General features: G+C 60.9%; 121 protein-coding genes, 3 tRNA genes and 2 pseudogenes (2 of these 126 cut by a window edge). 64 read left to right on the top strand and 62 right to left on the bottom strand.

Annotation, left to right across the window (positions count from 1 at the left end):
* The 5 genes from AC07VG_RS20725 to AC07VG_RS20745 all read right to left on the bottom strand — a co-directional run.
* A protein-coding gene (locus AC07VG_RS20725; RefSeq protein WP_495021783.1) for a GMC family oxidoreductase crosses the window boundary here: on the bottom strand, nt 1-250 show its 5' portion. It extends 1361 nt beyond the left edge of the window; the window shows 250 of its 1611 coding nt (coding positions 1-250); the start codon lies at nt 248-250; its stop codon lies off the left edge, out of view.
* 56 nt (nt 251-306) lie between these two features.
* A complete protein-coding gene (locus AC07VG_RS20730) occupies nt 307-1524 on the bottom strand; it encodes a mandelate racemase/muconate lactonizing enzyme family protein (protein ID WP_495001985.1) in 1218 nt (405 codons plus the stop codon).
* 1 nt (nt 1525) lies between these two features.
* A complete protein-coding gene (locus AC07VG_RS20735; RefSeq protein ID WP_495001986.1) occupies nt 1526-2824 on the bottom strand; it encodes an MFS transporter in 1299 nt (432 codons plus the stop codon).
* Nucleotides 2825-2913: 89 nt separating this feature from the next.
* Nucleotides 2914-4338: an aldehyde dehydrogenase gene (gene aldA, locus AC07VG_RS20740; protein WP_495021784.1), complete on the bottom strand. Its 1425-nt coding sequence runs from the start codon at nt 4336-4338 to the stop codon at nt 2914-2916.
* Nucleotides 4339-4570: 232 nt separating this feature from the next.
* Entirely contained in the window at nt 4571-5518 is a 948-nt protein-coding gene (locus AC07VG_RS20745) for a LysR substrate-binding domain-containing protein (protein WP_495001988.1), read from the bottom strand.
* 447 nt (nt 5519-5965) lie between these two features.
* Here AC07VG_RS20745 and AC07VG_RS20750 point away from each other — a divergent pair, with 447 nt between their 5' ends.
* Nucleotides 5966-7201, top strand: coding sequence for an MFS transporter (locus AC07VG_RS20750; protein ID WP_495021785.1), 1236 nt, complete (start codon nt 5966-5968; stop codon nt 7199-7201).
* Here AC07VG_RS20750 and AC07VG_RS20755 read toward each other — a convergent pair.
* Entirely contained in the window at nt 7142-8053 is a 912-nt protein-coding gene (locus AC07VG_RS20755; RefSeq protein WP_495001990.1) for a LysR substrate-binding domain-containing protein, read from the bottom strand. The two genes, AC07VG_RS20750 and AC07VG_RS20755, sit on opposite strands and share 60 nt — an antisense overlap.
* Nucleotides 8054-8192: 139 nt before the next feature.
* Here AC07VG_RS20755 and AC07VG_RS20760 point away from each other — a divergent pair, with 139 nt between their 5' ends.
* From AC07VG_RS20760 to AC07VG_RS20795, 8 genes are all read left to right on the top strand, one after another.
* Nucleotides 8193-9074, top strand: a complete 882-nt coding sequence (locus AC07VG_RS20760) for a HalD/BesD family halogenase (protein WP_495001991.1) — start codon at nt 8193-8195, stop codon at nt 9072-9074.
* Nucleotides 9075-9256: 182 nt separating this feature from the next.
* Nucleotides 9257-10483, top strand: a complete 1227-nt coding sequence (locus AC07VG_RS20765; RefSeq protein ID WP_495021786.1) for a M24 family metallopeptidase — start codon at nt 9257-9259, stop codon at nt 10481-10483.
* Between the two features lie 471 nt (nt 10484-10954).
* Nucleotides 10955-12589, top strand: a complete 1635-nt coding sequence (locus tag AC07VG_RS20770; RefSeq protein ID WP_495021787.1) for an ABC transporter substrate-binding protein — start codon at nt 10955-10957, stop codon at nt 12587-12589.
* Between the two features lie 74 nt (nt 12590-12663).
* The gene (locus AC07VG_RS20775; protein WP_495001994.1) at nt 12664-13617 is read left to right on the top strand and encodes an ABC transporter permease; all 954 of its coding nucleotides are present in this window, start codon (nt 12664-12666) and stop codon (nt 13615-13617) included.
* Complete coding sequence (locus tag AC07VG_RS20780) at nt 13614-14450, top strand: ABC transporter permease (protein ID WP_495021788.1); 837 nt, start codon at nt 13614-13616, stop codon at nt 14448-14450. The genes AC07VG_RS20775 and AC07VG_RS20780 overlap by 4 nt, the downstream gene beginning before the upstream one ends.
* A 2-nt stretch (nt 14451-14452) precedes the next feature.
* The gene (locus tag AC07VG_RS20785) at nt 14453-16093 is read left to right on the top strand and encodes a dipeptide ABC transporter ATP-binding protein (protein WP_495001995.1); all 1641 of its coding nucleotides are present in this window, start codon (nt 14453-14455) and stop codon (nt 16091-16093) included.
* Nucleotides 16094-16232: 139 nt separating this feature from the next.
* Nucleotides 16233-17414: a porin family protein gene (locus tag AC07VG_RS20790; RefSeq protein WP_495001996.1), complete on the top strand. Its 1182-nt coding sequence runs from the start codon at nt 16233-16235 to the stop codon at nt 17412-17414.
* A 348-nt stretch (nt 17415-17762) separates the two neighbouring features.
* Nucleotides 17763-18638, top strand: a complete 876-nt coding sequence (locus AC07VG_RS20795) for a LysR substrate-binding domain-containing protein (protein WP_495001997.1) — start codon at nt 17763-17765, stop codon at nt 18636-18638.
* A 141-nt stretch (nt 18639-18779) separates the two neighbouring features.
* Here the strand turns inward: AC07VG_RS20795 and AC07VG_RS20800 are convergent, their stop codons facing one another.
* Genes AC07VG_RS20800 through fae form a run of 3 tightly spaced genes read right to left on the bottom strand, consistent with a single transcriptional unit; the run spans nt 18780 to nt 21767 of the window.
* Nucleotides 18780-20213 carry an NAD-dependent succinate-semialdehyde dehydrogenase gene (locus AC07VG_RS20800; protein WP_495021789.1) on the bottom strand — a complete coding sequence of 478 codons (1434 nt, stop codon included), beginning with the start codon at nt 20211-20213 and terminating at the stop codon, nt 18780-18782.
* Entirely contained in the window at nt 20210-21244 is a 1035-nt protein-coding gene (locus AC07VG_RS20805) for an aldo/keto reductase (protein WP_495001999.1), read from the bottom strand. Before AC07VG_RS20805 ends, AC07VG_RS20800 begins: the two co-directional genes overlap by 4 nt.
* A gap of 10 nt (nt 21245-21254) precedes the next feature.
* A complete protein-coding gene (gene fae, locus AC07VG_RS20810; protein ID WP_495002000.1) occupies nt 21255-21767 on the bottom strand; it encodes a formaldehyde-activating enzyme in 513 nt (170 codons plus the stop codon).
* Nucleotides 21768-22175: 408 nt separating this feature from the next.
* Here fae and AC07VG_RS20815 point away from each other — a divergent pair, with 408 nt between their 5' ends.
* From AC07VG_RS20815 to AC07VG_RS20840, 6 genes are all read left to right on the top strand, one after another.
* Complete coding sequence (locus AC07VG_RS20815) at nt 22176-22394, top strand: hypothetical protein (protein WP_495002001.1); 219 nt, start codon at nt 22176-22178, stop codon at nt 22392-22394.
* Nucleotides 22395-22809: 415 nt separating this feature from the next.
* Nucleotides 22810-23157, top strand: a complete 348-nt coding sequence (locus AC07VG_RS20820) for a hypothetical protein (RefSeq protein WP_040069550.1) — start codon at nt 22810-22812, stop codon at nt 23155-23157.
* Nucleotides 23158-23455: 298 nt separating this feature from the next.
* Nucleotides 23456-23737 carry a DUF2790 domain-containing protein gene (locus AC07VG_RS20825; protein ID WP_495002002.1) on the top strand — a complete coding sequence of 94 codons (282 nt, stop codon included), beginning with the start codon at nt 23456-23458 and terminating at the stop codon, nt 23735-23737.
* A 275-nt stretch (nt 23738-24012) separates the two neighbouring features.
* A complete protein-coding gene (locus AC07VG_RS20830; protein ID WP_495002003.1) occupies nt 24013-24546 on the top strand; it encodes a winged helix-turn-helix transcriptional regulator in 534 nt (177 codons plus the stop codon).
* A 7-nt stretch (nt 24547-24553) separates the two neighbouring features.
* Complete coding sequence (locus AC07VG_RS20835; protein ID WP_495002004.1) at nt 24554-25702, top strand: HlyD family secretion protein; 1149 nt, start codon at nt 24554-24556, stop codon at nt 25700-25702.
* Entirely contained in the window at nt 25699-27291 is a 1593-nt protein-coding gene (locus AC07VG_RS20840; protein ID WP_495002005.1) for a DHA2 family efflux MFS transporter permease subunit, read from the top strand. Before AC07VG_RS20835 ends, AC07VG_RS20840 begins: the two co-directional genes overlap by 4 nt.
* A gap of 162 nt (nt 27292-27453) precedes the next feature.
* Here the strand turns inward: AC07VG_RS20840 and AC07VG_RS20845 are convergent, their stop codons facing one another.
* The 4 genes from AC07VG_RS20845 to AC07VG_RS20860 all read right to left on the bottom strand — a co-directional run bounded on the left by AC07VG_RS20845 (nt 27454) and on the right by AC07VG_RS20860 (nt 31063).
* The gene (locus AC07VG_RS20845; protein WP_495021851.1) at nt 27454-29292 is read right to left on the bottom strand and encodes an amidohydrolase; all 1839 of its coding nucleotides are present in this window, start codon (nt 29290-29292) and stop codon (nt 27454-27456) included.
* A gap of 50 nt (nt 29293-29342) precedes the next feature.
* Nucleotides 29343-29918 (bottom strand): antibiotic biosynthesis monooxygenase, encoded by a 576-nt coding sequence (locus AC07VG_RS20850; protein ID WP_495002006.1) that lies wholly within the window; start codon nt 29916-29918, stop codon nt 29343-29345.
* On the bottom strand, nt 29915-30349 hold the full coding sequence (locus AC07VG_RS20855) for a DoxX family protein (protein ID WP_495002007.1): 435 nt from the start codon (nt 30347-30349) through the stop codon (nt 29915-29917). The genes AC07VG_RS20850 and AC07VG_RS20855 overlap by 4 nt, the downstream gene beginning before the upstream one ends.
* 69 nt (nt 30350-30418) lie before the next feature.
* A complete protein-coding gene (locus tag AC07VG_RS20860; protein WP_495002008.1) occupies nt 30419-31063 on the bottom strand; it encodes a hydrolase in 645 nt (214 codons plus the stop codon).
* Nucleotides 31064-31374: 311 nt separating this feature from the next.
* Here AC07VG_RS20860 and AC07VG_RS20865 point away from each other — a divergent pair, with 311 nt between their 5' ends.
* Nucleotides 31375-33321: a DNA topoisomerase III gene (locus AC07VG_RS20865; protein ID WP_495021790.1), complete on the top strand. Its 1947-nt coding sequence runs from the start codon at nt 31375-31377 to the stop codon at nt 33319-33321.
* A gap of 19 nt (nt 33322-33340) precedes the next feature.
* Here AC07VG_RS20865 and AC07VG_RS20870 read toward each other — a convergent pair whose 3' ends face one another.
* The 11 genes from AC07VG_RS20870 to AC07VG_RS20920 all read right to left on the bottom strand — a co-directional run bounded on the left by AC07VG_RS20870 (nt 33341) and on the right by AC07VG_RS20920 (nt 40964).
* Entirely contained in the window at nt 33341-34234 is an 894-nt protein-coding gene (locus AC07VG_RS20870) for an agmatinase family protein (protein ID WP_495021791.1), read from the bottom strand.
* Nucleotides 34235-34277: 43 nt separating this feature from the next.
* Nucleotides 34278-34970 (bottom strand): ABC transporter permease, encoded by a 693-nt coding sequence (locus AC07VG_RS20875; RefSeq protein WP_495021792.1) that lies wholly within the window; start codon nt 34968-34970, stop codon nt 34278-34280.
* Nucleotides 34967-35656 (bottom strand): ABC transporter permease, encoded by a 690-nt coding sequence (locus tag AC07VG_RS20880; protein ID WP_495002012.1) that lies wholly within the window; start codon nt 35654-35656, stop codon nt 34967-34969. The genes AC07VG_RS20875 and AC07VG_RS20880 overlap by 4 nt, the downstream gene beginning before the upstream one ends.
* Nucleotides 35657-35661: 5 nt before the next feature.
* Nucleotides 35662-36423: a transporter substrate-binding domain-containing protein gene (locus AC07VG_RS20885; RefSeq protein ID WP_495021793.1), complete on the bottom strand. Its 762-nt coding sequence runs from the start codon at nt 36421-36423 to the stop codon at nt 35662-35664.
* Between the two features lie 202 nt (nt 36424-36625).
* Nucleotides 36626-37129, bottom strand: coding sequence for an Lrp/AsnC family transcriptional regulator (locus AC07VG_RS20890; protein ID WP_495002014.1), 504 nt, complete (start codon nt 37127-37129; stop codon nt 36626-36628).
* A 9-nt stretch (nt 37130-37138) separates the two neighbouring features.
* The gene (locus AC07VG_RS20895; protein ID WP_495002015.1) at nt 37139-37909 is read right to left on the bottom strand and encodes an ABC transporter ATP-binding protein; all 771 of its coding nucleotides are present in this window, start codon (nt 37907-37909) and stop codon (nt 37139-37141) included.
* 42 nt (nt 37910-37951) lie between these two features.
* On the bottom strand, nt 37952-38560 hold the full coding sequence (locus tag AC07VG_RS20900; protein ID WP_495002016.1) for a helix-turn-helix domain-containing protein: 609 nt from the start codon (nt 38558-38560) through the stop codon (nt 37952-37954).
* A gap of 503 nt (nt 38561-39063) precedes the next feature.
* Nucleotides 39064-39516 carry an SRPBCC family protein gene (locus AC07VG_RS20905; protein WP_495021794.1) on the bottom strand — a complete coding sequence of 151 codons (453 nt, stop codon included), beginning with the start codon at nt 39514-39516 and terminating at the stop codon, nt 39064-39066.
* Between the two features lie 195 nt (nt 39517-39711).
* On the bottom strand, nt 39712-40311 hold the full coding sequence (locus tag AC07VG_RS20910) for an NADPH-dependent FMN reductase (RefSeq protein ID WP_495021795.1): 600 nt from the start codon (nt 40309-40311) through the stop codon (nt 39712-39714).
* A 69-nt stretch (nt 40312-40380) separates the two neighbouring features.
* Nucleotides 40381-40647, bottom strand: coding sequence for a hypothetical protein (locus AC07VG_RS20915; protein ID WP_495021796.1), 267 nt, complete (start codon nt 40645-40647; stop codon nt 40381-40383).
* Nucleotides 40648-40887: 240 nt separating this feature from the next.
* Nucleotides 40888-40964, bottom strand: a tRNA-Val gene (locus AC07VG_RS20920).
* Between the two features lie 622 nt (nt 40965-41586).
* Between AC07VG_RS20920 and AC07VG_RS20925 the strand changes: the two genes are divergently transcribed.
* The 10 genes from AC07VG_RS20925 to AC07VG_RS20970 all read left to right on the top strand — a co-directional run bounded on the left by AC07VG_RS20925 (nt 41587) and on the right by AC07VG_RS20970 (nt 47271).
* Entirely contained in the window at nt 41587-41898 is a 312-nt protein-coding gene (locus tag AC07VG_RS20925; protein ID WP_495021797.1) for a helix-turn-helix domain-containing protein, read from the top strand.
* A gap of 39 nt (nt 41899-41937) precedes the next feature.
* A complete protein-coding gene (locus tag AC07VG_RS20930; protein ID WP_495021798.1) occupies nt 41938-42132 on the top strand; it encodes a DUF4224 domain-containing protein in 195 nt (64 codons plus the stop codon).
* Between the two features lie 471 nt (nt 42133-42603).
* Nucleotides 42604-42822: a DUF4224 domain-containing protein gene (locus AC07VG_RS20935; protein WP_495021799.1), complete on the top strand. Its 219-nt coding sequence runs from the start codon at nt 42604-42606 to the stop codon at nt 42820-42822.
* A 24-nt stretch (nt 42823-42846) separates the two neighbouring features.
* Nucleotides 42847-43053, top strand: coding sequence for a hypothetical protein (locus tag AC07VG_RS20940; RefSeq protein WP_495021800.1), 207 nt, complete (start codon nt 42847-42849; stop codon nt 43051-43053).
* A 98-nt stretch (nt 43054-43151) separates the two neighbouring features.
* Nucleotides 43152-43379, top strand: coding sequence for a hypothetical protein (locus AC07VG_RS20945; protein ID WP_495021801.1), 228 nt, complete (start codon nt 43152-43154; stop codon nt 43377-43379).
* Between the two features lie 10 nt (nt 43380-43389).
* Nucleotides 43390-43620, top strand: a complete 231-nt coding sequence (locus AC07VG_RS20950; protein WP_495021802.1) for a hypothetical protein — start codon at nt 43390-43392, stop codon at nt 43618-43620.
* Between the two features lie 365 nt (nt 43621-43985).
* Nucleotides 43986-44771, top strand: a complete 786-nt coding sequence (locus tag AC07VG_RS20955) for a HipA family kinase (protein ID WP_495021803.1) — start codon at nt 43986-43988, stop codon at nt 44769-44771.
* Nucleotides 44768-45625: a DUF3037 domain-containing protein gene (locus AC07VG_RS20960; RefSeq protein WP_495021804.1), complete on the top strand. Its 858-nt coding sequence runs from the start codon at nt 44768-44770 to the stop codon at nt 45623-45625. Before AC07VG_RS20955 ends, AC07VG_RS20960 begins: the two co-directional genes overlap by 4 nt.
* 293 nt (nt 45626-45918) lie before the next feature.
* Nucleotides 45919-46128 (top strand): helix-turn-helix transcriptional regulator, encoded by a 210-nt coding sequence (locus AC07VG_RS20965; RefSeq protein WP_248769049.1) that lies wholly within the window; start codon nt 45919-45921, stop codon nt 46126-46128.
* A 387-nt stretch (nt 46129-46515) separates the two neighbouring features.
* Nucleotides 46516-47271, top strand: coding sequence for a hypothetical protein (locus tag AC07VG_RS20970; RefSeq protein ID WP_495021805.1), 756 nt, complete (start codon nt 46516-46518; stop codon nt 47269-47271).
* 229 nt (nt 47272-47500) lie between these two features.
* Here AC07VG_RS20970 and AC07VG_RS20975 read toward each other — a convergent pair whose 3' ends face one another.
* From AC07VG_RS20975 to AC07VG_RS21020, 10 genes are all read right to left on the bottom strand, one after another.
* Nucleotides 47501-47755 (bottom strand): hypothetical protein, encoded by a 255-nt coding sequence (locus AC07VG_RS20975; RefSeq protein WP_495021806.1) that lies wholly within the window; start codon nt 47753-47755, stop codon nt 47501-47503.
* 219 nt (nt 47756-47974) lie between these two features.
* Nucleotides 47975-48586: a glycoside hydrolase family 19 protein gene (locus AC07VG_RS20980; RefSeq protein ID WP_495021807.1), complete on the bottom strand. Its 612-nt coding sequence runs from the start codon at nt 48584-48586 to the stop codon at nt 47975-47977.
* Nucleotides 48587-48645: 59 nt separating this feature from the next.
* Nucleotides 48646-49155 (bottom strand): tail fiber assembly protein, encoded by a 510-nt coding sequence (locus tag AC07VG_RS20985; RefSeq protein WP_495021808.1) that lies wholly within the window; start codon nt 49153-49155, stop codon nt 48646-48648.
* A 12-nt stretch (nt 49156-49167) separates the two neighbouring features.
* Nucleotides 49168-50955 carry a tail fiber protein gene (locus AC07VG_RS20990; protein ID WP_495021809.1) on the bottom strand — a complete coding sequence of 596 codons (1788 nt, stop codon included), beginning with the start codon at nt 50953-50955 and terminating at the stop codon, nt 49168-49170.
* An 8-nt stretch (nt 50956-50963) separates the two neighbouring features.
* The gene (locus tag AC07VG_RS20995) at nt 50964-51560 is read right to left on the bottom strand and encodes a YmfQ family protein (RefSeq protein ID WP_495021810.1); all 597 of its coding nucleotides are present in this window, start codon (nt 51558-51560) and stop codon (nt 50964-50966) included.
* A 5-nt stretch (nt 51561-51565) separates the two neighbouring features.
* The gene (locus tag AC07VG_RS21000; protein WP_495021811.1) at nt 51566-52651 is read right to left on the bottom strand and encodes a baseplate J/gp47 family protein; all 1086 of its coding nucleotides are present in this window, start codon (nt 52649-52651) and stop codon (nt 51566-51568) included.
* A gap of 103 nt (nt 52652-52754) precedes the next feature.
* The gene (locus AC07VG_RS21005; RefSeq protein WP_495021812.1) at nt 52755-53201 is read right to left on the bottom strand and encodes a phage GP46 family protein; all 447 of its coding nucleotides are present in this window, start codon (nt 53199-53201) and stop codon (nt 52755-52757) included.
* Complete coding sequence (locus AC07VG_RS21010) at nt 53198-53476, bottom strand: hypothetical protein (RefSeq protein ID WP_495021813.1); 279 nt, start codon at nt 53474-53476, stop codon at nt 53198-53200. Before AC07VG_RS21010 ends, AC07VG_RS21005 begins: the two co-directional genes overlap by 4 nt.
* Nucleotides 53477-53512: 36 nt before the next feature.
* A complete protein-coding gene (locus tag AC07VG_RS21015) occupies nt 53513-53782 on the bottom strand; it encodes a phage baseplate assembly protein domain-containing protein (protein WP_495021814.1) in 270 nt (89 codons plus the stop codon).
* Nucleotides 53775-54878, bottom strand: coding sequence for a phage baseplate assembly protein (locus tag AC07VG_RS21020; RefSeq protein ID WP_495021815.1), 1104 nt, complete (start codon nt 54876-54878; stop codon nt 53775-53777). Before AC07VG_RS21020 ends, AC07VG_RS21015 begins: the two co-directional genes overlap by 8 nt.
* 22 nt (nt 54879-54900) lie before the next feature.
* On the opposite strand from AC07VG_RS21020, the gene AC07VG_RS21025 reads away from it, so the two are divergent.
* On the top strand, nt 54901-55524 hold the full coding sequence (locus AC07VG_RS21025; RefSeq protein ID WP_495021816.1) for a hypothetical protein: 624 nt from the start codon (nt 54901-54903) through the stop codon (nt 55522-55524).
* Between the two features lie 99 nt (nt 55525-55623).
* Here the strand turns inward: AC07VG_RS21025 and AC07VG_RS21030 are convergent, their stop codons facing one another.
* Entirely contained in the window at nt 55624-57054 is a 1431-nt protein-coding gene (locus tag AC07VG_RS21030; RefSeq protein ID WP_495021817.1) for a DNA circularization protein, read from the bottom strand.
* The gene (locus tag AC07VG_RS21035; RefSeq protein WP_495021818.1) at nt 57051-57305 is read right to left on the bottom strand and encodes a hypothetical protein; all 255 of its coding nucleotides are present in this window, start codon (nt 57303-57305) and stop codon (nt 57051-57053) included. The genes AC07VG_RS21030 and AC07VG_RS21035 overlap by 4 nt, the downstream gene beginning before the upstream one ends.
* On the opposite strand from AC07VG_RS21035, the pseudogene AC07VG_RS21040 reads away from it, so the two are divergent.
* The 5 genes and pseudogenes from AC07VG_RS21040 to AC07VG_RS21060 all read left to right on the top strand — a co-directional run.
* Nucleotides 57295-57471, top strand: a pseudogene (locus AC07VG_RS21040) (serine/threonine protein phosphatase); the annotation flags it as partial. The gene AC07VG_RS21035 and the pseudogene AC07VG_RS21040 sit on opposite strands and share 11 nt — an antisense overlap.
* A complete protein-coding gene (locus tag AC07VG_RS21045) occupies nt 57468-57743 on the top strand; it encodes a hypothetical protein (RefSeq protein ID WP_495021819.1) in 276 nt (91 codons plus the stop codon). The pseudogene AC07VG_RS21040 and the gene AC07VG_RS21045, both read left to right, overlap by 4 nt.
* Nucleotides 57740-57922 carry a hypothetical protein gene (locus AC07VG_RS21050; RefSeq protein ID WP_495021820.1) on the top strand — a complete coding sequence of 61 codons (183 nt, stop codon included), beginning with the start codon at nt 57740-57742 and terminating at the stop codon, nt 57920-57922. Before AC07VG_RS21045 ends, AC07VG_RS21050 begins: the two co-directional genes overlap by 4 nt.
* An 85-nt stretch (nt 57923-58007) precedes the next feature.
* Nucleotides 58008-58244, top strand: a complete 237-nt coding sequence (locus AC07VG_RS21055) for a hypothetical protein (RefSeq protein WP_177138099.1) — start codon at nt 58008-58010, stop codon at nt 58242-58244.
* Nucleotides 58241-59377 (top strand): tyrosine-type recombinase/integrase, encoded by a 1137-nt coding sequence (locus AC07VG_RS21060; protein ID WP_495021821.1) that lies wholly within the window; start codon nt 58241-58243, stop codon nt 59375-59377. Before AC07VG_RS21055 ends, AC07VG_RS21060 begins: the two co-directional genes overlap by 4 nt.
* A gap of 107 nt (nt 59378-59484) precedes the next feature.
* On the opposite strand, the gene AC07VG_RS21065 is transcribed toward AC07VG_RS21060, so the two are convergent.
* Nucleotides 59485-59561 (bottom strand) — tRNA-Val (locus AC07VG_RS21065).
* 186 nt (nt 59562-59747) lie between these two features.
* On the opposite strand from AC07VG_RS21065, the gene AC07VG_RS21070 reads away from it, so the two are divergent.
* On the top strand, nt 59748-61031 hold the full coding sequence (locus AC07VG_RS21070; protein ID WP_495021822.1) for an NAD(P)/FAD-dependent oxidoreductase: 1284 nt from the start codon (nt 59748-59750) through the stop codon (nt 61029-61031).
* A gap of 28 nt (nt 61032-61059) precedes the next feature.
* Here AC07VG_RS21070 and AC07VG_RS21075 read toward each other — a convergent pair whose 3' ends face one another.
* Complete coding sequence (locus AC07VG_RS21075) at nt 61060-61746, bottom strand: peptidase C39 family protein (protein WP_495002021.1); 687 nt, start codon at nt 61744-61746, stop codon at nt 61060-61062.
* A 454-nt stretch (nt 61747-62200) separates the two neighbouring features.
* Complete coding sequence (locus tag AC07VG_RS21080; RefSeq protein ID WP_495002022.1) at nt 62201-62950, bottom strand: TerC family protein; 750 nt, start codon at nt 62948-62950, stop codon at nt 62201-62203.
* A 137-nt stretch (nt 62951-63087) separates the two neighbouring features.
* On the opposite strand from AC07VG_RS21080, the gene nhaR reads away from it, so the two are divergent.
* Entirely contained in the window at nt 63088-63993 is a 906-nt protein-coding gene (gene nhaR / locus AC07VG_RS21085) for a transcriptional activator NhaR (RefSeq protein ID WP_495002023.1), read from the top strand.
* Here the strand turns inward: nhaR and AC07VG_RS21090 are convergent.
* Nucleotides 63990-64366 (bottom strand): annotated as a pseudogene (locus AC07VG_RS21090) (MFS transporter); the annotation flags it as partial. The gene nhaR and the pseudogene AC07VG_RS21090 sit on opposite strands and share 4 nt — an antisense overlap.
* Before the next feature lie 92 nt (nt 64367-64458).
* A complete protein-coding gene (locus tag AC07VG_RS21095) occupies nt 64459-64968 on the bottom strand; it encodes a DUF1993 domain-containing protein (RefSeq protein WP_495002024.1) in 510 nt (169 codons plus the stop codon).
* A 130-nt stretch (nt 64969-65098) separates the two neighbouring features.
* Here AC07VG_RS21095 and AC07VG_RS21100 point away from each other — a divergent pair, with 130 nt between their 5' ends.
* On the top strand, nt 65099-65746 hold the full coding sequence (locus AC07VG_RS21100; protein WP_495021823.1) for a YceH family protein: 648 nt from the start codon (nt 65099-65101) through the stop codon (nt 65744-65746).
* Between the two features lie 4 nt (nt 65747-65750).
* Here the strand turns inward: AC07VG_RS21100 and AC07VG_RS21105 are convergent, their stop codons facing one another.
* Nucleotides 65751-66569 carry a shikimate 5-dehydrogenase gene (locus AC07VG_RS21105; RefSeq protein WP_495021824.1) on the bottom strand — a complete coding sequence of 273 codons (819 nt, stop codon included), beginning with the start codon at nt 66567-66569 and terminating at the stop codon, nt 65751-65753.
* Nucleotides 66570-66827: 258 nt separating this feature from the next.
* On the opposite strand from AC07VG_RS21105, the gene AC07VG_RS21110 reads away from it, so the two are divergent.
* The 3 genes from AC07VG_RS21110 (at nt 66828) to AC07VG_RS21120 (ending at nt 67886) form a co-directional block, all read left to right on the top strand.
* On the top strand, nt 66828-67166 hold the full coding sequence (locus AC07VG_RS21110; protein WP_495002027.1) for a hypothetical protein: 339 nt from the start codon (nt 66828-66830) through the stop codon (nt 67164-67166).
* Nucleotides 67167-67398: 232 nt separating this feature from the next.
* Nucleotides 67399-67593: a hypothetical protein gene (locus tag AC07VG_RS21115; RefSeq protein WP_495002028.1), complete on the top strand. Its 195-nt coding sequence runs from the start codon at nt 67399-67401 to the stop codon at nt 67591-67593.
* 110 nt (nt 67594-67703) lie between these two features.
* Nucleotides 67704-67886: a hypothetical protein gene (locus AC07VG_RS21120; RefSeq protein ID WP_495002029.1), complete on the top strand. Its 183-nt coding sequence runs from the start codon at nt 67704-67706 to the stop codon at nt 67884-67886.
* Nucleotides 67887-67972: 86 nt separating this feature from the next.
* Here the strand turns inward: AC07VG_RS21120 and AC07VG_RS21125 are convergent, their stop codons facing one another.
* From AC07VG_RS21125 to AC07VG_RS21140, 4 genes are all read right to left on the bottom strand, one after another.
* Entirely contained in the window at nt 67973-68533 is a 561-nt protein-coding gene (locus AC07VG_RS21125; protein ID WP_495021825.1) for a hypothetical protein, read from the bottom strand.
* A 323-nt stretch (nt 68534-68856) separates the two neighbouring features.
* Complete coding sequence (locus tag AC07VG_RS21130) at nt 68857-69375, bottom strand: DUF1993 domain-containing protein (RefSeq protein WP_495021826.1); 519 nt, start codon at nt 69373-69375, stop codon at nt 68857-68859.
* A 224-nt stretch (nt 69376-69599) separates the two neighbouring features.
* Nucleotides 69600-70004 carry a hypothetical protein gene (locus AC07VG_RS21135; RefSeq protein WP_495002032.1) on the bottom strand — a complete coding sequence of 135 codons (405 nt, stop codon included), beginning with the start codon at nt 70002-70004 and terminating at the stop codon, nt 69600-69602.
* Nucleotides 70005-70145: 141 nt separating this feature from the next.
* Complete coding sequence (locus AC07VG_RS21140; protein WP_495021827.1) at nt 70146-70517, bottom strand: hypothetical protein; 372 nt, start codon at nt 70515-70517, stop codon at nt 70146-70148.
* 613 nt (nt 70518-71130) lie between these two features.
* Here AC07VG_RS21140 and pbpG point away from each other — a divergent pair.
* The 3 genes from pbpG (at nt 71131) to AC07VG_RS21155 (ending at nt 75661) form a co-directional block, all read left to right on the top strand.
* Nucleotides 71131-72057: a D-alanyl-D-alanine endopeptidase gene (gene pbpG, locus AC07VG_RS21145; RefSeq protein ID WP_495002034.1), complete on the top strand. Its 927-nt coding sequence runs from the start codon at nt 71131-71133 to the stop codon at nt 72055-72057.
* Nucleotides 72058-72300: 243 nt separating this feature from the next.
* Nucleotides 72301-74832, top strand: coding sequence for a hypothetical protein (locus tag AC07VG_RS21150; protein WP_495021828.1), 2532 nt, complete (start codon nt 72301-72303; stop codon nt 74830-74832).
* Entirely contained in the window at nt 74825-75661 is an 837-nt protein-coding gene (locus tag AC07VG_RS21155) for an AraC family transcriptional regulator (protein ID WP_495002036.1), read from the top strand. The genes AC07VG_RS21150 and AC07VG_RS21155 overlap by 8 nt, the downstream gene beginning before the upstream one ends.
* A 6-nt stretch (nt 75662-75667) precedes the next feature.
* Here AC07VG_RS21155 and AC07VG_RS21160 read toward each other — a convergent pair whose 3' ends face one another.
* Nucleotides 75668-76255 (bottom strand): LysE family translocator, encoded by a 588-nt coding sequence (locus tag AC07VG_RS21160; RefSeq protein WP_495002037.1) that lies wholly within the window; start codon nt 76253-76255, stop codon nt 75668-75670.
* Here AC07VG_RS21160 and AC07VG_RS21165 point away from each other — a divergent pair.
* The 3 genes from AC07VG_RS21165 (at nt 76248) to AC07VG_RS21175 (ending at nt 77386) form a co-directional block, all read left to right on the top strand.
* Entirely contained in the window at nt 76248-76448 is a 201-nt protein-coding gene (locus AC07VG_RS21165) for a hypothetical protein (protein ID WP_495002038.1), read from the top strand. The two genes, AC07VG_RS21160 and AC07VG_RS21165, sit on opposite strands and share 8 nt — an antisense overlap.
* A complete protein-coding gene (locus AC07VG_RS21170) occupies nt 76445-76654 on the top strand; it encodes a hypothetical protein (RefSeq protein WP_177094172.1) in 210 nt (69 codons plus the stop codon). Before AC07VG_RS21165 ends, AC07VG_RS21170 begins: the two co-directional genes overlap by 4 nt.
* 237 nt (nt 76655-76891) lie before the next feature.
* The gene (locus tag AC07VG_RS21175; RefSeq protein ID WP_495021829.1) at nt 76892-77386 is read left to right on the top strand and encodes a DUF1640 domain-containing protein; all 495 of its coding nucleotides are present in this window, start codon (nt 76892-76894) and stop codon (nt 77384-77386) included.
* A 1-nt stretch (nt 77387) separates the two neighbouring features.
* On the opposite strand, the gene AC07VG_RS21180 is transcribed toward AC07VG_RS21175, so the two are convergent.
* Nucleotides 77388-78284, bottom strand: coding sequence for a LysR family transcriptional regulator (locus AC07VG_RS21180; RefSeq protein WP_495021830.1), 897 nt, complete (start codon nt 78282-78284; stop codon nt 77388-77390).
* Nucleotides 78285-78424: 140 nt separating this feature from the next.
* Here AC07VG_RS21180 and AC07VG_RS21185 point away from each other — a divergent pair, with 140 nt between their 5' ends.
* Entirely contained in the window at nt 78425-79849 is a 1425-nt protein-coding gene (locus tag AC07VG_RS21185; RefSeq protein ID WP_495002041.1) for an MFS transporter, read from the top strand.
* A gap of 149 nt (nt 79850-79998) precedes the next feature.
* On the opposite strand, the gene yfcF is transcribed toward AC07VG_RS21185, so the two are convergent.
* Both yfcF and AC07VG_RS21195 read right to left on the bottom strand, forming a co-directional pair.
* On the bottom strand, nt 79999-80631 hold the full coding sequence (gene yfcF, locus AC07VG_RS21190) for a glutathione transferase (protein ID WP_495002042.1): 633 nt from the start codon (nt 80629-80631) through the stop codon (nt 79999-80001).
* A 107-nt stretch (nt 80632-80738) separates the two neighbouring features.
* The gene (locus AC07VG_RS21195) at nt 80739-81947 is read right to left on the bottom strand and encodes an MFS transporter (protein WP_495021831.1); all 1209 of its coding nucleotides are present in this window, start codon (nt 81945-81947) and stop codon (nt 80739-80741) included.
* A 108-nt stretch (nt 81948-82055) separates the two neighbouring features.
* Here AC07VG_RS21195 and AC07VG_RS21200 point away from each other — a divergent pair, with 108 nt between their 5' ends.
* From AC07VG_RS21200 to AC07VG_RS21260, 13 genes are all read left to right on the top strand, one after another.
* A complete protein-coding gene (locus AC07VG_RS21200) occupies nt 82056-82988 on the top strand; it encodes a LysR family transcriptional regulator (protein ID WP_495002044.1) in 933 nt (310 codons plus the stop codon).
* A gap of 123 nt (nt 82989-83111) precedes the next feature.
* Nucleotides 83112-83393, top strand: coding sequence for a DUF3761 domain-containing protein (locus AC07VG_RS21205; protein ID WP_495002045.1), 282 nt, complete (start codon nt 83112-83114; stop codon nt 83391-83393).
* Between the two features lie 54 nt (nt 83394-83447).
* On the top strand, nt 83448-83921 hold the full coding sequence (locus AC07VG_RS21210) for a hypothetical protein (protein WP_495002046.1): 474 nt from the start codon (nt 83448-83450) through the stop codon (nt 83919-83921).
* A gap of 81 nt (nt 83922-84002) precedes the next feature.
* Nucleotides 84003-84572: a nucleotidyltransferase family protein gene (locus tag AC07VG_RS21215; RefSeq protein WP_495002047.1), complete on the top strand. Its 570-nt coding sequence runs from the start codon at nt 84003-84005 to the stop codon at nt 84570-84572.
* 254 nt (nt 84573-84826) lie between these two features.
* On the top strand, nt 84827-85456 hold the full coding sequence (locus AC07VG_RS21220; protein WP_495002048.1) for a CDP-alcohol phosphatidyltransferase family protein: 630 nt from the start codon (nt 84827-84829) through the stop codon (nt 85454-85456).
* 76 nt (nt 85457-85532) lie between these two features.
* Nucleotides 85533-87290, top strand: coding sequence for a bifunctional alpha/beta hydrolase/class I SAM-dependent methyltransferase (locus AC07VG_RS21225; protein WP_495002049.1), 1758 nt, complete (start codon nt 85533-85535; stop codon nt 87288-87290).
* The gene (locus tag AC07VG_RS21230) at nt 87287-88648 is read left to right on the top strand and encodes a phosphatase PAP2/dual specificity phosphatase family protein (RefSeq protein WP_495021832.1); all 1362 of its coding nucleotides are present in this window, start codon (nt 87287-87289) and stop codon (nt 88646-88648) included. The genes AC07VG_RS21225 and AC07VG_RS21230 overlap by 4 nt, the downstream gene beginning before the upstream one ends.
* Nucleotides 88638-89093, top strand: a complete 456-nt coding sequence (locus AC07VG_RS21235) for a hypothetical protein (RefSeq protein WP_495021833.1) — start codon at nt 88638-88640, stop codon at nt 89091-89093. The genes AC07VG_RS21230 and AC07VG_RS21235 overlap by 11 nt, the downstream gene beginning before the upstream one ends.
* Nucleotides 89094-89102: 9 nt before the next feature.
* Nucleotides 89103-89723 (top strand): lysophospholipid acyltransferase family protein, encoded by a 621-nt coding sequence (locus AC07VG_RS21240; RefSeq protein ID WP_495021834.1) that lies wholly within the window; start codon nt 89103-89105, stop codon nt 89721-89723.
* Nucleotide 89724: 1 nt separating this feature from the next.
* Nucleotides 89725-90657 carry a phosphatidate cytidylyltransferase gene (locus AC07VG_RS21245; protein ID WP_100942822.1) on the top strand — a complete coding sequence of 311 codons (933 nt, stop codon included), beginning with the start codon at nt 89725-89727 and terminating at the stop codon, nt 90655-90657.
* A 167-nt stretch (nt 90658-90824) separates the two neighbouring features.
* On the top strand, nt 90825-91835 hold the full coding sequence (locus AC07VG_RS21250; RefSeq protein ID WP_495021835.1) for a hypothetical protein: 1011 nt from the start codon (nt 90825-90827) through the stop codon (nt 91833-91835).
* Nucleotides 91836-91839: 4 nt separating this feature from the next.
* Nucleotides 91840-92439, top strand: a complete 600-nt coding sequence (locus AC07VG_RS21255; protein WP_495021836.1) for a hypothetical protein — start codon at nt 91840-91842, stop codon at nt 92437-92439.
* Nucleotides 92429-93043, top strand: coding sequence for a hypothetical protein (locus tag AC07VG_RS21260; RefSeq protein WP_495021837.1), 615 nt, complete (start codon nt 92429-92431; stop codon nt 93041-93043). Before AC07VG_RS21255 ends, AC07VG_RS21260 begins: the two co-directional genes overlap by 11 nt.
* 39 nt (nt 93044-93082) lie before the next feature.
* Here AC07VG_RS21260 and AC07VG_RS21265 read toward each other — a convergent pair whose 3' ends face one another.
* Together AC07VG_RS21265 and metE are read right to left on the bottom strand one after the other, a co-directional pair.
* Entirely contained in the window at nt 93083-93232 is a 150-nt protein-coding gene (locus AC07VG_RS21265) for a hypothetical protein (RefSeq protein ID WP_495002056.1), read from the bottom strand.
* 53 nt (nt 93233-93285) lie between these two features.
* The gene (gene metE, locus AC07VG_RS21270) at nt 93286-95574 is read right to left on the bottom strand and encodes a 5-methyltetrahydropteroyltriglutamate--homocysteine S-methyltransferase (RefSeq protein WP_495021838.1); all 2289 of its coding nucleotides are present in this window, start codon (nt 95572-95574) and stop codon (nt 93286-93288) included.
* Between the two features lie 203 nt (nt 95575-95777).
* Here metE and yghX point away from each other — a divergent pair, with 203 nt between their 5' ends.
* The gene (gene yghX, locus AC07VG_RS21275; RefSeq protein WP_495002058.1) at nt 95778-96665 is read left to right on the top strand and encodes a YghX family hydrolase; all 888 of its coding nucleotides are present in this window, start codon (nt 95778-95780) and stop codon (nt 96663-96665) included.
* 113 nt (nt 96666-96778) lie between these two features.
* Here the strand turns inward: yghX and AC07VG_RS21280 are convergent, their stop codons facing one another.
* Nucleotides 96779-97723, bottom strand: coding sequence for an AraC family transcriptional regulator (locus tag AC07VG_RS21280; protein ID WP_495021839.1), 945 nt, complete (start codon nt 97721-97723; stop codon nt 96779-96781).
* Nucleotides 97724-97821: 98 nt separating this feature from the next.
* On the opposite strand from AC07VG_RS21280, the gene AC07VG_RS21285 reads away from it, so the two are divergent.
* On the top strand, nt 97822-98664 hold the full coding sequence (locus AC07VG_RS21285; RefSeq protein WP_495021840.1) for an SDR family oxidoreductase: 843 nt from the start codon (nt 97822-97824) through the stop codon (nt 98662-98664).
* 282 nt (nt 98665-98946) lie between these two features.
* On the opposite strand, the gene AC07VG_RS21290 is transcribed toward AC07VG_RS21285, so the two are convergent.
* Entirely contained in the window at nt 98947-100278 is a 1332-nt protein-coding gene (locus AC07VG_RS21290) for an aminotransferase-like domain-containing protein (protein ID WP_495002059.1), read from the bottom strand.
* A gap of 92 nt (nt 100279-100370) precedes the next feature.
* On the opposite strand from AC07VG_RS21290, the gene AC07VG_RS21295 reads away from it, so the two are divergent.
* Nucleotides 100371-101267: a DMT family transporter gene (locus AC07VG_RS21295; RefSeq protein WP_495021841.1), complete on the top strand. Its 897-nt coding sequence runs from the start codon at nt 100371-100373 to the stop codon at nt 101265-101267.
* Nucleotides 101268-101399: 132 nt separating this feature from the next.
* On the opposite strand, the gene fabF is transcribed toward AC07VG_RS21295, so the two are convergent.
* Nucleotides 101400-102668, bottom strand: coding sequence for a beta-ketoacyl-ACP synthase II (fabF, locus tag AC07VG_RS21300; protein ID WP_495021842.1), 1269 nt, complete (start codon nt 102666-102668; stop codon nt 101400-101402).
* A 114-nt stretch (nt 102669-102782) separates the two neighbouring features.
* Here fabF and AC07VG_RS21305 point away from each other — a divergent pair, with 114 nt between their 5' ends.
* Entirely contained in the window at nt 102783-103256 is a 474-nt protein-coding gene (locus AC07VG_RS21305) for a winged helix-turn-helix transcriptional regulator (protein ID WP_495002062.1), read from the top strand.
* 21 nt (nt 103257-103277) lie between these two features.
* On the opposite strand, the gene AC07VG_RS21310 is transcribed toward AC07VG_RS21305, so the two are convergent.
* From AC07VG_RS21310 to AC07VG_RS21325, 4 genes are all read right to left on the bottom strand, one after another.
* Nucleotides 103278-103352, bottom strand: a tRNA-Gln gene (locus AC07VG_RS21310).
* 371 nt (nt 103353-103723) lie between these two features.
* Nucleotides 103724-104677 (bottom strand): sensor domain-containing diguanylate cyclase, encoded by a 954-nt coding sequence (locus AC07VG_RS21315; RefSeq protein WP_495002063.1) that lies wholly within the window; start codon nt 104675-104677, stop codon nt 103724-103726.
* A gap of 3 nt (nt 104678-104680) precedes the next feature.
* Nucleotides 104681-105679: a response regulator gene (locus tag AC07VG_RS21320; protein WP_495002064.1), complete on the bottom strand. Its 999-nt coding sequence runs from the start codon at nt 105677-105679 to the stop codon at nt 104681-104683.
* Nucleotides 105680-105869: 190 nt separating this feature from the next.
* Nucleotides 105870-106844: a GlxA family transcriptional regulator gene (locus tag AC07VG_RS21325; protein WP_495002065.1), complete on the bottom strand. Its 975-nt coding sequence runs from the start codon at nt 106842-106844 to the stop codon at nt 105870-105872.
* A 112-nt stretch (nt 106845-106956) separates the two neighbouring features.
* Here AC07VG_RS21325 and inhA point away from each other — a divergent pair, with 112 nt between their 5' ends.
* Nucleotides 106957-107646: an isonitrile hydratase gene (gene inhA, locus AC07VG_RS21330; protein WP_495021843.1), complete on the top strand. Its 690-nt coding sequence runs from the start codon at nt 106957-106959 to the stop codon at nt 107644-107646.
* Here inhA and AC07VG_RS21335 read toward each other — a convergent pair.
* From AC07VG_RS21335 to AC07VG_RS21345, 3 genes are read right to left on the bottom strand one after another with little or no spacing between them, the layout of a single operon-like run.
* Nucleotides 107643-107969: an AtuA-related protein gene (locus tag AC07VG_RS21335; RefSeq protein ID WP_495002067.1), complete on the bottom strand. Its 327-nt coding sequence runs from the start codon at nt 107967-107969 to the stop codon at nt 107643-107645. The genes inhA and AC07VG_RS21335 overlap by 4 nt on opposite strands.
* On the bottom strand, nt 107966-109318 hold the full coding sequence (locus AC07VG_RS21340) for an acyclic terpene utilization AtuA family protein (RefSeq protein ID WP_495021844.1): 1353 nt from the start codon (nt 109316-109318) through the stop codon (nt 107966-107968). Before AC07VG_RS21340 ends, AC07VG_RS21335 begins: the two co-directional genes overlap by 4 nt.
* A gap of 16 nt (nt 109319-109334) precedes the next feature.
* Entirely contained in the window at nt 109335-110627 is a 1293-nt protein-coding gene (locus AC07VG_RS21345) for a CitMHS family transporter (RefSeq protein ID WP_495021845.1), read from the bottom strand.
* 114 nt (nt 110628-110741) lie between these two features.
* On the opposite strand from AC07VG_RS21345, the gene AC07VG_RS21350 reads away from it, so the two are divergent.
* A protein-coding gene (locus tag AC07VG_RS21350; protein ID WP_495021846.1) for a LysR family transcriptional regulator crosses the window boundary here: on the top strand, nt 110742-110795 show its start. 852 nt of this gene lie beyond the right edge of the window; only the first 54 of its 906 coding nucleotides appear in the window; the start codon lies at nt 110742-110744; its stop codon lies off the right edge, out of view.

Consider the following 110795-nt stretch of genomic DNA (forward strand, 5'->3'; position numbering starts at 1 on the left):
CCTGGACCTTGCCCCGGGGTGCATAGATTTCCCGGTTATGCAGTTGCTTCTGCGGCTGGCTGTAGTACATCCAGTTGAAGGTCGGGTTGTAATACATCTTGGCGAAACCGACCGGGATCTTGAACCAGAACGAGGCGTCCTTGCCGCCCGCTTCCAGCAACAGGACCGTGTATTTCCCCGAAGCCGACAAGCGGTTGGCGAGGATGCAACCGGCGGCGCCCGCGCCGGCGATGATGTAGTCGTATGTCATGCAGGTTACCGCTGATTCGTTGAAAACGCCGCCCTGTCCCAGGACGGCAGGATGGCTCAGCCCCTGGCCGGCGACGTGTCTTTCACATCGGCGGGGGTCGGCGCCATTTGCAGGTGCAGCCGCTGGCCGGTGTAGGGCGTGTGCTTGCGCACCACGTCCATGTTCAGCTCAACCCCCAGGCCCGGCTCGGTCGACGGGATGATGTAGCCGTCCTCCCATTGCAGCGGCTTGGTCAGCACTTCGGCGTGGAAACCGCCCCAGGTCATGATGCTTTCCTGGATCAGGAAGTTCGGCGTGCAGGTCGCCAGCTGGAAACTGGCCGCCGCGCCGATCGGGCCGTTGTACAGGTGCGGGGCGATCTGCGCGTAGTAGGCCTCGGCCATGCTGGCGATCTTCTTGGCTTCCAGCAGGCCGCCACAGCGCGCCACGTTCATCTGCAGGATCGACGCACCGCCGGCCTGCAACAGCTTGAAGAACTCGTACTTGGTGGTCAGCCGCTCGCCAGTGGCAATCGGGATCGTGGTCTTGGCCGCCACTTGCGCCATGGCCTCTTCCTGGCCTGGCGGTACCGGCTCTTCGAACCACAGCGGGTCGTACTTCTCCAGGCGCTTGGCCAGGCGAATCGCCGACGACGGCACCATCTGCCCGTGGGTGCCGAACAGCAGGTCGCACTTGTCGCCCACCGCTTCGCGGATCTTGCGGCAGAAGGTTTCGCAGCGTTCCAGCACTTCCAGGGAAATCTGGTGACCGGAATAGGCGGTGTAAGGCCCGGCCGGGTCGAACTTCACGGCGGTGAAGCCCAGCTTCATGTTCTCCACCGCGCATTCGGCGGCCAGGTCCGGGTCATCGTAGTCGTACTCGCCACGGCTATTGACCGGGTACAGGTAGGTGTAGGAGCGCAAACGCTCGTTGACCTTGCCGCCCAGCAGTTCATAGACCGGTTTGTTTGCCGCCTTGCCGATGATGTCCCAACAGGCCATCTCCAGGCCGCTGACCACGCCCATCATGGTCAGGTCCGGCCGCTGGGTGAAGCCGCTGGAATAGGCCTGGCGGAAGAAGCGCTCGATGTGGTGCGGGTCCTGGTCCTGCAGATAGCGCTCGAACACGTCTTCGATGATCGGCACCATGGCCTTGGGGCCGAAGGTAGCGGCATAGATCTCGCCGACACCTTCGATGCCGCAGTCGGTCTTGAGCTTGACGAACAGCCAGTACATGCCACCGATATGCGGCGGCGGTACGGCGACGATATGGGTTTCCAGGGAGACGATTTTCATATCAGGCACCTGCCTTTTTATTGACCAGCGCACGCAGCGCCAGGGCCGCCAGGGTTCCAAGCCCGCCGATAAAGGCGATGTAACCGAAATAGAGCTGGTAACCGAGGGCGCCAGGGAAGTTTTCCGTGAGATAACCGTTGATCAACGGGATAAAGGTGTCCGGCAGGTAGCCGACCACCGAGACAATGCCAATGGCCAGGCCCGTGATCCGCAGCGGGATCTTGCAGGTGTCGAGGATCGCCCAGTACAAGCCGCGAATGGCGTAGGTCATCAGGCCGATAAAGATCACCGTGGCCACCAGCAGGCCGATACTGCCCAGCGCCGGGAAGACGATCAGCCCGAGGATGCCGAGGGTCGCCAGCAGCAACGCGACGATCAGCACTGAAACATTGGAGAACTTGTCGCCCAGATAGCCGCCACCGAGGCCACCGATAGGCCGCATCCACAATTTGATGGTGGTGATGGTGCCAGCCATGACCGCGGTCATGCCGCTGCCTTGCAGGTAGTCGGAGAAGCTGTAGGTGGCCCAGAAGATGTGGTAACCGCAGAACACGATGGCCGTCACCAGCCACAATTCGGGGATCTTCACCAGGAAGGTCAGGTCGCCGAGCAGATTGTGCGCGGCCTTCTCTTCCTGGGTTTCAATGGCCGCCACGGACTTGGGGTCCTTGAGCGACACCAGCACGCAACCGATGGCGATACAGGTAAAGGAGTACAGGTAGACCACCTGCTTGAAGCCTTCGGCCGCCGACTCGCCGCGGGTCTCGGTGGCATAGGCGAACAGCCCCAGCGCCACGGTGGCGAGCATCGCCTCCACCAGACCGCGACCGCCGTCGAGGATGCCGAAGAAACGCCCTTGCTCGGACGGCTCGGCGATCATCTTGACCCGCTTGAGCACCGAGGCCCAGAAGGTCAGGCCGGTGGTCAGGCCCCAGCAACCGAAGATGATCATCAGGCCGCTCATGGAAGGCGCGGTGGAATACCAGATCCCCAGCAGGCCGGTGGCGACCAGCGAGAAGAAGATCAGGAAGCGCGGTGCCAGGCGATCCGCCAGCCAGCCGCTGGGCAGGTAGCTGAGCAGGAAGATAGTCCCGAGCATCGAGTACAGGTAACCCAGCTCGCTGTGATTGATATGAAACACCGCGAGCATGGTGGTCTGGTAGACCTGACGCAGGTAGAGGATCGGATAGATCGCACCGGCGGCCAGCACCAGCAACATCAGTTGGAAATAACGGCTGCCCTTGTCGCTTTGCGCGGACGTGGCGGCGGCGTGAACCTGAACAGCAGCAGGCTTGGACATGTACTGGGACCTCGGGCGATCCGGCAGTGCACGGTCGCCCTTCTCTATCGATTGTTGTTATTGGAATAGCGTGTCGCGTAAAGCCTGTCTCAGTACTTCATGACCACCAGTCGGGTCTGGGTGAACTCGAGCATGCCATGCTTGCCGTCATCGCCGCCCAGGCCGGAACGTTTCCAGCCGGCGTGGAAACCCTGGTAGGGATCGGCCGGGGTGCGGTTGACGTAGAGCTCGCCGGACTCGATGGCATTCGCCACTTTCATCGCGGTGCGGTAGTTCTCGGTATAGAGCACCGACGACAGGCCGAACTGATGATCGTTGGCCATGGCCAGCGCCTCGTCGATATCACGGTACTTGAGCACCGGCAGGACCGGGCCGAAGATTTCTTCCTGGACGATTTCCATATCCTGGCGGCAGCCGCTGAGCAGGGTCGGCGGGTAGAAATGCCCCGCGCCTTCGGGGATCACACCACCGGTTTCCAGCACCGCGCCGGCGGCCACGGCACGCTCGACCATGGCGTGGATATTGCGCCGTGAGCTGGCATTGACCAGCGGCCCCATCAGGCTGGCGTCCGCGGCACGGTCGCCAAACCGTACCGCGCTGATTTTCTCTTTCAGCAGCGCGAGGAAACGGTCGTGCACGCTTTCGTGGACATAGACCCGCTCCACCGCCGTGCACAGCTGGCCACAGTGGGTGGTCTTGGAGGTGACGATGGCGCTGGCGGCCTGTTCCAGGTCGGCATCGGCCTCGATGATCGCCGGGGTCTTGCCGCCCAGCTCCAGGGAGGGCTTGGCGATATTGGCCTTGCAGTAGTCAAGCACGATGCGCCCGGCGTTGACGCTGCCGGTCAGGGTGATCAGGCCGACAGCCTTGTGGGTGCAGACGCTGGCGGCGGTGTCATGGTCCATGGTGAGAATATTCACCACCCCGGCGGGCAGGCTGGATTGCTGCACGGCCCGGGCGATTTCAAATGCCGAGATCGGCGTGTTGTTGCTCGGACGCACCACCACGGTATTACCGGCGATCAGCGCCGGGGCAATCTTGCGCAGCAGGGTGTAGACCGGGTAGTTGAACGGAATCAGACAAGCAACGACGCCGATCGGCTCACGCTGCAGAAACAGGTTTTCATCCGGGGTATCGCTGGGAATGATCTCGCCTTCGATGCGCCGCGCCCATTCGGCGTGGTAGCGGGTGATCTGCGCGGCATAACGGGCTTCGTTGCTGGCGTCGGCGACGCTCTTGCCAGACTCCGCCGCCAGGGCCTGGCCGATGTCTTCGGCGCAGGCTTCCAGGGCGCTGGCAAAGCTGCGCAGATGCTCGGCGCGTTCGATGCTGGTGAGTTTTCCCCAGCGTTTCTGGGCGGCGGCGGCGGCCTCGACGGCCTCGACCGCTTCGCCGGAGGTGGCGGCCGGCACGTGGTCGATCAAGGCTTCGGTGGCCGGGTTGTAGACCGCGATCCGGGCTGTACCGGCGGGTTCGACGAACTGGCCGTTAACAAAATTGCGCTGGGTGGACATGTACTGGTTCTCGTACTTTTCTTATCTGAGAGCCAGCAGTCTTGTCATCCGGCGCGGGATGAACAAACGATTAATTCAAGCGGTAAACATTCAAAAAATGCAGGTTACCGCCGGACAGCACCTCGACCTGTGGAAGCCGGCTTGCTGGCGATGAACGATAACGCGGGGTAACTGATGCACCGCGGCGCCTGCATCGCCAGCAAGCCGGCGCCTACAAGGTCCGTGTACACCTTCAGATAACGGGCATCGGCGCCGCCGTCGACGGTTCAAGATGCCGTCGTGCCAGCTCCAGTTCTTCCTGCAACCACTGGCTGAAAATCTGCAACTGAGGGATCTGCGTCTGTTGCTGCCGCGTCACCAGCCAGTAGGACTGGTGGCCATCCACATGCACGTTGAGCACCTGGGTCAACTGCCCGCAGGCCAGTTCGCCGGCCACCATGTGCCAGTCGGCGATGGTGATGCCCAAACCGTCGATAGCCGCACGAATCGCCAGGTCCAGCAGGTCGAATTCATAGCCGCTCAAGGTATCGACGCCGCTGATCCGCGCCGCGTCCAGCCAGTGTTTCCAGGTCAGGTAGCGCTGGTCCTCCTTGGCCAGCACATGTAGCAGGGTCAGGCGATTCAGGTCGATCTCTTCCTGCCCGCTCAACTCGCGGGCATACAGGCTCGGCGAGCAGACGGCGATATGCCGCTCGTGCATCAGCAACGAGCTGTCCAGGCCATCCCATTCGCCATCGCCGAAACGGATCGCGCAGTCCAGGGTGCTGGTCTCGGCCAGGCTGTCCTGCAGACGCGTGGTGATGCTCAGCTCCAGCCCCGGATGCTGCTGGCGCAGGCGCCCCAGCCGCGGCAGCAGCCAGCGGCTGGTAAAAGTCGGCGGCGCATTGATGCGCAGGCGGTTGGCGTGGTTCTTCTCCTGGATGCCGCGCACGGTCATCTCGATCTTGTCGAAGGACTGATGCAGCGCGCGCAGCAACACCCGCCCGGCACTGGTCAATTCGAGATGGTGATGACGGCGCTCCAGCAGGCTTTCGCCCAGTTGCTCCTCAAGCTGACGCACCTGGCGGCTGACGGCGCTCTGGGTCACGTTCAGCAGCTCGGCGGCGCGGGTAAAGCTGCCGGTGCTGCCAGCCACTTCGAAGGCTTTGAGCGCATTGAGCGCGGGCATTTTGCGTTTCAAGAAAAGACACTCACCAAGGGTCGGACAGCCACAAGCATCGCATGGGGCCGGGGTGGGTAACATTCCTTTTTGTCTATCGTCCTACAAAAAACACCACCTCCCCGCCAGCAATCCTGTAGGAGCGAGCTTGCTCGCGATGAGCCCGAAGGCGCCGCGATATAGCCAATACCCCGCGTCATCGTTGACGACCATCGCGAGCAAGCTCGCTCCTACAGGTTGATCGGTTCAAGGTCGCTTTTGCAAGAAAACTGTCGCCGATAGATAAATAGCACGAGTATTTCGCACACGCCCCATGAGTATTCAGCACTGGTTCTTTTCAACTTATAAACGCTACCCTGCCCTACAACTTTAAATAGAAAGTTTCCACGCACTTACATTGGGCGCCATTCCCACTTTCGCCCCACTGTGTTGCACCCCTCCCAACAACTTATTTTTTCGGGCCGCGCAATGGCAATCAGTAAAAACATCCCCGCCAGAACTATTGGCCTGCTCGCTTTTATATTTACCTGCTGCAATGCCAGCACCCACGGTTTCAGTATTTTCCTTTATTCCGCCTTGTTACCCGAGATCCGCCAGCACTTCTCCCTGAGTTACAGCCAGGCCGCCTCCATCGCCGCCTTGCTGCAACTCTTCTATATGGGGGCCTCGATTGCCAGCGGGATCGCCGCCGCCTGGATCAGCCCCTTGAACATGGTGCGCCTGACCATGCTGCTCAGCCCGCTGCTGCTGGCGCTGGCGGTGGCCACGCCCTGGGTCCTGCCCTTTGCCTTATGCCTGGCGCTGGTCTCAGCCTGCGCGGTGTCCAACTGGAACGCGATTGCCGCCCTGGCCAGCGAGGTGATTCCCCCGTCGCACCGCAGTCGGGTGCTGGGCCTGGCGTCTTCCGGGGCGGCCTTTGCCATCTGCCTGAATGGCATCCTGATCGCCCTGCTCCAGGGTATTTCCCTGGGCGCATTCTGGCTGATCTGCGCCGGACTCACATTGATCGTCACCCTGCTGACCTTCTGGGCCCTGGCCCCCCTTGGCCACCACCCGGATACCCGCCCCATGACGGCCATCTCGCTGAGCCGGGTACTCAGGCACTGGCTGCGCTTATGCCTGGAACAACCCATCGCCGTGCATATCCTGCTGCTCAGTGGGTTTATCGGCAGTATCAGTGGCCCATTCCTCAACTTCCTCTCGGCCTTCGTCACTGAACGCCTGGGTGCCGGCCCGCAGGTCACCGGTTCGCTCTGGACCTTGATCGGCGCCTGTGGCGCACTGGGCGGGATATCGCTGGGGTCACTGGCTGACCGCTGGGGGGCGTTGCGGGTGATGGCCATCAGCATCGGCGCCTTCGGCCTGGCCATGCTCGGCCTACTGTTGCACCCCGGTCTGCTACTGACCTGGCTGGCCGCCGGGCTGTTCGCGCTGTTCTACTTTCCGGTCTGGGGCCTGATGGCCGCCTACCTCAGCGCGCGCCTGACACCCGTGCAAAGCCTGCAAGTGGTGAGCCTGAGCATGGTCGGCTACGGTCTGGGCAGCGCCAGCGCGAACTGGCTCAACGGCCTGTTGCTGCAAGCCAGCGGCTCGTTCGCCATCATCCATGCCTGGATCGCCGGCGGGGTCCTCGCCAGCCTGCTGTTACTGCAGGTCATGGCCCGCCACCAGCGCCGTCGGCCGCTGCTCCAAGAGCCGGTCTGAACGTCGCAACTGGCGCCCGAGCATCTCCACCATCGCATCGAGCCCCGGCTCCTGGCAGGCCGACGAACGCCAGAGCATCAGGCGGGCTGGCTCGATAGCTGGAAAACCGTCCCGCTCATCGAGAATCCGCCAGCCTTCCGGCACCAAGCGGCGGGCGGTCACTCCCACAGTGTCACCGCCTTCGATGGCCACGCCGATCCCTCGTGGGCTCTGGCTGGTGTAGACCACGTGCCACGCCCGACCGGCCTCGGCCAGGGCGTCGATGGCATTGGCGCGAAAAGCACAGCCCTCGGCATACACCGCCAGCGGCACCGACGGGTCATCAGCCCAGGCGCGGTCGTCAGCGGTCACCCAGACCAGCGGTTCGTCGCAGAGAAACTCGCCCTGTTGCAAGTTGGCATGTTGCACGCCGAGTACCAGGTCCAGCTCACCACGCTGCAAGCGCCCGACCAGGGCCACCGAGGCCTCACAGCAAACGTCCGGACGGACCTTGGGAAAGTGTTCGCGAAAATCGCGCAAGACCCCGGCCAGGCAGTATTGCGCGTAGTCCTCGGGCATCCCGACATGGATGCAGGCGAAGTCATTGGGCAGATGGGCGGCATTGATCGCCTCGTTGTGCAACTTGAGGATGCGCCGCGCATAGATCAGAAAGGTCTCGCCGCTGGGGGTCAGGCTGATGCTGCGGCTGGTGCGGTAGATCAGCGGCGTGCCCACCACCTCTTCCAGCCGTTGCAGACTCTGACTGATGGTCGACTGGGTTTTATGCAGGCGCTCGGCGGCCGCCGAAAAACCCTGGCATTCAATAATCGCCACAAACACCTTGAGCAATGATCCGTCCAGATGACCTGACATAACTATCGCTCCCGCCGATGGATTCGATCGTAACTCATCATTTCTATTACTCCTGTTTTTAAGTAACTATCGATTCAACGCCGAGACAACTTCGAACCTTGCACTGGCGACTAATGATCGTTAACTTCAGGAGCCCGAAATGAGCCTTCAACTTGCCGATGCCGAAGTCGGTGATATCCGCGATATCGTCAACACCGAACGTTATCCCATTCATGATTCGGGCCATGTCCAATTACAGGCACTGATCAATCACGCCCGTGCCGAACTGGCCGTCGACGGTTGCTGCCTGCTGAAAAACTTCCTGCGCCCTGAAGTACTGGAACAGGCCCGTCTCGAAGGCCAGGCGCTCTCGGGCAAGACGTTTTATTCAGTGCGCAAGGTCAACGCCTACTTCACCGAAGACGATCCCTCCCTGTCGGCGGAAGACCCGCGCCGCACCTTCATGGAGCGCACCAGCGGCTTTGTGACCCGCGACATGATCGCCCCGGACGCGATCATTCACCGGCTCTACGTCTCGCCGATGATGAAACGTTTCATCAGTGCCTGCCTGGGGGAACCTGAGATTTTCGAATATGCCGACCCCTTTGCCGGCCTGGTGATCAATGTGATGCCGGAGGGCTCCCAGCAGCCTTGGCACTTCGACACCAACGAATTCATCGTCAGCATGATGACCCAGAAGCCCGAGGCCGGCGGTCTGTTCGAATACGCGCCGATGATCCGCTCGCGCACGGCGGAAAACCTCGGCGCGGTGGGCCAGGTGGTACGGGGTGAGGATCGCAGCCGGGTGAAGTACCTGGAGCTCAATCCCGGCGACCTGCAGATCTTCAAGGGGCGCTTTTCGGTGCACCGGGTGACCCGCGTCGAGGGCGCGGTCGAGCGCAATACCGCGATCTTCGCCTACTCGGAAAAGCCCGGAATCATCGGCCGCGCCGAGCGTACCAAGCAGCTCTACGGACGGCTCTCCGAAGCCCATCTGCAAGCCGAACGCAGCCGGGTGCGTAGCGACCAACTGCTTGACTGACCGCCCCAGCACCGCCCCTGTAGGTGCGAGCTTGCTCGCGATGGTCGTGAACGATAACGCGGGGCGCCTGACAGCCAGCGGCGCCCTTGCGGCCATCGCGAGCAAGCTCGCTCCTACACAGAACATGCGATTCCTATAAGAACGAATTTCCATCACCGACCGGTATTAGCGAGGAACACTCCATGAGTCTTTTCGGCCCCAACCGCAACCCCGCCGACTGCGAACCCACCTACGCCGAGATCCAGCAGATCCAGCTGGACCGCCTGCAACGAGTACGCAACGAGCTGAAAAAACGCGACTACGCCGCCTGCGTGCTGTTCGACCCGACCCATATGCGCTACGCCACCGGCTCGCGCAACATGCAGGTGTACTCGGCGCGTAACCCGGCGCGTTATGCCTTTATTCCCGCCGAAGGCCCGGTGGTGGTCTTCGAATTCGGCGGTTGCCTGCACCTGGCCGCGTCATTGAATACCGTCGATGAAGTGCGGCCAGCCAAGGCGATTTCCTACTACTTCTGCGACAGTTTCCTGAGCACTGTCACCGCCGACTGGGCCGCCGAAATCGACGACCTGGTGCGCAAATGCGGTGGTGGCAAACGCATTGCCATCGAGAGCGCCACCTCGGCGGCGGCCTTCGAGCTGCAAAAGCTCGGCTACCAGGTCTTCGATGCCCAGGAGCCGCTGGAACGCGCGCGCTGCATCAAGGTGCCGAACGAGCTGAAGATGATCCGCGCCAGCCTGCGCGCCACCGAAGCCGGCGTGAAGCTGATGGAAAGCAAGCTCCAGCCCGGTATCAGCGAAAACGAACTCTGGTCGCACCTGCACCAGCATGTGATCGCTACTGACGGCGACTACGTGGAAACCCGTCTGCTCTCCTCCGGCCCACGCACCAATCCCTGGTTCCAGGAATGCAGCACGCGCCCCATCGAAGCCGGCGATCTGGTGGCGCTGGACACCGATGTGGTCGGTCGTTTCGGCTACTACGCGGACTTCTCACGAACCTTTCTCTGCGGCGAACAGGCCGCCACGCGCAAGCAGCAGGAGCTGTACAAGCTGGCCTATGAACAGGTGCAGACCAATATGGAAATGCTCAAGGCCGGGCGCAGCTTCAAGGAGTATGCGGAGCTGGCCTGGAAGATCCCCGACCACTACAAGGCCAACCGTTATTTCGCCCTGGCCCATGGGGTTGGCATGACCGGTGAATACCCCTACGTGGTGCACCGCGAGGACATCGATGCACTGGGCTATGACGGGGTGTTCGAGGCGGGCATGACCATCTGCGTGGAAAGCTATATCGGGCATGACGAAGGCGGTGAAGGGGTCAAGCTCGAAGAACAGATCTATATCCACGAACACGGTATCGAGCTGCTCTCGGACTATCCGTTCGACCCGCGCCTGATGCCGAGTTGAACCCTGCGGCATGGGTTCGTGAAACCACCGCATGACCTGTAGGAGCCGGCTTGCCGGCGATGGCCGCAAGGGCACCGCTGGCCATCAGACACCCCGCGTTATCGTTCACGACCATCGCGAGCAAGCTCGCTCCTACACAAGTCAGGAGAACAGGGGAGGGCCATCAGGAGCGTGTCTGGCGCGGGAGGACAATCAGTAATGTGCGTTTTAGGAATTTTCCTACGCTGAATTTATCGTTTGTTCATCCGGAGCCAGATGACAAAACTGCGAGCATCTCAAATAAAAACAACACGAGAGCCGCACCATGTCCAACCTCACGTCCCGCCTCCTGAATGCTCCGCGCTTTGATCTGCCGTCGACGTTTTGCCTGACCGATCACGGGTCCCCCCTGGATCGCCAGCGCTAGCTGCCAACCCTCTGTTCGCAGTGGCACCCAAAAGACGCACTTACGCCCCAGTATCGGAGAGGCTCATGAAAGACCTGACTACCCTGGACGGCTCCGCGCCGCATCCAGCCATGGACGACCTGTGCACCCAAGCCAAGCGCGGCCAGATCAGCCGCCGGCAATTCCTCCACACCGCCACCCTGCTCGGCATCACCGCCGCCAGCGCCGGCAGCTTCCTCGGCCCGGTGCTGTTCAGCGACTCGGCCCAGGCCGCTGAGGCCGGGCCGCCACGCAATGGCGGCAGCCTGCGCTTTGCCTGCGCCATCCAGGAAATCCAGGACCCGATGCTTATCACCTGGATCGAAGCCTCGAACCTGATGCGCAACAGCCTGGAATACCTGACCTGGGTCGATGCGCAGAACATCACCCATCCGTACCTGGCCGAAAGCTGGAAGCCCTCGGACGATCTCAAGGAGTGGGTCTTCAACCTGCGCCAGGACGTCAAGTGGAGCAACGGCGACGCCTTCAACGCCGACGACATCGAGCACAACTTCCAACGCTGGACCGGCGCCGAGTCCAAGTCGGTCAACCGCACCGCGTTCCAGGACATCGCCGCCTTCGAAAAACTCGGGCCTTACCAGTTCAAACTGGTGCTCAAGCGGCCGATCCTGGCGATCCCGGAAATGCTCAACGCCTTCACCTGTGCCATCGTCCATCGCAGCTTCAAGGCCGGTGACGACTGGTCGAAAAACCCGCTCGGCACCGGTCCTTTCAAGCTCACCTCGTTCGCCGTGAACAAGCAGGCCACCTTCGCCAAGCGCGCCGATTACTGGGGCAAGCCGGCCTATCTCGACGAGTTGCGTTATGTCGACATGGGCACCGACGTGTCCACCCAACTGGCCGCTCTGCAAGCCGGGCAAGTCGACGTGCTGTACCGGGTCACCGTGGCCGAACTGGACCTGGCCAAGCGCCTGCCCAACGCCAAGCTGCTGACCTGCAAATCAGCGCAGACCGTGGTGATGCGCATGGCCGTGGACCAGAAGCCGTTCGACGACCTGCGCATCCGCAAGGCCGTGGCGCTCTGCGCCGACAACGCGCAAATGCTCAAGATCGCCTATCGCGGCATGGGCACCCTGGGCGAGGACCACCATGTGGCGCCGTCGCACCCGGAATACTTTCCGCTGCCCAAGCGTACCCGCGACGTGGCCCAGGCCAAGGCGCTGCTGGCCGAGGCAGGACACCCCAAGGGCATCGACATCGACCTGATCGTCGGCAACACCCAGGGTCGCTACGAGCAGGACACCGCGCAGATCCTCCAGCAGAACTGCCTGGAGGCCGGTATCCGCATCAACCTCAAGGTGATTCCCGCCACTCAGTACTGGCCGATCTGGGACAAAGCCGCCTTCAGCCTCACCTACTGGGCCCATCGCCCGCTGGGGGTGATGTCCCTGGAGCTGGCCTACCGCAGCGGCGGCGCCTGGAACGAAAGCCACTACCACGACCCGGCCTTCGACGCCGCCCTGGACAAGGCCATGGGTATCGTCGATCCGAAACAGCGCGCCCTGGCGATGCAAAGCGTGGAGCAGATCCTCCAGGACGCCTGCGTCATGATCCAGCCGTTCTGGGCCGACAAGTTCACCGCCACGTCGCAAAAGGTCCAAGGCTTCCAGGTCCACCCATCGGACTTCTACCCGATGAACGAAACCTGGCTCAGCGCCTGATCCGACCTCTGAAACAATGAGCTCGCCCACCCCGGTGCGGCGAGCCGGCAACTGTATAGCCGGAGCATGCAAACATGGCTGATTTTCTGTGGCGCAAGCTACTGGCCCTGGCAGCGACTTTATTGTCGGTGTCACTGATCGTTTTTTTCGCCCTGGAGCTGAATATCGAGGACGTTGCGATCAACGTCCTGGGTCCCTACTCCGCCGCCGACCAACGCGCCGCCTGGCTCACCGAGCATGGCTACGACCAACCGTTCCTGTGGCGTTACCTGGTGTGGCTGAAGGACTTCGTCAGCGGCCACTGGGGCACCTCGGTGCACTTTCGCGAGCCGGTGATGGACCTGCTGCTGCCCAATCTGGGACAGACGCTGATGCTCGCCGGTCTCGCGCTGCTGATCATGGTCCCCGTGGCGCTGACCCTCGGCGTGCTGGCCGGGATTCGCCAGGGCTCGCCGCTGGACCGCCTGGTGTCGTTCCTGTCCATCGTCACCACCTCGATCCCGGACTTTGCCAGCGCGGTGTTCGTCTCGGCGATCTTCGTCTTCTGGCTCAACTGGCTGCCGGGTGTGAGCAGCATGAGCGACGGTTTCAGCGCCCTGCAGCTGGCGATGCCACTGATGGTTCTGTGCCTGTTCGGCGTCGGCTACCTGGCGCGGATCACCCGGGCGTCGATGGTCGAAGTGATGCAGGCACCGTACATCCGCACCGCCCGCCTCAAGGGCGCCTCGACCGCGCGCATCGTGCTGCGCCATGCGCTGCGCAATGTGCTGATCGCACCGATCACGGTGATCATGCTGTACATCCCGTGGCTGCTGTCCAACGTCATCGTGGTTGAGGTGTTCTTTGCCTACAAGGGCTTCGGCTCGCTGCTCTACACCGCCTCGCTGAACCATGACGTCTACCTGATCGAGGCCTGCGCCATGATCAGTGCGCTGGTGGTGGGCACGACCAAGATCTTCTCCGACCTGGCCTATACCTGGCTCAACCCGCGCATCACCTTGCGCAGCCTTGGCGGGAGCGCCCGATGAACCTTCTGCATGCATTCAAGAACCCCTTGGCGGCCCTGGGTCTGTGCCTGGTGGGCGGCTGGGTGATCCTCGGGATCTTCGCCCCCTGGTTGGCGCCCCATGACCCGCTGGAAAGCTTCACCCCGCTGCTGACCCCGTTCAGCAACGACGGCAGCGGCCAGACCTTCCTGCTGGGCACCGATGTGCTCGGCCGCGATATTCTCTCGCGGCTGATCTGGGGCACCCGCACGGTGTTGCTCTGGTCAACCCTGGCGACCCTTACCGCGTTCGCCTTTGGCATCGCCATGGGCCTGTGCGCCGGCTACTTCAATGGCTGGGTCGACTCGGTCTTGTCCTATATCGCCGACACCGTGCTGTCGTTCCCGGTGCTGGTGCTGTACATCGTGATCATCATCGCCCTCGGCGCCTCGGCGCTGAATATCCTGATCGCGGTGACCTTCACCAGCGCCCCGGCGATCTTCCGGATCATGCGCGCCCTGACCATGGACCTGCGTTCCCGCGACTACGTGCTCAGCGCCATCACCCAGGGCGAAGGCGCGCTACGGATCATGACCGTGGAAATCCTGCCCAACTGCGGCGGCCCGCTGATCGTCGATTTCTGCCTGCGTATCGGCTACACCGCGATCATGATCGGCGCTCTCGGCTTCCTCGGTCTCGGCCTGCCACCGCCCACCCCGGACTGGGGCGGCATGATCAACGAAGGCCGCAGCATGGCCATCGCTTTCCCGCATCTGGTGATCTTCCCGTGCATTGCCATCTCCACCCTGATGCTTGGCCTCAGCCTGCTGGCGGACGGCCTGGACGAACACGCCCAGAAAGGCACAAGGAGTTGAGTATGAGCAGCCAACAAGTATTGCGCGTCGAGGGGTTGTCCATTGAACTGCCGCCGGGCGCCGACCGCAGCCATGCAGTGCAGAAAATCGACCTGGACGTGCGCAAGGGTGAAATCCTCTGCGTGATCGGCGAATCCGGCTCGGGCAAATCGGTGCTGTCCGGGGCCATCATGGGCGACTACGCCAAGGGCCTGCGGCACAGCGAAGGACGGATCGATTTCCTCGGCGAGGACATCTGCAGCATGGCCGAAGCGCAGTTGCGCGGCCTGCGTGGCAACCGCATTGCGATGATTTTCCAGGAGCCCATGGCGGCCCTCAACCCGGCGATCCGTATCGGTCGGCAAGTGGAGGAAATCTTCGAGATCCACGCTCCGCAGATGGGCGCGGCAGAACGGCGCGAACGCATGCTCGCCTTGCTGGAATCGACCCAGTTGCCGGAGCCAGCACGGATCGCCAACAGCTTTCCCCATCAGCTTTCCGGCGGCCAATGCCAGCGGGTGGTCATCGCCATGGCCCTGGCCATGAATCCGGACCTGCTGATCGCCGATGAACCGACCACCGCCCTGGATGTCACCACCCAGGCCCAGGTCCTCAAGCTGATCCGCGAACTGCGCGGGCGCGGCCAGCACGGCATCCTGTTCATCACCCATGACTTTGGCGTAGTGGCGGAAATCGCCGACCGCATTGCGGTGATGGAAGGCGGTCGACTGGTGGAAATCGGCGAGCGCGACCAGGTCTTGCAAGCGCCCCGCCATCCTTACACACGCAAGCTGATTGCCGCGGTCCCGGCCCTGAACCCGGAACTGCATGTGCCCTGCGCCGACGGTGAGATGGCGCTGCGGATCGAACACCTGAACAAAACCTACCACGTCGAAGGACGCCAGGTCTGTGCACTCAAGGATGTCTCGCTGCAACTGCCACGGGGCAAGACCCTGGCGATTGTCGGCGAGTCCGGCTCGGGCAAGAGCACCCTGGTCAAGGCGGCGATTCGCCTGGTGGACAGCGACAGCGGGCATGTCTGGCTCGGCGACAGCGACTTCCTCGCACTCAAGGGCGCGGCGCTGACCCGGGGTCGGCGGCAAATCCAGATGATTTTCCAGGACCCCTACGGCTCGCTCAATCCGCGCCATCGGGTCGGCGACATCATCGCCCGCGCCGCGCAACTGCGAGGCCTGTCGGCCAAGGACGCCTGGACCGAAGCCGGTGACCTGCTGGAGCAGGTCGGCCTCAAGCGCGACGCGCTGAAACGCAAGCCCCGACAGTTCTCCGGCGGCCAACGCCAGCGCATCGGCATCGCCCGTGCCCTGGCCATGCGCCCGCAGGTCCTGATTGCCGATGAAAGCGTTTCGGCATTGGATGTCTCGGTGCAGAAACAGGTGCTGGAGTTGCTCGCCGAACTCCAGCAACGGCTGAACCTGAGCATCCTGTTCATCACCCACGACCTGCGCGTGGCGGCGCAGATCAGCGATCACATCGCGGTGATGCGCCAGGGCGAAGTGGTCGAGTACGGCACCGCCGAGCAGGTGCTGTTGCAGCCTCGGCATAGCTATACCCAGACCCTGCTGGCCGCCGCGCCCGGAGCTTCGATACGACCGCCAACCCAGGCGGGACCGGCACCGGGCCTGAGTGCCGCCGGCGCCTGACCCTCATGGCCCGCTAGCGCCTGGACGCTGTTCACAGCCTCCGTCGTAGCGGGCCCTACCCCTTTCATCCAGACCGCGCTTTTGCCGTGGCCGGGATGGCTGTTGCCAACAATAAACCTAGAGAAGAGACGGAGCGACCATGAACTTGAACACCACCCGGGCCTTGCGCTCATTAACCCCGCTGGCGCTGCTGGGCGCCCTTTCCAGCCCCGCGATGGCGATCCAGGTCACCGACAACCTGGACATCGGCGGCGCCGTCCGCTACCGCTGGGACTATGCGCCGGATCGCGATATCCAGAAGTTCGACTTCGACACCGCGTTCCTCACCGCCAAGTACAACTCCGACACCTGGATCGCCGCCGCCAAGTACCGCTTCTACGGGCGCTCCTACCCTTACCAGTACACCGATCGCATCGGCGCGGTGCAGTTCGCCGAGACCGCCTGGGTTGGCTACAAATTCAACCCGGACCAGCAGGTGCAGGTCGGCCTGAACCAGATTCCGTTCGGCCTGCAACCCTACTTCGGCAGTACCTTCTATGAAACCCTGGGCAACGTGGTCGGCCTGGAAGATGTGGAACAGGTCGGCGCCAAGTACATCCAGCAGAGCGGCGACTGGAACCTGCAAGCCGGCTTCTACCTGCGCCCGGCCCTGCAAGGGCGCGGCACCAGCAACGGCGATACCTACTCCACCGTGGTTTCCCGGGCCGACAGCTATGTGACCAATGGCAGCGACAACCAGGAGCGCAACACCGCCGTGGTGCGCCTGGCCAAGGCCATGCAACTGGGTAACTGGAAGTCCGAGGTCGGGCTTTCGGGCCTGACCTCGACCCTGGAGAACCGCGACACTCGTGAAGACGGCCGCCGCAATGCCGTGGCCATCCACTACCTGGGCAAGGACGGCCCGTGGGGTGTGCAATTGCAGGCGGCGCGCCAGCAGATGTCGCCACGCAATCCGGGCAGCAACGAGGTGGTGACCTTCGGCGGCTATGACGGCACCTTCAACGTCGCCAGCCGCGGTAATCTCTATGTCGCCGATCTGAGCTACGACGTCGACGGCAAATACCTGCTCGACCAGATCAGCGGGATCAAGCTGTACGCCAACTACAGCGCGTTCGACAAATCGGCGGACGACTTCAAGACCTCGCAACGGTTGATCCTCGGCACCTCGTTTTCGGTGAGCAAATTCTGGGTCGCCACCGAATGGCTGATCGGCAAGAACGATCCTTATATCGGTGGCAGCAGCTATACCCAGAGCCTCGCGGCCGGCGGTACCGATCTCTGGAAAAACCAGCTATATGTGAACATCGGCTACTACTTCTGATTGCTCTGCCTGATGTGGGAGCTGGCTTGCCAGCGATGAGGCCCTTGAGCCTTGCGGTGTCCATCCGGACGCCATCGCCGGCAAGCCGGCTCCCACATATGATCTGCTCATTTCATTGCGCATCTTTGTGGGAGAGCACCTGGGCTCTCCCACCTTTTTCCACTCCCGCCGACTATTTCATGCAACAGCCGCAAGCAATGCTTGCATCGTCCCGCCGCTGATAGTCAGATACCTCCTACGAAAAAAGCACTTCAAAGAACAACAATAAACCGACTCCACACAGGTCGACCCCGTGCTTCAACACGGTGTTTTTCAGGTGTATGTCAGCCGGTCTGGAGTATCCATTTCATGCGTCAACTGCCCTCGCTGAACATGCTGCGCGTGTTCGAGGAAGTCGCCCGGCATCGCAGCTTCAGCCAGGCTGCCGCGTCCCTGAACGTGACCCAGGGCGCGGTCAGCCGACAGATCAAGCAGCTCGAGGATTACCTTGGCGTGGCCTTGTTCGTGCGCACGCCCCGGGGCTTGTCGCTGACCGAATCGGGAACGGCGCTGTCGCCGCAGCTGGGCGATGCCTTCGATCATATCGAACGTGCCCTGCAAGCCGTGCGAGTACCCAACCTGCGCCAGCGCCTGCGCATTCTCGCGCCGCCGACCTGGGCCACCCGCTGGTTGTCGGCGCACTTGCGGGCGTTCTGCCAGCGCTACCCGGATATCAGCCTCAGCGTGACCAACCAGGCCAGTCATGACAGCCTGGCCGAGGTCGACTGCCAGATCCGTTTCGGCCTGGAGGCGGCCGCGCATTGCGGCAGCCAGCTGCTGGTGATGGAGCGGCATATCGCCGTGGCGAGCCCGGAGCTGTTCGAGCGGGGCGAGGCGCCGGACCTGCACCACTCGCCCCTGCTGCATATCCTGCACGATGGCAAGCGTCTCAAGGTCTGGGAGAACTGGCTGGCGGCCATGGGTCGTGAGGACGTGGATGCCCGGCAAGGGCTGGAATTCAGCACCCTGGACCAGGTGATCAACACCGCGCTGGCCGGCGGTGGGTTGGCGGTGATCGATCGACAGATGATCGTCAAGGAACTGGCCAATGGCAGCCTGCTGCCCATCACTCCGGTGGAGGTGGTCGGGCCGTATGGCTATTGGCTGGATGTGGCGAACGACAAGCAGGGGCTGTCGAAAGTGCGGCTGTTTACCGAGTGGTTGAGCCTGGTGAGCAATCCCTGACTCAAGTCCCGATGCAATCCCCGGTCGTGTTCAGAGGCAACGCAAAAAAGGAGAACTGAAACCCGATACCGCGCCCGCCCCACGCCCCCCTGTAGGAGCGAGCAAGCTCGCTCCTACAGGGGGGCGTGGGGCGGCGGTGCCTTAGAGGCCGCCCATCAACAGGTATTTGATTTCCAGGTAATCGTCCAGACCGTAATGCGAGCCTTCACGTCCCAGGCCCGATTCCTTGATACCGCCAAACGGCGCCACTTCGGTGGAGATGATCCCTTCGTTGATCCCCACCATCCCGGCCTCCAGACCTTCGGCCATGCGCCAGACGCGGCCGATATCGCGGCTGTAGAAATACGCCGAGAGACCGAATGGCGTGTCATTGGCCCGGCGCAGCACCTCGGCCTCGTCCTTGAAGCGGAAGCACGCTGCCACCGGACCGAAGGTCTCTTCCTGGGCGATCAGCATGCCGTCGCCAACGTCGGTGAGGATGGTCGGTTCGAAAAAGGTCCCGCCGAGGGCATGCCGACGACCGCCACACAACAGCCTGGCGCCCTTCTCCAACGCATCGCCGACATGCTGCTCGACCTTGCTCAAGGCGGCGCTGTTGATCAGCGGCCCCTGCTCGGTCTCGCCGTCCAGCGCATTGCCGACCCGCAGGGCCTTGACCGCCTCCGCCAGCTTGGTGGTAAAGGCCTCGTAGACACCGTCCTGGATGAAAAAGCGGTTCACACAGACACAGGTCTGCCCGGTGTTGCGGAACTTCGAAGCCATCGCGCCCTTCACCGCCGCGTCCAGGTCGGCGTCGTCGAACACGATAAACGGCGCGTTGCCGCCCAGTTCCAACGAGACCTTTTTCAAGGTGTCGGCGGCCTGACGCATCAGCAGCTTGCCGGTACGGGTCGAGCCGGTGAAAGACAGCTTGCGCACCACCGATGAGGCTTGCAGCGCACCACCGATGGCCACCGCGTCGCCGGAGACGATATTGAACACCCCGGCCGGAATCCCCGCCTGTTCCGCCAGTACCGCCAGGGCAAAGGCCGACAGCGGCGTCTCTTCCGAAGGTTTGAGGATCATCGTGCAACCGGCGGCCAGGGCCGGGCCGACCTTGCGGGTGACCATCGCCAGCGGGAAGTTCCACGGGGTGATGGCGGCGACTACGCCGATGGCTTCCTTGGTGACGATGATCCGCGCATCGGCCTTGTGGCTCGGGATCACATCGCCATAGGCACGCTTGGCCTCTTCACCGAACCACTCGAGGAAACTGGCGGCATAGACCACCTCGCCCATGGCTTCGGCCAGCGGCTTGCCCTGCTCGCGGCTGAGCAAGGTGGCGAGCTCGTGCTGGTTGCTCAGCATCAACTCGCTCCAGCGCTTGAGACGCACGCTGCGCTCCTTGGCGGTCAGCTTGCGCCAGGCCGGCAAGGCGCGCTCGGCGGCGGCAACGGCCAGGTTGGTTTCTTCAGCGCCCGCGCGTTGGACCTGGACGATCAACTCGCCATTGGCCGGGTTCAGCACCGGGTAGCTGGCACCGCCGCTGGACCATTGACCATCGATGTAGCTACCGGTACGGATCAACTCGCTCATGCCACGGCCTCGGTCAGGGTGAAAGCGTCCTGGGCCGGACGGGCCGAGCGCAGGATACGTTTGCCGGCGGTGTAATCGTTGATCACATCGCACGGGGTGTAGTTGCGTTCCAGCTCGTACAGCTCGTCGGCGTCCAGGTGGGTCTCCAGGGCCGCCAGGGCGCTGTCGAACTGCTCGGTGGTGTCGGCGCCCACCAGCATGCAATCCACGCCCGGGTGATTGACCACCCAGGCCTGGGCGATCTGCGCATTGGAGACACCGCGACGGCGGGCGACACGCTGCACCGAATGGGCGATTTCGAAGGAGGCTTCGTCGCTGTACATCTGCTGAGTGAAGAAGTCGGTCTGGTTGCGGGTCGACTGCGCGTCGCCAGTCAACAGGCCGCGCGCCAGCGGGCTGAACACCGAGACACCAAGGCCCTGGTCACGGCAGAACGGCAGCATCTCGCGTTCTTCTTCGCGGTAGGCGCAGTTCAGTTGCAGCTGCATATTGATCGGCTTGACCCAGCCGTTGCGCTCGCAGGCCATGAGGATCTTCGCCAACTGCCCGGTGAGCATGGTCGAGACGCCGATATAACGAGCTTTGCCGGAGCGCACGATGTCGTTCATGGCGCTCATGGTTTCCTCGACCGGGGTGTTCACATCGAAGTAATGCAGCATAAAGACATCGACATAGTCCATGTCCAGGCGTTTGAGGGAAGCGTCGATGCTGTCCATGATGTGCTTGCGCGAATGACCGCTGGCGTTGATCCCGCTGCGGGTGCCGTAACCGACCTTGGTGGTCACCACGATATCTTCGCGACGGGTCAGGCGCTTGAGGATGCGCCCCAACACTTCCTCGCCAACGCCGGCGGAATAGAAGTCCGCCAGGTCGATGAAGTTCACCCCGTTGTCCAGCGCGTGCTTGACGATCGGTTCGCTTTTCTTCTCATCGAAGATCCACGGTTTCCAGTCCGGCGTGCCCATGTTCATGGTGCCGAGGCACAGTTTGGAAACCTGCAGGCCGGAATTGCCCAGACGAATATATTGCATGGCGCGGACCTCAGGCTTTCGGGGTGTAGAAAGGGTTGGCGATGTGCTCGAGCACATCGGCGAGCTGGGCACGTACCGGCAACCCGGTCAGAGCGGCGCGGATCGCGGTGCGGCAGGCGTTGTAGTTGTTCAGGTAGACGGCATCGAGGTCATCGCAGGAAGGGTTGACCCAGTTGGCGGTGACGATGGCCCACTCGTCTTCGGCCTCGGCCGGCAGGGTGCCGTCGAGCAGGGCTTCGAGCACGGCCTTGGCGATTCCGGCCTGGGACGCGCCCCAGGTGGCATTGCCGTGGAAGTCGCTGCCGATGGCGGCCTTGTTGACATAGAGGGTCATCGGCTTGACCGGGATATTCGGCTGGGCGATCACCATGAACGGGCAATGCCCCTGGCTCGGCGAAGCCAGGCTGTTGGCGAAGGCCTGGCCGGCCGGACCGTTGCGCGGACCGAGCAGGATATTGATATGGGCGGCGTTCACGCCGGGGCCTTCGAAACCTTCGCCGATGTACAGGTCTTGTTCTTTCATGGGGTTTATCTCGCGGACGCAGGGAATTGAGGGTGATCAGAAACGCGCACGGGCCTTGGGGCACGAACGGTCAAAGTCGGGAAACGCAGAGCGCAGCAGGAAGCTGGCGAGGACGCGGCAGTGGGGCTGGGTCATGGTGCAAACGCTCTTTGTTTTTATGAGTGAGCTGGTGTTTGCGCTTTTTTATCACTGGGGTTGGCGGGGGCTGTAACCATTAAAAGTCATGGGGGTATGAGGTTTTATCATACCCCTGGCGTCACTCGGCCAATACCCTGGGGAAGCTGTCCTAACGGGGTAGGAAGGTGACCCCAGGGTCGTCAGACTGGCGGCTGGTAGTCGATAGAAATATGATTTCCGGGATGGTCCTCACAGGGAGCGACCATAGGACAACATCCAAAAAGGAATCCCATGAAAGACTTCGTCATCGGCGTCAACAATATCGTCCTGTATATCGCCTTGGCCTGCATCTGGATCATCAGCCTGGTCATCATGCTCAGCAGCAGCATCCTCGTAGGCCTGGGCGGATTGGTCGGCGGCACACTGGTGTGGTGCATCATTTCCGGCTTCTGGTTCGTCCAGTCGGCGACCTATGAGGAACTGCGCAAACTGAACTCGAAAAACACCTGACGCCCAAGCCGACGCAATACCCACGCCCTGCTCGGAGGCGACGTTCGTTTCAGCCGTTCCAGGCCCTTGGAACACCGTGAGTTGACATCAACTGACAAACTCCAGGCAAAAAAAAGCCCAAGCGGCTGATGGACGCTTGGGGCTCAAAAATGCATAAACCGTGGTAGGTGAACGCCGGACCATATTAACCCACTGCGACAATCTGTAACAAGGTGTTTTTCAGATTCCTATTGACATAACCCCTTCAATAACCACAAGTTTTTCATGGTTTGATGTGAACCATATTGGGGCACAAACAGTGTTTTTTATCCCTGAAACAATCCGTCGGATAGTTTGATATCACCGACAACAGTATTTGCTTCGCCAACCGGGGGCGGCGACAATTGCCGTTCCATTTTCCTTCGAGGTTTGCAACATGCGTAAAGCACTTACCGTCCTGGCCCTGAGCGCCCTGTTTGCCCAAGGCGCCATGGCGGCAGGCGGCACACAGGCCGCGGTCGGCGGTGGTCTGGGCGGCGCCCTGGGCAACGTCTTGGGCCAGAAGATGGGCGGCAGCACCGGCGCGGCAGTCGGCGCGGGCCTGGGCGGCGCGGCCGGCGGCGCGGTGGCGGCCAAGAAAGGCAAGAAAACCAAGGCCGCCATTGGCGGTGGCCTCGGCGCAGCCGGTGGTTCGCTGCTGGGCAACCAGTTGGGCGGCAAGACCGGAGCGGCCATCGGTGCCGGCCTCGGCGGCGCGGCCGGTGGCGCCCTGGGCGGCAAGTAAGGCTACGCACTCCTTGTAGGAGCCGGCTTGCTGGCGATAGCGGTGTTGCAGGCGACAGCGATGTCGAACAACAGATCGCCTCGCCAGCAAGCCGGCGCCTACAAGGTTGTCGACGATTTCAGGACCTGCCGTGTACACCGCCCATCACAGGACCCAAGGCGTAACACAGCTTCAGTATCGATCACGCTGATATCCGCTATTGGCAAGGATCCGTTCTATTGGCGCCGGTGCCGTTCGTAAAATGGCCACCACTGCCTCACTACCGTCAGGTGAGGGGGATGTCTTTCCGGAGACCGCCATGAAATACCTTCTGTTTGTCCTGCTGTCGCTGTTCAGCCTGGTTGCAACCGCCCAAGGCGATGCGAGCGCTACTCCCCAAGGCCAGGGTGCAACCGCCAGCGCCAACGCCGAACCCTATGACTATTCCGAAGACCTCGATATCGCCAAGGCCGTGCGCGCCGACAGTGCCGCCGCGGCCGACTGTGGTCCGGTGCAGGGGCACGTGATCTATGTCGATGGCCAGGGTGTGCGCCACGAAATGAACTTCATCCGCCTGGGCAATGCCTGCCAGCACGGTTGACCAGCAGCCCATTGTGGAAGCCGGCTTGCTGGCGATGAGGCCTGCAAGTTCTGCGTCGACTATCCGACCGTCATCGCCGGCAAGCCGGCTCCCACAAGGTTCAGTGGCGCTCTCAAGGTCCCATGTCACCGTGTGATCCCTTCCAGCACGAATCCCCCCCTCATCCCCCGCCTGAAAATACTTGCAAAGAGTGACTTGCAAATTGAAAGTCGCTCAAATATATTACAGACATAATATTACATGCGTAATACCATTCGCATTCCGAGGCCCCGACGATGAAGAAGACCCGCTTGGCCCACTTGCACTGTCCCGTGGCACGCAGCCTGGAACAGGTCGGACAATGGTGGAACATCCTGATCCTGCGGGACGCTTTCTACGGTCTCAGCCGTTTCGATCAGTTCCAGGAAAGCCTCGGAATTGCTCCCAGTATTCTGACCCGCCGCCTCAATGACCTGGTGGAACGCGGGTTGCTCGAACGCAAAGCCTACAGCGATACCCCTCCGCGCTTCGACTACCTGCTGACCGCTCGCGGCCGGGACTTCAGGCCGGTGCTGCTGACCCTGATGGACTGGGGCAATACCCACCTCTCGCCCGAAGGCCTCGCCACTCAGCTCGTCGATGACGCCAGCGGCGAACCCGTCGAACTGGCCCTGATCGACACGCGCACCGGCCTGGCCATCAGCCGGCGACACAAGGTCGTGGCCGGCCCGGCGGCCGACGAGCCCATGCGTCGGCGCTTTGAAAAACGTCGCCAACTGGCGACGCTGCAAAACCCTGCTATCGCTCCCCCCCTCCCTGCCAACCGGTAACTCCGCCATGACCAACCTGTCCTCGGCCGCTGCTCCTGAACTGGCCGCTCAGAAAAAACCGGTGCTGCTCAAGCGCCTTCTACTGCTGACGGTGGTCACTGGCGCCCTGGTATTCGCCGGTTTCTACGCCCGACACTGGTGGACCGCCGGGCGCTTTATCGAAAGCACCGACGATGCCTATATCGGCGCCGATGTGACGGTGATCGGGCCCAAGGTGCCGGGCTATATCGCCGAGCTCAAGGTCACCGATAACCAGTTCGTGCACGCTGGCGACCTGCTGGTGAAGATCGACGACCGCGACTACCTCGCCGCCCTGCAAAAGGCCGAAGGCGCGGTAGCAGCCCAACAGGCGCTGCTGGCCAACCTGGATGCCACCGAACAGTTACAACACGCGGTGATCAGCCAGGCCAGGGCCGGAATCGATGCGGCCAATGCGGAAACGGTGCGCTCGCGCAACGACCATGCCCGTTATGAAAGCCTGGTGGGTCGCTCGGCGGTGTCGGTGGAAAGCGCCCAGCGGGTCGACGCCACCTTCAAGACCGCCCAAGCCAATGGCGCCAAGGCGCAAGCCACATTGTTGGCCAATCAACGCCAAGTGGACGTGATCGAGACTCAGAAGCTGCAAGCCAAGGCCGCGCTGATGCAAGCGGTCGCCGAACGCGATATGGCCCGTCTGAACCTCTCCTACACCGAATTGCGGGCGCCGCTGGACGGCGTGATCGGCAACCGCCGGGCCCGGGTCGGTGCCTTTGCCGCGGCCGGCTCGCAGTTGCTTTCCGTGGTACCGCAACAGGGCCTCTGGGTTGACGCCAATTTCAAGGAAGACCAACTGAGCCACATGCTCCCCGGCCAGGCCGTGACCATCCGTGCCGATGTGCTGCCCGGCAAGGTGTTCCACGGCCATCTGGACAGCCTGGCTCCAGCCACTGGTGCGCAGTTCAGCGTGCTGCCCGCGGAAAACGCCACCGGCAACTTCACCAAGATCGTCCAGCGGGTGCCGGTCCGGGTCATGCTCGACCAGGCCGACGGCGTGCTCGGGCAACTGCGTCCTGGCCTTTCGGTCATCGCCGAAGTCGATACCCTGCACAGCGCCAGCGGCGTCGCCAGTCGTCCCGCCGATGAACGCGCCGCCAGCCAACTGGTCAGCACACCATGAGCACCCGCACCCCGGCCAAGCCTTTCGATGCGGCGTCGATGAGCACCTCGGTCAAGGTATTCGCCTTTGCCACCCTCTGCGTGGGCATGTTCATCGCCCTGCTGGATATCCAGATCGTCTCCGCCTCGTTGCGCGATATCGGCGGTGGGCTGTCGGCCGGTACCGATGAAACCGCCTGGGTGCAGACCAGCTACCTGATCGCCGAAATCATCGTGATCCCACTGTCGGGCTGGCTGTCGCGGGTGTTTTCCACGCGCTGGCTGTTCTGCGCCTCGGCGGTGGGGTTCACCCTGGCCAGCCTGCTCTGCGGCGCGGCCTGGAACATTCAGAGCATGATCGTGTTTCGTGCCTTGCAGGGTTTCCTCGGTGGCTCGATGATCCCGCTGGTCTTTACCTCGGCGTTCATGTTCTTCAGCGGCAAGCAGCGGGTCATCGCCGCCTCGACCATCGGCGCCATCGCCTCCCTGGCCCCGACCCTCGGCCCGGTGATCGGCGGTTGGATCACCGATATTTCCTCCTGGCACTGGCTGTTCTACATCAACCTGGTGCCCGGCGTATTCGTCGCCGTGGTGGTGCCGATGCTGGTGCGGATCGACGAGCCGGACCTGCGCCTGATCAAGGGCGCCGACTACCTGAGCATGCTGCTGATGGCGGTGTTTCTCGGCTGCCTGGAATACACCCTGGAAGAAGGCCCGCGCTGGAACTGGTTCAGTGACAGCACCATCCTGGCGACCGCATGGATTTCCGGCCTGGCCGGGCTGGCCTTTGTCAGCCGTAGCCTGATGGTGGCCAATCCGGTGGTCGACCTGCGTGCGCTCAAGGAGCGCAATTTCGCCCTGGGTTGCTTCTTTTCCTTCGTCACCGGCATCGGGCTGTTCGCGACCATTTACCTGACCCCGCTGTTTCTCGGCCGGGTGCGCGGCTACAGCGCGCTGGACATTGGCCTGGCGGTGTTCTCCACCGGCCTGTTCCAGCTGGCGGCGATTCCGCTGTACGCGTTCTTTGCCAACCGGGTCGACCTGCGCTGGCTGATGATGCTGGGATTGGGCCTGTTTGCCGTGTCGATGTGGGACTTCTCGCCGCTGACCCATGACTGGGGCGGCAAGGAGTTGATGCTGCCCCAGGCACTGCGGGGCATGGCCCAGCAATTCGCCGTGCCACCCACCGTGACCTTGACCCTCGGCGCCCTGGCACCGGCACGACTGAAGCAGGCTTCGGGCCTGTTCAACCTGATGCGCAACCTGGGCGGCGCCATTGGGATCGCGGCCTGTGCGACGATCCTCAACGATCGGACCAACCTGCATTTCAATCGGTTGGCCGAGCACCTGAACAGCACCAACGAAGCGCTGAACCAGTGGATGAGCACGGTCGGCGGCAACTTCGCGAGCCTCGGCCAGACTGGCAGCGAGGGCCTTACCGCCAGCCTGCGGCAGCTCTGGCAACTGGCCTACCGCGAGGCGCAGACTCAGAGTTATGCCGATACCTTCCTGGTGATCATGGTCTGTTTCATCATTGCCACGGCCTTGGTCCCGCTGATGCATAAGGTGAAGCCACCGCCTGCCGCGGCAGCCTCGCCAGATGCACATTAAGGGTACAACAGTGCCCTGTAGCCGCTGGCTTGCCGGCGATGCGATTTTCCAGGCGACAGTGATGTCGACTATAAGACCGCATCGCCGGCAAGCCGGCTCCTACACGGACTGCGTTGCGAGTCCCGGGATCAATACAAGATCTGCGCGCCGTCTGTTTGTGATTCAGAACGCGAAACACGAACAACCAAAGGCACCCCAGAAACCCTGGAAGTCACTGACCGGTACACTCGACATCCGCGCCCGCTCGTGACCATGGGCATGCACCCCGCAAGGACCGCTGCACTGGTGCACCTGGGCCTGCAACGGTGAATTCGGCCGCCAGTGTCCCGGCACCTTGACCACCGGTGACCAGTCGGGAGTCACCGGCAGCGTCGGCGGTGCGAGTTTGTCGAAATCACCCGCCGCATGCACCACCTTGCCGTCGACCACCGTCAACACCGATTCAATCCATTTGATGGCCTCGGCCTCGACGCTGAAATAGTCCGCCGACAGCGCCACCAGGTCCGCCAGTTGCCCGACCTTGATCTGGCCTTTCTTGCCCTGCTCCGAGGAAAACCAGGCACTGCCATGGGTGTACAACTCCAGCGCGGTTTCCCGTGGCAGCCCCTCGGGATAGAGTTCAAGCCCACCGACGGTGCGCCCGCTGACCATCCAGTACAACGAAGTCCAGGGGTTGTAGCTCGACACCCGCGTGGCATCGGTGCCCGCGCCCACCGGCACGCCTTCGGCCAGCATGCGCTTGATCGGCGGCGTGGCCTCGGCAGCCTTGGCGCCATAACGTTCGACGAAATATTCGCCCTGGAAGGCCATGCGATCCTGAATGGCGATACCGCCGCCCAGCGCCCGCACCCGCTCGATGTTTTTCGGCGTAATGGTTTCGCAGTGATCGAAAAACCACGGCAGGCCATTGAACGGAATATCCCGATTGACCTTCTCGAAGACATCCAGCATTCGCGAAATGGATTCGTCATAGGTGGCGTGCAGACGGAACGGCCAGCGCTGCTCCACCAGATGGCGGACCACCGGCTCCAGTTCCTGTTCCATGGTCTGCGGCAGGTCGGGGCGCGGTTCGAGGAAATCCTCGAAATCCGCCGCCGAGAACACCAGCATCTCACCTGCCCCGTTGTGCCGCAGGAAGTCGTCGCCCTGGCCGTAAGTCACCTTGCTGGTCCAGTTCTTGAAATCCGCGAGCTCTTCCTTGGGCTTCTGGGTAAACAGGTTGTAGGCGATCCGTACAGTCAGTTGCTGCTTGGCCGCGAGTTCGTTGATGACTTCGTAATCATCCGGATAATTCTGGAAACCACCGCCGGCATCGATGGCGCTGGTGACACCCAGGCGATTGAGCTCACGCATGAACTGGCGGGTCGAGTTGACCTGATACTCCAGTGGCAGCTTCGGTCCCTTGGCCAGGGTCGAGTAGAGGATCATCGCGTTGGGTCGGGCAATCAACATACCGGTCGGCTCGCCCTTGGCATCGCGGACGATCTCGCCACCCGGCGGGTTAGGCGTGTCGCGGTTGTAGCCGACCACCCGCAGCGCCGCCCGGTTGAGCAAGGCACGGTCATACAGGTGCAGGACAAACACCGGGGTGTCCGGCGCCGCCTTGTTCAGTTCTTCCAGAGTCGGCATACGCTTTTCGGCGAACTGGAATTCGTTCCAGCCCCCCACCACCCGCACCCATTGCGGCGCCGGGGTGCGTTCGGCCTGATCCTTGAGCAGGCGCAGTGCGTCCACCAGCGAGGGCACGCCTTCCCAGCGCAGTTCCAGGTTGTAGTTCAGGCCACCACGGATCAGGTGCAGGTGCGAGTCGTTGAGGCCGGGGATCACGGTGCGGCCCTTGAGGTCGATCACCTTCGTGGCGCTGCCGCGCAAGGCCATGGCCTCGCCGTCGTTACCCACGGTGATAAAGCGACCGTCCTTGATCGCCACCGCCGTGGCCTCGGGTTGGGCGCGGTCGACCGTGTGCAGGCGGCCGTTGTGCAGAATCAGGTCAGCGATCACATTGCTCATATCAGTTCTCCTTGCTTGACGGAATGTACCGGTCGGCGAAATCAGTTGCTTGCCGGTTGCAGCCAGCGGCTGAACAGGCGGGTCACACGAGGCATGAACACATAGACCACCAACAACACGATGCTCAGGGTGATCAGCACATTGGCTTGCACGTAGCCGCCCAGCCAGGGTAGTTGGACGAACAGCGGGCGCCACAACATCGGTACCAGGAAACTCAGCGGCAGAATCACCAGGAAGGTCACGCAGGCCTGCTTCCAGCGCGGCACCGGACTGGGCGAACCGACTTCGGCTGGCGTGAACCAGAACTCGCGGTCCGCGTTGATTTCGGTCTGGTCGCCGTCGGCCAGCATGGGCTGGGCCTCTTCCACCAACTCACGACGGTCACTGGAGTCCAGCCAGTGTTGCAATTGTTCGGTTGAGGCGAAACGCAGCACGCTGGTAAACAGCGTTTGCCCGTGACTGTGCCCACGTACCACATCGACCCCCAGATGTCCCGGATAACCGCGGGCCGTGGTGACGATGCGCCGCAACCAGGTTTCATAGGCCTGGTCCTGGCCTTTCTTGATCCGATGGCGGACCAGCAGGGTCACCACGCCGTCCAGCATTTCAATGTTCATGGGCGAAGGCTCCCCAGGCGGGTGAACGCGGTGAAACGCCGGTCCAGGGCGATAGTCCCGGAGCCGCCGATCAGCAAGGCGACGAAGACGATCAGCAGCAACCAGGCGAATTGCCCTTCAGCCAGACTCCACTGCGGGTGCACCCACACCAGTGAAACCAGCAGCAGAAACAACACTGGCAGCGTGGCCAGGCGGGTCAGCAGGCCAAGGATGATCAGCAACGGGCACAACACCTCGGCGAAAATCGCCAGACTCAGGGTCAGGTGCGCGCCGAGGCCGAAAGGGTCTTCGATCAATGTCAGTTGATGCTGGAAGTCCATCAGCTTGGGCAGGCCATGGACCCGCAACAGCAAGGCCGAACCGGACAGGCGCAACCAGAGCAGTGCCCAGTCAGCGCAAGTGCGAGAGGTCAACAAGGAGCGAGTGAGCATGTCAGGTCTCCCGGTGAAGGCGCGATGAAATGAGGCGTCGGGCGCGGCGAGCGCGCCCGACTCACTTCACTACTTGGCTTGGCGCTGCGGTGCGTTGTGCACCATGGTGTAGGCGTAGTCCACGCCCATGCCGTAGGCGCCGCTGTGCTCGCGCACCAGGTCCATCACCGCGTCGTAGGTTTCCTTGTGCGCCCAGTCACGCTGGAACTCCAGCAACACCTGTTGCCAGGTCACCGGTACGGCGCCGGCCTGAATCATCCGTTGCACGGACATGTCATGGGCTTCCTGGGTGGTGCCGCCGGAAGCGTCGGTGACGATGTACACCTCGAAGCCTTCGGCCAGGGCCTCCAGGGCCGGGAAGTTCAGGCACACCTCGGTCCACAACGCGGCCATGATCAATTTCTTGCGACCGGTGGCCTTTACCGCCTCGACGAATTTCTTGTCTTCCCAGGAGTTCATCGAGGTGCGCTCGATGGGCTGCTGGTCCGGGTGCACCGCCAGCAGCTCCGGCCAGATGTAGCCGCTGAAGCTTTTGGTTTCCACCGAGGTGAAAATCGTCGGGACATTGAAGATCTTCGCCGCCTTGGCCAGGCCCACGGTGTTGTTCTTCAGGGTCTGGCGATCGATCGATTGCACGCCGAAGGACATCTGCGGCTGGTGGTCGATCAGGATCAGGGTGGAGTTGGTTGGGTTGAGCAGTTCACGGATAGACATGGCGCGTTCCTTTTGATGTCGGGTAGTGGTGCGTTCGTCGTTTGTCAGCCGGGCCTGGCGCTCTCCGGTATGAGGACTGTGCTGCCTGGCTTGGATGTCACTTTATGCGCAGGACAAAATCGAGACAATTACCATAAAAAGAGAATCATTGATTCCGTATAAGGGACAATTGAGAGTTGCCTAACCATCTGCGCACATGGACTATAGTTGGTGAAATAAAGCTGTATATTTATACAGATAATGATTGCCCGAACGCTCGACACTAAGCATGCTGTGCAACTTCAAGACCCCGCGCTGAAATGAGAGTGGTTATGCGGTTGTTCCTCTGTGAGAAGCCCTCCCAGGCCAAAGACATTGCCGCCGTGCTCGGTGCGACCCGCCGTGGCGACGGCTGCTGGGTGGGGCCGAATGCCACCGTCACCTGGTGCATCGGCCACCTGCTGGAAGCCGCCCCGCCGGATGCCTACGACGCCCGCTACAAACGCTGGGTGCTGGCCGACCTGCCGATCGTTCCGGAAAAATGGAAGATGCAGGTCAAGCCCAAGACCGCCAGCCAGTACAAGGCGGTCAAGCGCCTGCTGGGCGAGGCCACAGAACTGGTGATTGCCACCGACGCCGACCGCGAAGGGGAAATGATCGCCCGTGAGCTGGTGGAGCATTGTCGCTATCGCGGGCCGATCCAGCGGCTCTGGCTGTCGGCGCTGGACGACGCGTCGATCCGCAAGGCGCTGGCGGCGCTCAAGCCCGGTGGTGAAACCTTCTCGCTCTATCATTCGGCCCTGGGCCGTTCGCGGGCCGACTGGCTGATCGGTATGAACATGAGTCGCCTGTTCACCTTGCTCGGCCGCCAGTCCGGTTATCAGGGCGTGCTGCCGGTGGGGCGCGTGCAAACCCCGACCCTGCGCCTGGTGGTGGACCGCGACCGCAGCATCGCCGACTTCGTGCCGGTGGCGTTCTGGGCGATCGACGTGCACCTGCGGCACGACGACCAGCCCTTTATCGCACAGTGGCGAGCGCCGCAGGACGCCTGCGACGACCAGGACCGTTGCCTCAACCAGGCCCTTGCCCAGCAGGCCGCGAGCGCCATGGGCGCGGCGACCAGCGCCAGGGTGGTGAAGCTCAAGACCGAGCGGATTCGCGAGGCCGCCCCCCTGCCCTTTGATCTCGGCACCTTGCAGGAAGTGTGCTCAAAAAGACTGGGACTGGGTGCCCAGGAGACACTGGATATTGCCCAGGCGTTGTACGAAACCCATAAAATCATCACCTACCCGCGCAGCGATTGCGGCTTCCTGCCCCTGAGTCAGCACGGCGATGCCGGCCGGGTCCTCGCGGCCCTGGAACAGGCTGATCCGAGCCTGGGTAAACTGGCGCCCTATCTTGATCCGACGCGCCGTTCGCGAGCCTGGAACGATGCCAAGGTCACCGCCCACCACGGCATTATCCCGACGGGCAGCGGCGCCAGCCTCGAACGCTTGCAGGGCAAGCCGCGCGCCGTCTACAGCCTGATTCGCGCCCGTTACCTGGCGCAGTTCCTGCCCCATCACGAATATGACCGGACCCAGGCCGATTTCGACTGCGCGGCCGAGGCGTTGCGGGCCGTGGGCAAACAGATCGTCGAACCCGGCTGGAAACGCGCCCTGCCTGAAGCACTGGCACCGGCCAAGGGCCGCGAAGCCCCCGAACCGCAGGCCTTGCCGGCGTTGCGCGAAGGCACCGAGTGCGCGCTGAGCCGGGTCGACCTCAAGGACCTCTGGACCCAACCGCCAAAACCTTTCACCGAAGGCGACCTGATCAAGGCGATGAAAAACGTCGCCAAGTATGTGGAGGACCCGCGCCTCAAGCAGAAACTCAAGGACACCACCGGCATCGGCACCGAAGCCACCCGCGCCGGCATCATCCAGGGCTTGCTCGATCGAAGTTACCTGGTCAAGCACGGCAAAAGCCTGTCAGCCACCCCGGCAGCCTTCAGCCTGATCGATGCGGTACCGCGGGCGATTGCCGACCCGGGCACCACGGCGATCTGGGAACAGGCACTGGATATGGTGCAAAGCGGCGAGATGAGCCTGGAAGAGTTTGTCGCCAAGCAGGCGGCCTGGATGAGCAAGCAGGTGGGACGCTGTGTCGAATTGAAGTTGCAGATCACGATGCCGGCCGGGATGGCGGGACAAGCCGCGGCGCCCTGGAAGAAGAAACGCAAGGCGACGGGAGCCAAGACAGGAAAGAGCCGACGTACGCCAAAGTCGGCGGTCGGCTCCTGATTGATCGAGCCGATGAATTTCAGCCCCGCGCCTGGCTGCCGTACACCGCAAAGGAGAACGCCAGATAGGCCGCCAGGGTCGAAGTCATGTCACCGACGTCAGTGGTCGGGTTGACCTCGGTAATGGCCATTGCCGCACAGTGCGGGGCGAGCAACTCGACCATCTCCAGCGCTTCGGCCGAACTGATGCCACCTGGCTCGTGGGCGCCGGCACCAGGCGCGAAGGCCGGATCGATGGCATCGATATCGAACGACAGGAACAGATGATCGGCACCCTTGACCCGTTCGAGGATCCGTTCAACCGTAGCTTGCGGGCCGAGCCGCAATACCTCGCGGGCACTCAGGTGAACCAGGTCGTTGTCATGTTTGAAACGGCCCGAGGCGGGAAAGTTGAAGTGCCGCTCACAAACCTGGATGCAGTCCGGCGCATGGATCTGCTCCAGTTCCAGCGCGCGACGCATGCCGCTCGATTGGCTGAAGCGGCCTTGCTTGACGCTGTCGTCCATCAGGTCCAGGTGCGCATCGAAATGGATCACGCCGACACGCCCTGGCAGGGCCTGGCAAACGCCCTGGGCCACTGGAAACAGCAGGCTGTCGTCGCCGCCGATAACCACCGGCACCCGGCCGGCCTCGATCGATTGGCGCACTGCCTGGCGGGTGGCGAGGAAGGTCTTCTGGGTGTCATGGGGGACCACCGCAACATCGCCGCGATCCACCAGCAGATGCTCACCGACCTCCATGAAGCTGTCGGTCTCCAGGCAATAGACCTGGCCATCCTGGATCCGCATATTGATCCACTTGGCGCTTTCACGCACCCGCGCCGGGGCGAAGCGCGAGCCCGGCCAGCCCAGGGTCGACTCACCGTCGAAAGGGACGCCCAGCAGATCGAATTGACGCTTGTCGCGAGTACTCATGGCAGATGTCTCCTGATAGTTGGACAAAAAAGGGAACGACCGCTCAACCGCGACGCGGTTGCAGGTAGCTGGCCCAGCGCTGTTGCGCGAAACGGAAGGCCACTACCAGCACCATCGTCAGACCCAGGTACAGGGCGCCGGCGGTGACATAGGGTTCGAACTGGATGTAGTGATTGAGGGTGATGTTGCGCGCCACCCCGGTGATTTCCATCAGGGTGACCGTGCTCGCCAGAGAGGTGGCATGCAGCATCATGATGGTCTCGTTGCCGTACAACGACAGGGTCCGGGTCAGCATCGCCGGGAGCATGATGCGTCGCAGCAGGGTCCACGGAGTCATGCCGTAGGCCCGCGCCGCCTCGACCTCTCCGGGCGGTAAGTGACGCAGGCCACCGGCGAAGATTTCCGTGGTGTAGGCCGTGGTGTTGAGGATAAAAGCCAGTAATACGCAGAACAGTGGATTGGACAGCCAGACCCACAACACGCTGCCGCGCAGCAGGTCGAACTGGGCCAGCCCGTAGTAGATCAAGAACAGCTGAATCAGCAGCGGTGTGCCGCGAAACACCAGGGTGTAGGCCGCCACACTATGCCGCAGCCACGGGTTGGCCGCGTTGCGCGCCACCGCCAGCACCAGGGCGAGAAAGAAGCTGGTGCCCAGCGCAACCACCGTCAGCAGCAAGGTCAGTTGCAGCCCCTGGGCGTAGAGGTCCAGATTGTCGTAGATCACATCCCAATTCATCGCGCCAACTCCCGAACGCCCTGCGAGTAACGTTTGCCCAGCCAGCCGACCAGGGTCAGCGACAACACCGCGATCAGCAGGTAGAAACCGCCCGCCAACAGATAGAAGGTGAAGGGCTTGCCGGTGGCTTCGGCGGCGCCCTTGGCCCGGAACATGATGTCTTGCAGGCCAATCAGCGACACCAGCGCGGTGGCCTTGACCAGCACCAGCCAGTTATTGGTGAAGCCGGGCAAGGCCAGGCGCACCATCTGCGGCAGGATGATGCTGCGCAAGGTCTTCACCCGCCCCAGGCCATAGGCTTGCGCCGCCTCCAACTGGCCCTGCGGAATGCCTTCCAGCGCGCCGCGAAAGGTCTCGGTCATATAGGCCCCGAAGATCAGCCCCAGGGTCAGCGCCCCGGACAGAAACGGGCTCGGATCGACGTTGTAGCGGCCACCCGCCGCGCCGATCCATTGGTTGAGCAAGGCCGGCAGGCTGTAGAACATCAGCAGCATCAGCACCAGGTCGGGAATGCCGCGCACCAGGGTGGTATAGATCTCGGCGAGCACCCGCAACGCCCGCTGCTCCGAGCGTTTGCACAGCGCCCCGGCCAGGCCCAGGACTACCGCCAGGGCCAGGGACGTCAGGGCCAACTGGAAGGTGATCCAGCCGGCGCTCAAGACACTGCTGATGTAGTCGCTCAACATGGGCGTTACTGCGCGTCGAAGTATTTGCGGTTGAGGGCATCGAGCTTGCCGCTGTCACGCACTTCGCCGAGGCCTTCGTTGATCTGCTTGAGCAACGCGGCGTTCTTCTGGTTGATGGCAATGGCCACGCCTTCACCGAACTCGGGGGCGTCCTTGCCGGTAAAGAGCGGACCGACCAGTTCGAAATCCTTGCCGCTGTCGCCCTTCAGGAAGCTGTGGGTGATTTGCGCCTGATAGCTCATGTGCACGTCGGCACGCCCGCTGCTCAGTTCAAGATAAGGCGCGCTGCCGCTGTCGTAGCGCTTGATGGTGCTCTGGGTGTAGTTCTTGGTGACGTAGGCATCCATCGGCGTGCCGGTCTGTACGGCAATCACCTTACCCTTGAGGCCTTCGGGCGAGATCGTCAGGTTGGCGCCCTTGTGCGCGACAAAGCGAAACACCGGATGATCGTAGATATCGCTGAAAGCGAGGATCTTGCGCCGGGCCTGGGTGACGGTGAGTTGCGAAATCAGCGCGTCGTACTTGTTGCTGATCAGGCCGGGAATCATGCCGTCCCAGGCCGCGTTGATAATCTTGCAATCGAGCTTGGCCGCATCACAGACGGCCTGGGCCAGTTCGACGTCGTAGCCGACCAGCTTGCCGGAACCGTCCACCGATTCGAACGGCGGGAACGTCGCGTCGGTGGCGATGGTGATCGGCTCTGCCAGCGCGCCGGTAGCGACGGCCATTGAGAGGGTGGCGAACAACAGCTTGGAGATACGGTTCATAAGTGCGTCCTAGGGTTGGGTCGTAGGTTCGGCAGTGTTGAACAGCGGCAACGCAGCGCCGTTGAAACAGCGTCTTTTCAGGGTTACAGGCTAACGTCGAGGCCTTGGATTTATCCGTCGTAAACGCCGTTTGTCGCACGCGATACGGCTGTTTTCCCGAACCGGGCGCAGCGGCTTCGGCTGGGTCTTTTCAGGCTCCGGCTCAAGGCAGAAAAGCACTGGCCGGCACGACCGACTGCTTCACGCAGGCCAGGGTCGGATGGCTGACCAGCCGATCGATATGCAGCTCGACATCGTTGAACCATTGCTCGGTCAGCACCCGGTAATGCTCCAGGTCGCGACAGTGCATGCGCAGGCAGTAATCGAAGGCGCCGCCAACCAGTTGGCATTCGATCACCTCACGGCTTTCGCACATCTTCGACTCGAAAGCGCGTTGCGCCACACGGCCGTTCTGGTTGGAGAGCGCCACCATCACCAGCAGCGAAACACCGGACGACAACCGTGGCAGGTCGATAATCGCGCCGTAGCCCCGGATAACCCCGAGCTTCTCCAGCTTGCGCACACGCTCAAGGCAAGGCCGTGGCGTCAGGTGCACGCGCTCGGAAAGTTCCTGGTAGGTGATACGACCCTCATCACGAAGGATGTCGAGAATCGCGACATCGATACGATCCAGGGCCAGCGGTATATCGTTCATGACTCGCGACATGGCGGCGTCCTACTTCAAACGACCGGAAAGGAACTGTTGCAAGCGCTCGCTGCGCGGCTGCTCGAACAACTGCGCCGGCGTGCCCTGCTCTTCGATTCGGCCCTGGTGCAGGAACAACGCCTGGGTTGACAGATGCCGGGCAAAACCCATCTCGTGGGTCACCACCACCATGGTCCGGCCCTCCTCAGCCAGGGTCTGCATGACCTTGAGCACTTCACCGACCAATTCGGGATCGAGCGCGGAAGTCGGCTCGTCGAACAACATCACCTCGGGCTCCATGCACAGGGCCCGGGCAATGGCCACGCGTTGTTGCTGGCCACCGGACAGTTGCGCGGGGTACTGGCCATGACAGGAGGGCTTCAGGCCGACCTTGTGCAGATAGGCCTCACCACGCTCGCGGGCCTCGGCCTTGCTCAGGCCATGCACATACATCGGCGCTTCCATGACGTTTTCCAGCACGGTCATGTGCGACCACAGGCAGAAGTTCTGAAAGACCATGGCCAGGCGTCCACGCATGCGCTGCAACTGTGCCGGGTCCTGGGCCCGCAGCGAACCGCTGCGCCGATCACGGCAGGTATTGAGCAACTCGCCGTTGACCTGGATGGTCCCGGCACTGGGGTGCTCCAGCAGATTGATACAGCGCAGGAAGGTGCTTTTACCCGAACCGCTGGAGCCGATGATGCTCACCACGTCGCCGGAGCGGGCGGCGAGACTGACGCCCTTGATCACCTGATGATCGCCGTAGCTTTTATGCAGATCGGTCACTGCCAGCTTGTACATCGACTCGCTCCTCATGCCAGTGGGAAAGAAAGATCAGCGGGGTCAGGCCGGCGGCGGCACGATGACCCACAACGCCGTGCACACTTCGTCCTTCGACGGATTGACCCAGGTGTGTGGATCGCTGGGGGCGAAGGTCAGGGTATCGCCGGCGCGCAACAGGTAGGTTTCCTCGGCGACGCGCATCTCCAGGCAACCGCTCTGGACGTGCACCAGGTCGGCGGCGGCCTTGATCGTGTAAGGCTCGGTGCCGGAACCGCCGCCCGGCTCGATCACCGAATAGAGCGCCATCATGTGTTCGTTGCCGGCACCGCAGATCAGGTACTCGCGCATGCCCTCGCCGCCCAGGCTGATGGGCGCGCCTTGCCCGGCCGCGACGAAGCGGGTCGACGGTGGCTCGAACAGTTCGCCGGGCTTGATGCCGATGGCTTCGCAGATCCGCAGCAAGGTCGCCACCGAGGCCTGCACCGTGTCGCGCTCGAAGCGGCTGATGAAGGACTTGCTGACGCCGACCTTCTGCGCCACCTCATCGATCAACATGCCCTTGGCCTGACGCAGCGCCCGCAAGCGACTGCCGACGTTGAACGGGTCGGTGCTGCCCGATGACCCGGTCACGGTTTCGGCCGCAGGCATTTCGATTTTTTTGCTCGGCATTGGACGATCCTTGAGTTTCCAATTAGATAACCTGATTTTCACCTAGCAAATACAAGGCCACAAATACAAAATCCTAAACAAACATGGGTAAAACCACCCATATTTTTCATTAAGGTACGTCATAAAGAGGAAATTAAATGTGAATGGAGCAACTTGTAAAACCTAAAAGTTTCCTATTTGGAAACCACGGATCAGACAGATCGAGCCCTGAGACAGGGAGAAAAAAAGCCGGACGATTGAACGGTTTTGGGGCGCCATGAGTTTTTCTGGTGCATGCGCAGGTTCAAAGCGGGAGGGAATCGGGAGGGAAAATGGGCGGGCTCGGCACTGTTACAGGCAGTGACCTTCACCCCACCGAAAAACAAAGGGGGCGTTTCGATTACACCCAGGACTCAGAGCAAATGATGCAGGCGCAGCGCCACACACCGAAGATCGACGCACGGGTCAACCGCGACCGTCAGAGTGGCTTCAGTTGCTTGAGGTGCCCGCCACTTGAATGACAATCATGCGATATCCAGCAACTGCCGCATATTCCGATGGCGCGCGTCAAAGATGCGTCTCATGTACTCATCGACAAACAGCCACTCCAGCGCTGCGCCACCGATAGCCCGATAGGTGACCCGATCGGTGTAGAGCGTCCCACCCTCGGCGACCTCGACCCGATGCTCATGGCGAAACGCATTGAGCGGCCCTCTGACCATCTCATCGATAAAGTACTGATTATCTTTGACCTCACGAATACGCACGGTCCAGTTGGCCGGGATAAAACCGAACATCCAGTGCCGGAAGCGGAACTCGCGCCCCTGCTCGATACGCAGATCGGCGATGTCGATCTTGCCCAGCGGCGTGACACGCTCCGGAAAAATCTTCGGGAAGTTGGCGCCGTCCAGGCAGAACTCGAACACTTCGGCGCAACCGCGCCCTTTGATCAACGTGGTCTTTTCCAATACGGGCATGCGCGCACTCTTGAGATGGGTTTGACAACCGAATGGAAACGCTCGATACAACAGCGCCCGACCGACAAACCCGAACACCCAGACAAAGGCATCGCTCGAGAGAATCGCGTCCTGCGATAGAGCCCTCACATGTTCGCGGTGGACCGTCAAGGATGAAGGGCACCGCAGCGTCCTCAGCCCATCGAGCGGCGACGCCTACAGGACCTGGGCCTCCCCATCGATCCAGCCCTTGAATGCCTCCAGAGCTGAAACGATTTGTCGGCGAAGCTGCGGGTCCGCTGCAATGCCCACTTCATCCATCTCTTTGGCTAGCAGATTCACGGTAATCGATGCCGGTTCGACGATAATGGCTGACATTGTTTCCAGCACCAGCCTGAGCGCCGCCTGTGCATGACTCGCCCGTGACGATGCATTGAACAGTGCCACCGGCTTACCGGGAAATTCGTGGCTGGCGACAAGCCAATCCAGCGCATTCTTGAACGAGCCCGGAATGCCGCGCGCATACTCGGGGCACGAAATCAGGATGCCATCCGCCTGACCGATCAGCTCACGCAGTGCCACAACGATCACTGGAGGATTGTCGGCCAGGTCCGGGTCGAAATGCGGTAACTGCCCCACTTCCAGATAATGCTGGATCGCCATTCCTTGCGGACTGAGCCTCTCGGCGGCGCGCAGCAGCGAGGCGTTTGAAGAAGCCGCCCGAAGGCTCCCGGAGACCGCCAGTAACCGAACCATTGATACCCCGACGCAACCGAAAAACACCCTGGAAAGAAAAGCCCACTCAATGGCGAGCACTTGGAAGCTCAACACTCATGAACGCATTGTCCGGGAGCCTAGGAATTTCGACCAGCGCCAGAACAGAGGCTAGAGCTTCGTCGCCAAAGCATGTAACTTCAAGCCTGCACTTCCGGAGCTTCCCGAGCCCACTTCCTGCCTTTCTTCAATTTTTCTGCCGAGATAGCTGACCTCCGCCCGGAGCGCCTGCAACTCGGTAATCGCTCGATCCAGCAGTTCACGATCAGATGGGCGAGGACCCGCACCAGAAGCTGCCTGCTTGCAGCCACGATAAATGGCGACAGCCATCAGCAGAACGATACCGGTCAGCCTAAGGAGAACAATTGTAGCCTTCACTGCCCCACCTCCTGTATTGCACACACATAAGAGAAGACAAAACAAAGAAGGCTGGCGACGAACAGCGTGACACTCAACAACACCCTTTCGGGAGTTGCGTTTCACCCCTCAAGCGGTCGCGGACGCCGACCTGAAAGGCACTAGTCCGATACGCAAGAAGATTCGTCAAACGCAAGGCGCAAAAAAAGGGCCAACCTTTCGGTTGACCCTTTCTGACCGCCCAGCAGAGCGGATTTTGTTTGGTAGGCGCGATTGGACTCGAACCAACGACCCCCACCATGTCAAGGTGGTGCTCTAACCAACTGAGCTACGTGCCTGCTGTGAGGCGGCATTCTACGGAATTTCGAAAGTGTGTCAACCCCTTTTCTTTCCGCTAAGCCTATGAATATGCGTATTTTTTAGTGAGTACCCAAAAAACCAAAAAGGGCCAACCTCTCGGTTGACCCTTTCTGACCGCCCAGCAGAGCGGATTTTGTTTGGTAGGCGCGATTGGACTCGAACCAACGACCCCCACCATGTCAAGGTCGCAGGGAGATTACCTCTATCCTTATGATTTATATAGAAAAACAACATAAATCAGTCAAGTCAAAAAGCGTCATTTTGCTCTATAACAATCAATAAGTTACGAGAGGGTTTTGCAAAAGCAATTCAGCCTCAAGAGCAGCTCACCCGAGCCTCCTACCCGCAGCCACGTACCGCGCCAGCCCGTCGTAGACCTTGTACTTGCCCTGACCGCGGCAGGAATTGGGAAGGCCTGATCTTGATAACGGTCAGCCTGATGCGCGAGCGGCCGTAAATTAATGGATTCCAGGCTGGCCGAAACACGAGATCACGACTGTAAAAACTTGCTGTAAGGGGGGCTGAGCAACCGCTAAGGTGAATAAGAGACGGTGATGGCTGCGCTATCCTGTAGCACCACTTAATCTGCGGAGGACGGTCATGACCCTGATATCGATTACCGAAGCAGCCGATTTATTGGGCATTGGTCGAACGACAGCCTATCGCCTGGCAAAAGAGGGGCGAATCCCTTGCGTGCGAAGCTTCGGACCATTGAGGGTTCACGCTGAAAGACTCCAATCCATGATCGATGCAGAGGCTGACGCAAGTGTTGCGCCAGGACCACGCCAAAACAGCAAATTGCACGCAACGCCCCCCAACAAGCAATCCGGGCTCATCCGATCAGTCCCTGCTACTCAAGCAGAGCGCAAACTGGACGAACTGCTTCAGATCAGACCCAAAAAAACCAAATAACCACCTTGTGCCGCCATTGGGGCCGCATGGAGCTCTACTATGTTTCTGACAGCAGAAGAAGTGGCCGAGCTAACCGGCTACGTGAAGACCTACGCCCAAATCAAATGGTTGCAGGCGGAGAAATACGGATTTGCGATTGATGGATACGGTAAACCCAAGGTCCTGCGCCAGGTTGTACTCGGGCGCCTCGGCGGGGCTCAACTGAAGAAGGATCCGGAACTCCGGCTTGCATGAGGATTGAGAATACGCGCCCGAAAGAAAGACCAGCATCTGCCGGCGTGCATGTATCTGAAGCACCGGGATTATTATCTGGTGCGCAAGGGGAAATGGACTCGCCTGACTACTACGCTCGTCAGTAGTGGTGCTAGCCCTCTAGTAAACTCTGGAGAGAACTTATGGAAGATGAATGCGAAGTCGTATATGTAGCAGGCTTGGGAAAAATGATCGGACGAACTGAGGCTTCGATCAGGGAGGGGATTCGCCGCGGCGTGGACTGGTTGCCTAAGGGCTTCAAGATGGGGGCCAGGCATTGCTGGCTTAAGGATGATGTACGGGAGTTTTTGCGGGCATGCCGCGACGGGGAGAACAAGGCGCTGAAGGTCGGGCGGAAGAGGCATGCGCCTCCGACACTGATTAAGTCTCAGGTGGCCTGCTCAAGCCGATCAGCGAACCACTTCACTACTCACCGAAATCAGGGCGCCATGTATGATCGAATTCCTCACCCATGAAGAAGTTTGCGAACTGACTGGATCACACTTGAAGGCTGGGCAGATCAACAACCTTAAGCAGAACAACATCAGGCACACCGTAAAGGTCAGTGGGTGGCCCTGCGTCACGGTAGCTGCAGTTGTAGGCCCACCGGAGAAGCGGTCTACCAAGCCAGAGGAACCAGTCTGGACTCTCGATCTTTCCAAAATTAAATGAGCGCACCACAGGACGCGCCTGAATATGCTCAACACAGGGCTGCTGCCAGCCCTGCTCACCAGGCTCAACGAGAACCAGCTCGCCCTGGGAGCAGTGATCGAGGAATTAGCCAACTGGGTCGAGCAGCGCGGCTCTGCCGAGGTTGCCGACATCCGCGCCGCACTCTGGCCACTGGACAACAACCTCGAGTTCATTAGCATGAGCCTGGCAGTGCTCAACTCACCCGAGTGACACTCCATAGCTCAGCGCTCTTGAGCTCGACTCAAAATTTTGTTCATGCTAGCCCGGTACCACACACCATCGACGCAGAAGGACGTGTAGGGGGCCCCATGGGACTGACGAAACCAAATCAGCAGTTGCAACACGATCTGACAGCCGCAGCCTTCGCCATTGAAGACGCAGCATATGACCTTTTCAGGATCTCGAAACGATGTGGTGATGCAGAGCTCTTGGTCGCCATGGAAAAAATCGAGAAGCTTCACGGGCAGGCAGATCAGTTGAAGGATTATGCGGACGAGGTGAATGCGGGAAGGATTGCATGGAGCAATCCTGAGTAGAGGAGTACCTATGGGCCTGACGAAACCGAATCAGCAATTGCGTCGCGACCTGGCAGAGGCTGCGTTCAACCTCGAGCAGTCCTGTGTCGACCTGGGCAGACTGGCAAGCCGACTCAGCGGTGCCGATGCAATGGCACTGATCAGAGTGGTTGGCAAGCTCTATGAGGATGCTGACAAGCTGGCGGGGTATGCAGACGAGGTGAAGGACGGACGTATCACTAGGGTAAAGGGGAATGGCTGATGGCTCTTTTAGAGGTGCTTTCCGATACGCTCGGTGCGATCGGTAGTTTTCAGTCGTCCGGCGTTAGACCTCGTCGGGTCTTCACGCGTGGATTCGTCGCATTCTGCGTGATGGTGGCTGTGTTGGAGCTTATAGCGCTGAATCAATTCTATGCGGCGCGTGCGTGAGGCAAGGGCAGAAAGCATTGTGCAGGATTAACCATACCAAACTGTTGGGGCCTGGTGCCTTATGCAGCCCACAGGGTCATCGTGTGCTACGACGACAAGTGAGTTCCGCATATGGCGTTTTGCTTTCACATTTTTTTGGAAGCTGTAGAATCGCGAAAATTTTGTCACCATGACGTGCTAGGCTGCAAAGGATGGCGCATGTTCAAACGATTGTATGCGGTTCGATTTGATCGACCGGCTTCCGCAGGGCGTAATAAGGCTTGCATGATTGAATGCACCGATGAAGCTGACCAAAGGACAGACGTAATCGTGAAGTTCACAGGATGTGAAACGGGCCCTACCGGATTGATTCGGGAGTCGTTAGCTGCGTTTTTGGCCGCCGATTTAGGTCTGCCAATCCCAGAGCCCGTCCTGGTCGAGATTCCGGAAGGGTTTACTGCGGGTCCTGACTATCCGGAAGTAAATCACTTGCTGGGCAAGAGCTCAAAATTCGCGTTTGGATCGACCGCCTTGCCAGGCGGTTACACAATTTACGCCCCGACTCAGCCCTTGCGTGGCCCAGTGGTGCAGCGAGCTGTGCATATTTTCGTTTTTGACACTCTGATTGCGAATACCGACCGCGCACCAGGAAACCCAAATTGCTTGGTCAAAGGAGAGAACGCAATCATCATCGATCACGACCTCGCTTTTATCCTGGACGCGCTTTTCTGGAAGGAGCCGTGGAAGCTTGGCGGCGGTGATGAGCTAGCCGCACCTGAAAAACACATCTTCTGGACGCTTGCGAAAAACCATAATTTCGATTTCGCCGAGCTAAAGGGCCGTCTTTTGGCAATCTCAGATGATCGGCTGTCAGAATATGTTAACGCCCTTCCGAGAGATTGGCATGCAGGGAACAATTCGGCTCAGCGGATAGTCGAATACATTACAAATTTACGAGACAACGCAGATAGTGCTTTCTCTGAAATTCAGAGGGTTTTGCAATGAAACTTAAAAAATATGATTTCTCGATATTGAAATATGTACATGACCGCATTACTGGCGAGTTCATCAATATTGGCGCAGTAGTTTATTGCAAGGAAGACAAATTTCTTAAGCTGAAATGCAAGTCTCGAACCACGCGCATATCTGCAACATTTCCAGATCTTGATAGAAATCATCTGAAATCCGTACTCAAACACATTTCAAATCGATTTGACGAAATAAACAACAGAATTAAGGTCGGCCTAGATTTTGAGGGCGACACTCCGCTCTCAAGCTTTATCGCTGAAACACTTAAGACAGACGATAGCGCCCTCCAATGGAGCAAAATATCTTCAGGTCTTTCGCTGACCCCGAGCTCAGAGCTAGATAAGATATTTGAACGATATGTTAGCTTTCACGATGCACCTGAAGCTCGCGCAAGAAGGACAGAGCAAGATATTTGGCGAGATTTTGAAAGACATCTAAAGGAGTTCATACCTGCAGAAACTTTCTCACCAAAGAAAATTTCCGTTCTTGATGATGAACTTGAATTCAAGCACGCATGGAAAAACGGAATATGGCATTGTGTAGAGCCTATATCATTCGACTTGTCCGACTCTGACAACATGAAGGACAAAGCACATCGCTGGCTTGGACAAATGACTAGCATTCAGAACAGCAACGAAGAATTTAAACTGTACTTAATCGTCAGCAAACCAACAGAACAAAATCTGGCAGGCGCATTTAATCAAGCATTGAGTATCTTGCGAAAAATACCATCCAGTAAAGAGATATTCTTAGAAGATGAAGCTGGAGAACTGGCTCTAGAAATGAAGTCAAAATTTGACAATCACATCCGTGACCAGGCATCTCATTAAAATCGCCACTTAAAATTGCCTAGAAATTTATCTACATAGTTTGTCTTCCTCGAGCCCGGCCCAGCGCCGGGCTTCTTGTTTCTGCGCCAGCCCCGCTGTCGCCCGCAGGCAAGCCGTAGTCGATTACGACACGCTCTGGCTTTTCGCTACCGACCGCCTAGTAACTGTCCTACACTCAAACCAGCTGACGGATCAGCGCCCCCCCCCTCTGGAAATAGCCCGGCCCCGTGCCGGGCTTTTCGTCTCTACCACTCACCGGTGACACTCAAGTCGCACGCGGCGAGGAGATACAAATGGCAGCAGAGAATATCGACCGCTTCCTGCGCCTCAACGAGGTGCTCCACATAACCGGCCTTGGGCGGAACACGGTTTACCGCAGGATCAGAGAAGGAACATTCCCAAAACAATTTAGAATAGGCCCCAACTCTGTCGCCTGGCGTCAGTCTGCCATCTCCCAATGGATGCTGGCTTTGGCCCCCAGCAACGATCAAAACGAGGCGTAGCGCCCCGCCTCCTCCGGCGTCCTGCCGAACGAACACCACCAATCATTCAGCCCTCCTCCACACTCTTGAGGGTAGTTTCCCCGCCGATCAACTCTCGTAGAGAAAATCTCCCATGGCCCCTTCTTCCACCAGGAATTGGGGGTTTGAGATGATTAAACAAGCTATTTGACGGTAGCACTTTGCCTTGTTTAGAATCTGCCTACTCTGTATTGCACGGTAATTGGGGATTTAGCTCAGTTGGTAGAGCGATGGTCTTGAAATCCACACGTTGGGGGGCAAAATCCGATCTACCCAAAAAAATAATCCATACAAGTCAGGAGCTTAGCGTTTATCGCAAGTGCCTTCCCTCCCCCAATAGGGCCCTTTTGGCTCAGGAATAACAGCGTAATGACAGCGTGGTGGATGAGCGAAGGCAATAACCCCGTTGGAAAGCTTCTGCGGTTCGCCGAGGAAGGCGCACGGATCCAAGGCACAATGACGACGAATGATGCTTGGGCTGCAATATTCGGTTGCCACATTGTGGACACGTTAAAAATTGCAAGGGGCATTTCCGATATATACGAACTGGTCCAGGCAGGCAAAAAAGCAATTATAGACAACGCGAAGGGTGAAATTACAATCTACTTGACGCCATTGTTCAGTATCGAAGTTATGCTGACCAGCTGCGATTTTATCAGTCAGTGGCAAGACTGTAAAAATTATCTCAACTGCGTTACCCTTCAAGGGCTGGTATTCGGCAACCATCTCCTGTCAAACTGCTATCCGGCCGCCGATGCTGAGATTAGACAAAAAATTATCACGTTTACCGAAAAGCTATCAAAACTGCTCCAGGAGTGCTTGGACTCTGATCTTTCAGACGAGCTTAAACGTCTTTTCACCAAGCACATCGAGGCCATTCACGCTGGACTACTGAGCTATTTAGCCGGCGGTCCCGACAAGATTGAAGAACTCAGCGACCAAGCCGTTGGCGCTATAGTAAGAAATGTTTCTGAAATTCAGGAAGCGTCGCCAGAAGGACAAAGAATGGCGAAGAAGGTCCTCGAAACTCTATCGGTCACCAATCAGATCATCACGAAAACGCAAGAGCTCGCAACTCGAGCCCATCCGATCATTGAAAAATTGCTCCCCTTTATAACAACCTGACGGGAAGGTCGTGGCGAAACTTACTGGCACGCAGGGTTGGCCGCCACCAGTTGCTTCTCATAGCCCGGCCGCCGCAAGATCTCCGCCAGCATTGCCCGGACCTTTTTTCAGCGGGCCAGCCTTTTAAGGCTGGCCACGGTGACAACAGACTCCACTCCCTCGGCGTCCTGCCGAACGAACACCCTTCCCTATTTCAACTTCACCAGCGCGTCATACGCTGCTTCGCAAGTCAGCCCCCGGGCGCGGGACTGATCAGCATCTGCCGCCAGGATTCCCGCTCTTTCATCAGCGAGCTTGAACACGTCGGCAAGCACTCGGGCGGCGTGGGCAGCTGCCTTGCTTGCGGCGGCAGTGCAGGAATTGCTGCGGGCTTCACTGGCTGCGAGTCGGTTGGCAAGGTCGTCGGCTGCATCCCGCACCCGGCCAGACTCACGATGAGCAGCAGCAACGGCAGCAGTTGCCGTGTCGATGAACACTTGACCATTTTCCACCACCTTGTTGATTGATGCCTGGCGAGCCTGCTCTTTGGCGCGCTCGATGCTTTCGTTGAGTTCTTTTGCTGCCTGGTCAGCCGTGTCGCGGGCGTTCCAGCGCTCCTACCACTGAGCGTTGGCCAGGGTCTCGCCGTGGCGGTACGCGCCGAATAGCGCCAGTCCCACCAGCAGCAGGACGGCGAGGTAGGGGGCGATTCGCCCCAGCAGCGTCACGCAAGCACCTGCTGCGCGGTCGCGTACAGGGCCTGGCGATCGGCCGCGCCGTTCTGGCCGCCGTTGATGCGCTGCGTGATCGCGTCGAAGCTGCCGGCGTCGGCCAGGGTGTTGAGCCCGTTGGTAGCCCAGAACCATGCAGCCGACAGCGCCGCATATTGCGGCTGGGCCAGCAGGTCAGGGTTGTCAATGAAGTCGACGCCCAGGGCATCGCCGCACGCCTGGTAGTTGGCGCGCCCCGTGATCTGGATCAGGCCGCGCCCGCGGTAGTTCCAGCCGTCGCCGGACGATGCATCGCCGTTGCCCATCCGGCTGGCATAGGCGATGTTCGCGATCTGTTCCGGCTGCCGGGCGACCTGCGCGGCCAGGGCCTGGGTGAATCGGCTGGGCCAGGTGGACACGAGGGCCTGCGCACCGTAGTTCAGGTTCTCGACCACATGCTGCAGCTGGCCGGATTCGTGGCCGACCTGGGCCAGGAACGCAGCAACGCGCTGCGTGCCAACGATCTGAAAACGCTGCATTGCGGTGTTGAGCACAGGAACAAAAACGCCAGCTTGGGCGCCGGCGTTCGGGAGGATCTGCAGCAACTGCTGCTGGGTAATCGGCATGGGTTTCTCCAGGCGAAAAAAAACCGCTCAATGGCGGCTGGCATTTGGTATTGCGAGAATCAGCTCGGCAGCACAGGCCAGTCGATGGTTGCGGGGAACCCTGGCTGCTGATCGATGCGATTGACGGCGACCCGATACTGCTTCCAGGCCAAGAGGCTGGCCGTGTCAGCGTCAGTTGCTGTTCCCAAATCCACAGCATCCTGCAGCGGGGCAATCCGAAGGGCTGCGGTCCCGAGCAGGCCGTCACGCCGGCCCAGCGCCAGCGCGGTTAGCTCGGCCGGTGTAGGGGGCGGCGGCGAGTCGGTTGCGCCGGCGGGGACGGTTACACCCAGATCCTCGATCACATGAGGATCTGCGGTGTCGGTGTAATAAACGGTACCGCGGTAATCATCAACAACCGTCCAGGCATCACCATTCCGAACGACTGCCTGGTTCTTACCAGCAGCCGGCGGCGCATCAGTGTATGCATGAGCCGGGATCAGCCAATTGCCCTCCTCAAGAGGATCAGCATCAGCCAGGCCCTCACCGAGAAATTCACCGGTGAAGGGATGTGCGTTATAAATTTTCATCTTTCACCTCGATCAGTATTTGATGCATGCCAGCAGCGCGACGTTTCGTGGGCGAGTTTCTGTTCCGCCTGTCGCCTGCGTATTCCCGCCATTTACACCATTTGTCGAGCCGCCAAAGGCCGCACCGCCCGCAATTTGCAGCAACGTCTGGGCGTGCTGGGCGTGCACGTGGCTTGCGAATGCATCGAGTTGAAGCGATGCAAAAACACGACTGGCATCGATGCCTCGGCCATCATCAAAGCCTCGAATGAACTCGCCGCGAAGTTCAGGCAAGTTGAATGTTGTAGAACCGTCGCCCGCTCCGAACACTGTACCGATTGCGGCGAACAGCGCCGCGTACGTCGTGCGCGACACTGCCGCCGCATTTGCTTTCAGGTATCCGGCCGGGGCTGTCGAAGCCGCGAAGTTAATGACTGTCCCCGCCGGCACGGTGCCGGCCTGGATATATGACGTGACATACCATGTGGTGCCACCGCCCGATGTAATAGCTAATTTCTCGCCGGCATTCGCGAGGAAGGTCGCAGAAGATACGCCAGTACTACTTGTAATAGTGTCGGTACCTGCTGCTTTTACAGTCACAGAGTTCTGCGCAATAAAGATAAATGTTGTACCGATAAGGGCGGTTGAAATCGCCGGCAGTGTCTGCGTTGTCCCTGGTGTAAAAATGACAATCGGCTGCCCGGCGCTGGCCAGCGTTAAAGTTCCGCTCGCGCTCGCTCCCGATGTGCTGTTGAAATTTCCGAGCTGCGAAAGCTGGGCCGCCTGCTGACTTTTTGTTGCTGGAGCCACTTGCTCGGGCGCACCTGTGCAGAGCAGCAGGATGTACGAGCCGGCGCCGACAGAGCTATTCCACTGCACCCAGGCATCGCCGCTGGCGATCAGTTCGCCGCCCTGCAGCGCAGCATGTGCCCCACCTACCAGCGGCGCCGCGCTGACTCCATCATTAAGCGTACTCGCGCCCGTGTTTGCGGTCTTCACTTTGAAGCGCAGAACCTGGCCCTCGGCGCGTGCAGTGATCGCCGGCGAGAAGGCGCAGACGTACGTATTGGCTGTGCCAGTATCCGTGGCGAATGCAAGAGCGCCCGACTGAAACTGGCCGGCGTTGACTGCATGACCGGGCTGTGTCGCTGGGGCCACTTGCTCGGGCGCACCTGTGCAGAACAGCAGGATGTACGAACCGGTGCCGACGGAGGTGTTCCACTGAATCCAGGCATCACCGTTGGCAACCAGTTCGCCGCCTTGGAGTGCTGCATGCGCGGCGCCGACAAGCGCGACCCCGCTGACACCATCATTGACCGTGCTCGCGCCCGTGTTTGCCGTTTTGACTTTGAAGCGGAGGATCTGCCCCTCGGTGCGGGCAGTAATAGCCGGCGCAAAGGTGCAGACGTAGGTGTTGGCCGTACCGGTATCGACGGCGAACGCTAGTCCACCGGCCTGGATCTGGGCTGCAAGTTTTTGCGGAGTGATCGCGGTAGTGTTGTCGGTACCAGCGGCGGCAAGGGCGCTCGTCGCAAGCTTCAAGATGCCGGCCGATGTCTCGCTTGCAGCGCCTGCAGCACCGCTCTGCACGATCTTTGCGATGGCCAGCGCGAGCTGGTTAAACTGATTTTTGACAGGAGCTATGCCGGCGGCCGCGAGAACATTCAAGTTCTCCATCATGAGCATATTCATGAATTCTGAGGGCATGATCGTCGCTGGCACGCCAGTGGCCGGGTTACCGTCGGTGAAATAGCCGATCGTGCCCAGCGCGGTGCTGGCCGGAATGGCTGCGACCGCCGTTGAGTTGTCGATTTGATACATCTAAGGCCTCACGAATAGTGAAATTGCAGACGGGTATGTGACGGCTTGGCTTCGGTGAGCTCGCACTCGAGCACCGCATTGCCCCATGAGGCCAGCGGATCGCCCATGGCTGACTGTCCAGTGCGGAAGTTATTGATGGTGTTCAACTGGCAGTTGACGGCCCAGGTAAAGAACCAATCGGTGGAGCCAAGCTGCTGACCGCAAGTGCTTTGTCCACAGCGGAACGGTGCGTACTGGGTGACAGTGATGGCATACCCAAGTCCGAGCGCGTGCGCGATGAAGAACTGAATTGACTGGCCGCCCGTGTTCGTGAAGCGGGCCACTACTTGATTGCGCCTCCCCTGGAAGGTCGGCTGCGTTCCGGAGCACGGGTCAGGCAGCCCCAGGGTCGCCTCCCACTCGCTCAGGAAGTTCACGGTTGTCGCCGGAAAAAGGTCGTCGATCAGACCGAGCGCGGAATCACTGATCCGCGTGAAGGTCGGAGCGAAGCAGGAGATGGCCTGAGCGTGAACAGATGTCAGATCCTTCGGCCAGACCCTACCGCGCGGTAATAGCCCGAGTAGCGCCGATGTGAAGTCGGCATCGGTATAAGACGGTTTTGGCATGATGATCAGCCGTAAGTAATGACGCCCAGCGTGGGCAAATGGCCGAGGGTATTGAGCACGTTTGCCACTGGAGAAGTGATCACGAATCCCTGGGTTCCCGCGATCGCGGAAATAGCCGCCCCCACATCCGAGATGTCGACGGAAGAGCCATCAGCCAGCGGTGCACCCTGATCAAACAGCACACCGGCGATGGCGGAGGAGACTGCTGCCCTGGTCGCCGTTGAAGCGCCGGTGAGACCTGTGATCGTAAAGGGGATCGGGGCAGCAATTGGGGCGCAGTGGTAGACCATGGCCGTCACCGGCTGCTGGATGTAAACGCTATTCGCGATGATCAACTGATCGCCGGCGGCAAGGTTTCCAGACGTAGCGCGGTTGTCGCTTGACGATATGCCGTTCGTGCCTTGCGGAAAGCCACCGTAGGCGGCGTTGGCGTCATCAAGCATCGAGTACACAACCACGGTGCCGGTGCCAAACCCGTTGGGCATACACCATGCCCTGGTGACACCAGCTACCTCCAACGCCCAGGTCACATAATCGTTGTCAGATCCGCCATTGGGGGTGCTCTGATAGGCCGCAAGCATGCGGCCAAAGAACGCCTCGTCAAGTTCTTGATCGGCACCGCCGGTGATAACGGTGGTAACCGCACCAGTGGATTGGACGCCGGCAATGGAGGTACCCAGCGTCATCAGTCCACCGACCGGGGTATTCCCAGCCTCCCCGGCCAAATCCGCCGTCACCTGGACCACTAGGGTGTTCCCAGGGCCGACAGTAGCGGGCGCCTGCGTCGTGAATGTCGCCGAGTCGCTGCGCACCACCTGGGTGCCCGCAGAAACTATCACCCCAGGCGTACCGGGGAACGTGACGGCGCCAGAGGCAGCAGTTGGTGATTTCGGGTAGACATTCTTCAGGGCCCCCCAGGCATAAAGGAACTCGCCAGAGGCTGTATAGGGGACGCCCTGCCTGGCGATCCAGTCGAGGTAGCCGTAGTTGAGGTGGGCCAACCCGGCGACAGCCTTGCCGGTGATCTGCAGGTTGGAGAAACGCAGCAGACCGTCGGCCGTCGGCAGGCCCGAGGTGATGTCCGAGGCCACGCGAGCGCGCAGGTCCGAGAGCGTAGGTCGCGGATATGGCATAAGTGGCTTGCTCCAGGCAAAAAAATACCCGCTCAAGGCGGGTTCGATAATCAGCGTTCGGTCAGGCCTGGTCCCAGACCCAGTTGTAATTGAGTGGGGGTGCCACAGAGCCGTCGCGATGCGTGATGGTAATGATGGCGTTGAGCTGGCTGCGGCCGGCAATGACAGTGGTCACGCTCACCCCCTGGGCCACCTGGTCATCAACGAGCCACTTCAGCGCCTCCTCGATATAAATTTTGGCGGTGTTGGCTACGGCAGGGGTAAGTTTGGACCGATCCAACAACCACAGCCGGGAGCCGATCGGTACATCCTCGCCAGCATCCCCCCACCAACCCCGGCGATCACTCCCGCCATCCGGTGGGATGTCATCGTCATCGGCAAGGCGATCGGTAAACAAACTGATCAGCACGGCGCTGGCCAGGTCGCTGCCGCTCGCCAGGGCGCCTCCACTGATCGACCAGTCTCCGTTGCCGGTACTCGCGATCCAGGTGGTGGTGATATCGGTCATTGTTGAGGTGTCGGCGTGGTGGTGCCGCTCCCGTTGTTGTGCTCGTTGAAGATCACCCGGTCTGCGGCCATGGTCCGGACTGAGTCTTTGACATTGCCGCCGGCCTCGATGTCTCCGCTGACGCGCAACACAGGGGTATTCATCTGCACAGCTGTCGCGGCGTTGATCGTGACGGTGGTGGCGTTGTTTACGGTTACCGGCGAGCCCTTGGCCTCGATGACGATCCCGCCAGCCTGGGTCAGGTAGACCGACTTGCCCGCCAGGTCGTAGAGCATCGACTCACCCGCCAGCAGGTTGACCGGGCGGCTACCCTAGTGCCCGGTGGCCACGACAACCCCTTTGGATCGGTCGCCGCCCAGAAATACCACCAGTACGTCGGAACCATCAGGGGGCACAGAGGTAAAGCCAAACTCCGCTATGCGCGGGGTGCCGTCCCGGGTTTCCGAATCGTTGAGCTTCACCTGGAGCAGTTGGGCTGTTTTGCTGTCATTCGTAAAGGACACCCTCGCCCACCCAGCCAGAAGCTGTATACGGCGTTGGAGACCTTGAAGCATGCTCGACGTGTCAACTTTATTACCCATAATGCCCCTGTGGAACGTCGCCCCAGAGCGGGGTTAAGTTGATCGGTTGCGGCGCGAAAGCTTCAGGCGCCATCAAGGTGAGTTCGGCGGTTGTCCCGGAGTAGTCATTCCGCTGAAAAGTCACCTCGCTAATTAGAAGCAATGCATAGTCAAGCTTTAGTCGAGGAAGAGAAACCGGAACCAGTGTATTGGGCTCCCATAACGCGCCCGACAAGTCTCGCCAGCTATCAACAATAACTTTCACCACACGAGACCTGCCAAACCTCCTGGCCGACTCCCATACCGCACGCTTTTCGGCAATATCGAGCCCCATGCTGCCACTCTCTGAAATAATCACCATTCTCCGATGGCGCTTGCAATTTATATCCAACGCAGTGAACTTAAGATTCCCGCTTGTTCCGGCATCCATAAACAAATCAGTCGACTGCAAATACACATCATAAGTCGAGTAATTCAGATCAGCAGAATAATCTATATAGGCTCGCTGAACATTCATTCCCTCAGCAACACCACTATCCAGCTGTCGAGTTCCTACCCGGGATAAAAACAAGCTTCCATCAGGTAAGTCATAGGCCAGCACTGCCGAGAACCGGGACATGCGCTCGATGATGTCGAACGGGCTTTCTCCAAGCATGATGTTGGTTTGCGGAATGATAGGCAGCAAAAACGATGAAACGTTGGTGGCTACAGCAATCCCTTCCGGAACCCCGTTAGGCCTTGGCCCGTACACAGCAGCAAGCTTCTGTGCAACCTCTAGGACGGTCGCGTTACTGATTTGACCGCCGGCCCACTCCGCTGCGCAGTCAACGAGGTCCGAACATTTCGACCGGCCATTGATTTGAATGGAGTGATCGCTTGGTCCGATGGAGGGCACGTAATGGTCAATATAGCCAGTGACCACAGAATCATCGCCAAGTCGCACCTGACAAGCATCGCCTGGCGACAGAGCGATCTTGTCAAATTCCCCTGGGTGGAGTTCCGTCATGCCAATGCTGAAGTCGCTGGGCAGCCTTTCGATGCCGCGCGTAACGCGAATATCGGTCCACCCGGTGATAGTCAAGCCACCGGAGGTTATGGTTAGATCATCAGAAACCATGGAAAACCCGTAGAAGGTAGGTATGAAAAAACTCTTAATTCTTGGGGCTAGCTTTAGCTACAGCACGAAGAAACGCCAGCCAAACACCTGCGTCAAGCTGCGGACAAGGCATCAATATCGACCAGCGAATAAACAAAAGGACCTCGTAATGCGCTTACTACCCCTCGCCACAACTCTCATTGGCATGACTATCGCAACAGCAGCTTCCGCAGGGTGGTATGTCGATACGAAAGACGACATCTTCTCAGGCGGAAAAAGTGCATTTCTGGCGGGTGATATTGACACCTACCACTCACTAATATTCGACTGCGACTCAGATCATCTGACGATGGCTATCGTCCAAAAGATAGCGAAGAATGATTTGGAGACAGGGAGCTTCAGAATACTGATCAAGACTGGTCAAGAAGCAATACATGAATTTCAAGGAGAACTATCACAACGCAATGAAAAATACTCTCAGATAGCTACGACCGACGCAGATAAAGATGCACTCCTTAATATATTGAAGGGAATACGAGCTGCCAAGTCTAAAATTCAAGTCGGCGTGCAGCTCAAAGACTCTGATTTCAAATGGTCTGGAGTGGTTTCATCAGCGGGAGCTACAAAAGACGCTGACACATTTATGAGTGCTTGCAAGTTGAAGTGAATGCAAAAACGGTGCTTACCTTGAGAGTAGCGTCAGAACTACCATCAAGGCCGCACAGGATCACACAACCTAGGGGGCATTGACGCTGGCAATGCCCTTTCATTTGGCCAATGCACTTACCATCGTCGGCATAAAGGCCGGATGAACCGGGTTAGCCTGCTGGATCAGCTCGTCAGCCCGGGCGGAGTCTCGGTAGAGCCGATTGGCCATGGACAGGGCATTCATCGGAGCCCGGAAGGAAAACGTCTCCAGGCGTGGCAGCGTTGCACCGGCGGTGGTCAGATCGGTGACCACGGCCTGGCGCAGATCGATCAGTGCGTTATAGCTCTCGTCGTCACCGGCATCCCCTGCCACCAACAACTCCGCATCGATAAAGCCGGTCACCACCCCCATGGTGCTAATGGCCTCGTCGTAGGAAGTCGGCACGTAGGCAGCCACCACCTGTCCGATGGAGGCCAGGGCCGACCGGCGCAGCAGTGCACTGGTGGCATCCTGCGCAACCCCGCGAGCCACGCCGATAGCGCCACCGCCTGCGAATGTTGCCGGCGTATAGCTGGCCAGCGGCCCCAGCAGCGCGATGGCGTCACCTGGGTCAGCGATGCTGGCCACCAACGCATCCATAACGCCCTGCACGGCATCCGCGAAGGCGTTCCCGCTCGACGCATCCAGGTTCGCTGCGGCTCCCACCAGGGTATCCATGGCCATGTCGACGGCCACGCGATTGGTGGTGTTCTGGGCGATCAGGTCGGCCATGGTCGCGCTGGCGTTCCGAGCGTTCCTGCTGGTGGTCAGCGCGCTGCTGACGTTGCCGTTGGCATAACGCCCGAAGTCGCCAGTGAGCAGCGCACCCAGACTGGTGATGCTGCGCACGTCGTGGGTGATGCGACCGACCAGGACCTTGAAGTCTGCGATCACGCCAACAACCATTCCGACAATAGCCTTGCCGAACTTGATGACGCCCTCAACCGCATTGATCACCGCGGTGACGCCGCCGATCACCTTGCGAGCAAAGTCCAGCGCAGAAGACAGCCCGAGCGCTGCAGCCAGCTTGTCCAGCAGCGATCCGCTGTCCGAGGTAATGGTCGGAAAGACACGGTCACCAGACTCGATGAAACTGAAGCTGATCTCAAAGTATCGGCCCATGTCCCAGCGCTCGGTAACACCCAAGCCCCCATCTGGAACACTGACCTTCAGCGCGCCAAGGGTTGGGTGCACTAGGATTCCAGACCCTTTTTTCTCCGCAGCAGCGGCGAGGGCATCACGCTGTGCAAGGACGCTGCCGCCGCCATACACCAGACTGTTGCTGACCAGAAAGCCGCTCATGCGAATCCGGTGCGTCGAACGCCCCATGTCCTCGATGTAAGGCTTGTCGCGGCCTGGATACTCGTGCATGGCCAGGCGCCGGCCGAAACGCGCATCGCCACCATAGACGGCGAACGGCACGCCGCGGAACGACGCCTGATTGAGCATCTCAGTCCAGGTCCTGTTGGAGTCCTGGGCTATCTGAATGATGTCGGAAAGCAGGCTCATGCTATTGCTCCAACTCCGGAATAGGCGATGCGGCTCGAAGCCTGGACGTTGCCGTCAGCCTTGACCTTGGTTTTGACCCCCTCAGGGGCGTTCTTGTGCTCGATCTCGACCTTGACGGTGCCGCCAGGCGCTGCCTGAGCCGCACCCTGGGTGTAAGGCCCACTCGGGGCTTCCACGGGCGCGGCCATGCCGGCCTTGACCTTGCTGATGTAGTCACGAGTTTCTGCGGGCGCAGCACCCAGGGCAGTCATCGTTGGGCACACCCCAGTGCGTCAACCGGCAATCCTCGGGAATGTCTACCACATCGACACCGGCGCCTGGATGGGTGGCCACTTCACTTTGATCGACCTGGCCACGCTGCAATGCTTCCCGCCGATCAATCCGAAATTGAACTGGGACTGGGAGGAGCGCCCATGAAAACCATCATCACCATGATCCTGCTGCTAATCGTGGGCCAAGCTACCGCTGACGAGCAGCTCATCGACGTGCAGCACGACAGCGCCCGCGGCGTCACCTGTTGGATTGTGAACAACACCGGTATCAGCTGCTTGCCGGATGGCTCGTTTCAACACCCACAGAAGGCCACCCCCTCAACCGAGGCGGGGCGCGCCTCTCCGGCCAGCTCGGCGTCTGAAAACGGGCCTTTGCAGGCCACCCCAAACCCAGGTGATGAGAGGTTCCAGTTATGAGCCGCCGGAACGATACCAAGGGGCAGCGCCTGATCGAACTGTTCAACGCCCTGCAGCGCCGGGAAACCACGTTCGGCGAAATCTACGAAATGTCGGCGTCGTGCGGTGTAGACGCCCGCCGGGTGCTGGCCGACCACTTCGCCCGGCCGGCACAGTCGGTCGGCACGCTGGAGGCGTGATCATGGGCAAGCCGGCCCCCCCTGGAAGTGTCGCGACACTGTTCGCGAATTTCGAAAACGTGTCGCGACATGAAGGCAGGTAGATATGGCCAAGGTCATCGCTCAAATAACCGCTCGCCTGCCTCGTCTGATGGAGGCAGGTGAGTATAGGAAGTTGCGTTATGCTGGGGGGAAGCCAAGTTTGCAGCAATTGAAGAAGTGGATTGAGGAAGGCGAAATCGTGGGCGAGGTAAAAGGCGGAATGTATTTCGTTGACCTACAGGCCGCGATCATCGGATCTGAAGATCCGCTGCTTGCCCAAATGATGGATGTTGAAAGATGAGTCCCCGCCCCCGCTCGCCGATCAACAAGAAGCTGCCACCGAACCTTTACGCCAACGGTAAGTACTGGCGGTACAAGAACCCTATCACCGGCAAGATGACCAGCATCAATCGCTCACTGGAGGAAGCCATCAAGATGGCAAAGGCTGCGAACGCACGCCTGGCGCCACTGATGGCCGGTGACGGCGAGATGCTGACGATGATCACCGGCGAGAAGCTGCCAAATATGCGCACCCTGCTGGATCGGTTTGAAGCGGAATGGCTGCCAGATCGGAAGTACGCGGCCAGCACACTCGATGAAATCGGCTACAAGCTTGAGCGGTACCGCAAAGAGTTAGGTGATCTGCTGGTCGGTCAGCTCGATGTTCTGGCTGTGGCCGAGTACCTGGACCAATTCAGCAACAATGCCTATACCAAGCACCGCGGGCTGCTGGTGCAGGTGTTCGCCTTCGCCGTGGCCAAGGGCTTGGCCGAGAGGAATGTGGCCGAGCTGACGCTTGTGAAGAAGGAAGAAGAGAAGAAGCGGCAGCGCCACACCCTAGAGGGGCTGACGAAAATCATTGAAGCAGACACCACACCAGTTTGGCTCAAGCGGGCCATCAAGCTGGGCTTGGCCAGCCTGCAGCGTCGCGAAGATATCGTGACTTGGACGAAAGCATCGGTAGACCTGGAAAAGAACACAATCAGCGTGTCACCCGGAAAAACCGAGGGCTACGAAACGCCGATCCACCTGAAGATCGTCATGGGGAAATCGCTGCGCGAGGTGGTGGTGGAGTGCATGAAGTCACCGATCCTTTCGCCCTACCTGATCCACTACCGGCCGCGCGCCAGGCGGAAGGAGCAGGTCGATGCCAAGGCTCACTGGACCAGCGTCACCCCGGATTATCTGACCAAGGAGTTCAGGAAAGCCCGGGACGCCGCCAAGGCTTATGACCACATGCCAATCAGCGAGCGCCCCACGTTCCATGAAATCCGCGCTCTTGGGTCATGGCTTTATGAGCAGCAGAAGTTCCCGACCGAGTACGTCCAGGCGCTCATGGGGCACTCCGACGAAGAGATGACTAAGCACTACCAGGAAGGTCACGAAAAAAAGGGAATCGAATACGTCGAGGTAGGCGCCGGACTGGCGTTTTGAGGTGGGGTTTTGCAAAAGTTTTGCAAAAGTTTTGCAAATCTCAGAAAGCAAAAAGGGCCAACCTTTCGGTTGACCCCTCTAGACCGCCCAGCAGAGCGGATTTTGTTTGGTAGGCGCGATTGGACTCGAACCAACGACCCCCACCATGTCAAGGTGGTGCTCTAACCAACTGAGCTACGTGCCTGCTGTAGGGCGACATTTTGCGGATTTTCTCGCGACTGTCAACCCCTTTATTTCGCTAACCCCTTGAATATGCATATTTTTTACTGAGTATCCAGCAAACCGGCTTTTTCCCTGGGCGGCTGGCGGGGGTATTTCATCTGAGGTAGGATCAGGCCACTCGTAAAAAATATAAAACAGAGGTTGCAGGATGGCGAACACCCCCTACCCCCAGTCCTATTATGCCGCTTCGGCGAATCCGGTTCCTCAACGCCCTGCCTTGCAGAATGACGTCGAGACCGATGTGTGCGTGATCGGCGCCGGTTATACCGGGCTGTCCAGCGCATTGTTCCTGCTGGAGAACGGTTTCCGGGTCACGGTAGTGGAGGCCGCCAAGGTCGGTTTCGGCGCGTCGGGCCGCAACGGCGGGCAGATCGTCAACAGCTACAGCCGCGACATCGATGTCATCGAGCGCAGCGTTGGCCCCAAACAGGCACAGTTGCTCGGGCAGATGGCCTTCGAAGGGGGCCGGATCATTCGCGAGCGCGTGGCCAAGTACAACATCCAGTGCGACCTCAAGGACGGCGGCGTATTCGCTGCTATTACCAAGAAGCAGATGGGCCATCTCGAATCCCAGAAAAAGCTCTGGGAGCGCTTCGGCCATACCCAACTCGAACTGCTGGACGAGCGCCGTATTCGTGAAGTGGTCGGCTGCGACCAGTACCTGGGCGGCATGCTCGACATGAGCGGCGGCCATATCCATCCGCTGAACCTGGCGCTGGGCGAAGCGGCCGCGGTCGAGTCGCTGGGCGGGATGATCTACGAACAGTCGCCGGCAGTGCGCATCGAACGCGGCGCCAACCCCGTGGTGCATACGCCACAAGGCAAGGTCAGGGCCAAATTCATTATCGTCGCCGGCAACGCCTACCTGGGTAACCTGGTGCCGGAGCTGTCCGCCAAGTCGATGCCTTGCGGCACCCAGGTGATCACCACCGAACCCCTGAGCGATGCGCTGGCAAAATCGCTGCTGCCCCAGGACTACTGCGTCGAGGACTGCAACTACCTGCTGGACTACTACCGTCTTTCCGGGGACAAGCGTCTGATCTTCGGCGGCGGCGTGGTGTATGGCGCACGGGACCCGGCCAATATCGAGGCGATCATCCGGCCAAAAATGCTCAAGGCCTTCCCGCAACTCAAGGATGTGAAGATCGACTACGCCTGGACCGGCAACTTCCTGCTGACGCTGTCGCGCCTGCCGCAGGTCGGTCGCCTGGGGGACAATATCTATTACTCCCAGGGCTGCAGCGGTCATGGCGTGACCTACACCCACCTGGCGGGGAAGGTGCTGGCCGAAGCGCTGCGCGGCCAGGCCGAGCGCTTCGACGCCTTTGCCGACCTGCCGCACTACCCTTTCCCCGGTGGCCAGTTACTGCGCACGCCGTTCACCGCCCTGGGAGCCTGGTATTACACGCTGCGGGACAAGCTGGGGGTTTAAACCCCACAGCCTGATGCAAACATTGCCATCAGTGCCCGGCCAAGGCCTTGGTGGCCTGGGCCGCAGCCTGTTCCTGACCGGCCTGGGCCAGGTCGTTGGCGGCTTTCAACCAGCGTTGCCGATCGACCTGGGCCGGCAATTGCGTTGGCGCCTGGATCAGCACCGCCCAACTCCCGGCATCCTCCCAGGCCGAAGCAAACGCGCTGAACTTCATCGGCGTTCGAGGATGCATGCCCGAGCGCAACAGTACGGTCTGCTTGGTTCGGTTGTAACCGACCAGTACCGCATAGCGCGGGGTCGACCAGACCCGGCCCTCGCTGAACCGCACCATTACCGGATAGCCGGCCGCCACCTGGGCCAGCAACGCCGACAACTCAGGGTCGAGCGGATACACCACCATGCCGTACTCACGGGCCAGGACCTGCATGTTGCGCTCAAGACCGTCCTCGGCCCCCGGTAACTTCAGCGGTTTCTCCAGCAACCCCGGGGTCACGCTGACACTCTGCTGCGACAGCATGGTGGCCAGGGCCATGGTGCCGCCTTGATAGGCCTCGCCACGGAAGAACGGCACCGCATTGAGCTCAACCCGCTCCGGCAGGCGCTGGACGCCTGGCGCAACACCGCCGGCACACCCACCCAACCCCAGCAACAATGCGCCCACCAGCCACAAGCGCCGCCCCGATACCCTTCGCAAACTTGTTGATCCCTTGAACATCTTCACTCTCTTGGTCAATCGCCAGGTCGCTCAACACCTGGCAGGGCCCCTGATCATAGGTCGCGCGCCGACGAGGGTATAGCCTTTCGTTACAGATTGCCTGAGGCGATAGAGCGAAATGACTGGCCCCACACGACCTTTGGTCAATGGACTGAAACACAGCAGCGTCTAGACTGAACCTGGAAAGAGGAAGTGAGTGAGCCTGAACGGGCGAAGGAGGCACTGATGAGCCTTGTAGCGATAATTGCATTGTTGGTGCTCGGCTGGGTAACCGTCGCAGCGGCCATGTTATGGGGAGTACTGAGAATCTCCCGCCGCCATCACCACCCTGCCCTGCCTGCGCAACCCACAGCCAGTGAACAACCCCAAGCCCGGGCCGCCACCGCCCACTGACAGGCTTTCAACGAGAATGGCCGCCTGAATCCAGGCGGCCTTTTTATTGACCCGCCAGGTATCAGCCTTCTGCCACCTGACGCCTGTGCCGGGCACGTCGGGCCAGCATGTTCAAACCTTCAATCATCGCGGAGAAGGTCATGGCCGCGTAGACATAGCCCTTGGGCACATGGGCACCGAAACCTTCGGCGATCAAGGTCATACCGATCATGATCAGGAAGCCCAGGGCCAGCATCACCACCGTCGGGTGGTCATTGATGAACTTCGCCAACGGCTCGGATGCCAGCAACATCACCAGCACCGCCACCACCACCGCGAGCACCATGATCGGCAGGTGCTCGGTCATGCCCACGGCGGTGATGATGCTGTCGATGGAAAAGACCATATCGAGCATCAGAATCTGACCGATCGCCGCGGCGAAACCCAGGGAGATACCGGCCGTGCTGTCTTCAGCCGCCTTGGCCTCGGGGTCCATGCTGTGATGAATCTCGGTGGTGGCCTTCCACACCAGGAACAGGCCACCAGCAATCAGGATCATGTCCTTCCAGGAAAACGCCTGGCCGAACACCTCGATCACCGGCGCGGTGAGCTTGACGATGTAGGCGATGGTGCCCAACAAGCCCAGGCGCAGGATCAAAGCCATGCCGATGCCGATACGCCGGGCCTTGGTGCGAAACTGCGCCGGCAGCTTGTTGGTCAGGATCGAGATGAAGATCAGGTTGTCGATGCCCAGCACGATTTCCATGACGATCAGCGTCGCCAGGGCAATCCAGGCGGTGGGGCTGACGGCGAGTTGCAACAGGTATTCCATGGTTCAGTCCTGATTCCGGGGGAAGGCGGCCACGTCCTGGCCCACCAATAGCGGGCTATTCTAAGGAAGCTAATACTTCAGGAAAATTCGTATTTTTAAGCGCTATACTTCGGTTTTAACGAACTGAATAGTGCCCGATGCTCAACTATCGCCAACTTCACTATTTCTGGGTCGTGGCCAGGACCGGGAGTATCGTCAGGGCCTGCGAGCAGTTGAACCTGACGCCGCAAACCATCAGCGGGCAGATCAGCCTGCTGGAACAGAGCTTCGGCGTGGAGCTGTTTCGCAAGGTCGGGCGGCAGTTGGAACTGACCGAGGCCGGGCGCCAGACCCTACCCTACGCCGAGCAGATGTTCCAACTGGGCAACGAACTGGAAGCCATGTTACGCACCCAGCCGAATGAGCAGCAGCGGCTGCTGCGGGTCGGCGTCGCGGATGTGGTGCCCAAATCCATCGTCTACCGCCTGATCGCACCGACCATGGAGCTGGATGAACCGATCCGCATCACCTGCCGCGAAGACAAACTCGAACGCCTGCTCGCCGACCTGGCGATCCAGCGCCTGGACCTGGTGATTTCCGACAGCCCCATGCCCAGCCATCTGGACATCAAGGGTTATAGCCAGAAACTGGGGGAGTGCGGGATCAGCTTCTTCGCCACGGCTTCACTGGCGGCGCGCCATGCCGATGATTTCCCGCGCTGCCTGCACGCTGCCCCGCTGCTGATTCCCGGACAGGAAAGCATGGTACGCAGCCGGCTCCTGCGCTGGTTTGCCGAACAACAGTTGCACCCGAGGATTGTCGGTGAGTTCGACGACAGCGCCCTGATGCAGGCATTCGGCCAATCCGGCAGCGGGATTTTCATCGCGCCCAGCGTGATTGCCGAGGAAGTGTGCCGACAATATGGTGTCGAGATGATCGGCCAAACGGAGGCGGTGAGCGAGTCGTTCTACGCGATCTCGGTGGAACGCAAGGTCAAGCACCCCGGTATTGTCGCTATTACCGAGGGCGCTCGACGCGAGCTGTTTACCACCCTGGAAGACTAAGCACTGACCGTGCGCGATTTGGCGCTCATCAGCGCCAGCAGGATCGACGGCAGGATAAAACCGGCGGCGGTAAAACCGAGGCTGCCCAGACCCAGGTTGTCGATCACCCGACCACCCACCAGCGCGCCCAGGCCAATCCCCAGGTTGGCGCCGGCAATGTTCAGCGACGCGGCAAAGGCCGGCGCATGGGGGGCGACCTTCATCAGGCGGACATGGCTGACCAGGAACAGCGCCGCCTGGGTCACGCCCCAAACGCCCATGGCGACTGCCAGCCGAGGGTGGAGTGAATGCTCGGCACCAGGGCCACCATGCCGCCAATCATGAAAGTGCAAAAGACCATCGAAGCGATCAGCGGATGGCGATCAACCATGCGTCTAACAGAAGGTTTGTGGCAAGCGGGCAGGCCCGCTCGCCACAAGGTCTCACCGGTCAGTCAGGTTTGAACCGGTATCAGCTCGTACGAAATCAGAACGCGCCCATGTAGTCACGCTTGCCGATTTCTACGCCGTTATGGCGCAGGATCGCGTAGGCAGTGGTCACGTGGAAGAAGAACTGTGGCAGGCCGTAGCTCAGCAGGTAGGCCTGGCCAGTGAAGCGCTTCTCTTTCGGGGTGCCCGGACGGGTCACGATCTCGATGCCTTCCTTGCCGTCGATCTGGGCCGGGGTGATGCTGTCGAGGTGAGCCAGCACCTTGCTGATCAACGCCTGCAATTCGGCGAAGGTGGTTTCGCTGTCCGGGTAGGACGGCACTTCGATCTCGGCCAGACGCGAAGAAACGCCCTTGGCGAAGTCGACCGCGATCTGCACCTGGCGGTTCAGCGCGAACATGTCGGGGGCCAGACGGGCTTGTACGAAAACGCTCGGTTCGATGTTCTTCGCCACCGCATGGGCTTCGGCCTTGTTCAGAACGTCGCTCAAGGCATTGAGCATTTGTTTGAAAACCGGAATGGAAGCTGCGTACAGGGAAATGGTCATGAGGATCTCGCAGTGAAAATGGCAGGAGTGACGCTGGGCGATTATAGCCAGGGTCAAGGCCATCGCGGCTTGTCTTTTTACGGCTGAAGGCCCTACGCTTACGACCTTTCAACGCACAGGGAAACGCACAATGGGCAGCGAACAAGAGACTTCCGTCGATCAGCCACAATTGAACAGCACGGAAATCCGCATCCTGGGCTCCCTGATCGAAAAACAGGCCACCAGCCCGGAAACCTATCCCCTGACCCTCAATGCCCTGGTCCTGGCCTGCAACCAGAAAACCAGCCGCGAACCGGTGACGAACCTCAACCAGGGCCAGGTCGGCCAAAGCCTGCGTGCCCTTGAAGGGCGCGGCTTCACTCGCCTGGTCATGGGCAGCCGTGCCGATCGCTGGGAGCATCGGGTCGAAAAAGCGCTGGAACTGGTACCCGCCCAGGTGGTGCTGATCGGCCTGCTGTTCCTGCGCGGTCCGCAGACAGTCAACGAACTGCTGACCCGCAGCGGTCGGATGCATGATTTCGAAGACAGCGAGCAGGTCGTGCACCAGTTGGAGCGCCTGATTGCCCGTGGCCTGGCCCTGCTGATTCCACGCCAGGCCGGGCAGCGGGAAGACCGCTACACCCACGCCCTGGGCGACCCGGCGGATATCGAAACGATCCTCGCGGCCCGTCAGCAAGGACCGGAGCGCAGTGTGGTCGGCGCGGTGTCCGTGGAGCGCATCGAAGAACTGGAAGCCCGGATCGCCGCGCTTGAAGAACGTCTGGCGCGATTGGAATAGCTATTCAGCGGCGCGCAAACGCCACCGCTTTCTGGAACTGTTCGTCATCCGGCCGTACGCCGGTGTACAGCACGAACTGTTCCAGCGCCTGGATGGCAATCACCTCAAGCCCGGTGATCACCCGCTTGCCCTGGGCCCTTCCGCGCAGAATCAGCGGGGTTTCCGAGGGCACCGCGACCACATCGAACAGGGTGTCGGCCGCATCCACCGCCGCGGCCTCGAAGGCCAGTTGATCCGCCTCCGGGCCGCCGCTCATGCCGATCGGCGTGACATTGACCAGCATCTGCGGGCGCAACGCCCCCAACTGCGCCTGCCATTCATAACCGCAACTCTGTGCCAGCGCCCTGCCCGCCACTTCGTTGCGGGCCACGATCACGCCCTGGCGGTAACCGCCGTCACGCAGGGCCGAGGCCACGGCCTTGGCCATGCCGCCGCTACCGCGCAAGGCGAAGCTGATGTCCTTGGGCACCGCATGGGTCTCGAGCAACTGCGCAATGGCGATGTAATCGGTGTTATAGGCCTTCAGGTGGCCGGCGGTATTGACGATGGTGTTGATGGACTGAATCGCCGCGGCGGACGCATCCAGCTCATCGACCAAGGCGATGCACGCCTCCTTGAATGGCATCGACACCCCACAGCCGCGAATGCCCAGGGCCCGAATCCCAGCGACCGCGCCGGGCAGGTCCTGGCTACTGAAGGCCTTGTAGTAAAAGTTCAGGCCTAGTTGCTCATAAAGATGATTGTGGAAACGCAAACCGAAATTCCCGGGGCGCCCCGACAACGACATGCATAATTGGGTGTCTTTGTTGGGGTTCATCTGCATGTTTCATCTCCTGATGGGTGTTTTCGGACAAATGGGATTAGGCATTTACCCCACTTTCGTCGATCATAGCGACCAGCTGCAAGGCTCTGGCACCTGCGCTCGGATGCCTGTCAAAGAAGCCGCGCCAAGAACCTTACACAAAATTTACTCAACGGCTGGGCAATTTTTCAGAAAGTCGTTGTCATAGAAGTATCCCCGCGACAGTCCTTGAGTCTATTGCAGACAACAAGCGCTGGGGTTGGAACCCGAGGAATAATCATGATTCGTACAATCCCCAAGATAGCCTTGCTCATTGGTGCACTCGCTGTCGCAGGTCAGGCCTCTGCCCACGGTGGCAACTGGGTCGGCCCTGCCTTGTTGGGTGGCGTGATCGGCGGAGCCATCGTCGGTTCGATGGTAAGCCGCCCGGCTTACGTTGAGCAGCCGGTATATGTGCAACCGGCCCCGGTTTATGTGCAGCAACCACCTCCGGTCTACTACCAACCCGCACCGGTCTATGTACAACCCGCTCCAGTCTATGTCCAGGGTGGTTACTATGGCCGTCCGGTGTACTACGGCCACCCGCATCATTACTACGGCGGTGGTCCACGCTGGTAATCGACAGGCAGAACACCCAGGCCCTGCTCGCAAGAGCGGGGCTTTTTTTGCCTGATCCGCGCACGAATGTCTGAATTGCGCTATCAAAGGTCGCTGGCAAGACAACCGCCCGCCCTCGATAAAAGGCATGATGTGACCTGTCGTCGCCCAGGATGGGCATTAACACGACTGTCATATTTATGCCATGCCCGATCAGCAAGATCTGGCTGACTGATAAGAACAAGGACGAGTCATGCCTACACAAAACCCGCACCGCACCGCCGGCCTCTGCACTTCCAGCAAGGTCTACAGCGCCCTTACCGAGCTCAAGCAGCTCGAAGGCCACCGCACGGCCAAATTTCTCTCGTTGCTGGCCGAAAACCTGGTCCACAAGGGGCTGTTGAATGAGCAGGAAGTATTGAAGATGCTCGATCAGGTCGTCGACTGACGCACTCTATTGCAGCCAGTCGATCTCGTCGATGTCCACTATCGAGCGCGATGATTTTCCTCAGACCGGACCGGGCCTTAAGGTAGCTCCACAGATTGATGGAGGTCCTCATGGCCAAGGTACAAATCATGTCGGTTATCGGCAGCGCCGTTCCCGCCTCGCTCAGAGAGCTGGGCCTGCTCGCCTGCTGGTACCTGGTTCGAGACGGTGTACCGATCAGCGGACCGTTCACCTCGCTACCGGCGGCCAAGGCTTCGTCGCAAAGCATCAACCTGCATGCACTGAACGCCTGAGCGGCCCAAGATTCCCGAAAACGTGCGTTGCTCCGCACACCCCTTTGCCCGCATTCGTTGCGGGCTTTTTTATGGGCCAGCGCTAATCAACCACGCTCGGCCAGTGCGGCATTGACCTGGGCCCGGTGGGTGAGCTTCTGCAAGCGTTTCTCCAACTCGATCATCACCACGCGGTCGCTACGCCCACTTTCCAGCTCGTCGATCAGCGCCTGGGTGACCTGGCGCAGCTCATGGCTGATGACGATCCGGTCGTCGTTCAGGTCGTGCTTGTGCGACTCGAACAGGCGCTGCAGGAAATCCTCGAGGGTACGCTGGCAGCGATGCCGGTCCGTGGCCCGCAAGTGAGCCAGGTTGGCGCTGATACGCCCCAACAGGTCCAGCAGTTCGATGCCGAAATAGTGCAACCGCCGCGCGTAACCCACCTCACGCTCACGGCGTTGCTTGCGCTGCTCCTGGAACTCCTGTTTGCGCTGGATCGCCGGCACACTGATGGCCACCATCAGGCCGACCACCAGGCCCACGGCCTGGATCCAGCCGTACCAGTCCGCCGATTTAGGGAAGAAGGCGAACCCCAGCAACAGCACCGCCACCATTCCCGCCCAGACCACCATGGGCAGGTAATCCCTGCTGATCAAACCCTTCGGCATTGCCAGACTCCTGAGTCATTGGATCGCGCCGGTTACGCCGCAAGTACCGATGCTAATCGGTGCGCGAGGCCCACACCACCACGTATCAGGCCGGATACACAATTAAATAGCCATCACTCAGGGAAAACCTTAAATTCTTCTTACTTTTTAAGGGTTTTTTACCGCCACTCGAAGAACACGGATAGGCGAACAGCTCATGTGCGAATCGTACGCCGAGCTGAATGTGCAGCCCTGGCCGTATGACCGAAGCACCGATTTCACTCGCTGCCTCTCAGTGCTTCCAGCGACCCGCTCAAGCGCCTGAATAGTGCTCAGTGGAGCAATTACTGTCGCAGGTAGGCGAACATGTGCTGTACGTAATCGGCTTTCCCGAGGGGTACGTCGTTATGGCGCAGGATGTTATATGCCGTGATTAGGTGAACGTAGAACTGTGGCGTGGCCCAGTTCACCGCGTATTCACTACCGGTCATATCGAAAGCTATGCCATTTGGTAACTCAATCACGATTTGGCGCTCCGCGCCTTCATCAATCTGGGTGCGATCCGCCGAAGCAAGAACTGCCAGAGCAGCCTCGATCAGCGCCTTCGCTGCAGCAAAGTTTTCGGGAGGATCGAGCGATTGCAATGGCTGTTTTGCAAGCCGCCGAACAGCCTCCTGCACCTGAGTACAAACATGCTGAACTTGCCGGGCCAGATCGTGCATATCTGGTGCAAGCCGTGACTCAAGTAGAACTTGCGGATCGTAGCCGCGCTCACGAGCGTAAGTCTCGCCCGTAGACAGCATGGATGATAAGGATCGCAACATCTGCGCGAAACAGGGGATGGTAACTGCGTCGACCGACATGGCTTTTCCCTAAGTAGTCATTCAATCCGGGCACAGGCGATTTACCTTTCTCGTTATCGCCTAGCGCCCTGAATCCTAGCAGATCGCTGCACTTCGACGGCTAACAGCAATTTCCTCTTATCCGACACCACTCGCATGCACTCCCCTCCGCGCCCAACGGCAACCAGCCGAGCATGGGGCTGCCCTACCAGGAAGAGCGCGAAACGTATTGACAGATGGGCGCTTCAAGGTTTTTTCGATTCATCAATAACTATGTCCTGGTCATGCTGAAAAATTATTTCTTTCAGCTGTTTTACCGGATCGAAAAGAGGATCTGCAAGGGGAGCTGGATTGTTCTCCAAGTCCAGCAGTAAACCATCTATACGGCTCCGGCTTAGCCTGTTGCTACGCCACTTCCTTTCAAATCCTCCGGAAGCTGACAAACCGGATAAAGCGGCTGCAACTGCCGTCAGAGTAGACGCGATTATTTTAAAGCGATCCGGCTCTGCTTGGATAATGGCTCCCGCTGCGATACTGCAAATGATTGTCCCGAAAACTGCAACGTGGTGCGCCACACTCCACCACTTCTGGCCCTTTAGATAAAAGCCGTGCCATTTTTTGCACTCGTCTTTCAGTGCTGAGCTTTCCATTTCTACCTCCTTGAGCCAATCGCGTTGCGGATTGGTTCCCACTATTCCGTGGCGAGTTGTCAGCCTAGACACATTTATTGCGCCCTCTAATATCGATTTCTGCTGAGGTTTATTCCGATGAACATAGAAAACAAAGTCGCGTCAAACATCCAGGCAGCGCTCGATTAATCCCGTAACTTCGCCACGACCAAACCGAACATCGGGCTGACTGAAAAAGAGCATATCGAGGGCCTGGCAAACCTGTTGGAACGGACGGTCGCCGGGCGTGATGCCTTGCAACGGCACCTGGACGCAGCGGATCAGCGGACGAACCAGATTGAAGGGTTGTCGCGGCAGTTCTCCAAGACCGCACACGGCAGTTTTCTGGATGACGGCCACACACTGACCACCATCCTGCAAGAGCTTCGCTTGATTAGCTGGAACAAGCAAACAGGCAAGATCAAGGTCTCCGCCAAAGGACGCCACTACATTTGACTTGCCTTCAAAGGTCGCCTGGGCGCGTAAGGAGTACATCTGCCCCCCACTCCCTCCCCTTCAAAGTCAGCCGCTATAGCGGCCAAGGAATCGTCAGGCTCAAGGCGCTTACGCGAGGACGGTGATGCTGAACAGTCGCGCCTTGGGCGCCCTGACCAATGCAGAGGAGATGGCCAGGGCGCGCGACGATGACCTTCGGCGCGTCCGAAAGTCATCTCAATACGTGTTCCAGCCATCAGGAAGCTCCGAATACATCAGGCGCGTCGTGACCCCATCCAGTCACTTCGCCAAGGCCCTGGAAGCCCTGAAAATAAGGGGCCGCAATCCATACAACTGCCGCCATACGTACGCTACTATGTGTCTTATGGCCAGCATGAATCCAGCGTTCATCGCCGGCCAGTTAGGACATAGCGTTCAGGTCCTCCTATCGACCTATGCACGCTGGCTTAGCTCAACCACGGATTGGACCGAGATCGGGAAGCTCGAAGAGAGAATTGGTACAAAATTGGTACAAGAGTAAATTTTGTGTCAGTTAAGCCCAATATCTACAGAGGTATGGCAACTTTCTGAACTATATTCATAAAATGTAACGCTTTTTTTAGAACGACCCGTTGCCAACGGTTTACCCATTATTTTTTGCGAGTCCATCCGCGTGAACATTCGTCATTCCATTTTCGGCCTGGTTTTTGTCCTGGCAGGCGCCGTTATCACCCCCAGCGTAGAAGCCCGCGAAACCGTCTCCGCGCCCCGCGACACCAGTCATTTGCAAGTCGCTTCCGGCAGCGCCCTGGTCGTCGACCTGCAAACCAACAAGACCCTTTACTCCAGCAACCCGGACGTGATCGTGCCAATCGCTTCGGTGACCAAGCTGATGACCGCCATGGTGGTACTGGACGCCAAGCTGCCGATGGACCAGTACATCTCGGTGAACATCGCCGATACCCCGGAAATGAAAGGCGTGTTTTCCCGGGTAAAACTCAACAGCGAGCTGCCACGCAAGGAAATGCTGCTGATCGCCCTGATGTCGTCGGAAAACCGGGCGGCGGCCAGTCTCGCCCACCACTACCCGGGCGGTTATGCGGCTTTTATCGCGGCGATGAACGCCAAGGCCAGGTCCCTGGGCATGATCAACACCCATTATGTGGAGCCCACCGGTCTGTCGATCCACAACGTCTCCACCGCCCGCGACCTCAGCAAGCTGCTGATGGCCGCACGTCACTATCCGATGCTGAGCGAGCTGAGCACCACCAAGGAAAAGACCGTGGCGTTCCGCAAGCCCAACTACAGCCTGGGCTTTCACAACACCGACCATCTGGTCAATAAAGCCAACTGGGACATCAAGATCACCAAGACCGGCTTTACCAACCAGGCCGGCCATTGCCTGGTGCTCGTCACCAACATGGGCGGCCGCCCGGTGGCCCTGGTGATTCTCGACGCATTCGGCAAGTACACCCATTTCGCCGATGCCAGCCGGATTCGCAACTGGATCGAAACCGGCAAGAGCGGCGGCGTGCCGGATGTGGCCTTGCGCTACAAGGCCGACAAGAACCTCAAGAGCCGCGCCCAAGCGGCAAAGTAAGCCCTGATAACGTGGCCCGATTCTTCGGGCCACGTGCTGTCGTGCTTGAGTGCCTGTTCCTGCGCGCCTATCACCTGGCTGAACTGGGCCCGTCAGTCTGCCTCGCTGGCAGCGATGTGACTTCGACTGCCTTGCTCGATCCGCCGCAAGCAGAGTCAAACCCACCGCCATAAGTCCAAAGGTGCCGCCGCGCGCCCAAACCGGCATAATCGCGCTCCGCCTCCGTCGTACAGGACGTCATCCGTGAGCGCCGCCCGCACCCCACCCCGCGAAAGCAAAAACATCGGTCGTCTGCTGCTTGAGCTGCTGGGGCAGCTTCTGGTACTGCTGGTGCCGATGTTCTTCGTGACGATCCTCCCGCCATTCCTCGCCCTGGCCGTGGTCCTCGCCTGCGCCGGGGCGATGTGGGCCTGCGTGAAACTCGGCTGGCCCAAAGGCGGACGGGCCTTTGCCCGGCTGATGATCTCGGCAGTCTTCGGCCTGGGTTTCAGCCTCGGGCGAGCACTGCCCGAATACTGGAATATCGCCGCCGCGGTCCTGACGATTTTCCCCGGGCTGGCTTGCGTGAGCATTTGGGAAAGGCGCCTGGGCCTGGTCAAACCCCGCACGGAAAACCCACCCCCCGGCAACGGGGCCAGTGCCTGGGGTGGCCAGGAGCCAACGCTGACGCCCGAAGGCGAGCCGATCCGGGTATTCAATCAGGGCGAAATCGCCATGGGTGGCCCGGTGATGTGCGACTACCTGTTTCCCGACGGCATCCTGCTCGAAGGGCTCGGCGCCTCGGCGCGCTTTTCCAGTGACGCCCGCTACTTCGCTGCGCCCATTCCGTCGCGCAGCAGTTGGGGCCTGGTAATCCTCGACCGTCCCTTGCGTCGCCTCTATCGCTGCCAGGCCGACCAGTTCTGGGAGCTGGACACCTTCAACGAGCAAGGCCTGGGCGGGCGTTACAGCCCGCTGGTGGACAACGGCTCCCACCAGCAGTCCGTCGAAGACTTGTTGCAAGACGCCGAAGCCATCGACCTGCTCCCGGTCAGCGATCTCTGGCTGGAACCGGGGAACTGGCAACAAGCCCAGGCCCAGCAACAGATCGAATCCCGCTCCCCCGATGGCCAACATCTTCTGGAAGGCCAACTGACCCTGCCCGTCAACCTGCGGGAACTGGAGCAACCGACCGAACCGGTCAAGCATCCTGATTACCGCCTCAGCCTCGATGGCGTGCCCTCGCCCTTGCTGATCACGGCCCAGACGCCGATCGTCTGGAGCGCGGACAGCCGCAGCCTGGTCTGTATCGCCAACACACGCGGACCAGCAGAGCCACAGCGGGCGCTCTGGCTCTGGCGGCAGAACCTTGGCTGGCGCGCCCTGCGCAGTCCCTGGAGCGCCGCCGACCGCGGCCCCAGCGGATACTGGAGCCAACCGCTGGCGCTGGACGAGCAGCAGGTCTGGCTGGAAAGCGAACTGCCGCTGTCGCAACCCGACAATGGACATTACGGCTACCAGTTGCACAGTATCCACAGCGACTCACACATCCTGGTCGGCCATGGCCCTCTGGGCCGCGAACAGACTGCCGAATGGAACAGGCCGCGCATCCGCCTGATCCTGCCGCTGGACAGCGACGGCAGCGCGGCAAGCGTAAGCATTGAATCAGAGCCACTGGCCGATGGCCGCCGTGCCCGCTTCAACCAGGTCCAGGTCGACCAGGGCGAATCCGTCGGCTACCAGTGCCAGATCGGCGACTGGACCCTGCCCGGCCTCTGGCGCCTGGATCATCGCGTGAGCGACTGCTCCCACTATCTCGCACTGCTGCCGTTTGCCCTGTATCCGGCGGTGTCCAACTGTGCGGTGGTGGCCGATCCCCGGCAACGTCGACTGATCGACAGTCCGCCGATGCGGGTAGCCGCCCTGGTGGATTTCAGGGCCACGACACTGAGCGTTGCGGTGATTGTCGGGCGCTTGCCCCGGGACGTCGCCAGCACGCCGCTGCAACGCTTTACCGAAGCGGCGCCTGAAGCCTCCCAGGCCGCCGAGTTCTGCCGATACCGCGAAGCCTCGCGCCTCTACTACGAGCTGCGCAGACTGCAATTGAGTGCCAACGACCTGCAAGGCTTGCCCGCCTGGCGTTTGGTTCAGCAGCCACAGATCGCCACCGCCGAAGGCGAGTTTATCCAGCCCTCCCCGACCGGCGAGGACGCCGCCTGGCTGTTCGGCACCAGCACCGAATACGGCGATGACCTGGGCCGTGGCCAAACCGCTCGCCTGGGCGGGCACCTGCTGACCGCTTCCGGCTGCGCCCTGTCGGACCTGGCGCCCTCCATGGCCTGGTCGCCAAAGGGGCGTTACCTGGCGCTGACCCGACTGTATCTCGATCACCGCGACTTCGCCGACAGCTACAATCGCCGCGCCTGGAAACTCCTGCTGCTGGACGTCGAGGCGCGCACCTTGCGCACCGCCCCTGGCTGGCTGGGCAACCGACCGCAATTTATCGACTTTGGCGGCGACGCCCTGCACTTGCGCCAGTTCGAAGCGGACTGGGACCTGCGGGATGGCTCCGACCCGGGCATTCGTGTGAAGATCGCCTTGAAAGAGATACTGGAATGGCCGTTCGAACGCTTGCAGCCGCAAGCAGACCTCTGGCTGACAGCAACAGCGGTGGCTCATGCCCAGGCTTGGCAAAACCTGGAAATACCGGAACCGCTTCGGCTTCTGCAGGAAAACGCTACGCTTCAGACCAGTCGCCACCCCGAATCATCCCGCAGCGGACCCACTCATGAGTAAATCGTCCCCAACCCCCCCCGATGACAAGGCCCCCTACTTCTGGCGGGATGAACGCCTGCCCTTCATCGAGGCCCGCTCGATCCAGGACGGTCGCAAGGTCTGCTATTCCCGGCATTCCCACGAACACTTCTCGATCGGTGCGATCACCCAAGGCCAGAGCACCTATATCAACGAGCAGAACCAGTGGCGCGTCGCAGCCGGCACCGTGGTACTCATGAATCCGGGAGAGGTGCATGCCTGCAACCCCATCGAAGACCAGCCCTGGGCCTATCGCATGTTCTATGTCGAAATGGCCTGGCTGACGTCGCTGCAACATGAACTGGGGTTCAGCCCGGATCTGGATTTCCGGGCCTTTTCCACACCCCACACCAGCGATCCGGCACTCTACGATGGCTTGAACAGCCTGTACGAAACCCTGGTGGACGACAACCTCGCGCTGCTGGAAAAACAGTGCGCCCTGGTCGAGTTCTTCACCCTGCTGCAGCACCGCTTGAACCCGGCGCCACGACCGGCCCGGGAGATCAACCAGAAGCTCGAGCGGGCCGCGGCCTATATTCACAAACACTGCACCGAAGCCCTGAAGCTGGAGGACATCTGCGAAGCCGCGCAGTTGTCGGCGTCCTACCTGACCCGTGCCTTCAAGCAGCATTACGGGATGACGCCCCACGCGTTCCTGGTCAACCGACGCATCCAGTACGCGCGTAACCAGCTGCGTCGTGGCGGTCTGATCGCCGACGTCGCGCTGGAGGCCGGCTTCGCCGACCAGGCGCATTTCCAGCGGGCCTTCAAGCAACACCTGGCCGCGACACCGGGGCAATATCGCGGTTGATCCGCCTCAAGGCAGCAACAGGTAAATCGCACTGAGTGCCAGCAGCAAGGCCATCAGCCGGTTGAACAGGCGCATGCCCTTGGGGTTGTCCAGATAGTGACGTAAAAAGGTCCCGGCGAACGCCCAACAGGCAATCGAGCCATAGCAGATCACGAAATACACCGCCGCGAACTGCCACACCAGATGCGCCTCGCCATTGGCCACAAATGCACCCATCCCCGCTACGCAGGCCAGCCAGGCCTTGGGGTTGAGCCACTGCATCACCGCACCGACCGTCATCGTCGGGTGTTTGCCGGGCTGGCGGGTATTCAGGCCACCATCGTCGACTGCCAGCTTCCAGGCCATGTACAACAGGAACGCCACCCCGGCCAACTGGATCCCCCGGGTCAGGCTCGGCACGAACAGCAGCAGTTCATTCAACCCAAGGCCGATCAACACCAGCAACAGGGTGAAGCCCAGGGTCGCGCCGGTCACGTGCCTCATACTGGCACGCCAGCCAAACTGCGCACCGGCACTCAGCGCCACGATATTGACCGGGCCGGGGGTGATGGAAGAGGCCAGCGCAAAGGCCGCCATGGAAACAAGGATGCTCATCGTCTACCTTCTGCATGAATGGATATCGACGCTGAAGGTACCCATGCGCACGGGGCGCGGTATTGAAGAAAACTCCCCTGTACAGCCTTTTGCCCACAGGCGAAATGTTTCATCCAGCAAAACGCTCAAGCGGCGTAAGATGGACAAGGTATTATTCGTGCATCGCATCCAGCCTGGGGAAACCGAACCATGAAGCCGAACCTCGTCAAAGCCGCGCTGGTGCTGAGCGCCCTGCTGTTGGGCGCCTGCTCCGGCACGAGCACGATGACCAGCAACAGCGCCTGCTATACCGAAAGCTGTAATCAACATTATGACAGCCACCCCGTCACCCAGAGTTTTGGCGGCTCGAACCTGGGCAGCAGCTTCCGTGAGTACGGCACCAGCATGCTGCGCGACTAAGCTCAATCGCGAGTCATCGACTGGCTGCATCCCCGGCAGCCACGTTGATTTGCGCGCAAAAAGCCAGGCCCGGTCCTGCTATTCCATAGGAAATGTCCGACTTTCCACTCCATAGCTTTGCGTCGATTATCTGAACCTGGACCGCTGCCCCCGACAGCGCCTGCCCAGCCCTCGCTTTTGACCGGAGCCTGCCGCCAGGCGGTGCCTTCTGGTCACTTGTCCCTTGCAGGAGATACGATGAAGCTCTCGATGAACTTATACGACGCACTGACCACCATCAGCGTGCCCCCGGACAAGGCCAAGGCGGTTGTAAATGCCTGGGAGTCGGATATGGAAAAACTCGCGACAAAGTCTGATTTGCTCCGAACAGAGACACACTTGCAAGCGTCGATTACGCAATTGGGCTCAGAAGTTCGCTCACTGGGCACTGAACTGCGTGCACTGATCAATGAACAGGGTGCGGAACTGCGAGAGTCCTTGACGAAGCAAAGCGCAGAACTGCGAGAAGCCATGACGAAGCAAGGTGCGGAACTGCGAGAGTCCATGACGAAACAAGGCGCAGAACTGCGATCCGCCATTACAGAACAGGGTGCAAAATTCCAGGTATCTGTTGCTGAAATGGACTCACAGAACAAGATCCTGCGCTGGCAGCTCAGCATCCTGCTCGTCTGCATCACCATTCCCCTGCTCAAGCTGGCTTACGATATGTTAATCAAGTTCACCTTGAACTGAGTCACTCCAGCCCCGCGCAGACTTGCCGAAGGCACCCGCGCAACCAGCGATGTGCGGGATCGGCATCCAGCCGCGGATGCCAGAGCATGGCCACCGTGAACGTCGGCAGCGAGAACGGAAGTTCAAAGCTGTGCATACGGGTACGCAGGTTACCTGTGTGGCGTTCGGGCACGGTGGCGATCAAATCGGTAGACCGGGCCAGTGACAGTGCGGTCGAAAATCCGGCGACAAACGTAGCCACCTCACGACAAAGCTCAAGCCGCTCCAACGCCTCATCGACGGCACCCTTGTCGAGTGCTCGTCGCGAAACGCCGATATGCTGGCCAGCCGCATAGCGGGCTGCGGTGATTTCCCCCTGACTCAGCGGATGCTCCCGGCGCACCACGCCAATAAAACGATCGCGAAACAGCGCCTGGGTCAACAACTCCGGACCTTGGCTGCTGCCCACCACACCGGTTTCCAGATCGACACCGCCATCGCGCAGTGGTGCGCTGTCCTTGTCCGGTTTCTGCAGGAACCGTAGGCGCACTCCGGGCGCCTCTTCAGCGATCCGCGCCAGCAGCGCAGGAGCGAAGTTCTCCACAAAACCATCACGAGTACGCAAGGTAAAGGTGCGCACCAGTTGCTTGAGATCCAACTGCCCGACAGGGCGCAGCACGGCTGCGGCGTCCTGCACCAACTGCGCGACTCGCTCGCGCAACTCCAGCGCCCGGGGAGTAGGCACCAGACCGCGCCCGGCCCTGACCAGCAGCGGATCGCCGGTGGTTTCCCGCAGACGCGCCAGCGCCCGGCTCATCGCCGAGGGACTGAGGTGCAAGCGCCGGGCCGCGCGCGCCACACTACCTTCGGCCAGCAGCACATCCAGGGTGACCAGTAGATTGAGATCAGGTGTGGCCATGGACCGCCCCTTGGCATGGCTGGATCGGATAGCGCGCCAAACGCACGAGTACAGTGCAAATGATGCGCCTTCCGCCATATTAGGCGCCGGCGTAGATTTCCGACAGCTCCACGTTGGGAGTGGCCGAAAAGAGAAGCCGCATGAAACCGATCCTTGCAGAACCCGACAAATTCGCGACGGACGCCGAGCCGCATACAGCTTCGGCGCGCTGGGCACTGGCCGGCTTGTCACTGTCAATGCTGCTGTCGTCCCTGGGCACCAGCATCGCCAACGTCGGCCTGCCCACCCTGGCACAGGTGTTCAACGCCTCCTTCCAGAGTGTGCAATGGGTCGTCCTCGCCTATCTCCTGACGATTACCACCCTGATCGTCAGCGTTGGGCGGCTGGGTGATCTCAGCGGCCGGCGGCGCCTGCTACTGACCGGCATCGCCCTGTTCACCCTGGCCTCGACGCTATGTGGTTGCGCCCCCACGCTGGGCCTGCTGATCGGCGCCCGGGCGCTGCAAGGCGTCGGCGCGGCGATCATGATGGCCCTGACCCTGGCGTTTGTCGGCGAGACAGTGCCGAAGGCCAGGACCGGTAGCGCCATGGGTTTGCTCGGCAGCATGTCCGCCGTCGGCACTGCCCTGGGCCCATCGCTGGGTGGTTTCCTGATCGCCGGGCCGGGCTGGCGCGCACTCTTCCTGATCTGCGTGCCGCTGGGCGTGCTGACGTTTGCCCTCGGCTACCGCCATCTGCCCGAGGATCGTCAGGGACCTGCGCGCGGGCGAAGCGGTTTCGACCCACTGGGCACCCTGCTGCTGGCGCTGACACTGGCGGCCTATGCCCTGGCCATGACACTGGGACGCAGTCACTTCGGCCCACTCAATATCAGCCTGCTGGCCGCGGCGGTCCTTGGCCTCGGCCTGTTCGTGCTCACCGAGGCGAAAGTGGCCTCACCGCTGATTCGCCTGGCGATGTTCCGCGACCTCAAGCTAAGCGGGAGTCTGCTCATGAGTGCGTTGGTCTCGACGGTGATGATGGCGACGCTGGTGGTCGGGCCCTTTTATCTGGCGCAAGGACTCGGGCTGGACGCGGCCTCGGTCGGGCTCGCGCTCTCGGCCGGACCCTGCGTCTCGGCACTGACCGGAGTACCGGCGGGCCGACTGGCGGATCGTTTTGGCGCACAGCGTATGAGCGTTACCGGGTTGATGGCTATGGCGATCGGCTGCCTCGCATTATCGCTGTTACCGCAACCCCTTGGTCTGGGCGGCTATATCAGCCCGCTGGTGGTCGTCACCTTCGGCTATGCCCTGTTCCAGGCCGCCAACAACAGCGCCGTCATGAGCGAGGTCAGCACGCAACAACGAGGCGTTGTCTCCGGCCTGCTCAATCTGTCGCGCAATCTCGGTCTGATCACTGGCGCATCGGCGTTGGGCGCGGTGTTTGTGCTCGCATCAAAGGCCGCCGACATCAGCACCGCAGCCCCCGAGGCCGTCGCCAGCGGCCTGCAAGCGACCTTCGCCACGGCACTGGCGCTGGTTGTCGTCGCACTGGCCGTTGCACTGATCGTCAAGAAAAGGTGAGCATCGATTTTGTCGGAGCTGGCTTACCGGCGATGGCAACCGAACAGACGGTGCAAGGCTTACTGGCCTCATCGCCGGCAAGCCGGCTCCTACATTTTTTGCGGTGTTTTCAAGATCCCATTTCATCCAGACTCTGTACAACGCCGCGACTACAGCGCAGGACGCTGAAACCCGACCCACTCCTGCACGGCCGGCCGTTGCCATTGGCGCCGCGCGTATTCCGCCAGGACCGGCGGCACCACATCACCGTTGAGTACCAGCCGGTTGAGCATCAGCGCCAAGTCGACATCGGCAATCGACCATTGACCGAACAGGTGCTCGCGACCGTCCGCCAGCAGCGCCAGGGCCGCCGCGAACAGCTTGCGCGTCGCCGCCTCGGCCGCCGGCGACAAGGGCCCCGACTTGATGCCATAGAACACCACCACGGTGGAGCGCTCCTGCCGGATCGGTATCAGGTCACTGCGCAGCCAGGCCTGGATCTGCCGAGCCTTCGCACGTTGTTGACGGTCCTGCGGATAAACCGGCACCTGCGGGAAGGTTTCTTCCAGATATTCGGCAATCGCCGACGACTCGGACAAGGCAAAGTCGCCATGCACAAGAGTGGGTACCCGTTGGGTCAGCGACAGGCTGGCGTAGTCCTCTGCCTGATTTTCCAAGGTCTCGAGGTCCAGCGGGATCACATCAAAGTCGATGCCCTTTTCCCGCAACACAACGAAATCCGACATGGCATAAGGGCTGGTGAATTGGGCATCAACGTACAGGCGCAGGCGAGAATCACTCACGACACATCTCCATATCCATAGGCGGGAGAGGACACGCTACGAGATTCGGCGCCATAAATAAAATGCATGATTTTCATGCGCGCATTCCCGACGGGAATACCGTGCTTTCAGCGTGCCAAAGCGCTCTGTACGCACCAGGACAATGGCAACGTCAGCAGCACCGTGGCCGCCAGGGTCATCACCGCGACCGGGATACCCGTCACATCCCCCAGCCCGCCGAACAACACCGGAGCCAGGGCCCCACCGCCGATGGTCCCCGTATAGAACAGCGCGAACGCCTGCTCGCGCTTGCCCGCTTCCGACAACTCCGGCACCACGCCATAGAGCACCGACGATGTCCCGTTCAGGACCAGCCCCAGCAACGGCAGCATCGCCATGATGGCGGACAGCGGCAGATACACCGCCAGCACGATCAACAGCGCAGTAGCCGACTCCGTCAGCCACACGGTTTTCATCATGCCGATACGCGCCCCCAGGTAACCGCAGAACAACTTGCCGAACGCACCGCCCACGAACAACAGCATCAACGCCAGGCCGATGCCCGCCGTCCCGGCTCCCTTGCTGCTCAACAGGAACGGCAGGAAGGTGAGAAAGCCCATGCGCACCGCACTGTCCAGCGTGCCCGTCAGCAGCAACGCACGCAGCCCGTCGGCGGAACCTTTCCCTGTCAGGGCCGTGGAGGTTTTGCGCGGCCCGAGCGAGTTGAGCGCCGATGTCGGGACCAGCCACCACAGCAGCGCGGCCGCCGCCAGGCCAAGCACGCCCATCAGCGTGACACTGGCACGCCAACTGACAACCGTCAGTAGCAGACCGACCAGTCCCGGGAGCAACGTCTTGCCGATATCGCCGGAAAAGTTGTATTGCGACAGCGCCTCCTTGACCCCACCGCCCGCCTCGTGGGTATCGGTGATCAGCGAGGACGCCAACGGGTGCTGGGTGCTGGCGCCCAATCCGCCCAGCAACAGCGCCAACAGCAACACCGTCAAGCCGCCGGCCTGGCCGACGAGCAGGTACGCCAAGCCGGCCAATGCCGTGCCGCCCACCAGCAGACGCTCACGTCCCCAGCGCCTCGCGGCCCGGCTCGCCAGCAGTTGGAAACCGGCCATCATCCCGGAGTAGGCACCGCGCAACAGCCCCACCTGCGCGTAGCTCATACCGAACTGCGCCTGCCAGATCGGCAGCAACACATAGATCACGTCGGTCAGGCCATCATGCACCGCATGGGCGCTACAGGCCGCCAGCAGAGATCGGCGACGCAAAGAGGTCTCGGCGGGTTGCGGGTCGCCCAATGTGAGCTGGCTTTTCAGATCATTCATCGTGTTAACTCACCGAGCCTCTCGTTTTATGACGAAAAGGCTTTATAGAATACGTCGGCTGGCGAAGACCAATACCAAATTCGAACCGATCAATACCCAAGGACCAGGATGCTCGATCTACGCAGGTTGCGTTACTTCTTGACCGTTGCCGAGGAGCTGCATTTTGGCCGCGCAGCACTGCGCCTGCATCTCGCCCAACCGCCCCTGACCCGGCAGATTTCAGCCCTGGAAGTCGAACTGGGGTTTCGCCTTTTCGACCGCACCAGCCGCAGCGTATCGCTCACACCCCAGGGCCGCACCTTCCTGCCTTACGCCCGCGCCGTGCTGGAGCAAGTCGACCTCGCCACCGTCATCGCTGGCAAATTGGCGGCTGGCAGTGCCGGCCAACTTGTCCTGGGGTATGCCAGTTCGATTGCCCTGTCGGATATTTTCAGCCAGGCCATCCGGGCCTTCGCCGAGCGTTTTCCGGAGGTTCAACTGACGTTGCTGGAAAGTGCATCAGGAGCCCTGGTGGCGCAGATCGTCGACGGGCGCATCGATATCGGCATGAGCCGCCTGCAGCCGTCTGGCGGGCAAACCGAGGTCCATTCACTGTCCCTGGGCGAGGAGCAACTGGTGGCTGCCCTCTCCAGCGACGACCCACTGGCCGAGCAATCCGAGGTGACCCTGGCGCAACTCAGTGCGCAGCCGTTGATACGCTATCCGACCGATTACGGCTCGGGGCTCAACACGATTATCGAGCACCTCTACCAACGCCATGGTCTACCCTTGCAGCCCGGGCCGGCGGGGCGGCAAATCACCTCGATCATCGCCCTCGTGGCCGCCGGCCAGGGTGTCGCACTGGTGCCCCACTGCACCCAAACCCTGGCGAAAAAAGGCGTGACCTACCGGCCCCTGACCGATCTCGATGCCTGTGCGCCTCTGCTGGTACTCACTCGCGCACAAGGACGCAGCCTGCTGGTCGAGGCGTTCATGGGGGTGATCGACGAACTCCGTCAAGCCAGCGAATCCCAGGTAAAAACAAACAGTCCCTCCATCTGACAAGCGTCCTTTTGGGAAAAAGACAAAGCAATCCCAAATTGCCATCATCCTGATGAAAAGGAATACTCGGCCCTCAAGCTGATACGAATCGCCCTCTTCTGTACACCAAGGACCGGTTAGCCAATGAAACTCGCCTGCCTGGCGCTTGCCGCGTGTTTGATTTTCCAGCCTGCTTTCGCCAGGTCTGATACTGATCGCCAAATCGTCACCCCTGACGAATCGCAGCTGATCGAACATGGTTCATATACCAATAAAGACGGGAACACCGTACACAGCCCTGCCCACACCAAGTCAGATCAAGTGCCGGAAGGCGCCACGGCCAAGTGCAGCGACAAGACTTACAGTTTTAGCCAACATCGGCGGGGGACCTGCTCACGGCATGGTGGTGTGATGGCTTGGTTGTAGAGAGCGTCCAGGAAATAATGAAACGCTTATTCGCAATCCTCCAGGAGCCAGACAATGACGAAACCCTTGTGCGTCACCCTCGCCTTCACATTGCTCCTTGCACTATCAAATGCAGCCTTCGCTGAAACGGCTAATGAAGCAGCCCGCAGCTTCATTGCCCAATCCCATGCTGGCGATGATCTCGCCGCCATTGCACTGTCGGCCGCCAAGCGCACGCAAACTTATGGGACGCTCGTTGCAAAGCTGGGGGATGCCGAGGCCAACACTACCTTATCCCACGAGATCAACGCCCTACTCCCGCAGTACCAGCCGAAATGGGACCAGAATCTTGCAATCGCTTATGAGAAGTCGTTCTCTCCAGAAGAACTGTCATCACTCGCGTCTAAAGGTCGAGACTCAAAATACGCAGGCAAGGTGATAGAGCGACAATCCGAAATCGGAAAAGCAATGCAGTCGAGTTCAGGCCCGATTTTGATTTCCCTGGTCACTGAGGCACTCGAGGCATGTCTTTCCAAAAATGGCCTGTAAACAACACTCCCTGTCACAAACTCTCATATCCCTTGAGCTATCCTCGGCGGACTGGACCGGATCCACACCAAAGGAATGAAGATGACATTGACCACCGAAGGTTTGCTCAGTTTGGCCATGGCTAACCCGGTAAACGCTCAGATCGCCTCGCGCCTGCCTTCCCTCGGCTTGAGTCAATGCATGCTCACGGCGGGCTGCCTGTTCCAGGCCGCCTGGAATCAGCATTCGGACCTGCCACCCGAGTGGGGTGTCAAGGATTACGACGTTTTCTACTTCGACAATGACCTCTCCTGGGAAGCCGAAAACGAGGTTATCCAGGCCACCCAAAAGCTCTTCCAGGACCTTGGCGTCAACATCGATATCAAAAACCAGGCGCGCGTCCATCTTTGGTACGCCCAGCGGTTCGGGCGGACCTATGCTCGGCTGGAGTCGGCCAAAGACGGTATCGATCGTTACCTCATTGCCGGCACCTGCATCGGGCTGGATGTTGCCACGGGAGAGGTCTATGCACCCTACGGCCTGAGCGATATCGAGCAGGGCCTGCTTCGGATCAATCCAGCCCATCGCGAACCCGACTTGTTCGAGCACAAGGCGAAGAGTTATCAGGCTCGCTGGCCTTGGCTGAAAGTCGTGGAAACCACCCCATCATAAAGGCCGACAGTCTTGCCAGGCGGCTCAAGGAAGTTGGGCCGCCTGGCAAGAATGGACAACACTTGCGCGAGCGCGTCGTGGAAAAATCGGTTTGCCTCCTGAATATGTCTGTTTGCACACATTTTTATCCGGAACCTAATGTCAGAACCGATCATTTCTGGCAATAATCCACCTGTTTTGCCAATAAGCGGTCTCCCCGCGCGCAGGAATCCCCTAGCCCCGCTCACCGCCTCCGGACAAGGACCGTCGCCACCATGCCCTCGATCTACCAACTCAAACCTCGCTTCCAGAGCCTGCTGCGGCCCGTCGTCCAGCGCCTCTTCGACAATGGCACCAGCGCCAACCAGGTCACCCTGAGCGCCGCCGTGATTTCCTTGCTGGTGGGCGCCGTGGTCGCCACCTTCGCCGGATACGCCGGGGTGTTTGTGCTCATCCCGCTGTGGATGATCCTGCGCATGGCCCTGAATGCCATCGACGGCATGCTCGCCCGGGAATTCGGTCAGCAATCGAAGCTCGGCGCCTACTTGAACGAACTCTGCGACATCGTCGCCGACAGCGCGTTGATCCTGCCGTTTGCCTTGTTGCCCGAGGTCAGCCTGCTGGCGGTGCTGCTGGTGACCCTGCTGGCGCTGTTCAGCGAATATGCCGGCGTCCTGGGACCGATGATCGGTGCCTCACGCCGCTACGACGGCCCCATGGGCAAGAGCGATCGCGCATTTGCCCTGGGCGTCATTGCCACCGGCGTGGCCTTCGGCCTGATCAATGCCCAATGGATAAATGGCCTGTTCGGACTGATGGCCGCACTGCTGCTGGTCACGCTGGTCAATCGGGTACGACAAGGTTTGAAAGAAGCCGGAACAATCGCGGAACAGCCGGTCCAATAACCCGAATCGCAAAACCGCTGCCACAGAGATTTGCCCCCAGCCCCCACTCTCCAAAATCCGGCAAAAGGACATTGCAATGCGCGACGAGCAAACCCAGACTTTCAGTACCCATGATGGCGTTGAACTGTTTTATCGCCACTGGCCAGCCACAGCACCTGTCGCCGGCGAGCCACGCAAGGCCATCCTGCTGTTCCACCGCGGGCATGAGCATTCCGGACGGATTGCCCACCTGGTGGACGAACTCGACCTGCCGGAGTTCGATTTCTTCGCCTGGGACGCCCGTGGCCACGGCCAGTCGCCGGGCGCACGTGGCGACAGCCCGAGCTTCGCCACCAGCGTGCGGGATGTGCAGACCTTCTGCGATCACCTCGGCGCTACCCTCGCGATCGCCGAAGAAAATATCGCGGTGGTCGCCCAGAGCGTCGGCGCGGTGATCGTCGCCACCTGGGTTCATGACTACGCACCCAGAATCCGCGCCCTGGTACTCGCCTCCCCAGCCTTCAAGGTCAAGCTCTACGTGCCTTTCGCTCGCCCGGGCCTGGCCCTGATGCGGCGCTTTCGCGGCAACTTTTTCGTCAACAGCTACGTCAAGGCCAAGTTTCTCAGTCACGACCCGGAACGCATTGCCTCCTATGACAGCGATCCGCTGATCACCAAGGCCATTTCGGTGAATGTCCTGCTCGGGCTCTACGAGGCCGCCGACCGCGTGGTCGCCGATGCCAATGCGATCCAGGTGCCGACCCAGTTGCTGATTTCCGGCGCGGACTTCGTGGTCCACCGCAAACCCCAGGAACAATTCTTCCAGCGCCTGGGCAGCCTGAAAAAAGAACGGCACGTACTCCCCGGCTTCTTCCACGACACCCTTGGCGAGCGCGACCGGCACCTGGCCGTCAGCCGCGCCAAGCGCTTTATCGAACAGAACTTCCTCTCGCCGGTCAACCGCCCGGCCCTGCTCGATGCTGATCGCATCGGCGAGACCTGTGCCGAATCCGAGTCTCTGGCCGCGCCCTTGCCGCACAACTCGCCACGCGATCTCTACTGGCGTCTGACCCGCGCCAGCATGGGTCTGGGCAGCAAGCTGTCGGCCGGGGTCAAGCTCGGCTTCGACACCGGTTTCGACTCCGGCAGTACCCTGGACTACGTCTACCGCAACACCCCCACCGGGCATACCGCGCTGGGCCGGATGATCGACCAGAACTACCTCAACTCCATCGGCTGGCGCGGCATCCGCCAGCGCAAGCTGCATGTCGAGGAGCTGCTGCGCCTGGCCATGGCCCATCTGCGCGAGCAAGGCCGCGAAGTACGGATCGTCGATATCGCCGCCGGCCACGGGCGCTATATCCTTGAAGCCCTGCACGGAGTGACGCCGCTGCCCGAGTCGATCCTGCTGCGCGACTACAGCGATATCAACGTGCGTGACGGCAGCGCGCTGATCGTCGAAAAAGGCCTGGGCGATATCGCCCGGTTCGTCAAGGGCGACGCCTTTGACCGCGCCGACCTCGCCGCACTGGAGCCCAAGCCGAGCCTCGCGGTGGTGTCCGGTCTGTACGAACTGTTCGCCGACAACACGATGGTCGGCAACTCACTCGCCGGCTTGGCCGAGGCCTGTGAACCGGGCGCTTATCTGGTCTATACCGGGCAACCCTGGCATCCGCAGCTGGAACTGATTGCCCGCGCCCTGACCAGTCACCGTCAAGGCCAGGCCTGGGTCATGCGCCGTCGCAGCCAGGCGGAAATGGACCAGTTGGTGGAGGCCGCCGGGTTTCGCAAGATCACTCAACGGGTCGATGAATGGGGGATCTTCAGCGTGTCCCTGGCGCAACGCGTGCAATGATGAACAACACCCCCCGCGAAGCCGGCCTGCTGAAACGCGCCGTGCTCTGGCTGGTCCTGCTGGCGCCGTTGTTCTTCGCCAGCTACGGCTTCGCCACCTGGTACACCGCCCAGCGTAGCGATGTCGGCAGCTATGTGTTCGACTGGGAAAGCCACATGCCGTTCTGGGCCTGGACCATCGTGCCCTACTGGTCCATCGACCTGCTGTACGGCTTGTCGCTGCTGCTGCCCAGGAGCAAGCGCGAGCTCGATCGACACGCCTTGCGCCTGCTGACGGCCCAGGTGATCGCCGTGTCCTGCTTCCTCCTCTGGCCGCTGACCTTTACCTTCACCCGGCCACCGCTGGACGGCGTGTTCGGCTGGCTGTTCGCGGTGCTGGCGGGCTTCGACAAACCCTTCAACCAGGCGCCTTCGCTGCATATCGCCTTGCTGGTGATTCTGTGGGTCATGTACCGCCGGCATTTCAGCGGTGCCGGGCGCTGGCTGGTGCACGGCTGGTTCGCGCTGATCGGCGTGTCGGTGCTGACCACCTATCAACACCACTTTATCGACCTCCCCACCGGCGCCCTGGCCGGCTGGTTGTGCGTCTGGCTGTGGCCGGACGATCGTGCCAACCCGTTGGCCGTCGCGCGTCTGGCGCGCAATGACAACCGCTTCGCCCCTGCGGCTTACTACGGGCTGGGAGCGGCGTTGTTGGCCATCGCCGGCTCCAGCTTCGCCGGTGCCGCGTTGTGGTTGCTCTGGCCGGCTCTGGCCCTGGCGCTGGTGGCACTCAATTACGCGGTGTTCGGCGCCCAGGGTTTCCAGAAACGCGCCGACGGCAGCTTGAGCCCGGCGGCACGCTGGCTGTTTGCGCCTTACCGGGCGGGCGCCTGGATCAATTCGCGGCTCTGGACAAGATCGCATCCACAACCCGACCACGTTATCGACGACCTTTGGCTTGGGCGACTGCCAAGCCGACGCGAACTTCAAGCCGGCTCGTTCGCCGCCATCGTCGATCTGTGTGCCGAACTGCCGTTGGCTCCACAGGGCCGGGCCTATCGCAGTATCCCTGTTTTGGACCTGATCACACCGTCAGCCGAGCAATGTCGGGAAGCCGCCCTGAGTATCGATGAACTGCGCCAGCACGGACCGTTGCTGGTCTGCTGCGCCCTGGGCTATTCGCGCAGTGCCACGGCGCTCGCCGCCTGGTTGTTGCACAGTGGTCGAGCGCCAGAGATCGATGAGGCCTTGGCGCTGATACGCGCGGCACGTCCCGGCGTGGTCTTGCATCCTCAGCATCGCCAGGCGCTGGAGGCGATGCTCGACCTCATGCCCATTGACGCATCCGACCGTTTGAGGAGCATCGATGTCCGCTGACCTGCCATTGCACGTGCTCGCCAGCCTGCTACGGCGCGGCCGCGCACTGGACCAGCTCTCCATGGGGCTGACCCTACTCGGTGTTCTGCTGGGCCTGGCACCGCTGCTCCTCAGTTGCTTCAGCCTGTGGTGCCTTGCGGTCAGCGCCTGGCTGGTACTGTCAGGCCTGCTGCAAAAATACTGGGCCTTGCGCGTCGCTTTCGACGCCGATCTGTTCCAGTTGATGGCACAGGACCCCAGCAATCTGAGCGAGCGCACCGAGGCACTGGACCAGGCATTGCAAGACCTCGGTCTGCAATCGCGGCAATCCACCAACCGCCCCTGGACCGAACGCAGCCGCGGCGCACTGGGCCTGCTCAAGCGTCAGGCGTTGTTGCTGCTCGTGCAAATTTCTCTGCCACTGCTCGTCATTCTGGCCAGCCCCTGGCTGCCCTTCGCCGGATAAGGAATCGTCATGTTCGAACCCGTGGTTGCCACTCTCATCACCTCCGGCGCCCGCCTGATCACCGGCGCCCGCAGCCTGTGGATCGGCTGCGGGCCCAATCCGCAGCAGCGCATCTACTTCGCCAACCACAGCAGCCACGGTGACTTCGTCCTGCTCTGGGCCTCGCTGCCACCAGCGCTGCGCAAACTCACACGGCCGGTCGCCGGCGCCGACTACTGGAATAAAAGTGCCCTGCGCCGCTACATCATCAAGCAGGTCTTCAACGGCGTGCTGATCGACCGCGAACGCAAGGCGCCCGGGGACAACCCGCTGCAACCGATGCTCGATGCGCTGGAACAAGGCCACTCGCTGATCATTTTTCCCGAAGGCACACGCAACCAGGAGGACGGCCTGCTGCCGTTCAAGAGCGGGATCTTCCACTTGACCCGAAGCTACCCACAGGCGCAGTTGATTCCGGTGTGGATCGCCAACCTCAACCGGGTCATGCCCAAGGGTCGTGTACTGCCCCTGCCCCTGCTGTGCACCACCAGTTTCGGCGCCCCGCTGCGACTCGAAGACGACGAAAGCAAAGAACACTTCCTGCAACGCAGCCGCGATGCGCTGCTGGCCCTGGCACCGGAGCAACACTGAAATGGATAGGCAGACCCTGATGTTATTCGCCGGGATCGGCATGATCCTGGTCCTGGCTTCGCTGATCGGCTTTGTCCTCAAGTGGCGTACCCGTGGCACGCCGAACGCGGTCATCGACAACCTCAACGCCCGGATCAATGCCTGGTGGGTGATGGTGCTGGTGATCGGTATCGCCTTCTGGCTGGGCACCGGCGCGGTGATCCTGCTGTTCTATGCGGTGTCCTTCTACGCCCTGCGCGAGTTCCTGACCCTGACGCCAACCCGGCGCAGCGACTACCCGGCGCTGGTGGCGGCGTTCTACCTGGCGCTGCCGCTACAGTACCTGCTGATCTACAGCGACTGGTACGGACTGTTCTCGATCTTCATTCCGGTCTACGTGTTCCTGCTGCTGCCGATCCTCGCTTCGTTGGGCGGTGACAGCACGCACTTCCTCGAGCGGGCGTCGAAAGTCCAGTGGGGCTTGATGATCGCGGTGTTCTGCGTGTCGTTCGTGCCGGCGCTGCTGACCCTGGAGATTGCCGGCTATGAAGGTCGCAACCTGCTACTGATCGCTTACCTGGTGATCGTGGTGCAGTTGTCCGACGTACTCCAGTACGTCTGCGGCAAGCTGTTCGGCAAACGCAAGATAGCGCCCAACCTGTCGCCGTCGAAAACCGTCGAAGGCTTTGTCGGCGGCATTACCCTGGCCTCGTTGATCGGTGGCGCGCTGTTCTGGATTACCCCGTTCAATCCCTGGCAAGCGGCACTGATCGCATTGTTGATCAACCTGCTGGGGTTTGCCGGTGGCATCGTCATGTCGGCGATCAAGCGCGACCGTGGGGTCAAGGACTGGGGCCATATGATCGAAGGCCACGGCGGCATGCTCGACCGACTGGACTCGGTGTGCTTCGCCGCGCCGATCTTCTTCCATCTGGTGCGCTACTGGTGGACATGAAGAAAACCACCAGCCTTCGCGCACTGAGCGTTGCGCTGCTGCTCGCCGGGTGCACCAACGTCAAGGGCAACGGCAATGAGTGAGAAAGCCAGCGCAACGCCCGACCGAAAAGCGCCCTGGCACACCAGCCACCCACCTTGCCGGCCGCCGGCCTTATGCAGGGGCCCATGCCGTTGAAAAGTCGTTTCGCAACCGCCGCTCTTGTCCTGGTGGCCATCATGCTCAGCGCCTGCTCCAGTGTGGTCGAGACCCTCAATGATGGCATGGAGTATTCGTACGTCGTGGCGTACCCCATCCGAGGGCCTGAATATGTTCTGAGCGATCTTGGCGGCGAGCGGTATCTGCTGGCACAGCAATCCCTCGACTATCGCGGTCAGCTGTCGAAGAACCTTCGCTACTTCGACCGTCGCACGGGCGTGCTCACGCCAATGGGAGACGTGTTCCTGAACAGCGAGGACAACATCCCCATCCGCTATTCGAGCGACGATCCCCAGGTGGTGGTATTCCTGCAGTACGGCGTCTCGCGCGATCTGAAAAAAGAATGCCTTCGCGGCTCCACGCTGGAAGAACGCTTGAAGACCCACTGCTACTACATCCGCATCGAGCTTTCGATGGACGGCGGCAAGACTTTCGCACTGATGCATGTGGAGGTTCCATCGGTCTTGAACGCTGGCAGCGGCGAGAACAACTTTGCGTTTGCAAGCGTGCGCAAGCATGTTCTGTACGTCGGCCTCAAGGCCTACAACGACGACAGCGGCCAGACAAAGGTCGCGCTTCGTCGCATGCTGACGCGTCCCGGTTTCAACGGCGTGATCCTTGCCGCGGCGCTGCCGCCGCAAGGCCGCACCCCGGAGCGCATCAACAATCCGCACCTCGTTGCGGACCGGCTGACTGGCAAGGAACTGGAAGACTTTGTCATCGAGCCGGCCCACAACACCCTGCGCGCAGTGCCAAAGGAACTTGACCTGCAATACGGCATCGCCATCCACGCGAGCGAAAGACACAAGTACGTGGATGAACTAAGCGCCAGCTATCCGGAATGGGCCAAGCAGCAGCGACTGGACATTCCCGAAGAGCCCCAGGAAGAAAATCGCGACGAACAAAATAAACGCGTCGCCGCGATACCCGCATGGCGTGACGATCCCATCGAATGGATTCGCTTCGGTGAAGGTGGCTGAAATCATGAAAGAACTCATTCCCCTCGAGCGGGATCGCCGCGCACGGGCGATCAAGGTGCTCGAAGGCCCGCTCGACAACTTCCGGGTCGCCGTCACCACGTCGATGGATATCGGCCGAGTGCGGTTTGCTCTCGACGGTATCGTGGTCGACGCTCGCCTGCGCGAGCAGAACACCACCCCCGAGACGCTGCAGATCCTGGCCGAGCAACGCACGCCGGTTGTGGCTGGCGTTTTCGAGCTGCACGACGGCGCGCACAGACTCGACTGGCTGCTGCCGCAAGGCGCGCAGCAACCCATCGCACCCGAGCCACCGCAGGTGCGCGCCGAAAAGACCTGGCGCTCGCTGCCGCGCGCACTGCGGCTGGCCGCAGCCGGCGGCCTGATCGGAGCTGGCGCGTTCTTTCTGGGGCTGCAGATCAAATCCGCCTGGAATTTCCCGTTTCTGATTGTCGGAGCCCTGGCCATGGCAACCTTGATATTCTCATTGTTGCAGATCGCCTTTTCCTGCAGCGATCTCTGGGAGAGTTTCAGCCGCAGGCGGACCTTGCAGTTGATGGCAGCGGTGAGGGTGAAGTACTGCGGGGTACACGCTGATGGCCGCTGAACTGCCCGACATTCAGCGGGTCGAGGGACGGCTGAAGAAGCTGACGGCGAAGTCGCTCTACAAGCGGGGTAACGCCTACAGCTTCGTCGTCAATGGTCAATCGATGTGGTTCCTCACCCGCGAGCGTTCATGGCACCCGAGCGCACCTTTCCTGGCCGAAGGGGACCGCGTCGAGCTGGCCGTGCTGGATAAGCCGCTCACATCAACCGGCGAGCAGCGGGTGTACGCCCTGCGCAACCTGGAAGACGATTGCGTCTACGTCACGCACTTCGCCTGGCAAGGCAGTTCGGAGCCTTATGCCGCAACACGCATCCCACCCGGAAGCGAATACCGCTACGTCCTGGCATCGACCGCTCTGCTGATTGCCATTCTCGCAATGGGGGCCTGCATTGGCGCGGTGACGGGAAAGAACGACTCATTCTCGCTCTTTCTGGGTGGCCTGTGCGTCGGTGCATGGCTGCTCTTCGCGGTTCCGCTGTCCGTCATTCGCTGGCGCTGGAAAGCCGGACTCCCCACACGCAGGCAGCGTGTCATGGAGGCCGCCTATCGCTGCCTGGCGCTGGGGTCGCCGCTGGCGCCGAACAGGTCCGTTCGGGCCGTGTAGTGGGCCGCAGGATCGCTGGCGTCAATCGGGAGTGGTGCGCTACTGATTGGCCGCCTGAACCCGCTGCCAGAACATCGTGTTCGCCAGAATGAACGCCAGCCCGCACTTGCGGCGCGGCTCTTCGAGCTGGCGGTCCTGGCGATCACGCATCAGGTCAGTGTCACCGGGAGTGAGGGGGCCAGCAGCCATAAAAAAAGCCGGAGCACGAGAACCTGCTCCGGCGGCTGATTCAGCCCAGGTTGTCACGCCAGCTCTTTACGCAGTTGGCGCGCGGCGCTGACCATGTGCACCAGGGCCGCTTCGGTTTCCGGCCAGCCACGGGTTTTCAGACCGCAGTCCGGGTTGACCCACAGACGTTCGGCGGGGATACGCTGGGCGGCTTTGCGCAACAGGTTGGCCATCTCCGAAGCATCCGGCACCCGTGGCGAGTGAATGTCGTAGACACCCGGCCCGATTTCATTCGGGTAAGCGAAGGCTTCGAACGCATCCAGCAGCTCCATGTCCGAACGCGAGGTTTCAATGGTGATGACGTCGGCATCCATGGCGGCAATGGACTCGATCACATCGTTGAACTCGCTGTAGCACATGTGGGTGTGGATCTGGGTTTCATCACGCACACCGCAGGCGCACAGACGGAAGACCTCGGTGGCCCAATCCAGGTAGTGCTGCCATTGCGCCCGGCGTAGCGGCAGACCTTCGCGGAACGCCGCTTCGTCGATCTGCACGACCTTGATGCCGGCGGCTTCCAGGTCCAGCACTTCGTCACGAATGGCCAGGGCCAGTTGGCGCGCCTGCACTTCACGGGACACGTCTTCACGGGGGAAGGACCACATCAGCATGGTCACCGGGCCGGTCAACATGCCCTTCATCACTTTGTCGGTGAGGCTCTGGGCGTAGCGGATCCACTCCACGGTCATGGCCTTCGGACGGCTCAGGTCGCCGAAGATCAGCGCCGGTTTCACACACCGGGAACCGTAGCTCTGGACCCAGCCAAAGCGGCTGAAGGCATAACCGTCGAGTTGCTCGGCGAAGTATTCGACCATGTCGTTACGCTCGGCTTCACCGTGCACCAGCACATCCAGGCCCAGGCGTTCCTGCACTTGCACGGCATGGCGAATCTCGCTCTGCATCGCTTCGGTGTATTCAGCTTCGCTCAATTTGCCTTGCTTGAACGATTGGCGCGCCAGGCGGATGGCCGTCGTTTGCGGGAATGAACCGATGGTCGTGGTTGGGAACAGTGGCAGATTCAGGCCGGCACGCTGCTTCTCGATACGGGTGGCGAACAACGAGTGACGCTGGCTGTCCTTGGCGGTAATCGCGGCAACACGAGCCTGCACAGCCGGCTTGTGGATGCGCGGCGAGGCGGCACGGCTGGCTTGAACCGCACGGCTCTTGGCCAGTGCTTCCAGGACTGGAGCCGCTTCTGGTTCGTTGATGGCACGAGCCAGAATCGCGACTTCTTCACACTTCTGCACAGCAAAGGCCAGCCAGCTCTTCAGTTCGGCGTCCAGCTTGTCTTCACGGCCCAGGTCGACCGGGCTGTGCAGCAACGAACAGGAAGGCGCGACCCACAGGCGATCGCCCAGGCGTTCATCGGCGTGTTGCAAGACCGCCAGGGCTTTTTCCAGGTCGCAACCCCAGACGTTACGGCCGTTGACCAGGCCCAGCGACAGTACCTTGTAAGCAGGCAGACGATCGAGGATCGTCGGGTACTGCTCAGGCGCCCGAACCAAGTCGATGTGCAGACCGTCGACCGGCAGGTTGGCCGCCAGGCCGAGGTTCTCTTCCAGGCCGCCGAAGTAGGTGGCCACCAGCTTCTTCAGTGGATCGCGCTGGATCAGGTTATAGGCACGCTCAAAGGCGTTTTTCCACTCCTGCGGCAGGTCCAGGACCAGGATCGGCTCGTCGATCTGAACCCACTCAACGCCCAGGGCAGCCAGGCGCTGGAAGATCTGACCGTACAACGGCAGCAAGCGCTCGAGCAGATCGAGCTTGTCAAAATCGCCACCTTTGGCCTTGCCCAGCCACAGGTATGTCAGCGGCCCGATAACCACGGGCTTGACGTTGTGGCCCAGTGCGCGCGCTTCTTCGACTTCTTCGAACAGCTGATCCCAGCCGAGCTGGAACTGCTGGTCGGCGCTGAATTCCGGCACCAGGTAGTGGTAGTTGGTATCAAACCACTTGGTCATTTCCTGGGCGTGCGCACCGCCGCAGCAGCTGTCGCTGACGCCACGGGCCATGCCGAACAGGGTTTGCAGGGTGGCGGGGCCTTCTTGTGGGCGGAAGCGCTCCGGGATCACGCCGAACATCAGCGAGTGGGTCAGGACCTGGTCGTACCAGGCAAAGTCGCCGACCGGCAACAGCTCGACGCCGGCTTTCCTCTGCAGGTCCCAATGCGCCTTGCGCAGCTCACCGCCCACGGCACGCAGGCCCGCTTCGTTCAATTCACCTTTCCAGAAGGCTTCTTGAGCTTTCTTCAGTTCGCGGTCGCGACCAATACGCGGAAATCCTAGGGAATGAGCCAAGGCCATGACAAAAAACTCCAATATGTTTGATGGGAGCCATTGTCGACACTCAGGCCATACTGAGACAAACTCATTTTAATCCAGATGATCACAAGTTTAATTCATGATCCTGGAATCTATATTGCTCACATGAAAGCCCTTCAAGACCGGGCATCGGCATTTAGGTTCTACACTAGGCCGGAACTTGCCTCGCCAAAGGTAGCGCCCAGATGGAACGTCTCACCGCGAAAGACTTTGCCCCTGAACTGCTTGAGCTGTACGACTACTACGTCCACGGCAAGATCAACCGCCGGGAGTTTCTCGATCGTGCGGCAAAGTTCACCCTCGGTGGCCTCGCCGCCAGCAGCCTGCTGGCGGCGTTGAGCCCAAACTATGCGCTGGCCGAACAGGTGCCGTTTACCGACCCGGACATCGTCGCCGAATACATCACCTACCCCTCCCCCAAGGGCCACGGGCAAGTGCGTGCTTATCAGGTACGTCCGGCCAAGGCCAGCGGCAAGGTGTCGGCGGTGGTGGTGGTGCATGAAAACCGTGGGCTCAATCCCTATATCGAGGACGTGGCCCGGCGCGTGGCCAAGGCCGGATACATCGCCCTGGCCCCGGATGGCCTGTCATCGGTCGGCGGCTACCCCGGCAATGACGAAAAAGGCCGGGAGCTGCAGCTGACCGTCGACCCGGAAAAGCTGATGAACGACTTTTTCGCCGCTATCGAATGGCTGATGCACCACGACAGCACCACCGGCAAAGTCGGCATCACCGGCTTCTGCTATGGCGGCGGGGTCGCCAATGCCGCCGCCGTGGCCTATCCGGAACTCAGTGCCGCCGTACCCTTCTATGGCCGCCAGCCAAAGGCCGAGGAGGTGGTACGGATCAAGGCGCCCCTGCTGCTGCACTACGCCGAACTGGACAAGGCCATCACCGACGGCTGGCCCGCCTATGAGCAGGCCTTGAAAGCCGCCGGCAAGGTCTATGAAGCGCATATCTACGCCGGGGTTAACCACGGCTTTCACAATGATTCCACGCCGAGGTACGACGAGGCCGCCGCCAAACTGGCCTGGGACAGGACCCTGGGGTGGTTTCGGCGCTACCTGGTCTGACCCTGAAAACACCGCCCTCCTGTAGGAACCCGCTTGCTGGCGAGGCGTCCTTGAGATCAATGCAGGGCTCAAGAGCCCCATCGCCAGCAAGCCGGCTCCTACACAAACGGCGTTCAACCTGATTTGACCGGTATGGCGACAAGCCCGTCCTCTCCCGCTGAATCGCGATAGGCCCTGGGCGAGCGCCCAACCACTCGTTTGAAGGCATTGCTGAATGAGCTCTCGGAGGCGTAGCCAAGGGATTCAGCCAGCACTCCCAAAGACTTGCGGGTGCTGCGCAGCATCCGCATGGCCAGGAGCATGCGCCAACGGGTCAAATACGTGATCGGCGCCACACCGGCAACGGCGCTGAAGTACGCCGCAAAGCCTGCGCGTGACATCGACGATGCCTTCGCCAACTCCTCCAGCCCCCAGGCACGTCCCGGCTCGCCATGGATCAGGCGCAACGCCGGGGCCAGCCGTCGATCACTGACGGCACGCAGCCAGCTTGCCGGCGCCGGCTCGTTTGTCGCGAAATAGGCTCGCAAGATATGAATGAACATCAAGTGAGCCATTTGTGCGGAGGCCGTTTCGCTGCCGGGCAAATCATTTTCACGCTCCCTGAGCAACTGATTCAGCAGCCATTTGAGCGTCGAGGCTTCAGAAGACGAGGCGCGGACGTGAATCAGCGGCGGTAACGCATTCAGCAGAAGACGCCCGTGATCGGCATCCAGATCGACTTTGCCGCCAATCATGAAAAACTCGTCGCCCTCGCCGTGCCTGACCATGCTTCCCGTTCGCCGCTCAAACACATCGTCAAAATGCACGGGGCGCACACCCGGCTCACTGGCCAGCACATGCATGCGCGGCGCACTCTGCAGAAAGACATCGCCCTCCTCGACTCGAATCGCCGTCTCCATTTCCTCCATAAGCAACCAGCAGCTGCCACGCTGCACGCCCCAGAACTTGATGCGCGGCGATGGCGGGAACTCGATCGCCCACTGGCCCCCGGCCGTCAGCCCGCCGGAGACTATGGAGCGAGCGCTCAAGAGATCGAGGTAATCAGAGAAGGAATCCATAACTTTAGATTCTCGCGCATGACAATCGGATTTATACGCATTCTACGTCCAAAGCGCTGCACCTATGCTGGAATCTCCAAATATTCGAGGATCTGAAAATGACTCAACGTAATTGGCTGATCACAGGGGTGAGCTCCGGCTTTGGCCGGGAGATGGCCGAGCAGCTTCTGAACCAAGGGGACCACGTTGCCGGAACGACGCGGAATCTGTCCGCGCTGGACGACCTCAAGGCCGAACATGGCGACCGGCTATGGCTGGCCCAGCTGGACGTGACCGATACAGCGGGTATTCAGCAGGTGGTGAAGGACGCCTTCGCCGCGTTTGGCCGCATCGACGTCGTGGTGAGCAACGCCGGCTACGGCCTCTTCGGCGCGGCCGAGGAAGTGACTGACGACCAAGTCGCCCACCAGTTGAAGACCAATCTCGCCGGTTCGATTCACCTGGTCAGAGCGGTCCTGCCTTTCCTGAGAAAACAGGGCGGTGGCCGGATCCTTCAATTATCCAGCATGGGCGGCCAGGCAGCGCTCCCCGGCGGGTCGCTGTATAACGCGACGAAATGGGGAATTGAAGGGTTCATCGACGCCGTCAGCCAGGAGGTCGGCGTATTTGGCATCGGCTGCACACTGGTCGAACCAGGCGGTGCGCGCACCCACTTCCGCTACGGCAGCTCCCGCCTCGCGCCAAAAATCGATGCCTACGATGCCTCGCCAGCCAGCTATGCCAGAAGGATGCTCGAAGAAGGCACCAGCCTTCCGATCGGCGATCCGGCAAAAATGGTCCGCTTGATGATCGACAGCGTCAATCAGCACCCCGCACCCAAGCGCCTGGCGCTGGGCAGCGATGCCTACACGCTGATGCACAAGCAACTCAGCGAGCGTCTGGCGGAGTTGGAAGAACAAAAGGACCTGGCCTTTTCAACCGATTATGCGGCACACCCCTAGGACAGCCTATGTCGGAGAAATCGTGGCCAGGAGGCCAATCGCAATCGTCAGTATGAGAAATCCACCCAGGAACATCGCCATCTTGGCCATAAGGCCTCCTCAACTATAAGGTCAGGGCATAACGCGGGTCGCGTAATGAGTTTACGGAGCAGAGCAAACAGAGGTCCGTGGCCCTGCATCACAAGCTATAGCCCCGGGCATCTGCAAAAGGCTGATCCGTAGGTTCATTGTCGGCCGTGGGCCAAATACATTACAGAGGCAGATGATGATGAAAAATACGGATCAGAACAGCGGCCCGAGCACCCCTTGCACTTTGACCAGTGCAATCCGAAGGGTCTCCATGTCCACGGAACCCAAGGCCAGGCGGATCGCATGGGGCACATGCACCGAGGTTGTAAAAGGCTCGGCGGTGGAGACTGAAATCTGCTCGCGCATCAGCGTCACGGCGATTTGATCGGCCCGCGCCTCTTCCGGCAGGGGCAGCCAGAGAAAATAGGAAGACGGATGGCGTACGGTGCGCAGCCCGACCAGCAGCTCGTCAGCCATGACCTGCCTAGCCTGGGCGTCCTTGCGCTTTTGTACCTCGAGTCTGGCGACGGTGCCGTCCTCGATCCAGGCGGTGGCGATTGCCGTCAACACACCCGGCGTGTTCCAGGTGGTCGCCCGGATGGTTCGTTCCAGCGCCGCCACCCGCTGCAGCGGCGCCACGACAAATCCGACCCGCAACCCGGCTGCCACGTTCTTGGACAGACCGGAAACATAGAGAGTCCTTTCCGGCGCCAACTCGGCTAGCGGCGGCGGCGCTTGCTCCGCCAGGTAGGCGTAGGCCGCGTCCTCGATAATCAACAGATCATGCTGGCGCGCAATCGACACCAGTTGTTCACGCTGATCGGCCGCCATCACCCAGCCCATCGGGTTATGCAGGGTCGGCATGCTGTAGACGGCGCGCACCGGACGGCTGCGGCAAAGTTGCGCCAGGGCATCGAGATCGGGTCCCTGGTCGGTGACGGGAATCGGCACGACCTCAAGGTGCAACGCCTGCGCCAACACCTTGAATCCGGGGTAGGTCAAGGCATCCGCGGCGATCACGTCGCCGGGTTGCAGGAACGCCATCAGAACCACCGTCAAGCCATGCTGGGCGCCGCTGACAATCAGCACCTGCTCGGCCGCCACCCTCAGTCCGCGCGTCCCCAGGTGACGGGCGACCGCTGCTCGTTCGTGCAGGCGACCGGCATGCGGGTGGTAACGCAGCAAGGACTCCAGGTCGCCGGACAACGCCAACTGACGCAAAGCCATACGCAGTTGCTCGGCCTGTCCTGGCGACGACGGATAGTTGAAGTTGAGATCGACCATCCCCAAAGCCACGTCGGGTTGGTCGATGCCCAGGCCGGAAGGCAGGGACGTCTCCCGGACAAAGGTGCCACGCCCCGTTTCCCCGCTGACCAGGCCCATCGCCTCAAGCTCCGCGTAGACCCGACTGGCCGTGACCAGAGCCAGGCCATGGGTCGCGGCCAGTTGGCGATGGGTCGGCAAGCGGGCACCGGGCGGCAGGCGCCCCGAGCGGATATCGGCAGCAAAAACGTCAACCAGCGACTTGTACCGGGAACGCGGCATGGGCAGATGTATCCATGACAATATTTTGATTGTATCAATAGTCAATCATAGGATGTGCCTCAAGCAACCCGAACCTTGAGTGTGACGCGAAAATGGAACGTATCTCGCCCCTGAACACCCCGGCGATCGCCAAAAGCAGCCGTGGCTGGCTCAATGGATTTATCGGTGTATTGATCTTCAGTGGTTCGCTGCCCGCGACACGGGTGGCGGTCCGGGAGTTCGACCCGGTGTTTCTGACCGTGGCCCGGGCGAGCATCGCCGGGGTTCTGGCGCTGTGCCTGCTGTTGCTGTTCAGGGAACAGCGCCCTGCCCGCCACCAACTGCTGTCGCTGCTGGTGGTGGCCATCGGTGTTGTACTGGGGTTCCCGCTGTTGACGGCACTGGCTTTGCAGTACGTGACCTCGGCGCACTCCATTGTTTTCCTCGGCCTGTTGCCGCTGGCGACCGCCGCCTTCGGTGTCCTGCGCGGTGGCGAGCGGCCACGGCCGGTGTTCTGGTGCTTTTCCGTGCTGGGCAGCCTGTTGGTGGTGGGGTTCGCCGTGTCCCAGGGGCTGAGCGCCTCGCCCCGGGGCGATATCCTGATGCTGCTGGCGGTGCTGGTCTGCGGCCTGGGTTATGCCGAAGGAGCGAAACTCTCCCGGGCGCTGGGAGGCTGGCAGGTAATTTCCTGGGCGCTGGTCCTGTCGCTGCCGGTAATGCTCGTGCTGACGGGGTTGCTGACGCCCCCCTCGTTCACAGGGATCAGCACACCGGCCTGGTTGAGCCTGGCATATGTCTCGTTGTTCAGCATGCTGATCGGTTTTGTGTTCTGGTATCGCGGTTTGGCCCAGGGCGGGATTGCCGCCGTGGGACAGTTGCAGCTTTTGCAGCCGTTTTTTGGCTTGGCCCTGGCGGCGACCTTGCTCCACGAGCAGGTCAGCCTGGGCATGTTGGGGGTCACGGTGGCGGTGATTCTTTGCGTGGCCGGCGCGAGAAAATTCTCCAAATAAACGCCGTCCCTTGTAGGAGCCTGGCTTGCCAGCGATGAGGCCCTCAAGCCCTGCATCGATCATCCGACCGCCATCGCCGGCAAGCCGGGCTCCTACATTGACCGCGTTGACCTGAAGACGGTATCTCCCGCCCTACACCCAGCGCTTGAACAACACACTGGCATTGACCCCACCAAAACCGAAGCCATTGGAGAGTGCATACTCCATAGGCAACTGCCGGGCCTGACCACGGATCAGATCAAGACCTTCGGCGAGGTCATCAGGGTTATCCAGATTGAGCGTCGCCGGCGCCACCTGGTCACGCAATGCCAGCACCGTGAAGATCGCCTCGATCCCACCCGCGGCGCCCAACAGATGCCCGGTAGCGGATTTGGTCGAACTGATGGCTGGACCAGCCGCTGCCCCAAACACCGCCTTGATGGCCGCCAATTCGCCCTTGTCACCCACCGGCGTCGAAGTGGCATGCGCATTCAGATGCTGGACCTGCGACGGCTCGATCCCGGCCTGGCGCAATGCCTGCTGCATGGCCCGACGGGCACCGTCACCGTCTTCCGGGCCGGCAGTCATATGGTAGGCATCGGAGCTGGTGCCGTAGCCCACCAACTCGGCGAGCGGTTTGGCGCCACGCGCCAAGGCATGCTCCAACTCCTCGATCACCAGCAGGCCGGCCCCCTCGCCCATGACAAAGCCATCGCGGGCCTGATCGAAAGGCCGCGAGGCGAGCTGTGGCGTCTCGTTGTAATCACTTGAAAGCGCCCGGGCCGCCGCGAACCCGGCCAGACTGACCCGGTGGATACACGCTTCCGCGCCACCGCAGACCGCGACATCAATCTCCCCCGCACGGATCATCCGGGCAGCATCGCCGATGGCCTGGACGCCGGCGGCACAGGCGGTCACCGGAGAACCCAGTGGCCCCTTGAGACCGTAGCGGATCGAGACGTGACCGGCCGCCATATTGCTGAGAAACGAGGGGATGGTGAACGGCGACAGACGCCGCGGCCCCTTGCTGTCCGTGGTCCGCACCGCTTCGGCGATAGCCGGAAAACCACCGACACCGGAAGCAATGATGGTTGCCGTGCGCTCCTGCGCCTCAGGGGAGTCGGGCGCCCAGCCGGCCTGGGCCAAGGCTTCATCCGCCGCCGCCAGGGCGAACAGGATGAAGCGGTCCATCTTGCGCTGCTCCTTGGCCGCCAGCAGTTGATCCGGATCGAAGCCCGCCTCCGGGTCCTGGGCACGGTCCGGGACCTGGCCGCCGATGCTGATCGACAGGTCGCCGATCAACTCCGTCGGCAACTGTCGGATCCCGGACTGTCCGGCCAGCAGGCGCTGCCAGATCTGTTCGACCCCGCAACCCAGCGGGGTCAGCGCGCCCATGCCCGTGACAACGATGCGTTTGTTCATGACGATCCAACTCCTTCAGGTGATTGAGCGAGGTAATGGCTTGTGGACGCTACTATCATCATGAAAGTAACATACCCGCCTCACAAATATCCGAGCACCCCGACAGGAACCACCATGCAACGCAAAACCCTGAGCCATGCCGAATGCCCGGTTGCCCGCAGCCTTGAACGGGTGGGCGAGTGGTGGAGTATCTTGATCATGCGCGACGCCCTGCATGGCCTGAAGCGCTTCGACGAATTCTCCCGCAGCCTGGAAATTGCCCCGAACATGCTGACCCGGCGCCTGAATGCGCTGGTGGAGGCGGGCCTGCTCGAACGCGTGCCCTATAGCCAGCGCCCGCTGCGCTATGAATATCTGCCGACCACCAAGGGCGAGGATTTTCGCGTGGTGCTGATGGCATTTGTGGAATGGGGTAATCGCCATTACGCGCCGGAAGGCGAAAGCGTGCAAATCGTCGAATGCGAGAGCGGGCGACCGTTGCAATTGATGATGGCGGATATCGCCGATGGGCGTCCGGTGCCGTTGAGCCGGAGCACCGTGCAAGCCGGGCCGGCAGCCAGTGAGCAGATGCGTCTGCGGCTGGCATGATCTCAGGTACGAGAAGGAAAATGGCAGGGGCGGCTGGATTCGAACCAACGCATGGCAGGATCAAAACCTGCTGCCTTACCGCTTGGCGACGCCCCTGTAGCTGTTGCGACGAGTGCGTAACACTCGTGTCTTGACCTTGCAGCTTGCGAACCCGAGAAGGGCCACTGCAAGAGTGCGCGAAATTTATCAACTTTCGCGGCGCCTGGGAAGCCCCCTCTCACACAAATTTGTTTTAAAACAGCGACTTATTCTTGGTCGCGGCCAAGGTCTGCGCGCAACTGGCTGATTCGACGATTTTTGCTTGCCGCTCTACGTTTGGCACCGATGAACCGTACACCTGCGTGACAAGTTTCAGGTACAGATGGGGAAAGGCTCCGACGCTCTGGCGTCGGATCAATATTGTTGTTGTCGGGGGCCGCTTCGGTGCTGCTGATGGCGCGACGGGCCTGAGTATCTGGCCCCATCCGTTACTCGTAAACCGAGACCCGATTGCGCCCACTCTTCTTCGACGCATACAACGCCTGGTCCGCCCAGGCGATCAGGTCGGCGTGACTGATTGAAGGCAGGCTCAGATCAGCCACCCCCAGGCTGATGGTGAAGCGGATGCTCTGGCCTTCGTGCATCACTTCCAGGCCTTCGATCGCCTTGCGCAAGCGTTCGGCAAAAAAGCGCGCGCCGGCCTTGTCGGTGTCCGACAGCACCACGCCAAACTCTTCGCCGCCATAACGTCCGGCCACGTCGCTGTCGCGCACATGCTCGCGGACCATATCGGCCACATGCTCGATGACCTTGTCCCCCGCCTGGTGGCCATAGGTGTCGTTGACCCGCTTGAAGTGGTCGATGTCGAACATCACCAGGCTCGTGGCATTGCCATACCGCTGGTTTCGGGCATAGGCGGCCTTCAGGCTTTCCTCCCAGTGCCCACGGTTGTACAGGCCGGTCAGGCGGTCGGTGCTGGAGAGTTTCTGCAGCTTGGCATTGGCGGCCTGGAGCTGGTGGCGGTTGGTAGCCACGTCGGTGACGTCATAGATCACCAGGCAGATATGGGTGATGCTGCTGTTGGTGGAACGCAACGGCAACATGGTGGTGTTCTGGTACATGAAATCTTCCTGGCCGGTGATCGGCTGGTAGTTCTTGAACCGCACCAGATAAGGCCGCTGCTCCCAGATGGTGAACGCCGGCGTGCCCAGGGTCGCGACACTCTCGACCTTGCGGCTGAACCATTCGCGGTCCACCTCGGGAAACAGGCTGAAGAACGACTGGCTGTTGGCGTCCTTGGGCTGCACCCCGGAACGGTTTTCCATGAAGGTGTTCCAGACCTGCACACAGTAGTCGCGGTCCAGCACCACCACGCCGACGTCGATGCTCTGGACAATCGCCAGTAACCAGTGAAACTCGTTCAGATCGAGAGTGTCGTTCATGGCTCAGCTCATCAGGTAGGCGAGTTTGTCGGTCAACCGCTGGATGGAGTCTTCCGTGAACAGCAACAGCAAGTCGAAATGAATATCGTGCCCTTCCAGGCTGTAGCTGATTTCTACCGCCAGGGTCTTTTTCCAGCGTTGCTGGTTGACCCGGATCAGTTCGTCGATGGCCGCGTGCTGCCCGAGAATCTGTGGGTGGCCCTGGGAAAACACCACGTCGATCTGTTCGGCAATACTGCTCAGGCACGCACCGATCAGCACACTGGAGAGGTCCAGCAACATTTCCAGGTCCGAATACTCGGTGCCCTGGCGCTGCATCAACTGCGCCATGTCGGCGATTTCCGAATCATGGAACATCAGCAAGGCCTCACCGGCGATACCACTGCCGATAAAACCCTGGCAAATGGCGGTGAGCTGGTTGCCGTTGCCAGCATCCATCAGCGCCATGTGCAGTTCGCCCACTTCGAGGATATTCACGTTCGGCACCGGCAAGTGCACAAACACCCCGAGGACCTTGGCGATCAACGCCGCCGCGCGACCAATGGCGACGTTGACCGTTTCGCGGAAGGCATCGCGAAAGCTGACTTCAGCCGTCGGTTCAAGGCGAGCGGCCAACGGCGCCGGACCGGGAGCATTCAGCAGCCCCAGTCGGTCGAGGGTCTCGCGCAACTCGTCCTGGTCAAACGGCTTTTTCAGGAACGCCAACGCACCCAACTCGTGCACCCGGCGGACCGCCTCTTCCTGGACATCGCCGGAGATCACGATCACCTGTGCCTGCAAGCCTTCGGCACGGATCGCCGAGAGCACCTGGTAACCATCCATTTCCGGCATGGTCAGGTCGAGCAACACCACCTGCCCCAATCCCTGGCGAATGGCATCCAGCCCCTGCCGACCATCGCTGGCCTGGGTGATCGAGACCTGCCAGTCTGCCGGCAGCGCCCGTAAAACCTGCTTACGGGCCATGTTGGAGTCGTCACACACAAGTAGGGGAATCACTGACACAGACCGGTGCTCATCTTATTGGGGTATCAGGGAAAACATTAATGGCATGATGCCATAATTTTTACAAACCATGCTTAACGTACAGGTTTATTGCGAACTACGTCCGATATTCCAACAGCTTAGGTGTATTCGATGCTCAGGGGATGGCTTAGGTCAACGAAGTGGATCGACGGCGTCACCCAGCGGGGTCTTATGGCCGCGCTGAAAAGCGCTCGCGATAGGCCTGTGGCGTGACACTCAGGGCCCGCAGAAAACTGCGGCGCAGGGTTTCCTCGCTGCCGAAACCACAGCGGCTGGCGATGCGCTTGATCGGCATCGCGGTGTCGCCCAGCAGGCGCCGGGCGGTTTCCACCCGGATCTGCTCGATGGCCCGGGCCGGCGTCTGCCCGGTTTCGGCGCGGTAGTGACGGACGAAACTGCGCTCGCTCATGCCCGCCTGCTGCGCCAGGATCGAAATCGACAGGTCCTGCGCCAGGTGCTCGGCGATCCAGGCCTGCAAGTCGCCGAAGCGGCTGCCGGCCTTCTGCAAGGACAGGGTCGCGCTGAATTGTGCCTGCCCGCCCGGACGCTTCAGGAACACCACCAGATGCCGGGCGACCTCCAACGCCACAGGACGCCCCAGGTCCGCCTCAACCAGCGCCAGGGACAAATCGATACCCGCCGTCACCCCGGCCGAGGTCCAGACCGGGCCATCGTTGATAAAGATCGGATTGGGCTCGACCTGCACCCGCGGGTACTGCGCGGCCAATTGTTCGCAGCGGGTCCAGTGGGTCGCCACCCGCCGGCCGTCCAGCCAGCCGCTGGCCGCCAGCAGGAACGCCCCGGTGCAGACCGAGGCGACCCGTCGCGCGCAACCGGCCTGCTGGCGCACCCAGGCCACCAGCGCCGAGTCCTCGGCGGCCGCATAAGTGCCCCAGCCACCCGCGATGATCAGGGTGTCGCAAGGCACCCCCGTCGCCGGTAAAGGATTGGCCACCAGGGCCAGCCCCGCCGAACTCATCACCGGTTCGCGCTGGTCGGCAATGACGCTCACGGCATAAGGCAGCGGCAGACCCTCGGCGCGGGCGAGGTCGTTGGCCGAGGCAAAGACCTGCAACGGCCCCGTGACATCGAGCACCTGCACATTGGGAAAAGCCAGGATGCGGATCGTTCTGGGTGTGTTCATGGGTATTGGCGTGAAACGTGGGGTCAATGGCAGATACGCCAAAGCCTACGGAACTACAGTGAAACCGTCCAGCCTTGCAGGACCCGCCTTTTTACTTCCAAGGAGCTATTACATGACGCTGCATATCGGCTTTCTGTTGTTCCCCAAAGTCCAACAGCTCGACCTCACCGGCCCCTACGACGTCCTGGCCTCGTTGCCTGATGCACGGATCCACCTGATCTGGAAGGACCTGGCACCCGTCACCTCCAGCACCGGCCTGATCTTTACGCCGACGACGACTTTCGAAGACTGCCCGCCCCTGGACGTGATCTGTATTCCAGGAGGGGCCGGGGTAGGCCCCTTGATGGAAGATGCCGAGACCCTCTCATTCATCGTCCACCAGGCCGCCCAGGCGCGATATGTCACCTCAGTCTGCACAGGTTCTCTGGTGCTGGGCGCCGCCGGGCTGCTGCAAGGCCGCAAGGCCACCACGCACTGGGCCTATCACGATCTGCTGGCGACTCTCGGCGCGATACCGGTGAAGGACCGCGTGGTGCGTGACGGCAACCTGCTGACCGGCGGCGGCATCACCGCAGGGATCGATTTTGCCCTGACCCTGGTCGCTGAACTGGTGGGGGCGCAAGAGGCCCAGGCGATCCAGTTGCAGCTGGAATACGCACCGGCGCCGCCGTTCAATGCCGGCAGCCCGGAGACGGCGCCCGCGGACGTGCTGGCCATTGCCCTGCAACGGGTGGCGGAGTCGCAAAAGCAACGCACTCTGATCACCGAACGTGTCGCCCAGCGCTTGAAACAAGTGGGTTAATCGCGCTCCCACGGCATATCCAGCAACGCCGAGCCCAGGCTCTTGCCGTGGGCATCCAGCGCCAGGGAACGGGTCACCCCGCCACGGAGGATGCCCGGCAAGACAAAATTCAAGGCGCGCACGCCCGGTACCGCGTAACGCCGTACCGGTCCGGCTGCCGGATCGAGCAAGGACGCAAAGTAGTCCGCCACCCGCTCGGCCGTCAGCCATTCGCATAACCCTGGGTAGTCCTCGGCACGGTAGGCGATCACCGAGATATTCGAGGTATCGCCTTTGTCGCCCGTGCGCGAATGGGCAAAGGCGCGCAATTCAAGACCGCTCATGACCGCTCCTCCAGATGAACCGTTGCCGCCAGGTGTTCCCGTGGCAACAGCAGCGACGCCACCGCCACCACCTGCCGCACGCTTTTACTCGCACCGCCACCGCCTGACGGGCCGTTGGTATACAGCGTCTCCACTTCATTGCCGATCCGCAGCGCATCGGCTCGCTCAAGACAACGCGCCGCCACCCGCAGGCGCACCTCCCAGGGCTCGCCCTGCCCTCGCGCACTCAGCACTTCACCATACAGGGCATCGACACCCATCAACTCCGCGCGGACTTCCTCAGCCTTGACGCCGATGATTTCCAGGCGCTGCAAGACAATCTCCCGCGCCAGCCGCGCCCGAGCCAGTGCACCCGGTCCGCCGTAGGACATCTGCCCCTCACCGATCCAGCCGTCCAGGTAACCGACCGAGACCTTCAGGGTGTCCGGCCGCTGGCGCCCACTCGCGCCCTGCACGCCGACCCGGTTCACACCCTGCTCGACAAAACTCACATTCTGGAAGTCCGCCGTGACATCCGGCGTCAGGTAGGCCGCCGGGTCATGCACTTCATAGAGCAATTGCTCCGTGCAGGTCGCTGCGTCCACCCGCCCGCCGCTGCCAGCGACCTTGGTAATGGTCGCCCGGCCCTCGGCATCCACTTCGGCCAGGGGAAAGCCCAGGTGCGCCAGGTCCGGCACCTCCTTGACGCCCGGATCGGCGAAGTACCCACCGGTAATCTGCCCCGCGCACTCCAGCAGATGGCCGATCAGGGTGCCACGACCAAGGCGCGGCCAATCGTCCGCCGCCCAACCGAACTCGAAGCACTGCGGCGCGAGAAACAGCGACGGGTCGGCCACCCGGCCAGTGATCACCACATCGGCATCGGCCGCCAGGGCCTGGACAATGCCTTCCGCGCCCAGGTAGGCATTGGCCGAGACCAGCCGCTCACCCAACTGCTCGACCCGCAAGCCGTTGTCCAGCAAACGACTCGGCTCGGCGCGCAGCACCTCAAGCACATCGTCGCCCGTCACCGCGGCAATCTTGAGTCCGTGCAAGCCCAGCTCGGCAGCGATCCGCCGGACCTCCCGCGCGGCGGCCAGGGGATTGGCCGCGCCCATATTGGTGATGATTCGCAGGCGCCGTCCGGCACCGGCCACAAAGGGCAGCACCCGCTCCATCCGCTCACGCAACAAGGGGTCATAACCGCCCTCGGGATCGCTGAGCCGGGCCTGTTGCGCGAGGGCGATGGTCCGTTCGGCCAGGCACTCGAACACCAGGTAATCCAGCTCGCCCTTGGCCGCCAGTTCCACCGCCGGTTCAATGCGGTCGCCCGAATAGCCGGCACCGGAGCCGATACGCAAGGTTTTCATCGCTAGGTCCCTCATGTCAAAAGATGCCCAGAAGCAACGCCGTCAGGGTCATCAGCACCGAGGCGGCGAGCAGGAAAGGAATGGTGAAACGCTGGTGATCGGCCAGTTCGATCTTGCACAGACCCACCAGCAAAAAGGTCGCGGGGGTCAGCGGGCTGACCGGGAACCCGGTGGTGTGCACGCCCAGCAACGATGCCTGGGCCACCTGCAACGGCTCCACGCCCAAGGCCTTGCCGACCTCGGCAATCACCGGCATCACCCCGAAGTAAAAGGAGTCCGGGTCGAACAACAGGCTCAGCGGCATCGACAGGAAACCCACCAGCGCCGGAATCAGCTTGCCGTGGCCGGCCGGGATCTGCGCCACCGCCACTTCGGCCATGGCCTTGAGCATGCCGGTGCCCTGCATGATGCCGGTAAAGACCCCGGCCGCCAGGAGAATGCTGGCCATGGTCAGGGCGGTCTTGGCGTGGGCATCGATGCGGGCGCGCTGGGCGTCGACATTCGGGTAGTTGAGGCACAGCGCGACCACGGTGCCGAGCATGAACATCACCACCGGGTCGATCCAGCCAGCGATCATCACCGCCATCACCAGCACCGTCAGCAGCAGGTTGGCCCAGAACAGGCGGGGGCGACGCAGGACTTCCTCCGTCTGGCTGATCACCCGGCTTGGCACGCCGCCCGTGGCCAGATCGGCGCCCAGGCCCAGGCGCCGTTCTTCACGCCGGCCCAACCACCAGGCGCAGGCGAAGACAAACAGCAAGCCGACGATCTGCACCGGAATCAGCGGCTGGAACAGATCCGCCACCGGCACATGCAAGGCCGCCGACGAACGCAGCACCGGGCCGGTCCAGGGCAGGAAATTCACCCCGGCGGCCATGGCCGCGACACAGGCGAGGATCCGTCGGTCAATGCCCTGCCGCGTATACAACGGCAACATCGCCGGGACGGTCACCAGAAAGGTCACCGCCCCGGAGCCGTCGAGGTGCACCAGCAACGCCAGCAAGGCCGTGCCCATGACAATGCGCGTGGGCCGCGTGCCCACCGTGCGCAGGATGCGGTCGATGATCGGGTCGAGCATGCCGGCATCCGTCATCACCCCGAAGAACAGGATGGCGAACACGAACATGCCCACCACCGGGGCGACGTTCTTGATGCCGGTGACGATAAAAGCACTGGTTTGCAGACCGAAACCGCCGAGCAGCGCGGCAATGATCGGCAAGGCGATCAGCGCGACCAGGGGCGAGAGACGCTTGCTCATGACAGCCGCAAGCAGACAGACGATGGTGATGACACCCAGCGTGGCGAGCATGGGAAGACTCCGGGGCCGCTCGACGGCGGACAGTTATTGTTTTCCCCCGAGTATTGGAACGCGGTTAAGCTTTGTAAATTGGAATGTTCACCGCCATGCATTCGGAAAAACAGAATGAAGAACGCCGTCCAGCATATCCGCGCCTTTCTCACCGTCGCCCAGACCGGC

This window comes from Pseudomonas sp. GW821-FHT03C07 (genome assembly GCF_059420925.1).

Excerpts from the sequence above, each read along its gene's own strand:
- AC07VG_RS20730 (WP_495001985.1), bottom strand. The coding sequence starts at position 1,524 with ATGAAAATCGTCTCCCTGGAAACCCATATCGTCGCCGTACCGCCGCCG.
- AC07VG_RS20735 (WP_495001986.1), bottom strand. The coding sequence starts at position 2,824 with ATGTCCAAGCCTGCTGCTGTTCAGGTTCACGCCGCCGCCACGTCCGCG.
- aldA (WP_495021784.1), bottom strand. The coding sequence starts at position 4,338 with ATGTCCACCCAGCGCAATTTTGTTAACGGCCAGTTCGTCGAACCCGCC.
- AC07VG_RS20750 (WP_495021785.1), top strand. The coding sequence starts at position 5,966 with ATGGCAATCAGTAAAAACATCCCCGCCAGAACTATTGGCCTGCTCGCT.
- AC07VG_RS20755 (WP_495001990.1), bottom strand. The coding sequence starts at position 8,053 with ATGTCAGGTCATCTGGACGGATCATTGCTCAAGGTGTTTGTGGCGATT.
- AC07VG_RS20760 (WP_495001991.1), top strand. The coding sequence starts at position 8,193 with ATGAGCCTTCAACTTGCCGATGCCGAAGTCGGTGATATCCGCGATATC.
- AC07VG_RS20765 (WP_495021786.1), top strand. The coding sequence starts at position 9,257 with ATGAGTCTTTTCGGCCCCAACCGCAACCCCGCCGACTGCGAACCCACC.
- AC07VG_RS20770 (WP_495021787.1), top strand. The coding sequence starts at position 10,955 with ATGAAAGACCTGACTACCCTGGACGGCTCCGCGCCGCATCCAGCCATG.
- AC07VG_RS20775 (WP_495001994.1), top strand. The coding sequence starts at position 12,664 with ATGGCTGATTTTCTGTGGCGCAAGCTACTGGCCCTGGCAGCGACTTTA.
- AC07VG_RS20780 (WP_495021788.1), top strand. The coding sequence starts at position 13,614 with ATGAACCTTCTGCATGCATTCAAGAACCCCTTGGCGGCCCTGGGTCTG.
- AC07VG_RS20785 (WP_495001995.1), top strand. The coding sequence starts at position 14,453 with ATGAGCAGCCAACAAGTATTGCGCGTCGAGGGGTTGTCCATTGAACTG.
- AC07VG_RS20790 (WP_495001996.1), top strand. The coding sequence starts at position 16,233 with ATGAACTTGAACACCACCCGGGCCTTGCGCTCATTAACCCCGCTGGCG.
- AC07VG_RS20795 (WP_495001997.1), top strand. The coding sequence starts at position 17,763 with ATGCGTCAACTGCCCTCGCTGAACATGCTGCGCGTGTTCGAGGAAGTC.
- AC07VG_RS20800 (WP_495021789.1), bottom strand. The coding sequence starts at position 20,213 with ATGAGCGAGTTGATCCGTACCGGTAGCTACATCGATGGTCAATGGTCC.
- AC07VG_RS20805 (WP_495001999.1), bottom strand. The coding sequence starts at position 21,244 with ATGCAATATATTCGTCTGGGCAATTCCGGCCTGCAGGTTTCCAAACTG.
- fae (WP_495002000.1), bottom strand. The coding sequence starts at position 21,767 with ATGAAAGAACAAGACCTGTACATCGGCGAAGGTTTCGAAGGCCCCGGC.
- AC07VG_RS20815 (WP_495002001.1), top strand. The coding sequence starts at position 22,176 with ATGAAAGACTTCGTCATCGGCGTCAACAATATCGTCCTGTATATCGCC.
- AC07VG_RS20820 (WP_040069550.1), top strand. The coding sequence starts at position 22,810 with ATGCGTAAAGCACTTACCGTCCTGGCCCTGAGCGCCCTGTTTGCCCAA.
- AC07VG_RS20825 (WP_495002002.1), top strand. The coding sequence starts at position 23,456 with ATGAAATACCTTCTGTTTGTCCTGCTGTCGCTGTTCAGCCTGGTTGCA.
- AC07VG_RS20830 (WP_495002003.1), top strand. The coding sequence starts at position 24,013 with ATGAAGAAGACCCGCTTGGCCCACTTGCACTGTCCCGTGGCACGCAGC.
- AC07VG_RS20835 (WP_495002004.1), top strand. The coding sequence starts at position 24,554 with ATGACCAACCTGTCCTCGGCCGCTGCTCCTGAACTGGCCGCTCAGAAA.
- AC07VG_RS20840 (WP_495002005.1), top strand. The coding sequence starts at position 25,699 with ATGAGCACCCGCACCCCGGCCAAGCCTTTCGATGCGGCGTCGATGAGC.
- AC07VG_RS20850 (WP_495002006.1), bottom strand. The coding sequence starts at position 29,918 with ATGAACATTGAAATGCTGGACGGCGTGGTGACCCTGCTGGTCCGCCAT.
- AC07VG_RS20855 (WP_495002007.1), bottom strand. The coding sequence starts at position 30,349 with ATGCTCACTCGCTCCTTGTTGACCTCTCGCACTTGCGCTGACTGGGCA.
- AC07VG_RS20860 (WP_495002008.1), bottom strand. The coding sequence starts at position 31,063 with ATGTCTATCCGTGAACTGCTCAACCCAACCAACTCCACCCTGATCCTG.
- AC07VG_RS20865 (WP_495021790.1), top strand. The coding sequence starts at position 31,375 with ATGCGGTTGTTCCTCTGTGAGAAGCCCTCCCAGGCCAAAGACATTGCC.
- AC07VG_RS20870 (WP_495021791.1), bottom strand. The coding sequence starts at position 34,234 with ATGAGTACTCGCGACAAGCGTCAATTCGATCTGCTGGGCGTCCCTTTC.
- AC07VG_RS20875 (WP_495021792.1), bottom strand. The coding sequence starts at position 34,970 with ATGAATTGGGATGTGATCTACGACAATCTGGACCTCTACGCCCAGGGG.
- AC07VG_RS20880 (WP_495002012.1), bottom strand. The coding sequence starts at position 35,656 with ATGTTGAGCGACTACATCAGCAGTGTCTTGAGCGCCGGCTGGATCACC.
- AC07VG_RS20885 (WP_495021793.1), bottom strand. The coding sequence starts at position 36,423 with ATGAACCGTATCTCCAAGCTGTTGTTCGCCACCCTCTCAATGGCCGTC.
- AC07VG_RS20890 (WP_495002014.1), bottom strand. The coding sequence starts at position 37,129 with ATGTCGCGAGTCATGAACGATATACCGCTGGCCCTGGATCGTATCGAT.
- AC07VG_RS20895 (WP_495002015.1), bottom strand. The coding sequence starts at position 37,909 with ATGTACAAGCTGGCAGTGACCGATCTGCATAAAAGCTACGGCGATCAT.
- AC07VG_RS20900 (WP_495002016.1), bottom strand. The coding sequence starts at position 38,560 with ATGCCGAGCAAAAAAATCGAAATGCCTGCGGCCGAAACCGTGACCGGG.
- AC07VG_RS20905 (WP_495021794.1), bottom strand. The coding sequence starts at position 39,516 with ATGCCCGTATTGGAAAAGACCACGTTGATCAAAGGGCGCGGTTGCGCC.
- AC07VG_RS20925 (WP_495021797.1), top strand. The coding sequence starts at position 41,587 with ATGACCCTGATATCGATTACCGAAGCAGCCGATTTATTGGGCATTGGT.
- AC07VG_RS20930 (WP_495021798.1), top strand. The coding sequence starts at position 41,938 with ATGTTTCTGACAGCAGAAGAAGTGGCCGAGCTAACCGGCTACGTGAAG.
- AC07VG_RS20935 (WP_495021799.1), top strand. The coding sequence starts at position 42,604 with ATGATCGAATTCCTCACCCATGAAGAAGTTTGCGAACTGACTGGATCA.
- AC07VG_RS20940 (WP_495021800.1), top strand. The coding sequence starts at position 42,847 with ATGCTCAACACAGGGCTGCTGCCAGCCCTGCTCACCAGGCTCAACGAG.
- AC07VG_RS20945 (WP_495021801.1), top strand. The coding sequence starts at position 43,152 with ATGGGACTGACGAAACCAAATCAGCAGTTGCAACACGATCTGACAGCC.
- AC07VG_RS20950 (WP_495021802.1), top strand. The coding sequence starts at position 43,390 with ATGGGCCTGACGAAACCGAATCAGCAATTGCGTCGCGACCTGGCAGAG.
- AC07VG_RS20955 (WP_495021803.1), top strand. The coding sequence starts at position 43,986 with ATGTTCAAACGATTGTATGCGGTTCGATTTGATCGACCGGCTTCCGCA.
- AC07VG_RS20960 (WP_495021804.1), top strand. The coding sequence starts at position 44,768 with ATGAAACTTAAAAAATATGATTTCTCGATATTGAAATATGTACATGAC.
- AC07VG_RS20965 (WP_248769049.1), top strand. The coding sequence starts at position 45,919 with ATGGCAGCAGAGAATATCGACCGCTTCCTGCGCCTCAACGAGGTGCTC.
- AC07VG_RS20970 (WP_495021805.1), top strand. The coding sequence starts at position 46,516 with ATGACAGCGTGGTGGATGAGCGAAGGCAATAACCCCGTTGGAAAGCTT.
- AC07VG_RS20975 (WP_495021806.1), bottom strand. The coding sequence starts at position 47,755 with ATGGTCAAGTGTTCATCGACACGGCAACTGCTGCCGTTGCTGCTGCTC.
- AC07VG_RS20980 (WP_495021807.1), bottom strand. The coding sequence starts at position 48,586 with ATGCCGATTACCCAGCAGCAGTTGCTGCAGATCCTCCCGAACGCCGGC.
- AC07VG_RS20985 (WP_495021808.1), bottom strand. The coding sequence starts at position 49,155 with ATGAAAATTTATAACGCACATCCCTTCACCGGTGAATTTCTCGGTGAG.
- AC07VG_RS20990 (WP_495021809.1), bottom strand. The coding sequence starts at position 50,955 with ATGTATCAAATCGACAACTCAACGGCGGTCGCAGCCATTCCGGCCAGC.
- AC07VG_RS20995 (WP_495021810.1), bottom strand. The coding sequence starts at position 51,560 with ATGCCAAAACCGTCTTATACCGATGCCGACTTCACATCGGCGCTACTC.
- AC07VG_RS21005 (WP_495021812.1), bottom strand. The coding sequence starts at position 53,201 with ATGACCGATATCACCACCACCTGGATCGCGAGTACCGGCAACGGAGAC.
- AC07VG_RS21010 (WP_495021813.1), bottom strand. The coding sequence starts at position 53,476 with ATGCTCTACGACCTGGCGGGCAAGTCGGTCTACCTGACCCAGGCTGGC.
- AC07VG_RS21015 (WP_495021814.1), bottom strand. The coding sequence starts at position 53,782 with ATGGGTAATAAAGTTGACACGTCGAGCATGCTTCAAGGTCTCCAACGC.
- AC07VG_RS21020 (WP_495021815.1), bottom strand. The coding sequence starts at position 54,878 with ATGGTTTCTGATGATCTAACCATAACCTCCGGTGGCTTGACTATCACC.
- AC07VG_RS21025 (WP_495021816.1), top strand. The coding sequence starts at position 54,901 with ATGAAAAAACTCTTAATTCTTGGGGCTAGCTTTAGCTACAGCACGAAG.
- AC07VG_RS21030 (WP_495021817.1), bottom strand. The coding sequence starts at position 57,054 with ATGAGCCTGCTTTCCGACATCATTCAGATAGCCCAGGACTCCAACAGG.
- AC07VG_RS21035 (WP_495021818.1), bottom strand. The coding sequence starts at position 57,305 with ATGACTGCCCTGGGTGCTGCGCCCGCAGAAACTCGTGACTACATCAGC.
- AC07VG_RS21045 (WP_495021819.1), top strand. The coding sequence starts at position 57,468 with ATGAAAACCATCATCACCATGATCCTGCTGCTAATCGTGGGCCAAGCT.
- AC07VG_RS21050 (WP_495021820.1), top strand. The coding sequence starts at position 57,740 with ATGAGCCGCCGGAACGATACCAAGGGGCAGCGCCTGATCGAACTGTTC.
- AC07VG_RS21055 (WP_177138099.1), top strand. The coding sequence starts at position 58,008 with ATGGCCAAGGTCATCGCTCAAATAACCGCTCGCCTGCCTCGTCTGATG.
- AC07VG_RS21060 (WP_495021821.1), top strand. The coding sequence starts at position 58,241 with ATGAGTCCCCGCCCCCGCTCGCCGATCAACAAGAAGCTGCCACCGAAC.
- AC07VG_RS21070 (WP_495021822.1), top strand. The coding sequence starts at position 59,748 with ATGGCGAACACCCCCTACCCCCAGTCCTATTATGCCGCTTCGGCGAAT.
- AC07VG_RS21075 (WP_495002021.1), bottom strand. The coding sequence starts at position 61,746 with ATGTTCAAGGGATCAACAAGTTTGCGAAGGGTATCGGGGCGGCGCTTG.
- AC07VG_RS21080 (WP_495002022.1), bottom strand. The coding sequence starts at position 62,950 with ATGGAATACCTGTTGCAACTCGCCGTCAGCCCCACCGCCTGGATTGCC.
- nhaR (WP_495002023.1), top strand. The coding sequence starts at position 63,088 with ATGCTCAACTATCGCCAACTTCACTATTTCTGGGTCGTGGCCAGGACC.
- AC07VG_RS21095 (WP_495002024.1), bottom strand. The coding sequence starts at position 64,968 with ATGACCATTTCCCTGTACGCAGCTTCCATTCCGGTTTTCAAACAAATG.
- AC07VG_RS21100 (WP_495021823.1), top strand. The coding sequence starts at position 65,099 with ATGGGCAGCGAACAAGAGACTTCCGTCGATCAGCCACAATTGAACAGC.
- AC07VG_RS21105 (WP_495021824.1), bottom strand. The coding sequence starts at position 66,569 with ATGCAGATGAACCCCAACAAAGACACCCAATTATGCATGTCGTTGTCG.
- AC07VG_RS21110 (WP_495002027.1), top strand. The coding sequence starts at position 66,828 with ATGATTCGTACAATCCCCAAGATAGCCTTGCTCATTGGTGCACTCGCT.
- AC07VG_RS21115 (WP_495002028.1), top strand. The coding sequence starts at position 67,399 with ATGCCTACACAAAACCCGCACCGCACCGCCGGCCTCTGCACTTCCAGC.
- AC07VG_RS21120 (WP_495002029.1), top strand. The coding sequence starts at position 67,704 with ATGGCCAAGGTACAAATCATGTCGGTTATCGGCAGCGCCGTTCCCGCC.
- AC07VG_RS21125 (WP_495021825.1), bottom strand. The coding sequence starts at position 68,533 with ATGCCGAAGGGTTTGATCAGCAGGGATTACCTGCCCATGGTGGTCTGG.
- AC07VG_RS21130 (WP_495021826.1), bottom strand. The coding sequence starts at position 69,375 with ATGTCGGTCGACGCAGTTACCATCCCCTGTTTCGCGCAGATGTTGCGA.
- AC07VG_RS21135 (WP_495002032.1), bottom strand. The coding sequence starts at position 70,004 with ATGGAAAGCTCAGCACTGAAAGACGAGTGCAAAAAATGGCACGGCTTT.
- AC07VG_RS21140 (WP_495021827.1), bottom strand. The coding sequence starts at position 70,517 with ATGTACTCCTTACGCGCCCAGGCGACCTTTGAAGGCAAGTCAAATGTA.
- AC07VG_RS21155 (WP_495002036.1), top strand. The coding sequence starts at position 74,825 with ATGAGTAAATCGTCCCCAACCCCCCCCGATGACAAGGCCCCCTACTTC.
- AC07VG_RS21165 (WP_495002038.1), top strand. The coding sequence starts at position 76,248 with ATGCTCATCGTCTACCTTCTGCATGAATGGATATCGACGCTGAAGGTA.
- AC07VG_RS21160 (WP_495002037.1), bottom strand. The coding sequence starts at position 76,255 with ATGAGCATCCTTGTTTCCATGGCGGCCTTTGCGCTGGCCTCTTCCATC.
- AC07VG_RS21170 (WP_177094172.1), top strand. The coding sequence starts at position 76,445 with ATGAAGCCGAACCTCGTCAAAGCCGCGCTGGTGCTGAGCGCCCTGCTG.
- AC07VG_RS21175 (WP_495021829.1), top strand. The coding sequence starts at position 76,892 with ATGAAGCTCTCGATGAACTTATACGACGCACTGACCACCATCAGCGTG.
- AC07VG_RS21180 (WP_495021830.1), bottom strand. The coding sequence starts at position 78,284 with ATGGCCACACCTGATCTCAATCTACTGGTCACCCTGGATGTGCTGCTG.
- AC07VG_RS21185 (WP_495002041.1), top strand. The coding sequence starts at position 78,425 with ATGAAACCGATCCTTGCAGAACCCGACAAATTCGCGACGGACGCCGAG.
- AC07VG_RS21195 (WP_495021831.1), bottom strand. The coding sequence starts at position 81,947 with ATGAATGATCTGAAAAGCCAGCTCACATTGGGCGACCCGCAACCCGCC.
- AC07VG_RS21200 (WP_495002044.1), top strand. The coding sequence starts at position 82,056 with ATGCTCGATCTACGCAGGTTGCGTTACTTCTTGACCGTTGCCGAGGAG.
- AC07VG_RS21205 (WP_495002045.1), top strand. The coding sequence starts at position 83,112 with ATGAAACTCGCCTGCCTGGCGCTTGCCGCGTGTTTGATTTTCCAGCCT.
- AC07VG_RS21210 (WP_495002046.1), top strand. The coding sequence starts at position 83,448 with ATGACGAAACCCTTGTGCGTCACCCTCGCCTTCACATTGCTCCTTGCA.
- AC07VG_RS21215 (WP_495002047.1), top strand. The coding sequence starts at position 84,003 with ATGACATTGACCACCGAAGGTTTGCTCAGTTTGGCCATGGCTAACCCG.
- AC07VG_RS21220 (WP_495002048.1), top strand. The coding sequence starts at position 84,827 with ATGCCCTCGATCTACCAACTCAAACCTCGCTTCCAGAGCCTGCTGCGG.
- AC07VG_RS21225 (WP_495002049.1), top strand. The coding sequence starts at position 85,533 with ATGCGCGACGAGCAAACCCAGACTTTCAGTACCCATGATGGCGTTGAA.
- AC07VG_RS21230 (WP_495021832.1), top strand. The coding sequence starts at position 87,287 with ATGATGAACAACACCCCCCGCGAAGCCGGCCTGCTGAAACGCGCCGTG.
- AC07VG_RS21235 (WP_495021833.1), top strand. The coding sequence starts at position 88,638 with ATGTCCGCTGACCTGCCATTGCACGTGCTCGCCAGCCTGCTACGGCGC.
- AC07VG_RS21240 (WP_495021834.1), top strand. The coding sequence starts at position 89,103 with ATGTTCGAACCCGTGGTTGCCACTCTCATCACCTCCGGCGCCCGCCTG.
- AC07VG_RS21245 (WP_100942822.1), top strand. The coding sequence starts at position 89,725 with ATGGATAGGCAGACCCTGATGTTATTCGCCGGGATCGGCATGATCCTG.
- AC07VG_RS21250 (WP_495021835.1), top strand. The coding sequence starts at position 90,825 with ATGCCGTTGAAAAGTCGTTTCGCAACCGCCGCTCTTGTCCTGGTGGCC.
- AC07VG_RS21255 (WP_495021836.1), top strand. The coding sequence starts at position 91,840 with ATGAAAGAACTCATTCCCCTCGAGCGGGATCGCCGCGCACGGGCGATC.
- AC07VG_RS21260 (WP_495021837.1), top strand. The coding sequence starts at position 92,429 with ATGGCCGCTGAACTGCCCGACATTCAGCGGGTCGAGGGACGGCTGAAG.
- AC07VG_RS21265 (WP_495002056.1), bottom strand. The coding sequence starts at position 93,232 with ATGGCTGCTGGCCCCCTCACTCCCGGTGACACTGACCTGATGCGTGAT.
- metE (WP_495021838.1), bottom strand. The coding sequence starts at position 95,574 with ATGGCCTTGGCTCATTCCCTAGGATTTCCGCGTATTGGTCGCGACCGC.
- yghX (WP_495002058.1), top strand. The coding sequence starts at position 95,778 with ATGGAACGTCTCACCGCGAAAGACTTTGCCCCTGAACTGCTTGAGCTG.
- AC07VG_RS21280 (WP_495021839.1), bottom strand. The coding sequence starts at position 97,723 with ATGGATTCCTTCTCTGATTACCTCGATCTCTTGAGCGCTCGCTCCATA.
- AC07VG_RS21285 (WP_495021840.1), top strand. The coding sequence starts at position 97,822 with ATGACTCAACGTAATTGGCTGATCACAGGGGTGAGCTCCGGCTTTGGC.
- AC07VG_RS21290 (WP_495002059.1), bottom strand. The coding sequence starts at position 100,278 with ATGCCGCGTTCCCGGTACAAGTCGCTGGTTGACGTTTTTGCTGCCGAT.
- AC07VG_RS21295 (WP_495021841.1), top strand. The coding sequence starts at position 100,371 with ATGGAACGTATCTCGCCCCTGAACACCCCGGCGATCGCCAAAAGCAGC.
- fabF (WP_495021842.1), bottom strand. The coding sequence starts at position 102,668 with ATGAACAAACGCATCGTTGTCACGGGCATGGGCGCGCTGACCCCGCTG.
- AC07VG_RS21305 (WP_495002062.1), top strand. The coding sequence starts at position 102,783 with ATGCAACGCAAAACCCTGAGCCATGCCGAATGCCCGGTTGCCCGCAGC.
- AC07VG_RS21315 (WP_495002063.1), bottom strand. The coding sequence starts at position 104,677 with ATGAACGACACTCTCGATCTGAACGAGTTTCACTGGTTACTGGCGATT.
- AC07VG_RS21325 (WP_495002065.1), bottom strand. The coding sequence starts at position 106,844 with ATGAACACACCCAGAACGATCCGCATCCTGGCTTTTCCCAATGTGCAG.
- inhA (WP_495021843.1), top strand. The coding sequence starts at position 106,957 with ATGACGCTGCATATCGGCTTTCTGTTGTTCCCCAAAGTCCAACAGCTC.
- AC07VG_RS21335 (WP_495002067.1), bottom strand. The coding sequence starts at position 107,969 with ATGAGCGGTCTTGAATTGCGCGCCTTTGCCCATTCGCGCACGGGCGAC.
- AC07VG_RS21340 (WP_495021844.1), bottom strand. The coding sequence starts at position 109,318 with ATGAAAACCTTGCGTATCGGCTCCGGTGCCGGCTATTCGGGCGACCGC.
- AC07VG_RS21345 (WP_495021845.1), bottom strand. The coding sequence starts at position 110,627 with ATGCTCGCCACGCTGGGTGTCATCACCATCGTCTGTCTGCTTGCGGCT.